Annotated in this window: 122 protein-coding genes, 1 tRNA gene and 4 pseudogenes (1 of these 127 cut by a window edge); 55 read left to right on the top strand and 72 right to left on the bottom strand. The window is 58.9% G+C overall.

Annotated features, from left to right (window positions below; all coding sequences use genetic code 11):
* Positions 1-187: 187 nt before the first annotated feature.
* Positions 188-1483 carry a citrate synthase gene (gene gltA / locus HCZ23_RS13280; RefSeq protein WP_167602197.1) on the top strand — a complete coding sequence of 432 codons (1296 nt, stop codon included), beginning with the start codon at positions 188-190 and terminating at the stop codon, positions 1481-1483.
* 86 nt (positions 1484-1569) lie between these two features.
* Here the strand turns inward: gltA and HCZ23_RS13275 are convergent, their stop codons facing one another.
* Complete coding sequence (locus tag HCZ23_RS13275; protein WP_167602196.1) at positions 1570-2013, bottom strand: hypothetical protein; 444 nt, start codon at positions 2011-2013, stop codon at positions 1570-1572.
* Between the two features lie 70 nt (positions 2014-2083).
* On the opposite strand from HCZ23_RS13275, the gene HCZ23_RS13270 reads away from it, so the two are divergent.
* A complete protein-coding gene (locus tag HCZ23_RS13270; protein ID WP_167602195.1) occupies positions 2084-2524 on the top strand; it encodes a MarR family winged helix-turn-helix transcriptional regulator in 441 nt (146 codons plus the stop codon).
* Here the strand turns inward: HCZ23_RS13270 and HCZ23_RS13265 are convergent.
* The 9 genes and pseudogenes from HCZ23_RS13265 to HCZ23_RS13225 all read right to left on the bottom strand — a co-directional run bounded on the left by HCZ23_RS13265 (position 2521) and on the right by HCZ23_RS13225 (position 8717).
* Positions 2521-3297 (bottom strand): enoyl-CoA hydratase-related protein, encoded by a 777-nt coding sequence (locus HCZ23_RS13265; protein ID WP_167602194.1) that lies wholly within the window; start codon positions 3295-3297, stop codon positions 2521-2523. The genes HCZ23_RS13270 and HCZ23_RS13265 overlap by 4 nt on opposite strands.
* Before the next feature lie 107 nt (positions 3298-3404).
* On the bottom strand, positions 3405-3974 hold the full coding sequence (locus HCZ23_RS13260; protein ID WP_167602193.1) for a DUF2087 domain-containing protein: 570 nt from the start codon (positions 3972-3974) through the stop codon (positions 3405-3407).
* A 223-nt stretch (positions 3975-4197) separates the two neighbouring features.
* Positions 4198-4647, bottom strand: a complete 450-nt coding sequence (locus tag HCZ23_RS13255; protein WP_167602192.1) for a cytochrome c-type biogenesis protein — start codon at positions 4645-4647, stop codon at positions 4198-4200.
* On the bottom strand, positions 4644-6614 hold the full coding sequence (locus HCZ23_RS13250; RefSeq protein WP_167602191.1) for a heme lyase CcmF/NrfE family subunit: 1971 nt from the start codon (positions 6612-6614) through the stop codon (positions 4644-4646). The genes HCZ23_RS13255 and HCZ23_RS13250 overlap by 4 nt, the downstream gene beginning before the upstream one ends.
* Positions 6615-6778: 164 nt before the next feature.
* Complete coding sequence (locus HCZ23_RS13245; RefSeq protein WP_167602190.1) at positions 6779-7201, bottom strand: hypothetical protein; 423 nt, start codon at positions 7199-7201, stop codon at positions 6779-6781.
* Positions 7198-7344, bottom strand: a complete 147-nt coding sequence (locus HCZ23_RS13240; protein WP_167602189.1) for a hypothetical protein — start codon at positions 7342-7344, stop codon at positions 7198-7200. Before HCZ23_RS13240 ends, HCZ23_RS13245 begins: the two co-directional genes overlap by 4 nt.
* Positions 7341-7526, bottom strand: a complete 186-nt coding sequence (locus HCZ23_RS13235) for a hypothetical protein (RefSeq protein WP_217703200.1) — start codon at positions 7524-7526, stop codon at positions 7341-7343. Before HCZ23_RS13235 ends, HCZ23_RS13240 begins: the two co-directional genes overlap by 4 nt.
* Positions 7519-8115, bottom strand: a pseudogene (locus HCZ23_RS13230) (holin family protein). Before HCZ23_RS13230 ends, HCZ23_RS13235 begins: the two are co-directional and overlap by 8 nt.
* On the bottom strand, positions 8106-8717 hold the full coding sequence (locus HCZ23_RS13225) for a holin-associated N-acetylmuramidase (RefSeq protein ID WP_167602187.1): 612 nt from the start codon (positions 8715-8717) through the stop codon (positions 8106-8108). Before HCZ23_RS13225 ends, HCZ23_RS13230 begins: the two are co-directional and overlap by 10 nt.
* 214 nt (positions 8718-8931) lie before the next feature.
* Here HCZ23_RS13225 and HCZ23_RS13220 point away from each other — a divergent pair, with 214 nt between their 5' ends.
* Positions 8932-9600: a hypothetical protein gene (locus HCZ23_RS13220; RefSeq protein ID WP_167602186.1), complete on the top strand. Its 669-nt coding sequence runs from the start codon at positions 8932-8934 to the stop codon at positions 9598-9600.
* Positions 9601-9610: 10 nt separating this feature from the next.
* On the opposite strand, the gene ccmE is transcribed toward HCZ23_RS13220, so the two are convergent.
* The 4 genes from ccmE to HCZ23_RS13200 all read right to left on the bottom strand — a co-directional run bounded on the left by ccmE (position 9611) and on the right by HCZ23_RS13200 (position 13001).
* The gene (gene ccmE, locus HCZ23_RS13215; protein WP_175580908.1) at positions 9611-10054 is read right to left on the bottom strand and encodes a cytochrome c maturation protein CcmE; all 444 of its coding nucleotides are present in this window, start codon (positions 10052-10054) and stop codon (positions 9611-9613) included.
* 52 nt (positions 10055-10106) lie between these two features.
* Entirely contained in the window at positions 10107-11135 is a 1029-nt protein-coding gene (argC, locus tag HCZ23_RS13210) for an N-acetyl-gamma-glutamyl-phosphate reductase (RefSeq protein ID WP_167602184.1), read from the bottom strand.
* Positions 11136-11248: 113 nt separating this feature from the next.
* The gene (locus tag HCZ23_RS13205; RefSeq protein ID WP_167602183.1) at positions 11249-12061 is read right to left on the bottom strand and encodes a glutamate racemase; all 813 of its coding nucleotides are present in this window, start codon (positions 12059-12061) and stop codon (positions 11249-11251) included.
* 1 nt (position 12062) lies between these two features.
* Positions 12063-13001 (bottom strand): lysophospholipid acyltransferase family protein, encoded by a 939-nt coding sequence (locus tag HCZ23_RS13200; RefSeq protein ID WP_167602258.1) that lies wholly within the window; start codon positions 12999-13001, stop codon positions 12063-12065.
* 271 nt (positions 13002-13272) lie between these two features.
* On the opposite strand from HCZ23_RS13200, the gene HCZ23_RS13195 reads away from it, so the two are divergent.
* From HCZ23_RS13195 to HCZ23_RS13165, 7 genes are all read left to right on the top strand, one after another.
* Complete coding sequence (locus HCZ23_RS13195) at positions 13273-14181, top strand: LysR family transcriptional regulator (protein ID WP_167602182.1); 909 nt, start codon at positions 13273-13275, stop codon at positions 14179-14181.
* A gap of 431 nt (positions 14182-14612) precedes the next feature.
* Positions 14613-16772, top strand: a complete 2160-nt coding sequence (gene purL, locus HCZ23_RS13190) for a phosphoribosylformylglycinamidine synthase subunit PurL (protein WP_167602181.1) — start codon at positions 14613-14615, stop codon at positions 16770-16772.
* Positions 16773-16844: 72 nt separating this feature from the next.
* Positions 16845-17330: a hypothetical protein gene (locus tag HCZ23_RS13185; RefSeq protein ID WP_167602180.1), complete on the top strand. Its 486-nt coding sequence runs from the start codon at positions 16845-16847 to the stop codon at positions 17328-17330.
* Between the two features lie 65 nt (positions 17331-17395).
* Complete coding sequence (locus tag HCZ23_RS13180; protein ID WP_167602179.1) at positions 17396-17626, top strand: BolA family protein; 231 nt, start codon at positions 17396-17398, stop codon at positions 17624-17626.
* Between the two features lie 82 nt (positions 17627-17708).
* Positions 17709-18068 (top strand): Grx4 family monothiol glutaredoxin, encoded by a 360-nt coding sequence (grxD, locus tag HCZ23_RS13175; RefSeq protein ID WP_167602178.1) that lies wholly within the window; start codon positions 17709-17711, stop codon positions 18066-18068.
* 50 nt (positions 18069-18118) lie between these two features.
* Entirely contained in the window at positions 18119-18277 is a 159-nt protein-coding gene (locus HCZ23_RS13170; RefSeq protein WP_167602177.1) for a hypothetical protein, read from the top strand.
* Between the two features lie 38 nt (positions 18278-18315).
* Positions 18316-19608, top strand: coding sequence for a hypothetical protein (locus HCZ23_RS13165; protein ID WP_167602176.1), 1293 nt, complete (start codon positions 18316-18318; stop codon positions 19606-19608).
* Positions 19609-19677: 69 nt separating this feature from the next.
* Here HCZ23_RS13165 and HCZ23_RS13160 read toward each other — a convergent pair whose 3' ends face one another.
* Both HCZ23_RS13160 and HCZ23_RS13155 read right to left on the bottom strand, forming a co-directional pair.
* Entirely contained in the window at positions 19678-20091 is a 414-nt protein-coding gene (locus HCZ23_RS13160; protein WP_167602175.1) for a cell division protein ZapA, read from the bottom strand.
* Positions 20092-20094: 3 nt separating this feature from the next.
* Positions 20095-20670 carry a hypothetical protein gene (locus HCZ23_RS13155; protein WP_167602174.1) on the bottom strand — a complete coding sequence of 192 codons (576 nt, stop codon included), beginning with the start codon at positions 20668-20670 and terminating at the stop codon, positions 20095-20097.
* Between the two features lie 385 nt (positions 20671-21055).
* Here HCZ23_RS13155 and tkt point away from each other — a divergent pair, with 385 nt between their 5' ends.
* The 7 genes from tkt to HCZ23_RS13120 all read left to right on the top strand — a co-directional run bounded on the left by tkt (position 21056) and on the right by HCZ23_RS13120 (position 27396).
* Positions 21056-23077 carry a transketolase gene (gene tkt / locus HCZ23_RS13150; protein ID WP_167602173.1) on the top strand — a complete coding sequence of 674 codons (2022 nt, stop codon included), beginning with the start codon at positions 21056-21058 and terminating at the stop codon, positions 23075-23077.
* Between the two features lie 137 nt (positions 23078-23214).
* Positions 23215-23520: an NADPH-dependent FMN reductase gene (locus tag HCZ23_RS13145; RefSeq protein ID WP_167602172.1), complete on the top strand. Its 306-nt coding sequence runs from the start codon at positions 23215-23217 to the stop codon at positions 23518-23520.
* Positions 23521-23843: 323 nt separating this feature from the next.
* The gene (gene gap / locus HCZ23_RS13140; protein WP_167602171.1) at positions 23844-24842 is read left to right on the top strand and encodes a type I glyceraldehyde-3-phosphate dehydrogenase; all 999 of its coding nucleotides are present in this window, start codon (positions 23844-23846) and stop codon (positions 24840-24842) included.
* Between the two features lie 176 nt (positions 24843-25018).
* The gene (locus HCZ23_RS13135; protein WP_167602170.1) at positions 25019-25162 is read left to right on the top strand and encodes a hypothetical protein; all 144 of its coding nucleotides are present in this window, start codon (positions 25019-25021) and stop codon (positions 25160-25162) included.
* Between the two features lie 153 nt (positions 25163-25315).
* Entirely contained in the window at positions 25316-26317 is a 1002-nt protein-coding gene (gene gap / locus HCZ23_RS13130) for a type I glyceraldehyde-3-phosphate dehydrogenase (RefSeq protein ID WP_167602169.1), read from the top strand.
* 121 nt (positions 26318-26438) lie between these two features.
* On the top strand, positions 26439-27089 hold the full coding sequence (locus tag HCZ23_RS13125) for a MarC family protein (RefSeq protein ID WP_167602168.1): 651 nt from the start codon (positions 26439-26441) through the stop codon (positions 27087-27089).
* A gap of 148 nt (positions 27090-27237) precedes the next feature.
* Positions 27238-27396, top strand: coding sequence for a DUF1127 domain-containing protein (locus tag HCZ23_RS13120; protein WP_167602167.1), 159 nt, complete (start codon positions 27238-27240; stop codon positions 27394-27396).
* A gap of 77 nt (positions 27397-27473) precedes the next feature.
* Here HCZ23_RS13120 and coaD read toward each other — a convergent pair whose 3' ends face one another.
* From coaD to HCZ23_RS13105, 3 genes are all read right to left on the bottom strand, one after another.
* Positions 27474-27968 (bottom strand): pantetheine-phosphate adenylyltransferase, encoded by a 495-nt coding sequence (gene coaD, locus HCZ23_RS13115; protein ID WP_167602166.1) that lies wholly within the window; start codon positions 27966-27968, stop codon positions 27474-27476.
* 145 nt (positions 27969-28113) lie between these two features.
* Positions 28114-28548 (bottom strand): CBS domain-containing protein, encoded by a 435-nt coding sequence (locus HCZ23_RS13110; RefSeq protein WP_167602165.1) that lies wholly within the window; start codon positions 28546-28548, stop codon positions 28114-28116.
* A gap of 85 nt (positions 28549-28633) precedes the next feature.
* The gene (locus tag HCZ23_RS13105) at positions 28634-29527 is read right to left on the bottom strand and encodes a LysR family transcriptional regulator (protein WP_167602164.1); all 894 of its coding nucleotides are present in this window, start codon (positions 29525-29527) and stop codon (positions 28634-28636) included.
* 159 nt (positions 29528-29686) lie between these two features.
* Here HCZ23_RS13105 and HCZ23_RS13100 point away from each other — a divergent pair, with 159 nt between their 5' ends.
* Both HCZ23_RS13100 and HCZ23_RS13095 read left to right on the top strand, forming a co-directional pair.
* Positions 29687-31186, top strand: a complete 1500-nt coding sequence (locus tag HCZ23_RS13100) for a CoA-acylating methylmalonate-semialdehyde dehydrogenase (RefSeq protein ID WP_167602163.1) — start codon at positions 29687-29689, stop codon at positions 31184-31186.
* 191 nt (positions 31187-31377) lie between these two features.
* Positions 31378-31578 carry a DUF2892 domain-containing protein gene (locus HCZ23_RS13095; RefSeq protein ID WP_167602162.1) on the top strand — a complete coding sequence of 67 codons (201 nt, stop codon included), beginning with the start codon at positions 31378-31380 and terminating at the stop codon, positions 31576-31578.
* Here the strand turns inward: HCZ23_RS13095 and HCZ23_RS13090 are convergent, their stop codons facing one another.
* From HCZ23_RS13090 to HCZ23_RS13040, 11 genes are all read right to left on the bottom strand, one after another.
* Entirely contained in the window at positions 31579-32235 is a 657-nt protein-coding gene (locus HCZ23_RS13090; protein WP_167602161.1) for a Crp/Fnr family transcriptional regulator, read from the bottom strand. It lies immediately after the preceding gene.
* A gap of 30 nt (positions 32236-32265) precedes the next feature.
* On the bottom strand, positions 32266-32715 hold the full coding sequence (locus HCZ23_RS13085) for a DUF302 domain-containing protein (protein WP_167602160.1): 450 nt from the start codon (positions 32713-32715) through the stop codon (positions 32266-32268).
* Between the two features lie 80 nt (positions 32716-32795).
* The gene (locus HCZ23_RS13080; RefSeq protein WP_167602159.1) at positions 32796-33881 is read right to left on the bottom strand and encodes a c-type cytochrome; all 1086 of its coding nucleotides are present in this window, start codon (positions 33879-33881) and stop codon (positions 32796-32798) included.
* Positions 33862-35139 carry a sulfite dehydrogenase gene (soxC, locus tag HCZ23_RS13075; protein WP_167602158.1) on the bottom strand — a complete coding sequence of 426 codons (1278 nt, stop codon included), beginning with the start codon at positions 35137-35139 and terminating at the stop codon, positions 33862-33864. The genes HCZ23_RS13080 and soxC overlap by 20 nt, the downstream gene beginning before the upstream one ends.
* A gap of 55 nt (positions 35140-35194) precedes the next feature.
* A complete protein-coding gene (soxB, locus tag HCZ23_RS13070; protein WP_167602157.1) occupies positions 35195-36892 on the bottom strand; it encodes a thiosulfohydrolase SoxB in 1698 nt (565 codons plus the stop codon).
* 119 nt (positions 36893-37011) lie between these two features.
* Positions 37012-37884 carry a sulfur oxidation c-type cytochrome SoxA gene (gene soxA / locus HCZ23_RS13065; RefSeq protein WP_167602156.1) on the bottom strand — a complete coding sequence of 291 codons (873 nt, stop codon included), beginning with the start codon at positions 37882-37884 and terminating at the stop codon, positions 37012-37014.
* Positions 37885-37967: 83 nt separating this feature from the next.
* Positions 37968-38297 carry a thiosulfate oxidation carrier complex protein SoxZ gene (soxZ, locus tag HCZ23_RS13060; protein ID WP_167602155.1) on the bottom strand — a complete coding sequence of 110 codons (330 nt, stop codon included), beginning with the start codon at positions 38295-38297 and terminating at the stop codon, positions 37968-37970.
* 24 nt (positions 38298-38321) lie between these two features.
* The gene (soxY, locus tag HCZ23_RS13055) at positions 38322-38738 is read right to left on the bottom strand and encodes a thiosulfate oxidation carrier protein SoxY (protein ID WP_167602154.1); all 417 of its coding nucleotides are present in this window, start codon (positions 38736-38738) and stop codon (positions 38322-38324) included.
* Positions 38739-38779: 41 nt separating this feature from the next.
* Complete coding sequence (gene soxX / locus HCZ23_RS13050) at positions 38780-39256, bottom strand: sulfur oxidation c-type cytochrome SoxX (RefSeq protein WP_167602153.1); 477 nt, start codon at positions 39254-39256, stop codon at positions 38780-38782.
* A 150-nt stretch (positions 39257-39406) separates the two neighbouring features.
* Positions 39407-39928, bottom strand: a complete 522-nt coding sequence (locus HCZ23_RS13045) for a thioredoxin family protein (protein WP_254870319.1) — start codon at positions 39926-39928, stop codon at positions 39407-39409.
* Between the two features lie 89 nt (positions 39929-40017).
* Entirely contained in the window at positions 40018-40773 is a 756-nt protein-coding gene (locus tag HCZ23_RS13040; protein ID WP_167602151.1) for a cytochrome c biogenesis CcdA family protein, read from the bottom strand.
* Positions 40774-40954: 181 nt separating this feature from the next.
* Between HCZ23_RS13040 and HCZ23_RS13035 the strand changes: the two genes are divergently transcribed.
* The 4 genes from HCZ23_RS13035 (at position 40955) to HCZ23_RS13020 (ending at position 43408) form a co-directional block, all read left to right on the top strand.
* Positions 40955-41368 carry a hypothetical protein gene (locus HCZ23_RS13035; protein ID WP_167602150.1) on the top strand — a complete coding sequence of 138 codons (414 nt, stop codon included), beginning with the start codon at positions 40955-40957 and terminating at the stop codon, positions 41366-41368.
* A 32-nt stretch (positions 41369-41400) separates the two neighbouring features.
* Complete coding sequence (locus HCZ23_RS13030) at positions 41401-41913, top strand: heme-binding protein (protein WP_175580906.1); 513 nt, start codon at positions 41401-41403, stop codon at positions 41911-41913.
* Between the two features lie 72 nt (positions 41914-41985).
* Positions 41986-42312, top strand: coding sequence for a helix-turn-helix transcriptional regulator (locus tag HCZ23_RS13025; protein WP_167602256.1), 327 nt, complete (start codon positions 41986-41988; stop codon positions 42310-42312).
* A gap of 40 nt (positions 42313-42352) precedes the next feature.
* A complete protein-coding gene (locus HCZ23_RS13020; protein WP_167602149.1) occupies positions 42353-43408 on the top strand; it encodes a YeeE/YedE family protein in 1056 nt (351 codons plus the stop codon).
* Between the two features lie 60 nt (positions 43409-43468).
* Here HCZ23_RS13020 and HCZ23_RS13015 read toward each other — a convergent pair whose 3' ends face one another.
* Positions 43469-44704: a glycerate kinase gene (locus HCZ23_RS13015; protein WP_167602148.1), complete on the bottom strand. Its 1236-nt coding sequence runs from the start codon at positions 44702-44704 to the stop codon at positions 43469-43471.
* A gap of 114 nt (positions 44705-44818) precedes the next feature.
* Here HCZ23_RS13015 and selD point away from each other — a divergent pair, with 114 nt between their 5' ends.
* Entirely contained in the window at positions 44819-46999 is a 2181-nt protein-coding gene (selD, locus tag HCZ23_RS13010; protein ID WP_167602147.1) for a selenide, water dikinase SelD, read from the top strand.
* Positions 47000-47001: 2 nt separating this feature from the next.
* Here selD and mnmH read toward each other — a convergent pair whose 3' ends face one another.
* From mnmH to HCZ23_RS12970, 13 genes and pseudogenes are all read right to left on the bottom strand, one after another.
* The gene (mnmH, locus tag HCZ23_RS13005) at positions 47002-48051 is read right to left on the bottom strand and encodes a tRNA 2-selenouridine(34) synthase MnmH (RefSeq protein ID WP_167602146.1); all 1050 of its coding nucleotides are present in this window, start codon (positions 48049-48051) and stop codon (positions 47002-47004) included.
* Between the two features lie 551 nt (positions 48052-48602).
* Positions 48603-49292 (bottom strand): AIPR family protein, encoded by a 690-nt coding sequence (locus HCZ23_RS18000; RefSeq protein ID WP_368487354.1) that lies wholly within the window; start codon positions 49290-49292, stop codon positions 48603-48605.
* Entirely contained in the window at positions 49289-50662 is a 1374-nt protein-coding gene (locus HCZ23_RS13000; protein WP_217703199.1) for an AIPR family protein, read from the bottom strand. The genes HCZ23_RS18000 and HCZ23_RS13000 overlap by 4 nt, the downstream gene beginning before the upstream one ends.
* Positions 50662-51522 (bottom strand): annotated as a pseudogene (locus HCZ23_RS12995) (PD-(D/E)XK motif protein); the annotation flags it as partial. The pseudogene HCZ23_RS12995 and the gene HCZ23_RS13000, both read right to left, overlap by 1 nt.
* Before the next feature lie 473 nt (positions 51523-51995).
* Entirely contained in the window at positions 51996-52622 is a 627-nt protein-coding gene (locus HCZ23_RS18140) for a Z1 domain-containing protein (RefSeq protein ID WP_254870318.1), read from the bottom strand.
* 44 nt (positions 52623-52666) lie between these two features.
* The gene (locus tag HCZ23_RS18135) at positions 52667-53965 is read right to left on the bottom strand and encodes a Z1 domain-containing protein (RefSeq protein WP_254870310.1); all 1299 of its coding nucleotides are present in this window, start codon (positions 53963-53965) and stop codon (positions 52667-52669) included.
* Positions 53950-54276: a hypothetical protein gene (locus HCZ23_RS18130; RefSeq protein WP_254870309.1), complete on the bottom strand. Its 327-nt coding sequence runs from the start codon at positions 54274-54276 to the stop codon at positions 53950-53952. Before HCZ23_RS18130 ends, HCZ23_RS18135 begins: the two co-directional genes overlap by 16 nt.
* A complete protein-coding gene (locus tag HCZ23_RS12985) occupies positions 54273-55250 on the bottom strand; it encodes a hypothetical protein (protein ID WP_217703198.1) in 978 nt (325 codons plus the stop codon). Before HCZ23_RS12985 ends, HCZ23_RS18130 begins: the two co-directional genes overlap by 4 nt.
* A gap of 99 nt (positions 55251-55349) precedes the next feature.
* The gene (locus HCZ23_RS18350) at positions 55350-55571 is read right to left on the bottom strand and encodes an ATP-binding protein (RefSeq protein WP_368487353.1); all 222 of its coding nucleotides are present in this window, start codon (positions 55569-55571) and stop codon (positions 55350-55352) included.
* Between the two features lie 22 nt (positions 55572-55593).
* Positions 55594-55704, bottom strand: a pseudogene (locus HCZ23_RS18345) (ATP-binding protein); the annotation flags it as partial.
* A gap of 192 nt (positions 55705-55896) precedes the next feature.
* Positions 55897-56172, bottom strand: a complete 276-nt coding sequence (locus tag HCZ23_RS18340; RefSeq protein WP_217703196.1) for a DNA mismatch endonuclease Vsr — start codon at positions 56170-56172, stop codon at positions 55897-55899.
* Positions 56172-57470 (bottom strand): DNA cytosine methyltransferase, encoded by a 1299-nt coding sequence (locus tag HCZ23_RS12975; protein ID WP_217703195.1) that lies wholly within the window; start codon positions 57468-57470, stop codon positions 56172-56174. The genes HCZ23_RS18340 and HCZ23_RS12975 overlap by 1 nt, the downstream gene beginning before the upstream one ends.
* A gap of 220 nt (positions 57471-57690) precedes the next feature.
* The gene (locus HCZ23_RS12970) at positions 57691-57894 is read right to left on the bottom strand and encodes a type II toxin-antitoxin system Phd/YefM family antitoxin (RefSeq protein ID WP_254870308.1); all 204 of its coding nucleotides are present in this window, start codon (positions 57892-57894) and stop codon (positions 57691-57693) included.
* A gap of 362 nt (positions 57895-58256) precedes the next feature.
* Here HCZ23_RS12970 and HCZ23_RS12965 point away from each other — a divergent pair, with 362 nt between their 5' ends.
* The 4 genes and pseudogenes from HCZ23_RS12965 to HCZ23_RS12950 form a co-directional block, all read left to right on the top strand.
* Positions 58257-58613: a hypothetical protein gene (locus HCZ23_RS12965; RefSeq protein WP_167602145.1), complete on the top strand. Its 357-nt coding sequence runs from the start codon at positions 58257-58259 to the stop codon at positions 58611-58613.
* Between the two features lie 276 nt (positions 58614-58889).
* Positions 58890-60335, top strand: a complete 1446-nt coding sequence (locus HCZ23_RS12960; protein ID WP_167602144.1) for a DUF6538 domain-containing protein — start codon at positions 58890-58892, stop codon at positions 60333-60335.
* 127 nt (positions 60336-60462) lie between these two features.
* Positions 60463-61644: an AAA family ATPase gene (locus HCZ23_RS12955; protein ID WP_167602143.1), complete on the top strand. Its 1182-nt coding sequence runs from the start codon at positions 60463-60465 to the stop codon at positions 61642-61644.
* Between the two features lie 594 nt (positions 61645-62238).
* Positions 62239-63174 (top strand): annotated as a pseudogene (locus tag HCZ23_RS12950) (MobA/MobL family protein); the annotation flags it as partial.
* Here the strand turns inward: HCZ23_RS12950 and HCZ23_RS12945 are convergent.
* The 5 genes from HCZ23_RS12945 to HCZ23_RS12925 form a co-directional block, all read right to left on the bottom strand.
* Positions 63171-64067 carry a hypothetical protein gene (locus HCZ23_RS12945; RefSeq protein WP_167602141.1) on the bottom strand — a complete coding sequence of 299 codons (897 nt, stop codon included), beginning with the start codon at positions 64065-64067 and terminating at the stop codon, positions 63171-63173. The pseudogene HCZ23_RS12950 and the gene HCZ23_RS12945 overlap by 4 nt on opposite strands.
* Positions 64068-64070: 3 nt before the next feature.
* Positions 64071-65099, bottom strand: a complete 1029-nt coding sequence (locus tag HCZ23_RS12940; RefSeq protein WP_167602140.1) for a hypothetical protein — start codon at positions 65097-65099, stop codon at positions 64071-64073.
* A gap of 194 nt (positions 65100-65293) precedes the next feature.
* A complete protein-coding gene (locus HCZ23_RS12935; protein ID WP_217703194.1) occupies positions 65294-65479 on the bottom strand; it encodes a hypothetical protein in 186 nt (61 codons plus the stop codon).
* A 243-nt stretch (positions 65480-65722) separates the two neighbouring features.
* Positions 65723-65798 (bottom strand) — tRNA-Thr (locus HCZ23_RS12930).
* A gap of 101 nt (positions 65799-65899) precedes the next feature.
* Positions 65900-67474: an iron ABC transporter permease gene (locus HCZ23_RS12925; RefSeq protein WP_254870317.1), complete on the bottom strand. Its 1575-nt coding sequence runs from the start codon at positions 67472-67474 to the stop codon at positions 65900-65902.
* A gap of 329 nt (positions 67475-67803) precedes the next feature.
* Between HCZ23_RS12925 and HCZ23_RS12920 the strand changes: the two genes are divergently transcribed.
* Positions 67804-68682 (top strand): hypothetical protein, encoded by an 879-nt coding sequence (locus HCZ23_RS12920; protein WP_167602137.1) that lies wholly within the window; start codon positions 67804-67806, stop codon positions 68680-68682.
* 12 nt (positions 68683-68694) lie between these two features.
* Here HCZ23_RS12920 and HCZ23_RS12915 read toward each other — a convergent pair whose 3' ends face one another.
* The 5 genes from HCZ23_RS12915 to HCZ23_RS12895 form a co-directional block, all read right to left on the bottom strand.
* On the bottom strand, positions 68695-69372 hold the full coding sequence (locus HCZ23_RS12915; protein WP_167602136.1) for a DUF4157 domain-containing protein: 678 nt from the start codon (positions 69370-69372) through the stop codon (positions 68695-68697).
* A gap of 24 nt (positions 69373-69396) precedes the next feature.
* Complete coding sequence (locus HCZ23_RS12910; protein WP_167602254.1) at positions 69397-69678, bottom strand: DUF2312 domain-containing protein; 282 nt, start codon at positions 69676-69678, stop codon at positions 69397-69399.
* Positions 69679-69811: 133 nt separating this feature from the next.
* Positions 69812-70567, bottom strand: coding sequence for a LamB/YcsF family protein (locus HCZ23_RS12905; protein WP_167602135.1), 756 nt, complete (start codon positions 70565-70567; stop codon positions 69812-69814).
* A 3-nt stretch (positions 70568-70570) separates the two neighbouring features.
* On the bottom strand, positions 70571-71584 hold the full coding sequence (locus tag HCZ23_RS12900; RefSeq protein ID WP_167602134.1) for a biotin-dependent carboxyltransferase family protein: 1014 nt from the start codon (positions 71582-71584) through the stop codon (positions 70571-70573).
* A complete protein-coding gene (locus HCZ23_RS12895) occupies positions 71581-72351 on the bottom strand; it encodes an allophanate hydrolase subunit 1 (protein ID WP_167602133.1) in 771 nt (256 codons plus the stop codon). Before HCZ23_RS12895 ends, HCZ23_RS12900 begins: the two co-directional genes overlap by 4 nt.
* Positions 72352-72509: 158 nt before the next feature.
* Here HCZ23_RS12895 and HCZ23_RS12890 point away from each other — a divergent pair, with 158 nt between their 5' ends.
* Together HCZ23_RS12890 and HCZ23_RS12885 are read left to right on the top strand one after the other, a co-directional pair.
* Entirely contained in the window at positions 72510-72725 is a 216-nt protein-coding gene (locus tag HCZ23_RS12890; protein WP_167602132.1) for a hypothetical protein, read from the top strand.
* A 315-nt stretch (positions 72726-73040) separates the two neighbouring features.
* Positions 73041-74060, top strand: a complete 1020-nt coding sequence (locus HCZ23_RS12885; RefSeq protein ID WP_167602131.1) for a phosphoadenosine phosphosulfate reductase — start codon at positions 73041-73043, stop codon at positions 74058-74060.
* 28 nt (positions 74061-74088) lie between these two features.
* Here the strand turns inward: HCZ23_RS12885 and ureG are convergent, their stop codons facing one another.
* The 3 genes from ureG to HCZ23_RS12870 all read right to left on the bottom strand — a co-directional run bounded on the left by ureG (position 74089) and on the right by HCZ23_RS12870 (position 76065).
* Complete coding sequence (gene ureG, locus HCZ23_RS12880) at positions 74089-74703, bottom strand: urease accessory protein UreG (protein WP_167602130.1); 615 nt, start codon at positions 74701-74703, stop codon at positions 74089-74091.
* 131 nt (positions 74704-74834) lie between these two features.
* On the bottom strand, positions 74835-75473 hold the full coding sequence (locus HCZ23_RS12875; protein ID WP_167602253.1) for an urease accessory protein UreF: 639 nt from the start codon (positions 75471-75473) through the stop codon (positions 74835-74837).
* On the bottom strand, positions 75466-76065 hold the full coding sequence (locus HCZ23_RS12870) for an urease accessory protein UreE (protein WP_167602129.1): 600 nt from the start codon (positions 76063-76065) through the stop codon (positions 75466-75468). Before HCZ23_RS12870 ends, HCZ23_RS12875 begins: the two co-directional genes overlap by 8 nt.
* Positions 76066-76139: 74 nt before the next feature.
* Between HCZ23_RS12870 and HCZ23_RS12865 the strand changes: the two genes are divergently transcribed.
* On the top strand, positions 76140-77405 hold the full coding sequence (locus tag HCZ23_RS12865; RefSeq protein ID WP_167602128.1) for a hypothetical protein: 1266 nt from the start codon (positions 76140-76142) through the stop codon (positions 77403-77405).
* Positions 77406-77482: 77 nt separating this feature from the next.
* Entirely contained in the window at positions 77483-77809 is a 327-nt protein-coding gene (locus tag HCZ23_RS12860; protein WP_167602127.1) for a hypothetical protein, read from the top strand.
* Between the two features lie 59 nt (positions 77810-77868).
* Here HCZ23_RS12860 and HCZ23_RS12855 read toward each other — a convergent pair whose 3' ends face one another.
* The 6 genes from HCZ23_RS12855 to HCZ23_RS12830 all read right to left on the bottom strand — a co-directional run bounded on the left by HCZ23_RS12855 (position 77869) and on the right by HCZ23_RS12830 (position 81894).
* Positions 77869-78093 carry a hypothetical protein gene (locus HCZ23_RS12855; protein WP_167602126.1) on the bottom strand — a complete coding sequence of 75 codons (225 nt, stop codon included), beginning with the start codon at positions 78091-78093 and terminating at the stop codon, positions 77869-77871.
* A 153-nt stretch (positions 78094-78246) separates the two neighbouring features.
* The gene (gene ureC / locus HCZ23_RS12850) at positions 78247-79989 is read right to left on the bottom strand and encodes an urease subunit alpha (RefSeq protein WP_167602125.1); all 1743 of its coding nucleotides are present in this window, start codon (positions 79987-79989) and stop codon (positions 78247-78249) included.
* A 12-nt stretch (positions 79990-80001) separates the two neighbouring features.
* Positions 80002-80376, bottom strand: a complete 375-nt coding sequence (locus HCZ23_RS12845) for a lysozyme inhibitor LprI family protein (RefSeq protein ID WP_254870307.1) — start codon at positions 80374-80376, stop codon at positions 80002-80004.
* Positions 80373-80678, bottom strand: coding sequence for an urease subunit beta (locus HCZ23_RS12840; protein ID WP_167602124.1), 306 nt, complete (start codon positions 80676-80678; stop codon positions 80373-80375). The genes HCZ23_RS12845 and HCZ23_RS12840 overlap by 4 nt, the downstream gene beginning before the upstream one ends.
* Before the next feature lie 45 nt (positions 80679-80723).
* Positions 80724-81026, bottom strand: coding sequence for an urease subunit gamma (locus HCZ23_RS12835; RefSeq protein WP_167602123.1), 303 nt, complete (start codon positions 81024-81026; stop codon positions 80724-80726).
* A 13-nt stretch (positions 81027-81039) separates the two neighbouring features.
* Positions 81040-81894, bottom strand: a complete 855-nt coding sequence (locus HCZ23_RS12830; RefSeq protein WP_254870306.1) for an urease accessory protein UreD — start codon at positions 81892-81894, stop codon at positions 81040-81042.
* A 174-nt stretch (positions 81895-82068) separates the two neighbouring features.
* Between HCZ23_RS12830 and pyrC the strand changes: the two genes are divergently transcribed.
* From pyrC to HCZ23_RS12770, 12 genes are all read left to right on the top strand, one after another.
* Entirely contained in the window at positions 82069-83109 is a 1041-nt protein-coding gene (gene pyrC / locus HCZ23_RS12825) for a dihydroorotase (RefSeq protein ID WP_167602122.1), read from the top strand.
* A 23-nt stretch (positions 83110-83132) separates the two neighbouring features.
* Entirely contained in the window at positions 83133-83813 is a 681-nt protein-coding gene (locus HCZ23_RS12820) for an orotate phosphoribosyltransferase (protein ID WP_167602121.1), read from the top strand.
* 202 nt (positions 83814-84015) lie between these two features.
* Positions 84016-85572, top strand: a complete 1557-nt coding sequence (locus tag HCZ23_RS12815; RefSeq protein ID WP_167602120.1) for a replicative DNA helicase — start codon at positions 84016-84018, stop codon at positions 85570-85572.
* Positions 85573-85640: 68 nt separating this feature from the next.
* Positions 85641-86681: an alanine racemase gene (alr, locus tag HCZ23_RS12810; protein WP_167602119.1), complete on the top strand. Its 1041-nt coding sequence runs from the start codon at positions 85641-85643 to the stop codon at positions 86679-86681.
* Positions 86678-87466: an ABC transporter permease gene (locus HCZ23_RS12805; protein WP_167602118.1), complete on the top strand. Its 789-nt coding sequence runs from the start codon at positions 86678-86680 to the stop codon at positions 87464-87466. The genes alr and HCZ23_RS12805 overlap by 4 nt, the downstream gene beginning before the upstream one ends.
* Positions 87463-88212 carry an ABC transporter ATP-binding protein gene (locus tag HCZ23_RS12800; protein WP_167602117.1) on the top strand — a complete coding sequence of 250 codons (750 nt, stop codon included), beginning with the start codon at positions 87463-87465 and terminating at the stop codon, positions 88210-88212. The genes HCZ23_RS12805 and HCZ23_RS12800 overlap by 4 nt, the downstream gene beginning before the upstream one ends.
* Positions 88209-88655, top strand: coding sequence for a paraquat-inducible protein A (locus HCZ23_RS12795; protein WP_167602116.1), 447 nt, complete (start codon positions 88209-88211; stop codon positions 88653-88655). Before HCZ23_RS12800 ends, HCZ23_RS12795 begins: the two co-directional genes overlap by 4 nt.
* Before the next feature lie 62 nt (positions 88656-88717).
* Positions 88718-90088 (top strand): DNA repair protein RadA, encoded by a 1371-nt coding sequence (gene radA, locus HCZ23_RS12790; RefSeq protein WP_167602115.1) that lies wholly within the window; start codon positions 88718-88720, stop codon positions 90086-90088.
* A gap of 183 nt (positions 90089-90271) precedes the next feature.
* Positions 90272-90826: a CvpA family protein gene (locus HCZ23_RS12785; protein WP_167602250.1), complete on the top strand. Its 555-nt coding sequence runs from the start codon at positions 90272-90274 to the stop codon at positions 90824-90826.
* Positions 90827-91179: 353 nt separating this feature from the next.
* The gene (gene purF / locus HCZ23_RS12780) at positions 91180-92685 is read left to right on the top strand and encodes an amidophosphoribosyltransferase (RefSeq protein ID WP_167602114.1); all 1506 of its coding nucleotides are present in this window, start codon (positions 91180-91182) and stop codon (positions 92683-92685) included.
* 3 nt (positions 92686-92688) lie between these two features.
* Positions 92689-93207 (top strand): DUF2199 domain-containing protein, encoded by a 519-nt coding sequence (locus HCZ23_RS12775; protein WP_167602113.1) that lies wholly within the window; start codon positions 92689-92691, stop codon positions 93205-93207.
* A 31-nt stretch (positions 93208-93238) separates the two neighbouring features.
* Positions 93239-93907: an SDR family oxidoreductase gene (locus HCZ23_RS12770; RefSeq protein WP_175580905.1), complete on the top strand. Its 669-nt coding sequence runs from the start codon at positions 93239-93241 to the stop codon at positions 93905-93907.
* Between the two features lie 169 nt (positions 93908-94076).
* Here the strand turns inward: HCZ23_RS12770 and HCZ23_RS12765 are convergent, their stop codons facing one another.
* Positions 94077-94466 (bottom strand): VOC family protein, encoded by a 390-nt coding sequence (locus HCZ23_RS12765; protein ID WP_167602112.1) that lies wholly within the window; start codon positions 94464-94466, stop codon positions 94077-94079.
* 87 nt (positions 94467-94553) lie between these two features.
* On the opposite strand from HCZ23_RS12765, the gene surE reads away from it, so the two are divergent.
* The 3 genes from surE to HCZ23_RS12750 all read left to right on the top strand — a co-directional run bounded on the left by surE (position 94554) and on the right by HCZ23_RS12750 (position 97228).
* Positions 94554-95336 (top strand): 5'/3'-nucleotidase SurE, encoded by a 783-nt coding sequence (surE, locus tag HCZ23_RS12760; RefSeq protein ID WP_167602111.1) that lies wholly within the window; start codon positions 94554-94556, stop codon positions 95334-95336.
* Positions 95336-95977 carry a protein-L-isoaspartate(D-aspartate) O-methyltransferase gene (locus tag HCZ23_RS12755; protein ID WP_167602110.1) on the top strand — a complete coding sequence of 214 codons (642 nt, stop codon included), beginning with the start codon at positions 95336-95338 and terminating at the stop codon, positions 95975-95977. The genes surE and HCZ23_RS12755 overlap by 1 nt, the downstream gene beginning before the upstream one ends.
* 69 nt (positions 95978-96046) lie before the next feature.
* Positions 96047-97228: a LysM peptidoglycan-binding domain-containing protein gene (locus HCZ23_RS12750; RefSeq protein WP_167602109.1), complete on the top strand. Its 1182-nt coding sequence runs from the start codon at positions 96047-96049 to the stop codon at positions 97226-97228.
* A 77-nt stretch (positions 97229-97305) separates the two neighbouring features.
* Here the strand turns inward: HCZ23_RS12750 and HCZ23_RS12745 are convergent, their stop codons facing one another.
* The 4 genes from HCZ23_RS12745 to HCZ23_RS12730 form a co-directional block, all read right to left on the bottom strand.
* Positions 97306-98148 carry an ATP-binding protein gene (locus HCZ23_RS12745; RefSeq protein ID WP_167602108.1) on the bottom strand — a complete coding sequence of 281 codons (843 nt, stop codon included), beginning with the start codon at positions 98146-98148 and terminating at the stop codon, positions 97306-97308.
* Positions 98138-99028 (bottom strand): twin-arginine translocase subunit TatC, encoded by an 891-nt coding sequence (gene tatC, locus HCZ23_RS12740; protein ID WP_167602107.1) that lies wholly within the window; start codon positions 99026-99028, stop codon positions 98138-98140. The genes HCZ23_RS12745 and tatC overlap by 11 nt, the downstream gene beginning before the upstream one ends.
* The gene (gene tatB / locus HCZ23_RS12735) at positions 99025-99492 is read right to left on the bottom strand and encodes a Sec-independent protein translocase protein TatB (RefSeq protein WP_167602106.1); all 468 of its coding nucleotides are present in this window, start codon (positions 99490-99492) and stop codon (positions 99025-99027) included. The genes tatC and tatB overlap by 4 nt, the downstream gene beginning before the upstream one ends.
* Positions 99493-99562: 70 nt before the next feature.
* Complete coding sequence (locus HCZ23_RS12730) at positions 99563-99778, bottom strand: twin-arginine translocase TatA/TatE family subunit (protein ID WP_167602105.1); 216 nt, start codon at positions 99776-99778, stop codon at positions 99563-99565.
* A 219-nt stretch (positions 99779-99997) separates the two neighbouring features.
* On the opposite strand from HCZ23_RS12730, the gene HCZ23_RS12725 reads away from it, so the two are divergent.
* Both HCZ23_RS12725 and HCZ23_RS12720 read left to right on the top strand, forming a co-directional pair.
* Positions 99998-100324, top strand: a complete 327-nt coding sequence (locus HCZ23_RS12725; RefSeq protein WP_167602104.1) for a hypothetical protein — start codon at positions 99998-100000, stop codon at positions 100322-100324.
* A gap of 3 nt (positions 100325-100327) precedes the next feature.
* On the top strand, positions 100328-101053 hold the full coding sequence (locus HCZ23_RS12720) for a YafY family protein (protein ID WP_217703193.1): 726 nt from the start codon (positions 100328-100330) through the stop codon (positions 101051-101053).
* A gap of 18 nt (positions 101054-101071) precedes the next feature.
* Here the strand turns inward: HCZ23_RS12720 and HCZ23_RS12715 are convergent, their stop codons facing one another.
* The 3 genes from HCZ23_RS12715 to HCZ23_RS12705 are packed head-to-tail and all read right to left on the bottom strand — an operon-like array spanning position 101072 to position 104067.
* The gene (locus HCZ23_RS12715; protein ID WP_167602103.1) at positions 101072-102154 is read right to left on the bottom strand and encodes an ABC transporter ATP-binding protein; all 1083 of its coding nucleotides are present in this window, start codon (positions 102152-102154) and stop codon (positions 101072-101074) included.
* Between the two features lie 56 nt (positions 102155-102210).
* Positions 102211-103266 carry a methyltransferase domain-containing protein gene (locus tag HCZ23_RS12710; protein WP_167602102.1) on the bottom strand — a complete coding sequence of 352 codons (1056 nt, stop codon included), beginning with the start codon at positions 103264-103266 and terminating at the stop codon, positions 102211-102213.
* Between the two features lie 21 nt (positions 103267-103287).
* Entirely contained in the window at positions 103288-104067 is a 780-nt protein-coding gene (locus HCZ23_RS12705) for an SDR family oxidoreductase (RefSeq protein WP_167602101.1), read from the bottom strand.
* A 353-nt stretch (positions 104068-104420) separates the two neighbouring features.
* On the opposite strand from HCZ23_RS12705, the gene HCZ23_RS12700 reads away from it, so the two are divergent.
* From HCZ23_RS12700 to HCZ23_RS12685, 4 genes are all read left to right on the top strand, one after another.
* The gene (locus tag HCZ23_RS12700) at positions 104421-105464 is read left to right on the top strand and encodes a Hint domain-containing protein (protein WP_254870305.1); all 1044 of its coding nucleotides are present in this window, start codon (positions 104421-104423) and stop codon (positions 105462-105464) included.
* A 105-nt stretch (positions 105465-105569) separates the two neighbouring features.
* Complete coding sequence (locus HCZ23_RS12695; RefSeq protein WP_167602100.1) at positions 105570-107177, top strand: peptide chain release factor 3; 1608 nt, start codon at positions 105570-105572, stop codon at positions 107175-107177.
* Between the two features lie 73 nt (positions 107178-107250).
* Positions 107251-107847 carry an exopolysaccharide biosynthesis protein gene (locus tag HCZ23_RS12690; protein ID WP_167602099.1) on the top strand — a complete coding sequence of 199 codons (597 nt, stop codon included), beginning with the start codon at positions 107251-107253 and terminating at the stop codon, positions 107845-107847.
* 133 nt (positions 107848-107980) lie between these two features.
* The gene (locus HCZ23_RS12685; RefSeq protein ID WP_167602098.1) at positions 107981-108427 is read left to right on the top strand and encodes a hypothetical protein; all 447 of its coding nucleotides are present in this window, start codon (positions 107981-107983) and stop codon (positions 108425-108427) included.
* A 69-nt stretch (positions 108428-108496) separates the two neighbouring features.
* On the opposite strand, the gene HCZ23_RS12680 is transcribed toward HCZ23_RS12685, so the two are convergent.
* Positions 108497-108916, bottom strand: coding sequence for an OsmC family peroxiredoxin (locus HCZ23_RS12680; RefSeq protein WP_167602097.1), 420 nt, complete (start codon positions 108914-108916; stop codon positions 108497-108499).
* Positions 108917-109250: 334 nt separating this feature from the next.
* On the opposite strand from HCZ23_RS12680, the gene HCZ23_RS12675 reads away from it, so the two are divergent.
* On the top strand, positions 109251-110375 hold the 5' portion of the coding sequence (locus HCZ23_RS12675) for a DEAD/DEAH box helicase (protein ID WP_167602096.1). It continues 339 nt past the right edge of the window; 1125 of the gene's 1464 nt are visible here — the first part of the coding sequence; it begins with the start codon at positions 109251-109253; its stop codon lies off the right edge, out of view.

Below are 110375 nucleotides of genomic sequence, written 5' to 3'. Positions count from 1 at the left end.
CGATACGGGGTCAGGGGAATCGCGATTTGCGACCTATCCCCCGCGTGCCCCGCGGCCAGATCAGGACCCAGATGCGGGTCCAAAGCCCAAAGGATGTCCGGGATACGCCCGGGCGCCCGCCAGACCACAAGCGCCCCCTCACGAGATCTTCGTGATCTGGAGGCCGCTGACAACCGAAGGAACGACGATGGCAGACACTCAGAAAACCGCGACCCTTACGCTTGACGGGCAGACCTACGATCTTCCCGTTTATTCCCCGACTGCGGGCCCGGATGTTCTTGATATCCGTAAGCTTTATGGCCAGGCGAACGTGTTCACCTACGATCCGGGCTTCACCTCCACCGCGGCTTGTGAAAGCGCGATCACCTTTATCGACGGTGGCGAAGGCGTGCTTTTGCACCGCGGCTACACCATCGGTGATCTGGCCGAGAAATCGCATTTCCTCGAGGTTTGCTACCTGCTGCTCTACGGCGAACTGCCGACCGCCGCGCAAATGGAGAAGTTCGAGAACACCGTGACCCATCACACGATGGTGCACGAGCAGATGCTCAAATTCTTCACCGGTTTCCGTCGTGACGCCCACCCGATGGCGATCATGGTCGGTGTGGTTGGCGCCATGTCCGCCTTCTACCACGACTCCATCGACATTTCGGACGCGCATCAGCGCGAAGTGGCGACCATTCGCCTGATCGCGAAAATGCCGACGATTGCCGCGATGGCCTATAAATACACCATCGGCCAGCCGTTCGTGTACCCGCGCAACGATCTCGATTACGCGTCGAACTTTTTGAACATGTGTTTCTCCGTCCCGGCGGAAACCTATGAGGTGAACCCGATCCTGTCGCGCGCCATGGACCGTATCTTCACGCTCCACGCCGACCACGAGCAGAACGCCTCGACCTCGACCGTGCGTCTGGCGTCTTCTTCGGGCGCCAACCCGTTTGCTTGTATCGCCGCTGGGATCGCCTGTCTCTGGGGGCCGGCGCATGGTGGTGCGAACCAGGCCTGTCTCGAAATGCTGCGAGAAATCGGGTCCGTGGATCGCATCCCGGAATTCATCGCGCGCGCGAAAGACAAGAACGATCCGTTCCGCCTGATGGGCTTTGGCCACCGCGTGTACAAGAACTTCGACCCGCGTGCGACCGTGATGAAACAGTCCGCCGACGAGGTGCTTGAGCTTCTGGGCGTGGAAAACAACCCGACGCTGCAGGTCGCCAAAGAGCTTGAGAAACAAGCGCTGGCCGATCCGTATTTCGCGGAGAAGAAACTCTTCCCGAACGTCGACTTCTATTCCGGCATCATTCTGGAGGCCATGGGCTTCCCGACCGCGATGTTCACCCCGATCTTCGCGCTGTCGCGCACCGTCGGCTGGATTTCCCAGTGGAAAGAGCAGATCGAAGATCCAGGCATGAAAATCGGCCGTCCGCGTCAGCTCTACACCGGCGCGACCGAACGCCCCTATGTGAATGTCGAAGACCGCTAAGCCGTTCTCGATCTTTTAGAAAATGCGAAACCCGCCTCTTTGGAGGCGGGTTTTTTTTGAGTATTTTTGGCAACAAAGGAAACGCTTTAGGCCGGAGCAGCGCGACGGCGCGAGAGGCGCAGCCCGTCCCGCATATTGAGGCCCAGCAGCGTGATATTGGTGGCGCCGGCCAAAAGTTCGAGCGTCTGGATGGTCCAATAGAGGAGCCCGCCCTGCCCTTGCATCGCCAAAGGCAAGAGGATGAGCGCGGAGGGCACGAGGAAGACGATGCCGTTGAAGGCGATGATCTTCATGCGCTTTTGTTTGGCACCGATCAGAGGCCCGCGCATGTTTTGGCCGAGCCGGTTGCCGGATACCCCGGTCAGGATCAGCATCGGAATAAGCGCCAAGAGGCCCCAGGCGATGCCGAGTTTTGCCATGGCGATCAGGTATTTATCGCCGATGACGATGGTGGTGACCGTGGCGGTCCAGAAGGTGGCGATGATCAGAAGGGCGGCCGCTCCGAAGGCGGCGTGAAGTTTGGGCAGCATGGTGAGTCTCCATTTTAATAGCTTGCTATATATAATTGCATAGCAAGCTATATTGTGAAAAACAAGTCGCATGACAGAGACTAATTTCTCCCGCAAACACTCCGAAGGTTATCAGGTGAACCACATGGCACGCCTCTTTATCCGCGCCATTCAGGATCGGATCAAACCGCTGGGCCTCTCCACGGGGACCTTCCCGGTGATGCTGGCGCTTTGGGAAAAAGAGGGGCAGACGCAGCGCGAGCTGGTTCAGGAGCTGGGCGTCGAACAGGCGACCATGGCCAATACGCTGTCGCGAATGGAGCGCGACGGTTTGGTGGTCCGGCGCGCCCATGAGGCAGACGCGCGGGTGCAGACCGTCTGGCTGACGGAGCGTGCGCGGGGTCTCAGAGAGCCCGCGATCCGGGCGGCCTCGGAGGTCAACGATCTGGCGACCCGAGGCATGAGCGATCAGCAGCGCGCGGAGTTCACGACGCTGACAACACAGGTGATCGCGAATCTCTCAGAGGCTTAGCGGCCCTCGTAGTGAGGCTTGCGCTTTTCGAGAAAGGCCATGACGCCTTCTTTGAAATCGCGGGTCTGGCCGCAACGGTTTTGCAGCTTCGCCTCCAACGCCAGTTGATCTTTGAGCGTGTTGTCATAGGAGGCGTGCATGGCCTCTTTGAGATGGCGATAAGAGACCGTCGGACCTTTGGCCAGATAGCCTGCCCGCGCCCGCCAATGGGCCTCAAAGTCGGCATCCTCGACGGCCTCATAGATCATGCCCCACTGGGCGGCCTGCGTGGCACTGATCTCATCGGCGAAGAGCGAGGCGCCCATGGCGCGGGCCAGCCCGACGACACGCGGCAACATATAGGTGCCGCCCGCGTCGGGAATGAGACCGATGCGGGAAAAGGCCTGAAGAAAGACGGCGGAGTGCGTGGCGATCACCACGTCGCAAGACAGCGCCAGAGAGGCCCCCGCCCCCGCCGCTGTGCCATTGACGGCAGCGATGGTGGGCACCGGGCTGTCGTGGATCGCGTGGACCATGGGTTCGTATTCATCGCGCAGCGTGCGTTCTAGATCGGCGGTCGCGGCATCGACGCCGTCGCCCAGATCCTGACCCGAACAAAAGGCGCGGCCCTCGCCAGTCAGAACGATCACGCGGGCGGATTGCGAGGCATCGCGCACCGCATGGGTGATCTCGGCCCGCATCTGGGTGTTGAGCGCATTCATCACCTCCGGGCGATTGAGCGTCACCACGGCGACGTCATTCTCTTGCTCAAAGCGGATGGTCTCGTAATGCATGCGTCTCTCTCCCATGTCCCGCAGAAGTCGCGGCTGAGCACAAGATAAAGAGCCCCGCGCAGAAAGGAAGAGAGACGCCCCGTCACGGCGGGAATTTGTCTGTCGACTTAGAGCCCCAAAACGGCAGAGGCGCGGTCCGGCACCTCCGGGTTCGCGTCGCGACGACGTTTGACCGCGCGGATCACGGCCTTGGCGGTCTCGTCCGGCTCGGCCTCAAGACGGCGGTAGATGGAGCCGTCGAGATTGCGCCCCAACAACCCGTCCTCGATCAGAGAGCGCCGGATTTGTGCCGGGTCTCGGAATGCCGTCATAGTGTCGAAGAGCGCCGAGATTTCACGCTCGGTGAACTCCCGGCGTGACGGCACCTGCGCCCAAAGCGCCCAGAGGCAATGCTGGCGCACCTTGCGCTTGGTCGACCATGAGGTCATGAGACCCGCCTCATCGAAACGCGCCAAGGCCCGCGTGACGGCGCGGCCTTCGGCGGGTGTCACGGGACCCGCGCCGGTCTGGGTGGCTTTGAGGTGCTGAAAATTGCGATAGCCGCCTGCGCGCGCGATGGCGTTCAAGAGGCTTTGGTGCCCGGGGGCCTCAGGGCTATCCTCGCCAAATTCGGATTTCAATGCGCGCGCAAAGGCGGACACATCGGGAAGGGTGAGGGAAATACACTCACGAGTCATCGGTTTTCTCCGTTGATCGCGTCTTAGAACTTGCGGGGAGCTGCCCTTGCCACGCGGGTGACGCGCGGGATTACCGGATGGTGAGAGATCGAAGCAGGTTCAGCATAGCCCGAAGGCTGGCAGCGACTCGGTGAACTGTGGACCGTTGCGCCAGATATAGAAAACCCGCCGAGGTCTGTCCAGCGGCGGGGTTTCGTGAGTATTTTTGGCAGCAAAGGAAACGCTAGTCGTTTATCAGACGCGCGAGGCGGGCCTCTTCGTCTTCGGTCAGATCGGCGACCTCGGGTTCCTTGCCACGGCGTCGGATGAAGGTGAGGCCGATGATCAGTGCGAGGATCAACATGACCGGCCCGGCAATCCACAAGAGCTTGTTGGCGCCGGTAAGGGTCGGCTTCAGCAGGACGAATTCGCCGTAGCGGTCGACCACATAGTCCACCACCTCGTCGTTCGTGTCCCCCGCCACAAGGCGTTCGCGCACCAGAAGACGCAGGTCTTTGGCCAATTCGGCGTTGGATTCGTCGATGTTCTCGTTGCGGCAGACGAGGCAGCGCAGGCCTTGGGAAATGTCACGTGCGCGGGATTCCATCACCGGGTCCGGAAGGACTTCGTCGGGTTGCACCGCCAAGACGGGCGTTGCGGTCAGAAGGGCGAGGACAAGGAGCAGGTATTTCATTCTGCGGGCACTCCCTTGGGCGCGGTTTCGGCTTTACGCGCACCGGCGGCCACACGGTAGCGACGGTCGGTGAGTGACAGGAAGCCGCCGATGGCCATGATGATCGTGCCGCCCCAGATCCAGTTTGCCAGAGGCTTGATATAGGTGCGCACCGCCCAGCCGCCGTTCGATTGCACATCGCCGATCACGAGGTAGACGTCGCGCAGGAAACCATTGTCGATCCCGGCCTCGGTGGTCGGCATTTGTGCCACCGGGTAGGAGCGTTTTTCGGGGTGGAGCGTGGCGACCTTCTTGTCGCCCTCGAACACGCCCATGGTCGCCATTGTGGTGATATAGTTCGGGCCTTGGGCGCGTTCGACATTCTCGAGCGCGATGGTATAGCCCGCCACCTCGAAGGTCTCGCCGACCTGCACGACACGGATGTCTTCGACGGTCCAGGCGGTGAGGCCCGCGATGCCCGCCATGGTGATCCCGAGGCCGCCATGGGCCAGAAGACGCCCCCAATCGGCGCGCGGCAGACGGGTGAGACGGCCGAAGTTCATGGTCTTGCCGGTGCGTAGCAGGATGTCCTGTACGGCGCCCGCCACAAGCCATGTGCCAAGAGCGAGGCCGATGGGACCCAAGAGCGATTTGCCGGTTTGCATCGCCCAAACGAGACCCATGACCGCAACGGCGAGGAGGATCGAGGGGATGAGTTTCTTGACGGTCGCGCCCAGTTTCGCGCGCTTCCACGGCAGGATCGCGCCGATTGGCAAGAGCACGGCCAGCACCACGAAGAACGGCGTGAAGGCGGCGTTGAAGAACGGCGGGCCGACGGAGAGTTTCCGCTCCCAAAAGGCTTCGGCCACGAGCGGCCAGATGGTGCCAATGAAGACCACGAGAGACGACACCGCCAAAAGGATGTTGTTGATCACCAAGGCGCTTTCGCGGGAGACGAGGGAAAAGACGCCCTTGGCCTGCATCACGCTGGCGCGGAAGGAGAAGAGCGTCAAAGCGCCGCCCATGAAGATGGCGAGGATCAAGAGGATGAAGACGCCGCGTTCCGGGTCGTTGGCGAAGGCATGGACGGAGGTGATCACGCCTGAGCGCACGAGGAAGGTGCCAATGAGCGAGAAGCCGAAGGCCATGATCGCCAAGAGGATGGTCCAGCTTTTGAGCGTCTCGCGTTTCTCGACCACGATGGCGGAGTGCAAAAGGGCGGCGGCGAAGAGCCAGGGCATGAAGGAGGCGTTTTCCACCGGGTCCCAGAACCAGAAGCCGCCCCAACCCAGCTCATAATAAGCCCACCAGGAGCCAAGGCCGATGCCGATGGTCAGGAACACCCAGGCCGCCAGGGTCCAGGGCCGCACCCAGCGTCCCCAGGCGGCATCGACACGGCCCTCAAGCAGGGCGGCGACCGCGAAGGAGAAGGTCATCGAGAGGCCGACGTAGCCGAGATAGAGAAACGGCGGGTGGAAGGCGAGGCCGGGGTCTTGCAGCAGCGGGTTGAGGTCCTGACCATTCATCGGCGGCCATTCAAGACGCAAAAACGGGTTCGACGTGAAGAGGATAAAGGCCAGAAAGGCCACCCCGATGGAGCCCTGAATGCCGATCACCCGGGCGCGGAGCGTGGACGGGATGTTGTGGCCGAAAAGCGCCGCAGCGCCACCGAAAAGTGCCAGGATCAACACCCAGAGGAGCATCGAGCCCTCATGGTTGCCCCAGACCCCGGAGACCTTGTAGAGCATCGGTTTGAGGGTGTGAGAGTTCTCGACCACAACCTTCAGAGAAAAATCCGAGGTCACGAAGGCATAGGTCAGCGCGCCAAAGGAAAAGGCGATCAGCACGAGCTGGATCATCGCCGCCGGTTCCCCCACGGCCATCAGCGCGCGGTTTCGGGTCTGCGCGCCCCAAAGCGGCAAAACGGTTTGGGCAATGGCCACGATAAAGGCCATGACCAGAGCGAAATGTCCGAGTTCTACAAGCATAGGCGCCTCCCCTGTTGATCTCCGTTCTACCCGGTTGGAGAGGCTGCGCCAATGGGCTGCGCGCGGATGTCGCAAGGAAATGAACGAAGGTCGTAGGACATATACATAAAGGAAAGGGGCCAGTGCGGCCCCCTTCCCCGTCTCTTCCCACCAACCCGCGTGCCTTACAGCAGCAACAGGACCCCAAAAGAGACAAGCAACGCGCCCAGAACCGGCCAAAGGAAACTCAGGCCCGAGAGACCGAAACTGCCCTGTATCACCGAAAAGTGAAGCACCGCCCCGGCGATCAACAGCGACAGGAACAGGAAAAGCATCGCGGCCTCCATGCCCCACACCGGACTCTGTGCGATCTGCATGGCCCACCACCAGCCAATCGTCAGACCCGAACCCGCCCAGGACAAAGACATGCCAAGCGCCAAAGGCGTCGCCCGGACCTGCCACAGCCAGAGGAATGTGGCCGAGATCATCAAGGCCATCAGCGCAATCGCCCCATAGGCCAGCAACAACGCCTGTTCCAACCCGAGGGCCGCCACCGCCATCCCGGCCGCCGCCAAAACGACGCCATAAAGTGTCATCACCTGTTTCATTGTTCCAACATCTCCTTGACGACAGCGTCCAAAGCGGCCGCCGCCTCCCGGTTCCGTTTCAAAGCCTTGCTCAGCGCCTCGCCGAGCCAAAGCTCCCGCAATTTCTGCCAAATCCACCGCATGAGACGCGCCATATCCGTCATCCCCATGTCCCTCGCGGCAGCCGCTCTCGGATCATCGTGGTCATCTCCACAAGGATCTGCGTGTTCTTGTCGAGTACCGCGCGGGTCGCCAGATCCTTTTGCACATCGCGGTAGAGCAGGAAGAACACCATCAAGACCCAAGGCCCATGCTCGGAGAGGGCGCGCACCAAAACATCACTCATCACGGCCCTCCCTCCATGCCAAAAGCGCAGGATTAGGCGCCTCTGCGCCCGGCACCTCGACCGGCTCCACCGGCGCGGCATCCCAGGTTGTTGCCCCCGGCACGCCCGCGCCATTGGCTCCGGCCTCCAGCGCCTTGAGTGCGGCGATATTGGCCGTCACCTTCGGCGCCTGCGCCACGGTTGCCGCGACAGAGCGTTGAAATTCCTGAGATTTCACCTGATACCGCGCGCCGAATTAGAATGACACGATCGTGCCCAACAGCCACCACAGAGGCTCCGGGACAAGCGCGATGCCCTGCATCCGCGACGCGAACCAGATCGGATCGACCATGGCCGAGACGCACAATCCGATGGTGCCAAAAGCCATCAGCGGGCGCGGCACGCGATTGAGCGCATCCATGAAACGGTCGAAATAGCCCTTGCGCTCCATCGCGAATTCGGAGGCGAATTGTTGCAAGGCCGCCGCGCGTGTCTTGGCCTCCCGGTCGGCGGAATTCTCGGAGTTCTCGAAAAACACCTCCGCCGTGTCGCGGATGACATTGCGCCCGTCGCCAAAGAGCAGCTCGAACACCTTGCCGATCAACCCCATCTCGCCACCCGGGCGGCATGCTCGGCCTCCGTCAGGTGATAGCGCGGGGAAATGAACTCTTCGGCGCGGGTGATCCAGCCGCCCTTGCCGCCATCCCGCCGCCGGGCATATTTGCGCGAACTCGGACGACGATCCGCCAGCGCGTAGTAGTAGTTACGCCGCGCAATGCCGTACGCGTCCGCCAGATAGGCCGGGGCTAGTGATTGCGCAATGAACGATGCCTCGATCGTCTGCGGCCCAATGCTGCCGTCAATGGCGATGCGTTGCCCCATCTCGTTCAAAAGCCGCTGCAAAATCCGCACCGCATTGGCGCCCGCGTTGACATACATATCGAACACGGTAGCCTGCAGCACCGGCGGCAATTCGTCGATCCGGGGTCTGTGAAAGTAATGTTCGACAAAGATGTCGCGCGCCTTGGCCCGGGTCAGCCGTTTGACATCGGCCTTATTCACCCGGCCATTGCCGTCCAGATCAATCCCCAGACGCTGCATCGTCCCAAGCGTGACCCCGTAGTTCGTGGCCCCGCCCGGATCGTCCGGGTCGTTGACGTAGCCACCCTCGCGGGCGACGATCTCCATCGCGATTTGCTGTACTGTTTTCATCTGCCTCAATCCCACCAAATTGATGAGTTGAGGCTGCCGCAAAAAGGTTAACGCGCGTGGAAATCACCGCGCGCGTCCCGATTTACGATTTATTTATAATGGCTTGCTGTGCCCAGAGCTTTATACAGTCACATCTTCACAAAACACCGTTCTGTCCGTAGCTTCGGAGAAGACTTCAAAAGATTTTCTACATTCAGAGTGACAGATACAACCGATGGAATTCAAGATAGACCCTGCCTTTCTCCAATGGCCTTTCATTGAGAAACTCGCGAACAATGATCTCTCGCGTATAATCGGCATCATTCCACTGGTCGGATACATCATCCTTTTTAGCGATGAAATTTCTGGCTTGATTTCGTTCAATGCGATCGCAGGCGTTGAAGCCAACCACGCCTCACCATTCTGGTTGAGCGGGCTTGTGAAAATGCGGCTGGTCTTTTTCGGAAGCTTTGCGTTGCTTATATCGAATATGCTTTTTCGCCTGATGAGCCCGAAAGTTCTCGAGATTTCAAAAAATGACATAGCCTTTTCAAGTCAAGTGCTTGAAACTTACACCGTCGCCGAGCTCAAAGAAATCGAAAACGCCGTTTATTCTGATCGCTGGCAAGAAAGGTTGGAAATCTTCTGGGTGATCATAGGTATGACTAGGCAAAAGAAGCCTCAGGTATCTGGCTACAGGCCGGATGTACGCCGAGACATGATAAACAAGCACAGCGACTACATTCGCCTCCTCGCGCGCGAATGGTGGGTCGGTGAAATGCACTCGCACAAAGTCGCGCGTATTGCGTCTCTTTTCTTCGCGATTACGGGCTACCTAATGCTCACGATACCGACACTCGATATTTGCCAAGCAGTTCTTAGGGATATTGTCGCCAATATCTAACCGCGGGCCCTTAGCTCTCCGGCTCTTTATAGACCCCGGTTTCTTTCAACGAGTCCATCACCTCTTTCGGCATATAGGTCTCATCGTGTTTCGCCAGAATCTCGGTCGCCACAAAGGTGCCGCCGACCATGGAGCCGGTGCCGATCATGCCTTGGTTTTCGCCGAACAGATCCGGTAGAACGCCTTCGAAAGTCACCGGGATGGTCTCTGCCCCGTCGGTCACGGAGAAGGTCACATGGGTGCCTTCGCCGCGCACCAGAGTGCCGTCTTCGACCAGCCCGCCAAGACGAAAAATCTCGCCCGTGCGAGGTGGGTCGGCCACGACTTTCGACGGGTCACGGTAGAGGTTGATACCATCGCGGAACGCGTATCCGATGAGGGACACGGAGACCAACAGCGCCACGGCGGCGATGGCGAACACCTGTACGCGGCGTTTCTTTTTAAGGTTTTTCAAACCGGCCATGGGGTCTCCTCCTCAGGTCCCTGAATTGCGGATAAAGGATACGTTATGGATACATGGGCACGTTCATGAGACCCGTGGTCTCATCAAGGCCCAGCATCAGGTTGGCATTTTGGATGGCCTGACCGGACGAGCCTTTGGTCAGGTTATCAAGCGCGGCGATCACGATGGTGCGGCCCGGAATGCGGTCCTCCACCACCCCGATGTGACAGAAATTCGAGCCGCGCACCTGTTTCATCGCGGGCACTTGGCCATAAGGCAGAACCTGAATGAAGGGCTCGGTCATATAGGCGTCGGCCAGCGCGTAATGCACGGCTGTGGCTTCGCCCTGCACGTAAGCCGTGGCGAGGATGCCGCGGGTGGCGGGCACGAGGTGCGGCGTGAACTGGATGCGGACATCCCGCCCGGCCACTTTGGAGAATTCCTGATCGAATTCCCCCAGATGCCGGTGCTTGCCGCCGACGGAATAGCCGAAAGCGTTGTCTTCCAGCTCGCCGTACAAAAGATGTTCTTTCAAAGACCGCCCGGCGCCGGAAACAGCCACCTTGAGATCCAGAATGATCTGGTCGAGATCAATCACCCCGGCAGCAATCAAAGGCCGCAAGACGAATTGCCCCGTCGCGGCGTTACAGCCCGTGCCGGCCACCAGACGCGCGGCTTTGATGTCTTCGCGGTAAAACTCGGTCAGGCCATAGACGGCCTCTTTCTGAATCTCGACCGCCGAATGCGGCTTGCCGTACCATTTTTCGTATTCCGCCGGATCGCGCAGCCGGAAATCGGCGGAGAGGTCCACCACTTTGGTCGTCGGCGGCAGCTCCTTGATCACCGCTTGCGAGGTCGCATGCGGCAGCGCGCAGAAGGCCAGATCGACCTCCGCGAAATCAATATCCTCAATCTTGCAGAGCGCGGGCAAGTCCATGTGGCGCAGGTGCGGATAGACCTCGCTCATCTCCATGCCTGCCTTGCGGTCACCAGAAAGTGCCGCGATCTCCATCATCGGATGGGTCGCGATCAGGCGGACAAGTTCGGCGCCCGTATAGCCGGAGGCACCCAGAATGGCGATTTTATAGGTCATGTCGGTCGTCTTTCATATCGGCCCCGCTGCGTGCGCCGCATCGAAGGCCCTCAATTTAGAAGAATTCTGATTTTATCGCAATTGCGACGGGTCACCGCAGGGCAAAAGGCCCATCACGCTTTGATGAACTCGACTTTTCGTCGCAGGAATTGCGTCGCTCCTCGGGACACTTTCGCCGGATCGCCCGTGGTCAGGAACATCGACTCATTGCCCGACCCGATCATCTGCGGGTGGCGTTTCAGGTAGTCATCCAGCGACGAGGCCACCAGATTGGCCTGACTGAACACTTTCACATCCGACCCAAGCGCGTCCTGAAAAGCCTCCTCCATCATCGGATAATGGGTACAGCCCAGAATGGCCGCATCCGGCGTCGGCATCTTGCGCTTGAGCGCATCGACATGGGAACGCACCAGCGCATCGGCGAGGATCATGTCGCCGTCTTCGATCGCGTCAACCACGCCGCCACAGGCCTGCGCCTCGACATCCACGCCGATGGCGCGAAACGCCAACTCGCGCTGGAACGCCCGCGAGGCCACGGTGGCGGGCGTTGCGAACAATGCCACATGTTTGACCTCGACCTCACGCGGCGGGGAATTGTCGCCCCATTGCCGTTCTGTGAGCGCCTCGATCAACGGCACGAAGACGCCCAGAACGCGTTTCTCGCGCGGAATCCAGCTTTCCTGCATTCGCCGCAAAGCCGCCGCAGAGGCCGTGTTGCACGCCAGGATCACAAGATCGCAGCCCGCCTCCCAAAGCCGCTCCACAGCCGCCGTCGTCAGATTGTAAATATCATCCGCTGTGCGCACCCCATAAGGCGCATGCGCACTGTCGCCGAAATATACGAGCGGCACATCAGGCAGACGTTTCGACACCGCGTCATAGACTGTCAACCCGCCCAAACCACTGTCAAAAATACCGACTGCCATCTCAATACCGATCCTTCAGGCCCTGTCGGACCTTTGCGCCATGTTTCGCTTCGAATTCAAAGCCCAGCCCGGCCTGAACCAAAGGCTTTGACGATAGTGAATAGGTCTCGGCGCGTAGAAAATCCATCAACTTTTTCGCATCCCCGCGGAATTCGGCCAGACGCTCCGGCCCGATGGGCGCGCCAATCGCCACCCGCACCGGCGCGCCTAAGCTGCGGCGGAACTCCCGGATCAACAACCCCATCCGCAAGGTGGCATGCAGGTGGCTCGCCAATTGAAACAGACGCGAATTGGCCCCGTCGAAATAGATCGGCACCACCGTGGCCCCGGATTTCGCCACCATTTTCGCGGTAAACGCCCGCCAGCCGGGATCCAGGGGCTGCCCCAAAGGCTTGGCGGAGGTCGACACCGTGCCACCTGGAAAAATTCCGATGCAACCGCCGTCGGCGAGATAGCGCAGCGCCTCCTTGCGGGTCTCCAGATTGAGCGCCACCGCCTCCTTCGTCTCCTCGAAAGAAATCGGCAGGATCACGCGGTCGATGTCCTCGGCCTTCTTGAACACCCGATGCGCCAGAATGCGAAAATCGCCGCGCGCCAGCGACAGGATATGCCCCAGCATCAAGCCATCGAGAATGCCGTAGGGATGATTGGCCACCACGATCAGCGGGCCTTGCGCCGGGATATTGGCCAAACTGCCCCGGATCACCTCAAGGCTCAGCCCATAGCGCTCCGCCATCACCGCCCAGAAATCACGCCCCGCCGCGACCTCCGCATCATAGCCCTTGGCACGGCGGATCACGCCCAACCGCCCGGTGGCGTTCTCCATCAAGCGGATCAAAACGCGGCCTGACCGTGTCGCCGCCGAACTGGCATAGGAGATGTCCCGCGCCGCCTGTCCGGCGTCGAAACCGGCGCGCTTGCCCCCCGTGCGCTCTGGCATCAGGCCGACCTCCTGATCTTTGACATCCATGCCCTTGATCCTCCCTGATCGTCACGAAAACGATATGAAAAATCCGCATCAAGGCCAAGCCGGAGCCGCAGAGATCACATCGCCTGAAAAATTTGCAAATGCTCAACTTTCCTACGGTAATTTGTGTTAGCGCAAAGCATTTCGCTTGCGGTCTGGGCAAAAAAAACGAAAGAAGCGGCCAAGACGCGCCGTCAGCCCCTATATTGTGTAAAATGACGGTAGATCGAAGCAGGTGATGGGTATGGACTGGGACAAACTGAGAATTTTCCACGCGGTTGCGGACGCAGGATCGCTCACGCATGCCGGGGATACGCTGCATTTGAGCCAGTCCGCCGTGTCGCGCCAGATCCGCGCGCTCGAAGAATCGCTCTCCACCACGCTGTTCCACCGCCATGCCCGCGGGTTGATTCTCACCGAACAGGGCGAGTTGCTCTTTGAGGCCACCCGCGCCATGGCGAAACGCCTTGACGCGGCCGCCGCGCGCATTCGTGACAGCGAAGAAGAGGTTTACGGCGAGCTGCGTGTCACCTCGGCGACCGGCTTTGGCACGCTCTGGCTCGCGCCCCGCCTGTCGAAACTTTATGACAAATACCCCGATCTCAAGATTGATCTCATGCTCGAGGAGCGCGTGCTCGACCTGCCGATGCGTGAGGCCGACGTCGCCATTCGGATGAAAGAGCCATCGCAGGCCGATCTCATCCGCAAGCGCCTCATGAACATTCGCATGCGGCTCTTTGCGACCGATAACTATCTCGAAAAATACGGCACGCCCGCCACCGTCGACGATCTCTCGACGCATCGTCTGATCTGTCAGAACCCGAATGCGCATCAGGTCGCCGCCGGCGCGCGTCTGGTCGAAGAGTTGAACGAACATGACATTCGCTCGAAACTCTTCGTGAACAACTATTTCGGCGTGTTGCAAGCCGTGCTGAACCACCTCGGCATCGGCGTGCTGCCGGATTATCTCGTCGAAAGTGCGCCGCATCTGGTGCGGGTGCTGCCCGATCTGGAGAGCGGCGAAGTGCCGGTGTTCCTCGCCTATCCCGAGGAATTGCGGCACTCCAAGCGGATCGAAGTGTTCCGGGATTTCATCACCGAAGAGATCAACGCCCACCGTCGCAACATGCGCGACGAGGACGAAACCGCCTGACCCTCTGAGCCGCCCCCTCCTCTTCCGTCCCCTTTGAGCTCAAGGCGCTTCTGCGTCTTGAGTGCTATGCGATTTCTGCATGACAGCATTGCACTGCAATCGCAGAAATTTCCTTGAACGATTCACAAACTGCCCCTAAATGCAGCAATGAGGCCGCCAAATGAGGAAACTCGCGGCGGTTTTACCTCCCTGTTGGACTTAGGCCGAGCTTTGCTCGGCCTTTTTTTTCGCCTCCTCTATAAGAATGCCCCCCAGTTTTGCGCAGCATCTTCCGAAACGCGCGCCGCCGCGTTTTCAGACGCCCGCATCTGACGATCGAATTCACGCTCAGACCTTGTTTTCACGGCCTATCTTGCGCCATTCCCTCTTTCCCCAAGGCCACAAACAGCCTAATAGGTCCGCAAAGCGAAGCTGCCGTTTAGGGGACCCACATGACCGAGCCCGCCATCACCGAAGAGATCATCGCCGCCCATGGCCTCAAACCCGACGAATACGCCGAGATCCTGCGCATTCTGAACCGGGAGCCGACGTTCACGGAGCTTGGCATCTTTTCTGCGATGTGGAACGAGCACTGCTCTTACAAGTCTTCGAAAAAACACCTGCGCGGCCTGCCGACCTCCGGTCCGCAAGTCATCTGTGGCCCGGGTGAAAACGCGGGCATCGTCGACATCGGCGACGGGCAATGTGTGGTCTTCAAAATGGAAAGCCACAACCACCCCTCCTACATCGAGCCCTATCAGGGGGCCGCGACCGGCGTGGGCGGCATCCTGCGTGACGTCTTCACCATGGGCGCGCGGCCTATTGCGGCGATGAATTCGCTCTCCTTCGGCGTCAAAGATCACAAGAAAACCAAACAGCTCGTCCACGGCGTCGTCGAAGGCGTCGGCGGCTACGGCAACTGTTTCGGCGTTCCGACCGTGGGCGGCGAAGTCCGCTTCCATGAGGCTTACAATGGCAACTGCCTTGTGAACGCTTTCGCGGCGGGTCTGGCAGACACCGACAAGATCTTCTACTCGGCGGCCTCCGGCGTCGGCATGCCTGTCGTCTACTTGGGCGCAAAAACCGGCCGCGATGGCGTCGGCGGCGCGACCATGGCCTCGGCGGAATTCGACGATACCATCGAGGACAAACGCCCCACCGTTCAGGTCGGCGATCCGTTCACCGAGAAATGCCTGATGGAAGCCACGCTGGAACTCATGGCCACCGGCGCCGTGATCTCGATCCAGGACATGGGCGCTGCGGGCCTGACCTGTTCTGCGGTCGAAATGGGCGACAAGGGCGGGCTTGGCATCCGGCTTGACCTCGAAAACGTGCCCCAGCGCGAAGAAAACATGACCGCTTACGAGATGATGCTCTCCGAGTCTCAGGAACGCATGCTCATGGTCTTGAAACCCGAAAAAGAGGCCGAAGCCCGCGCCGTTTTCGAGAAATGGGATCTGGATTTCGCCATCGTCGGCGAAACCATCTCCGAGGACCGCTTTCTCATCATGCACAACGGCACCTGCATGGGTGACCTGCCGCTCTCGACGCTGGCCTCCTCCGCGCCGGAATACGACCGTCCCTGGGTCCCGACGCCGGCCGCCGAACAGGTCGCCGACGTGCCCCAGATCGACGGCATCGACGGTCTCAAAGGCCTGCTCGCCTCGCCGAACTACGCGTCCAAAGCCTGGGTCTTTGAGCAATATGACACCCAGGTCATGGCCGACACCGTGCGCAAACCGGGCCTCGGCGCGGGCGTGATCCGCGTGCATGACACCGGTAAAATGCTCGCCTTCACCTCCGACGTGACCCCGCGCTACGTCAAGGCGAACCCCGTCGAGGGCGGCAAACAAGCCGTCGCCGAAGCCTACCGCAACCTTTCCGCTGTCGGCGCGAAACCTCTCGCGACCACCGACAACCTGAACTTCGGCAACCCCGAAAAGCCAGAAATCATGGGCCAATTCGTCGGCGCATTGGACGGAGTCGGTCAGGCCGTCGCCTTCCTCGACATGCCGATCGTGTCGGGCAACGTGTCGCTTTACAACGAGACCGACGGGATCGGCATCCTGCCGACGCCCACCATCGGCGCCGTGGGGCTCATCGCCTCTGAGGATGATCTGATCTCCGGTCTGGCGCAGGACGGCGACGTCGCTGTTCTCATCGGTGAAACGCAGGGCCTTCTGGGCCAATCCGCCCTGCTCTATGAGGTCTTCAACCGCCAGGACGGTGACGCCCCACATGTGGATCTGGCCGCCGAGAAACGCAACGGCGAGTTCATCCGCGCCAACGGGGCGCTCTTCAACGCCGTGACCGACCTCTCCGACGGCGGCCTCGCGCTTGCCGCCTTTGAAATGGCCGAAGAGGCTGGCGTCGGCGTGCATCTCGATGCGGGCGACACCGCGACGCTCTTTGGCGAAGATCAGGCCCGCTACCTCGTCGCCTGTTCCTTCGACCAAGCCGAAGCCCTCATGGCCGCCGCTGCCCAAGCCGGTGTGCCGCTGGCCACCGTCGGGAAATTCACCGGCGACACGGTCAGCTTCGGCACCTCCAGCGCGTCGCTCTCCGAACTGTCCGCCCTCTATCGCGGCACTTTCGGAGAGATTTTCGGTTAAGTTTCCTCTGCTGCAGAAATACTCACTCAAAGGCCCGCTGATCTGGCGGGCCTTTTACGTTAAGAAGTTTCCATGACCGCCCTCCCAGATCTCACCTCCGACTGCTCCCAATGTGCCGCGCTCTGCTGTGTCGGGCTGACGCTTGACAAGGGCGATCTGTTTTCCTTCGACAAACCGGCCGGTACGCCCTGCCGCAATCTCGACGGGCATCTCTGTTCGTGCCACGACCAGCTCGACGAGATCGGCAATCGCGGCTGTGTGCTTTATGACTGCGCAGGTGCCGGGCAACGCGTCACGCAGCTGCGCTTCAACGGCGAAAGCTGGCGCCTCGACCCGACACTTTTGCCCGCAATGATCCGGGATTTCGAGCGGCTCAAACCGCTGCACGAACGCATGAAACAGTTGATTGAGGCCGAAAGCCTCGACCTGACCGACGCCCTGGAGATCGAGCGCCAGCGTCTCTTGCGCAAATGCGCCCGCCTTTGGGCCGACACCCCCACGCTCGCGTCAGACTACGAGCAGTTCCTGAGCGACCTTGCACAACAGAGCCGCGCCTGAACGCTTGCAGGCCCGCGCGGCACGCCTTACATTTCATTCCGACGACCAACCAAGGAGCGCCCTACATGGCCATCACCGCCACCGATATCGAACACCTGATCCGCGCAGGCTTTCCCGACGCCCAGATCATCGTTCAGGGAGATGACGGTCAGCATTTCGCCGCCGAAGTGATCGACGCTTCGTTCAAAGGCATGAACCGGGTGCAGCAACAACGCGCCGTGAATGCGACGCTGAAAGAAAAGCTCGCCAGCGGCGAGTTGCACGCGCTGGCCCTGACCACCCGCGCCCCCGAGTAAACCCCGCTTACTGGCCAATCCGCGCCGAAGCCCTAATCTCATGTCGGCCCAGACCGCGCCGACACCCGAAAGGAAAACGCCCATGTCCGCTCAGGAAACCATCCAGAAAACCGTCGACGACAATGATGTCGTGCTTTTCATGAAAGGCACCTCGCAGATGCCGCAATGCGGATTCTCGTCGAAAGTGGCGGGCATCCTGAATTTCATGGGGGGTGAGTATCTCGACGTGAACGTGCTGGCCGATCAGGACATTCGTCAGGGCATCAAAGACTTCTCCGACTGGCCGACCATCCCGCAGCTTTATGTCAAAGGCGAATTCGTCGGCGGCTGTGACATCGTGATCGAGATGACCCTCTCGGGCGAGCTGGACCAGATGCTGGCAGACAAGGGCGTGGCCTTCGACACCGAAAAAGCCGATCAGATTCGCGCCGCGAACGTCTGATCCCATTTGGATCAAGCGCCTCAAAGCGGGCTGACAGGGCCCGGTTTGACATGTATATTGATGACCACCTGCCGAGACATATCTTGGCGGGTGTTTTATTTTTGAAATCTGATTTGGTGGCTGAAGCGTTTCTGCTTAAACCTGAAGCAAGGTTTGAACAGAAACGCTGTGCAACGCTCAAATGCAGCGCGCGTTTCGACTTTCTGTGATCAATCACAGTTAAACTCGAAACGCTTTATTCAATGGATTGGCTTATTTTCGCGGTGATCTTTTCGCTGTCCGGGCAGTCCGATTTTGGAGACCAGGCACATCCATGCAACACTTTCACCTACTTGCCATTCTCGCCGCCCTCGCGCCCATACCCGGCTTTGCCAACACAGCCGTAAAAGCCCTCTGCGTGGCCCCGGTCGCCTTCCAGACCGCCCCGCCAGCCCCTCCATTCAGGCTCAATACGGTTGTACAATCTGACCTCGCTGAAAATGACATTTTTGCTCTTGGTGACCCGGAGAAAAAGAACATCGTGACCGGGTTCATCCGTCACAACCAGTTCATCCCGCTCAAGGCCCCCCGCCCCTCCCCAGGGCAGCTGACCTGGGTCTATCCGACCGGCTCGGGAGAGCTCATCGGCATATTCGGGGTCAGAGACCAAAAGGAATTCTGGCGACAAGACCCGGAAACCGGGGAGTTTACCCGGCAGATGCAGATCAAAAATTTGATTGATGAAGGGCGCAACATTCGCAAAGCAGGCTGGTCATCCCCAATGAATGCGCTTTTGCTCGCGCGCGACATCAGAAACGAGATCTTTGCGATTGAGGATCATGAGATGCGTGCGGTGGATGTGATGCGTCAGTCCCCAAAACATCATGACAGGATCTCCACCATCCTCGACATTCCCGAGATCAACATTACCTTTTTGGCCACAGAAGAGGAAAACCGGGTTTATCTGATCGACGCCACGCAACATGTCCATGATCTCGGGGCATTTGCGCCCGAACCATGGGTCTTTGTGAAAGACGTGGTGCTGCTGACATACCCCTATCGTTTGTTGATCGACATGCAGGAGGCCTTGGGCCCCTTCAAAGGGCGGTTCATCATTCGCCTCGAAGAGCGTGGCGGCGTCTGGGGTCCGGCCCGCGAGCAGGATTTTCGAAACGTCTATACCGATTTCGATCAGATGTCTGATCCTGACCTTGACGGCGTGGACCCTGACCGGCTCATGGGGCTCTCTGGTTTCAAAACGCAATTCACCACAGAGGTTCCGGGGCCCGGGCAAACAAAGCTTCGACATAATCGCTCCGTTGCGATCTATCTGCCCAATTCTGACGCCTATGTTTCAATTGGCGACGAACAAATCCAAGCGTTTGACATCTCGTCCGGCGATGAACTTCGCATCATCGGCGCCCAGATCAAGGTTTCAAAATATTTTCCATGGTCAGATGCGGCCTATTTGCCGGACCGCGACGCAATTTTGGTGGCCGCAGAAAACGGATATTTCATCCTGAAAGATGCTGTCGTGGACGATGTCTCCGCATGCCGATGACGTAGCCGTCCCCGGGAATTGACCCGCCGAGCCCCTCATGACCTCACATCATGAGGGGATCTGAGGGCATCAGGCCTCGAAGCTGTCCGTCACGCCCAGACGCTCCTCAAACGCCGCCGCCATGGCCTCGGTCCGTGCCGCCATTTCGGCCAGCGTGTCCATCACCTCATTGGGCACCACAGGCACCTCGACCTTTTGCGGCTCGGGCTCGGGCCGCGCGCGCATTTCCTCGATCAACGCTTCCTGCGCGCCGAGTTTGGTCTCAAGGCTGCGCATCTGCTCTTCCATGCCCGCCGTCTTATCCGCAAGCATCAAGCCCGCCATCAACAGCATCCGCTCCGCAGGCAGACGCCCGATCTGGCTGGACAGCACAGAGGCCTCATTGTCCAAAAGCTCGGCGGCGGATTTCAGGAAATGTTCTTCGCCGACCTGACAAGCCACATCGAAATCACGTCCGCCAATGGAGATTTTCACTTCAGGCATCTCTTAATACTCCCCACGCGGGGATCGCTCTGGCCCCGCATCAGTCACCTCGTCGGCCCCATGGCGCGACACCACCGCGCGCAGCTCGGTCAGGATCGCATCCAGTTCCGTGACATCGGATTCGCGCGCCACACGCAGCGCTTCCACCTCTGCATGAAGCCCCGCATCGATCAGACCGGCGTCCCCGACACCTTCGGCATTGGCCGCCCTGAGCGCCGCGTTGTTGTTGCGCAGCTGGGTGTTCACGTGACGCAGCTTTTGCATCTCGCGGTCATGATCCATCAACTGACGACGCAGGGTTTCAACCTCTTCCTCAAGTGCCGCGACATGGCTTTCCTGACGGTCGTGAATCGCCTTCACGCGCTCTTCGAGCTGACTGTTGGCCGATTTCTCTTCCTCAAGTGCATCGTGCAGGCGGGCAATCTCGGCCTCCGCCTCTTCGCTGGCGATTCCTCCAACGGGGGCGTCACTGGCCGCTTCTGTGGCCGCCTCGGCACGCTCTTCGGCCACAGCCACCGCGCGCCCGATCCGCTCCAGCGCCGCCGTGATCCGGGCTTCGAAATCGGAAATCTCGCTCATGGACGTCTACTCACACTCTGCTCAGTCTTTGTCACGATGCCCCGCCTTTCCCTTCATGCGGCCCCATCTTCGGAACAGGAAACTCGAAACTTCCTTTGTCCTCAAGGGCGAAGCGCAAAAAGCTCATCCGCGGGCACATCTGTTTTCTCTTGATTCGAGAGCCTAGCCTAAAGGGCAGGATTTACCAATATGCGAAGGCGAAACCGGCCAAAACCGCCCGCACCACCTGTTTCGTACTGCTTCCATAGGGTCGCGGGGGGCCAATCATGCCGCCTCGCGGCTTGCACTTTGGGCCAGTATCGTTATCAGGAGGCCCGAAAGGCCAGACATCGTGGCGTTCCGCACCGATTTCGGCCTCATATCGGAGCTATGAGGAGATCCGCCCGTGGACATCGCAACCCTGCGCGAGGCGCACCCCGATCACTGGATGCGTGCCGCCGCCATCCGCACCCTGACGCTCGATGCCGTCGCCGGTGCCAATTCCGGTCACTCCGGCATGCCGATGGGCATGGCCGATGTGGCCACCGTGCTGTTTGAAAAGCACCTGAAATTCGATGCCGCCGCACCGCTCTGGCCGGATCGTGACCGCTTTATCCTGTCGGCGGGCCACGGCTCCATGCTGATCTACTCCCTGCTCTATTTGACCGGCTACAAAGAGATGCCGCTCGAGCAGATCAAGAATTTCCGCCAGATGGGCGCGAAAACCGCCGGTCACCCGGAGAACTTCCTGCTGGATGGCGTCGAAACCACCACCGGTCCGCTGGGTCAGGGCATCTCCAACGCCGTTGGTTTCGCCATGGCCGAGGAATCCTTGCGCGCCCGTTTCGGGTCCAAGCTCCAGAACCACCACACCTATGTGATGGCCGGCGACGGCTGTCTCATGGAAGGTGTGTCGCAAGAAGCCATTGCCCTCGCCGGTCGTCAGAAACTCGGCAAGCTGATCGTCTTCTGGGACAACAACAACATCACCATCGACGGCACCGTGGACATCGCCGACCGCACCGATCAGGTCGCGCGCTTCAAAGCCTCCGGCTGGCATGTTCAATCCATTGACGGTCATGACCCGGACCAGATCGACGCCGCCATCGAGGCCGCGAAGAAGTCCAAGAAACCGTCGATGATCGCCTGCAAAACCCACATCGCTCTGGGTCACGCCGCACAGGACACGTCCAAAGGCCACGGCGCATTGACCGACGCCGACCAACTGGCCGCCGCCAAAGCCGCCTATGGTGTCAACTGGGGCGCCTATCAGGTTGCCGAAGACGTTAAATCGCAGTGGGAAGAGATCGGCGCACGCGGTCGCGAAGACCGCGTCGCCTGGGAAGCCCGTTTCGAAGAGCAATCCGAGCGCCGTCAGGCCGAGTTCAACCGCGTCTTCGCAGGCGAGGCCCCGAAGAAACTCTCCGCCACGATCAAAGCGTTCAAGAAACAGATCTCCGAAGAGCAGCCGAAGCTGGCCACGCGGTCGTCCTCGCAAAAAGTGCTCGAAGTGATCAACCCGATCATGCCCGAGACCATTGGCGGCTCCGCCGACCTCACCGGCTCGAACAACACGTTGACCGGCGACATGGGTGTCTTTGACGAGACCAACCGCAAGGGCCGCTACGTCTATTACGGCATCCGCGAACACGGCATGGCCGCCGCGATGAACGGCATGGCGCTTCACGGCGGGATTCGTCCCTACTCCGGCACCTTCTTCTGCTTCACCGATTACGCCCGCCCGGCGATGCGTCTCTCGGCTCTGATGCAGATCCCGGTGACCTATGTGATGACCCACGATTCCATCGGTCTGGGCGAAGACGGCCCGACTCACCAGCCGGTCGAGCATCTCGCCATCTGCCGTGCGACGCCGAACACGCTGACGATCCGTCCCTGTGACACGGTCGAGACCGCCGAGGCTTGGGAAATCGCGCTCACTTCGCAGAAAACGCCCTCCGTCCTCGTGTTGACCCGTCAGGGCGTGCCGACGCTGCGCACCGAGCATAAAAACACCAACCTCGTGTCCAAAGGCGCTTACGTGCTGGCCGAAGCCGAGGGCAAGCGTGAGGCGATCCTGATCGCCACCGGCTCCGAAGTGGCCATCGCCATGGAAGCCCGCAAACTCCTTCAGGACAATGGCATCGGCACCCGCGTGGTCTCCATGCCCTGTATGGAACTGTTCGCCGAGCAAGACGAAGCCTACCGTCGCAAGGTCCTGCCCGCAGGTCCGGTGCGCGTTGGCGTCGAGGCCGCTGTGCGGGACGGCGGCTGGGACCGCTGGCTCTTGGGCGAGCGGGGCCGCGAAGCGAAACAGGCCTTTGTCGGCATGACCCGCTTTGGCGCCTCCGCGCCCGCAGACGAGCTCTACGAGAAATTCGGCATCACCGCCGAGAACGTGGTGGCTCAGGTCAAAGCACTCTTGGGCTAACGCTAAAGACCCTCCTCCGGCCACATCCGAAGGACAAAGACATTAAAAGCCCGCCTCAGCGCGGGCTTTTTCCTTTTCTTATGGCGGCTTTCCCAGATGATCTTGACCCAGACAGGCCGCTGTCGTGATCTGTGCGCATGAACATCCTCGCCCTCTCCGGCAGCGCCCGCCGCGCCTCCACCAACACCGCCCTGCTTTGTAGCCTCGCCGATGTCGCCCCTCATGGGATCTTCATCACGGTCTTTGACCGCATCGCCGCGCTTCCGGTGTTTTCGCCCGACCTTGAACATCCCCGCTCGGCGTCTGTCGCCGCCTTTGCCGATCTCATCGCGCGCGCCGACGGTCTCATCCTCTGCGTCCTGGAATATGCCCGCGCACTGCCCGGCCGGTTCAAGAATGCACTCGACTGGCCAGTCCCCGGAAGAGGTCGCGGCGTTCTCTGACATGCCTGACACCCGCACTGAAGCGCGGACCTTTCTCACAGCCTTCGCACAGCCTTCGCACAGGCGCTCCGCACCGACGCGCAAATAGAGTCGCGCGCCCGGCGCCAACGGCTGCACCTTCTTTTGTCCTGAAATATCCCGGGGAGCGCGAGGGGCTGGCCCCTCGCCCAAGGTTCAAACAGCCGCACAGGTTTATGCTCAATGTTTGCGATAACGAATATGTTTGCGCCAACATGTTGGCGTTAAATGCTTTTCCAGCACAGCACACCTTTGTATACCGGCCCCAAAGACCCACGCCAAACAGATCAGCTTGGAGATTCATCATGACCATCAAACTCGGGATCAATGGCTTTGGCCGCATCGGACGCTGTACTCTCGCGCATATTTCCGAAGCCGGGCTCAACGAAGTGGAAGTGGTCAAGATCAACGCCACCGGCCCCATCGAGACCAACGCGCACCTTTTGAAATACGACTCGGTCCATGGCCGCTTCAACGGCTCCGTCAAAGTCGCCGGCAACACCATGGATCTGGGTCAGGGCCCGATCGAGGTGATGTCCACCTACAATCCCGAAGAGCTGGATTGGGAAGGCGTCGATGTCGTGCTCGAATGCTCCGGCAAGTTCAACGATGGTGAAAAATCCGCCGTGCACCTGCGCAATGGTGCCAAAAAAGTGCTGATTTCCGCACCTGCGACCAATGTGGCGCGCACCGTGGTCTTTGGCGTGAACCACCGCGATATTCTGGCCGAAGACAAAATCATCTCCAACGGGTCCTGCACCACCAACTGCCTCGCGCCGCTGGCGAAAGTGCTGAACGATGGCATCGGCATCGAGAGCGGCATCATGACCACGATCCACTCCTACACCGGCGACCAGTCCACCCATGACCGCCGCCACAAGGACCTCTATCGCGCCCGCGCCGCCTCCATGGCGATGATCCCGACCTCGACGGGCGCCGCCAAAGCGCTGGGGCTCGTGCTGCCGGAACTCAAAGGCAAATTGGACGGCACCTCGATTCGCGTGCCGACGCCGAACGTCTCCTGTGTCGATCTGACCTTCCAGGCCTCCAAAGACGTCACCGTCGAGGACGTGAACGAGGTCGTGCGCGAAGCCGCCGCCGGTCACATGGGCGCCGTTCTGGGCTATGACCCGGAGCCGAAGGTCTCCATCGACTTCAACCACACCACCGAGTCGTCGATCTTTGCGCCCGATCAGACCAAGGTCGTCGGCCGCACTGTGCGCGTGCTCGCCTGGTACGACAACGAATGGGGCTTCTCGGCACGTATGGCCGATGTTGCCGCCGCAATGGGCCGCCTGTCTTAAGCGCTGGCCCAATACGGGGCGGAGGAAGAGGAGCCTCCGTCCTGTCTCTTTTTTGAACACCACTTTGAGGTCCAAAGGGCAACCTTTGGGCCCTTTTCCGCTTTTTTTGATCTGCCCCCTTTTTTTCTTCACACCTCTGACGCATTGTGCCTGCAAGACAGACAAAAGCGTAGAACATGACCAACTCAATCGCCGTCGGGCTTGCCATCTTGATCTTGATCGCGCTCGGCCTTGATTTAGGGCTCAATGGAGGTGCGGCATCGCTCTTCTTGGCCCGCGAAATCCTGCGGTTGATCCATTGGCTGGCGTTCTGGCGCTAAAGTTCTAGGTTTCCCATGGCGCTTCCGCACGGATAGCGCTAACAGTGTGGAGCAGATGTCCATCTGAGGGCCCATAATCGGCCCTTGGAGATTATGAGAGAGAGAACACCCTCCCCGTTCTCTCAATAGCCATCGCGTCAAGGAGGTGCTGACATGGCCGTGAAAGTTGCAATCAATGGATTTGGGCGTATCGGGCGTAACGTGTTGCGCGCCATCATCGAATCGGGTCGGACCGATGTCGAGGTGGTGGCGATCAACGATCTGGGTCCGGTGGAAACCAACGCCCACCTGTTGCAGTTCGATTCTGTCCATGGCCGTTTCCCGGTCGAGGTCAAATTTACCGAAGACACCATCGACGTGGGCCGTGGCCCGATTGCCGTGACCGCGATCCGCAACCCGGCCGAACTGCCGTGGTCGCATATCGACGTGGTGATGGAATGCACCGGCATCTTCACCGCCCGCGACAAAGCCGCGATCCACCTCGAGAACGGCGCCTCCCGCGTGCTGGTTTCTGCGCCTTCCGCAGGCGCTGACAAGACCGTGGTTTACGGTGTGAACGACGACGTGCTGACCGCCGAAGACCTCGTGGTCTCCAACGCGTCCTGCACCACGAACTGCCTCTCGCCGGTCGTCAAAGTGCTGAACGACGAGATCGGCATCGTCAAAGGCTTCATGACCACGATCCACAGCTACACCGGCGACCAGCCGACGCTCGACACGATGCACAAAGACCTGTATCGCGCCCGCGCCGCCGCCCTGTCGATGATCCCGACCTCTACGGGTGCTGCGAAAGCCGTGGGACTGGTGCTGCCGGAATTGGCTGGCAAGCTCGACGGCGTGGCGATCCGCGTGCCGACCCCGAATGTGTCGGTCGTCGACCTGACCTTCGAGGCCGCCCGCGAGACCTCTGTCGAAGAGATCAACGACAAAATCCGTGCTGCCGCAAACGGTCCGCTCAAAGGCATCCTCGGCTTCACCGACCGCAAACTGGTGTCCTCGGATTTCAACCACGATCCGCACAGCTCGATCTTCCACACAGATCAGACCAAGGTCATGGAAGGCACCATGTGCCGCATTCTGACCTGGTATGACAACGAATGGGGCTTCTCGAACCGTATGGCCGACACCGCGGTCGCCATGAGCAAGTTCCTCTAAAAACGCATAAGTTATCCCGCGCGAACGGGAGAAGGAGACGCCCCGGAGTGATCCGGGGCGTTTTCTTGTTGTTCGGGGTCTGGGCAATGCTATGTGAGGGACAAACATCCGCGAGTCTTATATGCCCAGCTTTTCCACCATTCTCAGCGAATTCATCACGCTTTGGGTTGTCATCGACCCGATTGGCACCCTGCCCGTCTTCATCGCCGCCACCGCCGGTCTCGCGCCGCGTCTGGCGCGTATGGCCGCCGCGCGCGCGGTGGTGATCGCCTTCGTGATTCTCCTGGCCTTCATCTTGTTGGGTCAGGTGGTTCTGGACGCTCTGGGCCTCGGCCTGCCGTCTTTCCAGATCGCAGGCGGATTGGTTCTGTTCCTCTTCGCGCTCACGATGATCTTCGGCGACGGCAAACCGTCTCATGAAACCGCTCAAGTCGAAAAGCCCCGCAGCGACCAACAGGTCCAGGCCCGTCGCGTCTCCGTCTTTCCGCTCGCCATGCCCTCCATCGCCTCCCCCGGTGCGATGCTCGCCGTGGTCATGCTCACAGATAACGACCGCTTTTCCGTCGCCCATCAGGCAATGACGGCCACGATCATGGTCGTCGTGCTTTTGATCACCCTCGTGATCCTCATGGCGGCCCAACCGATCCTGCGCGTTATCGGCGATACGGGTGCGGCCATCGTATCGCGTGTGATGGGCATGGTGCTGGCCGCCGTTGCCGTGGATGCGGTGCTCAACGGCTTTGTTGCAATCGGGGTGATCCCGGCGTTTTGACCAAATTTCTGCTTCAGAAGACATGCATCTTACCTAAAACCCATGCGCATAACGCATAGCGATTTTGGCGAACCGGCATTGGTGTTAGCGCTATTTCGGGCGCATATAAGGGTCAGAAAACGAAAACTGGACCCAAAGGATCGGCATTATGAAAACGCTCACCTCCCTCGCCTCCGCCGCCCGCAAACGGGCCGCCTATCGCCGCACCCTCGCCGAACTCGACGGCCTTTCCGATAAGGTCAAAGCCGACCTGAACATCGACGCAAACCGTGCCCGCCAGATGGCGCATGACGCGATCTACGGATAAGACATAGACATCACGCACGAAAAACGCCCCGCAGTCCTCCTCCTGCGGGGCGTTTCCATGTCTTGCGTTTGATAACTTCAGGCTTTGAACTTGGCCAAAAGCCGCGCTTCGACCTCGGGGGCGACGAATTTCGAGATGTCGCCATCGAGACGCGCGATCTCCTTCACCAGTTTCGAGGCAATCGCCTGATGCCGGGCATCGGCCATGAGGAACACCGTCTCGATCTTGCTATCAAGCGCCCGGTTCATGCCAACCATCTGATATTCATACTCGAAATCAGCCACGGCGCGCAGGCCGCGAATGATGACCTTTGCATTCACATCGCGCGCGCATTGGATCAAAAGGTTCTCGAAGGGGTGCACAACGATCTCACAGCCGGTGTCCGCAGAAAGCTCCGCCGTGTACTCGGTCAACATCTCGACGCGTTCTTCGAGGCTGAACAAAGGCCCCTTGTCGCGGTTGATCGCCACGCCGATCACCAAACGATCCACGAGGGCACAGGCCCGGCGAATGATGTCGCCATGGCCGTGGGTCACCGGGTCGAATGTGCCGGGGTACAAACCGATACGCATGGGGTGGTCTCCTCCTCTTCCTTCTGCGCACGCAACAATATTGCAGGTGCGAAATCAAGAGGCTTGGGGCGTATTGGGGCGCGAACGCCCCGTTACATGTCAAAATTTCTTTGCAACCCAGGCAATTCTCATGACACTCAGGGCCTTAATGCCCCATGATCATGCCTTCGAGCGATTTGTTCTCCATCGCCAACTGTTCAAGCCGCGCCTTGACCACATCGCCGATGGACACGAGGCCGATCATTTCGCCATCGCTCATCACCGGCATGTGGCGGAACCGGCCGGTGCTCATCCGCTCCAACACGGCCAGCGCCGTATCGTCGGGGCGGCAGGACACAAGTTTCCGCGTCATGAAATCCGACACCTTATGGGCCAAAACCTCGCTGCCGGTCTTGCCCAGCTCGCGCACGATGTCGCGTTCGGACAAGATGCCCTCCGGATGCTTCGGATCCGTCGCGACGATCACCGCGCCGATCTTGCGGCTCGACAAAAGCTTCGCCGCCTCGCCCACCGTCATGTCCGGCCGAATGGTGATGGTCTCGTCAATATCTTTCGCTTTCAGAATCTGACCTACGATCATGTGTCCTCCCTAAAATATCTGATGCGCTCGCGCGCGTTTTTCCTGTGTCTCCCTGATGTTAGCGTTCACTGCCTGCGACACTCTGTCAAGCTTCGCGTTCAAGTTGTTCGACCACCTCACGCATGCTTTGGCACAAAACCTCGGAAAACCGCGACAGGCGTTCGACTTTGCGGTCATCTGCGTGGCGCACCAGATAGAAGGCGCGTTTGAGCCGCACTTCGTCGGGCAGCACCCGCACCATGCGGTTCACATAGGGCAGGCAAAAGTCGTGCACGACCCCTACGCCCAGCCCCGCGCGGATCATGTTGAGCTGCACAGAGACGGAATTCGACGTATAATCGGCCTCGCTGGCGCCGATTTCCTCAAGATAGTCGAGTTCCTTGTCGAAAATCAGATCGGGCACATAGCCGACCAATTTGTGCCGTTTCAGATCCTCTCGCGTCACGATGTCCTCGTGCTGGCGCAGATACCAGCGCATGCCCGCAAGCGAGAGGTGATAGTCCGTGATCTTCTGCACCAGCAAACGCCCCGAGGTTGGTGGAGACACGCTGACATAAAGATCGACCTCGCGTTTCGACAGGCTGAAAAGCCGCGGCTGCGCGATGATCTGCACCTCAAGCTCCGGGTGCTCCTCGGCGATTCGCGCCACGACGCGCGGCAGCACATAGTTTGCACAGCCATCCGGCGCACCGATTCGGATCGCGCCCTTGAGCTGTTCGTCGCCATCACCGGTCAGGTCATCGAGCCCCAGGGACACCGCCTGTTCCGCCGCCTCCGCATGGGCCAAAAGCCGCCCGCCATCCCGCGTCAGCTCATAGCCCTGCGGGGATTTCGCAAACAGGGGCGCGCCCAGCCCCTCTTCGAGCCGCGCGATGCGCCGCCCCACCGTGGCCGGGTCGATCTTTAATTGTCGCCCAGCCCCCGACAGGCTTTCCGTGCGCGCCACCGCCAGAAACACCCGCAAATCATCCCAATTCATCGCCTTCGCCTCGTCCGTTTTTGATGTGATCCGCACCCTGCGCAATTGCAGTTCAACAAAGCTCCATCATTGCGAAAATGCAAAATGTTTTTGAAATCTTCTCTCTTTTAGAGACAAAAACGCAAAGTTAAACTTGCCCTCAACGATCAGGAGGTTTCCATGCAAGAGCTCAAACATTTCATCAACGGCGCCTATGTCGCTGGCACATCCGGCCGTTTCTCCGAAGTGCGCAACCCGGCCACCGGCGAAGTCATCGCCAAAGTGCCGCTCGCCACACCCGCCGAGCTGGCCGATGCGGTCGAGAAAGCCGCTGTCGCCCAAAAAGAATGGGCCAAGGTGAACCCGCAGCGCCGCGCCCGTGTGTTCATGAAATTCGGTCAGTTGATCAACGAGAACATGGACGCCTTGGCCGAGTGCCTGTCGCGCGAGCACGGCAAGACGATCCCCGATGCCAAAGGCGATGTGCAACGTGGCCTCGAAGTGGTCGAGGTCTGCATGGGCGCGCCGGCTTTGCTCAAAGGCGAATTCGTCGGTGATGCGGGTCCGGGCATTGACCTTTATTCCATCCGCCAGCCGCTTGGCGTTGTCGCAGGCATCACGCCCTTCAACTTCCCGGCGATGATCCCGCTTTGGAAAATGGCGCCTGCGATTGCCTCCGGCAACGCGATGATCCTGAAGCCGTCCGAGCGCACGCCGATGACATCCCTGATGCTCGCCGAGCTGTTCCAACAGGCCGGTCTGCCGGATGGCGTTTTGCAGGTCGTCCATGGCGACAAAGAGGCGGTCGACGCGATCCTCGACAATGAGACCATTCAAGCCGTGGGCTTTGTCGGCTCCACGCCCATCGCGCAATATATCTATGGTCGTGCGGCCACGAACGGCAAGCGCGCGCAATGTTTCGGTGGGGCGAAGAACCACATGATCATCATGCCCGACGCCGATCTCGATAAGGCCGCCGACGCGCTGGTCGGGGCCGGGTTTGGCGCCGCTGGCGAACGCTGCATGGCTGTGTCCGTCGCCGTGCCCGTGGGCAAAGAGACCGCAGATCGTCTGATCGAAAAGCTGGTGCCGAAGATCGAAAAGCTCAAAGTGGCCCCCTACACCGCCGGTGACGACACGGACTACGGTCCGGTGATCACCGCACAGGCCAAAGAGCGCATTGAGGGGCTCATCACCTCCGGTGTGGACCAGGGCGCGACGCTGTTGACCGATGGACGTGGCATGAAAATCCAGGGCTATGAGAACGGCTATTTCGTCGGCCCGACGCTCTTTGACAACGTCACCCCGGAGATGGACATCTACAAAGAAGAGGTCTTTGGCCCGGTGCTTTCCACCGTGCGGATGGACAGCTATGAAGATGCGCTTAACCTCATTCTCGACAACCAATATGGCAACGGCACCGCGATCTACACCGCCGATGGCGACACCGCGCGGGACTTTGCCGCCCGTGTCGATGTCGGCATGGTGGGCATCAACTTCCCGATCCCTGTGCCGCTGTCCTACTTCTCCTTCGGCGGCTGGAAAAAATCCGCTTTTGGCGATCTCGACCAATACGGCCCGGATGCGTTCAAATTCTACACCAAGACGAAAAAAGTCACCGCCCGCTGGTTCTCCGGCATCAAGGACGGGGTCGCTCTGAACTTCAAAGCGATGGACTAAATCCTCCCTTTTCGAACCATTTGGCGGGGTCTCATGCGAGGCCCCGCTTTGTTTTTGTATAAATCGAACATTTGGCTCGTTTTCGTCGGCCAGAGAAAAAGCGTTCAACCTATATGCTGGATGTGAGTTTGTTACAGACAGGCGGGCGCGCGGGGCAGTAGCTTACCAGTGGTTAACCAATGGAGAGTTTCATGCTCAAAAAAAATGTCGGCGGCATCGACCGCATCCTGCGCATCGTTGTCGGCCTTGCGCTTATCCTCGGCTTCTTCCTGAACGCCGATGCGTCCATGCGCTGGCTGTACCTCTTGGGGATCATCCCGCTGGCCACCGGGCTGATGCAAAGCTGCGTGCTGTACTCGATCCTCGGGATCAACACCTGCAAGACGAAATAATCAGGCGGAATGCGCGAGCGCGTCCAGCGCCTCGCGATCCGTCAGCTTGACCTCGCCGCGGGCGGTTTGAACCCATCCGCGGCGTTGGAATTCCTGCAACTGACGCGAGATCACCTCACGCGCAGAGCCCAGTTCTGCGGCCAGTTGCGCATGAGTTGCCCTGAGAACCGGTCCGCCGTTCGTCAGCTCCAACAGCTTCTGCGCCAGCCGAATATCGATCTTTTGAAACGCAATCTCTTCGATCACATGGAACAGATCGGTGATCCGGCGCGAATAGGCGGAAAACACGAAATTGCGGAAACTCTGCGAGGTGGCGACCAGATCGTCGAACACCCGACGCGGGATGGCGACGGCGTCAACCTCCGTCTCAGCAATGCCCTCGGCGCTATAGTCTTCATAGGCCAGCAGACAAGCCGTGGTCATCACACAGCTTTCCCCCGCATGCACGCGGTAAAGCACGATCTCGCGCCCCGCTTCGGTGGTCTGTTGCACCCGCACCGTGCCTTCGATGAGCATCAACAGATTCTCTGGGCGTTTGCCGGGGCCGAACAACAGGGTCCCGGCGGGCAGATGAACGATCTGCGATTGCGTCACAAGGCGCGCCCGCACCTTGGGTTCCAGTGTCGAGAGCCCCGCAAACCGGTCGATCCAATCCATCCTCTACCCCTTTCGGCTTAAGGGGTTTATTTAGAAGCTCGTGGCCTCTTCGACAATCTCTGTCAGCAAATCTTCGACCGCCTGCATCGGACCGTCTGGATAATCGCGAAAGCCGATGGTGACCTTGCCCTCACGATCCGCGACGTAGATCGAATAGGGGCAATGCACGATATTGCCGGGATCGGCCTCCATCACTTGCCGCGAGACGACCGCCGAGCAGAACAGGAACACATCCGCCGCGTCGAAAATCGTCACCTCGGAGCCGACATCCGCTTTTGTGCGCTCCAACATCTCGCCGGTGTGCGAGCGATAGTCGATCACCAGACCTTTGGAAACGATGGCATCCTCGACCGCGAAGGTCGCGTCGTCGAATGTGCCGTCATACTCATAAGTGATCGCTTGGTCGCTTGCGAGATCATTCGCCCAAGCGGGGGTCGCGAGGACCAAGGCCAGCGTGGCTATTTTGAACACTGTTTTCATTGTGAACATCCTCCCTGTCTTTGAGCGTATCATGAAAAAAGGGCGGCCCGATAGCCGCCCTCTCACGATCTGGTTCGCCCTTATTGTGTCGTGGCCTTCAGGTATTCGATCACCGCCGCGATGTCGTCGTCGCTTTTCAGCCCGGCAAAAGACATTTTGGTCTTCGGGAACATCGCCTTGGGCCGGTGCAGATAAGCGGTCAGGTTCTCTTCGGTCCAGGTGAAACCTTCCTCACGCGCGTCCATGAAGTCATTGGAATATTTGAAATCTTCCACATGGCCGATGGTGGCGCCGAGCACGCCGTTGAGGACCGGACCGGTGCGGTTCTTGGCGCCCTCGCCCACCTGGTGACAGGCTTTGCACTTGCGAAAGACCTTTTCACCCTCGGCGGCCAAGGCCTCGTCAATCTCGGCCGCAGCCAGTTCAACGGGGGCCTCTTCGACCGGCGCCGCTTCCGCAGGTGTTTCTTCCGCCATCGCGACCTGAACCGTCTCCTCAGCGACAGGCTCTGCTGCGGCTTCCCTCGTCTCCTCCTCCGGCGTCACATCCAGAACGGTCGCGCGTTTGGTGATCTCGACCGTCTCCTTGCAGTTCTCGTAACAGGCGTTTTCCTCGGTGAAGATCGTGTATTCCGTCTCCGCGCGATCATCGGTGATGAAGCCTTCGGCATTCGGCATCTCGACCTCGAGGAAGTTCTCGTTCGAGAGCACGAAATCATCCTCCACGATGTAGTTCGAATAGAGGATATAGGCCGTGATCGCATAAACATCGTCGTCCGACATGGTCTGCGCCGCGCCGAAGGGCATCGAGCGACGGACATAGTCATAGACAGTGGACAGATAAGGCCAGTAAGAGCCAACGGTTTTCAGCGGGTCCTTGTCGGCCAGCGTCCCGTCACCGCCCGCCAATTTGGGCCAGTTATCAACACCTTCCGCGAATTCACCGTGACAGACGGCGCAGTTCTCGGAGAAGATCATCTCGCCATCTTCGACCGAACCTGAGCCAATCGGAAGCCCGTCGCCATTGGGCGAAATGTCATGGTTCCACGCGGCGATTTCTTCGGGCAGAGCCGCGCGACCGAGGCCGAGTTTCTCGGCGAAAGCCGGCATCGCCAACGTTGCAGAAAGTGCGGTGGTGAGGATCAGTTTAGGAAGAAACTTCGACATTTTCCGCCTCCCCGTTCGATTTGACATGCCAGGTTTGGATACAGTTGTTGTGATAGACGGAGTTCTCGCCGCGCACCTCTCTGAGCTGCGCTTTGGTCGGCTGAACATAGCCCGTGTCGTCATGGGCACGGCTTTGCAGGAGCATTTCCTCACCGTCCCAAGTGGTATCAAGATAGAACCGCGTCAGCGCCATCGGTTCGCCCGGATTGGCCAGACGCGCCTTCTCCCAAGTCTTGCCGCCGTCTTTCGACACATCGACGCCCGTAATAGCACCGCGCCCCGACCACGCGAGACCTGTGATCACCAAAGGCCCCTTGCCATGTTTGATCGGCATCTGCGGGCTGGGCGAGGTCACCACGGATTTCGCATCCATGACCCAGGTCCATTTGCGCGAGGTCCCATCCGCCAGAGTGTCGGTGTATTTCGAGGTTTCTTCACGGGATTCAATGGCTTGCTCGGTGACTTCAATGCGGCGCAGCCATTTGACCCACATGTTGCCTTCCCAACCGGGCACGACCAGACGCACCGGATAGCCATGCTCCATGCGCAGCGCCTCGCCATTGGCCTTAAACGCGATCATGCAATCGTCGAGCGCCTTTTCCATCGGAATCGACCGCCCGTTCGAGGAGGCATCCGCGCCCTCGACATAGACCCATTTGTCCGCAAGATCGCCCGCCGCGTCGAGCCCCGCCTCTTCCAACAGAGTGCGCAACGTGACGCCGGTGTATTCCATGTTATGGATCATGCCATGGGTGAATTGCGAGCCGTTCAATTGCGCGCCCGCCCATTCCATGCCGGTGTTGGCCGCACATTCGAGGAAGAAGGTCTTATTGACCCGCGGGAAGCGTTCGAGATCCTCATAGGTAAAGACCAGCGGCGTATCGACCAAGCCGTTGATCATCAGGCGGTAGTCTTCTTTTTTCAGCTCAATCGCGCCGGAGTGGTGCCGTTCAAAGGCACAGCCCTGCGGCGTGATCGTGCCGTCGAGCGCATGGATCGGCGTGAAGTTGATCGAAGAGATCGGATCGGCGGTCAGCCACGGCACATTGCGGCGAATGACGTCGCTCTCATATTTGATCGGCAGCCCATAGGGCGTTTCATCAACCCCTTCGCCGAGGCTCATCGCCCAATCCTGCTTTTCCGTGATCAGCGGATCGGGACCTTCGGCTGCGGCTTGGCTCGCAGCCAGACCTACGCCTGTGGCCGCGGCACCGCGTAGAAACGCGCGGCGACTTTGACCGTTCTGGGTCTCACTCATGTTGTGTCTCCCTCGTGATGTGCGTTTATGATTTTGCTCTGGTTCTGGCCCGTTTTCAGGCGCCGATGACCTCGACCGAGGTATTCGGCGCGACCGTCACGGTGCCCTGTTTGCGGATGTGATCCTCGACCACATCCCAGATCTGCGGCCCTTCGGTGCCCTCATTCACAGAGGCCCAGCCCGCCACGACGTAGTTCTTCGCCGGATCGAGTTTCTCGCCGGTTTTCAACAGCGTCAGCTCCGAAATCCGTTCGCCCTGCGGCTTGGTGATGTCGATCCGGTAGCCAAGACCGCCCATCCGCACCATGTCGCCACCCTGCTGGTAATAGGGATCGGGATTGAAGATGTTGTCGGCCACGTCTTCCATGATCGTATGGATGAACTCGCCGGTCATCTCGCTGCGATAGGCCTTGCCATAGGTCATCGAGGTGGCGTTCCAGATGTCCTCGCGGGTGATATTATCCCCCGGCAAAAGGCTCGGCCCCCAACGCACGCCCGGCGACATCGCAATGTCCGCCTCACGCTCGCTCAAAAGCGCGTCACAGATCAGATCGTCCCAGGTGCCGTTGAAATTGCCGCGACGATACAAGAGGCTGTCGGTCTGGCCGATCACCTCGCCCATCGCCTCCTCGTAGGGCGCGCGTTGTTCGTTGATCAGCGCCGAGACCTCCTTGTCCGGCTCGATCACGTCGGAGAAGATCGGGATGAGTTTATGCCGAAAGCCCATCATCCGCCCGTCGCGCACGTCCAGATCGACGCGGGAGACGAATTTGCCGTTGGACCCCGACGCGATGATGATCGTCTCGCCGACGAGAACCGGCTCCGGCAGCGCATCATGGGTGTGACCTGACAGAACGACGTCGATGCCACTCACGAGGCTCGCCATCTTCTTGTCCACGTCAAAGCCGTTGTGGGACAGCAAAACGACCAGCTCCGCGCCCATGCCACGCACCTCGTCGACCACTTCCTGCATCCGCTCGGTGCGAATGCCGAAGGAGTATTCCGGGAACATCCAGCCGGGGTTGGCGATGGGCATATAGGGGAAGGCCTGGCCGATGACAGCGATCTTCACGCCGCCACGCTCAAAGAACTTATAAGGCGCAAAATCTTCCGCAGGTTCGTCCCATTCAGCGTCGAAAATATTGGCGCCCAGAGCCGCAAAGGGCAGATCGGCCACCACTTCGCGCACACGATCGGAGCCCAGCGTGAACTCCCAGTGGAAGGTCATTGCATCGGGCTTGAGCGCGTTCATCACATTGACCATATCCTGGCCCTGCGTGTGGTAGCAGGTGTAGGAACCGTGCCAGGTGTCGCCGCCATCGAGCAACAACGCGTCCGGTCGTGCCGCGCGGATCGAATTGATCACCGTGGCCACACGATCAAGCCCCCCGACCTTGCCATAGGCTTTGCCCAAAGCGGAAAAATCATTGTACGTCAGCGCGTAAGCCGAAGGAGAATTGTCCTCGATGCCATAGAGTTTGCGGAAATCCGCCCCCGTGACATGCGGCACCGCGCCCTTGTTCCCGCCCACGCCAATGTTGATCTCCGGCTCGCGGAAATAGATCGGTTTCAATTGCGCATGAATGTCGGTGACATGGATCAGGGAGACGTTGCCGAAAGTGTCGAACTCCAAAAGCTGGTCCTGCGTCAACGCCTGTTGCGCGGCGAGACGCGCCCAGTTGCCAAAGCCGGAGGCGCCCACCATGGCCGAGGCGGCCATGGACACCTGAAGGAAATCACGACGTGAGATCATGCTCAAACTCCGTTGTCGGACGCAGAAAACCTGAGCATTTCCCAAGGTTTCATGCGCAAATTTGAATATATCGAGAGAAACAAAGCCCCGCTCATCACAAAGCGGGGCCCTGTCAAAGATCAGTTGCGGACAGAGGGGCCTTCGACCGAGAGGCCGTTGCCACGGGACGCCACGTAAAGCTCAAGGGCCACGAATTCCGGCGACCCTGCGTTGAAGGTCTCCGCGCGAGTGTCCCGGATACACCCTTTGAACCGGCTGTGTGCGCCGTTGAGCTTGGCGTTTTTCAGACGATAGGTCGGGAAACCATTGGTCTGACCTTGGCTCAGATGGTCGGCACGGATCATGTTGCCGTAGTTCTGCTCATGGCAGTTGGCACAGGACAGATCGAGCTGACCGTAGCGAGTGTAATACATCTCCTTGCCCTGTTCCCAGGTCGACTGGGCCGGGCCGTCGATGGCGACATTCATCGGCATGCCACGCGAAACCGACGCCAAAGCCGCCTCGAAGTTCAACATCATCCCGCTGTCGTATTTCTGCGCATCGGCGCCCATCTGTTCGGTCAGACAGTCATTGATCTGCATCTGGATGGTGTAGACCTGTTCCTTGTCGTCGTTCCATTTCGGATAGGTCGGACGCACATTGGCGAGGCTTTCGACGCCGTCGTGGCAATCCATGCAGGATTTGCCCTCGGACCCCATCACGGTTTCGAACTGATCGAACCCGGCTTCGGCGCCCAGCATCCCCGGGTTGTCGAAATCATCCATCTCCATCGCCTGCGTGTCATCCGAACGGAAGCGCCAGCCGGACATGATCTCGCTCAGATGACCGTCGAGATGCGCGGGGGCGGCCGTCTTGGTCACGATCTCGATCTCGCCATTGATGACAAGCTCTGCGTCTTCATCGGCGAAGGCAGGCAGTGCGAACACCGAGGCAAACACCGTGACAGTCGACGCCAGAGCCGCGGCCGTGCTGAGCATTTTATTGATTTTCATGCGTTTCTCCTCCCTGGGATAATGTGCGCGCCCCTCCCCGGGCGCGCACAACCTTGGTGCGGCAAAGCCGGTCTGATCGCCGGTCAGGCAATCGCGATCTCTTTGGCTTCCTCGTAGACGGAGCCATCGTCGTCATACCAGGTGAATTTGAATTCCCCGGCCTCAGGCACGGTCGCATCGAATTCGAGGTAAGGGTTGGTCGAAATCGACGGTTCCAAGGTCACGTCGACCACGCTTTCACCGTTAAACTCACAGGTGAAACGGTTGATGATCGAGCGCGGAATGACGTTGCCGTCGCTGTCCTTGCGCTGGCCGGATTCCATCGGGTGGGAAATCAGGGTTTTGATCGTGATCACCTCACCGGCAGAGGCCGATTTAGGGACTTTCACGCGGGGTTTGACACCAGATGCCATTGTTTTATCTCCTGAAAATACGCTTTAGCCGCCGCAGCCGCCGATGGTCACCTTGACCGTCGCGGAGGTCTGCACGAAAGAGCCATCGGCCATTTTCGCAACCGCCACAACGTCTTGCGTGCCAGCGAGACGGATGCGGGTGGAGGCCGCCTGGCTGCCTGCCAGCGGGCCGAAGTTGAACACCACCACTTCCGGGGTCGGGTTGCCGGTGGCGAACACCGCGATGGCGGTGGCGCCCGGCGCATCGACCGCGATCGGCACGGTGTTGCCGTTTTCGGCGATTTCCGGTGCGGTCAGGGTCAGATCGCCCGCGCCCGCTTCGGCACCCCCGGTGAATGCGGCGATGGCGTCTTCGGCAGCGGCGGTCGCACTCAGCGGCAAAAGCGCCGCCGCGGTCGCACCGAGGCCCAGAGCCAGAGCGTCACGTCGTGTGAGATTCATGGTTTGCTCCTAAGTTCTAAGTGTCAGGATCCGACGGAAGATCACTCGTCCGTCAGCGTCATCAGATAGGCGACCACGTCCTCGACCTGCTGGGCCGAGAGGATCGGCGGCAGATCGGCCGGCGCGGCCTTGCCCGTGTAGGCATCACCCGGACGGGTGAAACCGTCGACCTTGTAAAAGGCCGGCATCACAGTGCCCTCGAAGGTCATCTTGGCGTTGACCACGAGGCCACGCAGTTCGGCAGCGCTCCAGCGCGAGCCCGCGCCATCGAGCCAGGGGCCGACTTCGCCGTGGAACGGCACATCGGCATAGGCGTCGGCGGCATGACACGAGACACAGTTGCCCATGGATTTCGTGGTCAGGATCTTGCGCCCTTCTTCCGCGTTGCCCGGCGTGCCGGTCAGAGAGGCCTCAATCGCGCCGTAGTCGTCGAACTGAACGTCGCCGGGGGCCGTTTCGGCCAATGCTGCACCGGTGCTCAGACCGAGCGCAACAAGACAGGTTGCGATACGTTTCATGTCTCCTCCCTAAAAGACTGTGCTTATATTTCCGCATATCTGCGTTGTTTGTTTTGCATACCGTAGCGTGCCATTCTGTCGCAGGGCAAGAGACAAATTCAAATAATTGAATTATTCTGCACTGCAGCACCCTTTGCACGCTAACATAAATCATTCGCTGACGTTTAGCACGCCCTCTTCTTGTTGCCTAACCACTTGACGCGCATGGTATTTCTGAAAAGGCTCATCGCCTTCATAGCCATGATCCAAAACCCATTGCATCATATTGTAGGTGGTCAACTTTCCAAAGGCGCCGGGCACCGTGGCCACCGCCGCGTCCTTTGCGGAGACACCTTCGGCCACCTCTTCGGGGAAATAGAGATTCGTCGGCGTGAACAACGCGCCCCATTTCTGCACCATGTCCTTTTCCGGCAGGGTCTCGCCATCGAAATCCGTCACCTCGACATCGCCGAACATGTTGATCTGGATGACAAAGAAATTGTCCTCGATCATCTTCGTGATCTCCGGGTCGGGATAGACCTCTTCGTGCATTTTCTTGCAATAGATACAGCCGCGCTGCTCCACCATCACCAAGAGACGCTTCCCTTCCGCATTGGCTTCGGCCAAATCCTCGCGCAGGTCCTTGAAGGTGTCGCGCTGCCACGCGGTCTTGTGCAGCCCGTCATCGCCCATTTCCACCGCCAGCGCGGGAAAGGCAAAGGCCGCAAGGCCCAAAGAAAGACCCAGAGAAATCAGAGTGCGTCGTGCGATTTTAAACATTTTTACAGGCTCCCGTTTGATCCGATGTTCGCGAAAGAGGGGAAGGTTTCCAACATCCACGCCGCGATCACATTCACCGAATTGGTGACGATCAAGATCGCGAAGAGGATGAGGAAAAGCCCCATCACCTTTTCGACCTTCGGCAAATGGCGGCGGAATTTGGCCGCAAATTTGAGGAAGGGTTTGATAAAGACGGCAGCCACCACGAAAGGCGCGGTCATGCCGATGCCGAAGACCACCATCATGATCAGCCCCCGCATCGCCGTCGCCTCGTTGGACGCCATCATCACCACGCCGACCAAAACGCCGCCGACGCAAGGCGTCCATCCGGCAGCAAAGGCCAGCCCGACGATATAGGACGACCAGACCGTCATATTGCGCGTGTCACCCGCCTGCATCTGGAACTGACGATTGAGAAAGCCGATGCGGATGACGCCCAGAAAATGCAGCCCCATGACAAAGACGATGGCGGCCGAGGCGATGCGAAAGATGTCCTGATGGCTGCGAAACGCCTGAGACAGCGAAAACGCCGCCGCGCCCAGAAGGACAAAGACCGTGATGATCCCCAAAGAGAACATCACCGACGACAGGATCGCGCGTTTGCGCGCCCCCGGCGCCAATTCGCCCTCGGCATTGATGTCCGCCATCGAGGTGCCCGCCATATAGGACAGGTAAAACGGCACGATGGGCAGGATGCAGGGGGAGAAAAACACCACCAGCCCGCCCAAAAGGGCAGAAATAAAATTCACGTCCAGCATATGGTCCTCCCAAACCGATCTCTCGGGCCGACCCCCGGTTTGTGCGCCCATGCGCCCCCGGGCGGGGCTCCTCTTCCCCGCAAGCTTTGCGCCTGTCACCACCTGGTGATTGCCTCAAAGCTTGTGTCATTCATATATTCAAATTATGTAGATTATGTCGCACCCGTCAATCGGTAGAGATATGTTGACACGAATCCTGGTCACTCTGGCCACCCTTTTCGCCCTGATTCTCCCCGCCTTCGCCAATGAACCAGAAATGGAACTGGTGATGGTGGAGCAGGACGGCTGTGCCTATTGCGCCCGCTGGAACGCGGAGATCGCGGAGATTTACCCGAAAACGCCGGAAGGCGCCTATGCGCCGCTGCGCCGGGTGGACCTGCGCGCGCCCCAGCCAGAGGACCTCACATTCAAAGGCCCGGTGATCTTTACGCCCACCTTCATCCTCGTGGAGGACGGGAAGGAACAGGGCCGGATCGAGGGCTACGCGGGTGATGAATTGTTCTGGACCATGCTCACCATGGTGCTGCGCGATCATTCGGATTTCGAGGAGATCACGACGGGCGATCCGGCGCAGGAGGTCCAGCCGGGCGAGTGAAAAGACATAAGGGACATTCAAGGGAGGAAAGAATGAAACTGTTTAAAATCATGGCGCTAAGCGCCACTATGGGGGCCGCGGCCTTGGCCACGCCAGCGCTTGCGCAAGACGACGACGCCTTCGTCACCTTTCAGGTGCTGAAACCCGAAGTGGCCCAGACCGCCGCCATCGCCGCGATGGAAAGCTGCCGCGAGGCGGGCTATCAGGTCGGCGTCATGGTGGTCGACCGCTTTGGCATCCCGCAGGTCTACGTACGCGACCGCTTCGCCGGGCTACACGTCTTCGAGACCGCACGGCGCAAGGCCTGGACCGCCGTCTCGTTTCGCACCGACACGCTGTCCTTGGGCGAATTGACCGCGCCGGGTGAGATGATGGCAGGCATCCGTGAGCTGAGCGAACCTCTGGCCCTTGGCGGCGGTCTTGTGATCGAGGCGTCAGGCTCTATAGTAGCAGGCATCGGAGTCTCAGGCGCTCCCGGACCGGACCTCGATGCCGACTGCGCGCAGGCGGGCATCGACGCCATCATGGATCAGATCGCCTTTTAGAGACTTAATCATATCTTTGAGGAAGATGGGGTGGACAAAGTGAATTCGCCTTTACCGATCATCACCGAAAACATGTCCGAAGAGGACATGGATGTGATGATGTCAAGCGCCTGCGATGCGTCGCAGCTTTTGAAAGCCCTCTCGCATGAGGGGCGGCTGATGATCCTGTGTCATCTGGTGACCGGCGAGAAATCCGTCACGGAACTCGAAGACCTTCTGTCCGCGCGTCAGGCCGCGGTGAGCCAACAGCTCGCCCGGCTGCGCCTTGAGGGCCTCGTGACCCCGCGCCGCGAAGGCAAGGCGATCTACTACTCTTTGACGGATGACCGCCCGAAGCGCATCCTCGAAGTGATCTACGATATGTTCTGTTCGGTGGACGGCGGCCCGAAAAAGGCCTGACCCCCGAAACAGAGACGCGCCGGGCATCAGGGGAGGAGTTATGCTCGACACAGTTGCACCGGGGCTGCTTGCGGCCCTGATGGGTCTTTTGGGTGGGCTGGTCCTGGGACTGGCCGCCCGTCTGGGACGGTTTTGCTCCATGGGCGCCATCGAAGACGCGCTCTATCAGGGCTCTGATTTGCGCGCCCGGCAATGGGGGATCGCCTTGGGCGTGGCCCTCATTGGCAGTTTCAGCCTCATGGGCCTGGGCCTTTTCGATCCGGCCCAAACCCCTTATCTCGCGCTCGCCTGGTCGCCCTTGGCCTCGATCTTCGGCGGGCTGGTGTTCGGCTACGGCATGGCGCTGGCGGGCAATTGTGGCTTTGGCGCGCTGGCGCGTCTGGGCGGCGGCGATCTGCGCAATTTCGTCATCGTACTGGTGCTGGGCCTCACCTCCTACATCACACTGAACGGCCCACTGGCGGCGCTGCGTGTCACACTCTTCCCGCCGCGTCCCGCCGAAGGCCCCCTGCCCGGTCTGGCGCATGGTTTGGGCCAAAGCCTCGGCCTGCCCATCGTCGCCACGGGCCTCGGCTTCGGTGTGCTCTTTCTGGCCCTGGCGCTGTCGTCCCGCGCCTTTCGCGGGGAACGCAAACTCATCCTTTGGGGCGTGGCCGTCGGTCTCGCCGTCACCTCAGGATGGGCGGGCACGGCATGGCTTTCGAACGCCACATTCGAGGCCACGCAAGTCGTCTCGCACACTTTCGCGGCGCCCATCGGCGACACGCTTTTCTACCTCATGACCTCCTCGGCCACCTCACCGGGATTTGGCACAGGCTCAGTCATCGGCGTGCTTGCGGGCGCTGCCATCGGCTCGCTGATCAAAGGGCATTTCCGTTGGGAAGCCTGCGAAGACCCCCGCGAATTGAAACGCCAGATCATGGGCGCGGCCCTCATGGGCGTGGGCGCCGTGGTGGCCTTTGGCTGCACGGTCGGACAGGGGCTGTCGGCCTTTTCCGTGCTGGCCTATTCGGCGCCGGTGACCATCGCCGCGATCATCGCGGGCGCCGCCCTAGGCCTGCGTCAGCTGATCTACGGCTTTTCATTCGCGCGTTGAATTCATGCGGTGAAATTGAGTATTTTTCGCAGCAAAGGAAACAGGCCCCAGAGACAGAGCTCACCTGCGGATCAAGACCTGAAGGTCCGCCACATTCGTGCCCGTCGCGCCGATCTGGAGCAAATCCCCGGCGGCCTGAAGCCCGTGATAGCTGTCGTTGCGCTTGAGCACCTCATTGGGATCGAGCCCCACCGCGCGCATCCGGTCCAGCGTGCCGGGATCGACCAGACCGCCCGCCGCATCCGTCGGCCCGTCGCGCCCGTCGGTGCCGCCCGAGAGGAACACGAACTCCGTGAGCCCCGCCTCTTCGGCCAGCATCGCAACACGCAGCGCGAGCTCCTGATTGCGCCCGCCCATGCCGTCGCCCACGAGTTTCACTGTGGTTTCGCCGCCGAACAGATAGGTGCCCGCGCCGCCTGTCAGGGCGCGCTCCACGATGAGCTGCGCGGCCTCGGCCACATCGCCCTCTAGCGGCGTTTTGTCGACCTGCGCCCCCGGCCCCGCCGCATGGGCCATGGCCGCGACAGAGATTTTGTTCGAGCCGATGAGTTCGACCTCGCTCTCGGGCAACGCGCCCAGATCGGCCTGCGGGCGCGCCAGATAGGCGGACACGGAATGCGGCAGTTTTTCCCAAAGCCCGAGGTCTTGCAGAACTTTCGCGGCCTCTTCGCGGGTGCCGATGGGCGACACGGTCGGCCCGGAGGCAATCGCGCGCAGATCGTCAGAGACCACGTCGGAGAGCAGCAGAGCCGTGACTTTCGCGGGTGCGGCCGCTCGCAACAACCCGCCGCCTTTGAGCCGCGAAAGCTGTTGACGCACGAGGTTCATCGTCACGATGTCGGCGCCCGAGGCGAGCAAAAGCCGGTTGACCTCTGCCTTGTCCTCCAAGGACACGCCCACCACAGGCGCGGGCAAAAGCGCCGAGCCACCGCCGGAGATCAACGCGATCACATCGCCCTTGGCATGGGACAGCACCTCTTCGACACGGAGGGCTGCGCGCGCCCCTTCGGCATCGGGCACAGGGTGACCCGCGGCGCGGACTTCGGCGCCCTCCAAAGGTTTGGCATTCTCGTAATTGGTGACGACGATCACGGTCTCAGCGGGCACATGTTTCATCGCCGCCTCTGCCATGGTGCGCGCGGCCTTGCCGACGGCGATGATCAGAGGATCGGTGAACTCACGCCCTTTCAAGGCCGCCTCGACCGCATGGGCCGGATCGGCAGCCTCGACGCCTTCGAGGAAAATCTGACGCGCTTGGGCACGCATCGCTTCAAACGGGGAGGATGTGCGTAACATGGTCGCAATCTTGGCATGTGCAGCATGCGGCGTCCAGCACCCTTGCCAACTGGCGGACTTCGCGTCAGGTTTTGCCTAACCCTCTTGCCTGCCCTCGCGAAGACTGGATGCGACATGCACGACTTTCCCCTGACCCGAGAGCTCGTCCTGATCGGCGGAGGGCACAGCCATGCGCTGATCCTGAAACGCTGGGGTATGCGCCCCCTGCCCGGCGTGCGGGTGACGGTGATCAACCCGGGTGCCGTGGCCGCATATTCCGGGATGCTGCCGGGGTTTGTGGCGGGGCATTATGCACGTGAAGACTTAGAGCTTGATCTCCTGCGGTTGGCGCGCTTTGCGGGCGCGCGGGCCGTCTTGGGCCGGGCCACGGGGATCGACCGCGACGCGCGGCTGATCCATGTCGAAGGCCGCCCCCCGATCCGATATGACATCGCCTCCATCGACATCGGTATCACCTCCGCCATGCCAGATTTGCCGGGCTTCACGGAGCACGGCATTCCCGCCAAACCGCTCGAAGCCTTTGCCAGCCGCTGGGACCAGTTTCGCAAAGAGGCCTTGGCCGGAGAGGTCGCGCCCGAAGTCGCCGTGATCGGCGGCGGGGTCGCCGGCGCCGAACTGGCCATGGCCATGGCGCAGAGCCTCAACACGATCCCGAACACGCAGGTCTGGCTCATAGATCATGGCGACATCCTCGCCGAGATGCGCGCCGCCACGCGTGATGCGGTACTAAGCGCGCTGGCAGAGGCAGGTGTCAAACTGCGCCCACAGTCGCAGGTTGTCGAAGTCCGCGCCAATGAGGTGCTTTTTGCCGACGGCACCACTCTGTCGTCGCGCTTCACTTTGGGCGCGGCGGGCGCACGGCCCTATGACTGGCTGAAAGACACTGGGCTCGATCTGACCGACGGGTTCATCACCGTCGGCGAGACCCTGCAAAGCTCCGACCCGCGTATTTTTGCCGCCGGGGATTGCGCGCATCTGTCCCATGACCCACGCCCCAAGGCCGGGGTCTACGCCGTGCGCGAAGCGCCTGTGTTGTTCGACAACCTGCGCCGGACATTGAGCCAGGGCACCTCGGCAAAGCTGCGCGCCTATCATCCGCAACAGGATTACCTCAAACTGATCTCTCTGGGCGGCAAAGCGGCGCTCGCGGACAAATCGGGCCTGCGCCTCAAAGGCCCTTTGATGTGGCGTTGGAAAGACCGGATCGACCGGGCCTTCATGCGCAAACTCAAAGACTTGCCTGCCATGACACCACCACCCCTGCCCGACACCGTGGCCGAGGGGCTGCGTGAGGAGGTCGAGGGCAAGAAACCGATGTGCGGGGCCTGTGGCGCCAAGGTCGGGGGCGATATTCTTCACCGGGTTCTGAGCGCGCATCCGGGGCCGGAGCGGCGCGATGTGCTGCATCTCGCGGGCGATGACGCGGCGCTTTTGACCCATGGCGACACATGGCAGGTGGCCTCCGTCGATCACCTGCGCGCCTTTGTCGAAGACCCGGTGTTGATGACAAGGATCACCGCCACGCACGCGTTAGGCGACATCTGGGCGATGGGCGCGGCACCTCAGGCCGCGCTCGCCACCGTGACCTTGCCGAAAATGAGCGAGAGTTTGCAGGAAAGCTGGCTCACAGAGATCATGGAGACCGCCCGCGACGTGTTCGAGGCGGAGGGCGCGGAGATCATCGGCGGGCATACTGCGATGGGGGCGGAGCTGGCCATAGGGTTTACGGTCACCGGGCTGTTGGATCAGCCGATCACACTCAAGGGTGCCCGCGCCGGGGATCGGATTTTGCTCACGAAACCCATCGGCACCGGCGTGATGCTGGCGGGCGAGATGGAGATGACGGCGAACGGGCGCGATCTGGAACGCGCTTACGGGTCTATGGTGCAAAGCTCCGGTGAGGCGGCGCGGATTTTGAGCACTGCCCATGCGATGACCGATGTCACGGGCTTCGGATTGGCCGGGCATCTCTTGGGAATTTGCCGCGCCTCCGAGGTGGGAGCCGTGATACGACTGCGCGATGTGCCCGTCTTGCCCGGCGCTTTGTCTTTGGCCGAGACCGGCCTGCGCTCGACGATTTTTCCGGCCAATCGCGCCTATGCCGCCGAATACGAGGGGCCGGAAACGCCAGAAACGGACCTGTTGTTCGACCCGCAAACGGCGGGCGGGCTTTTGGCCTCCGTCTCACCAATGCGCGCGGAAAAATGTCTGACGGCGCTCTGTGAGGCAGGCTATGAGGCAGCCATCATCGGGGAGATCACCGAAGGCCCGCCGCGCTTGGTCGTCGAGCCTTAAGTTCAGCGCGCGTTCAAAAGGCTCACGATCCGCGCTGCCGCTGCGTCTCGGGCGCCGACACTCAGATCGCCAAGGTCGAACTCTGCAATCACATCAGACGCATGGCGGGCGCGGGATTTCTCGTAACGCGGGTCGTAATGCTGCCCCATCAGCGCCTCGGCCAACGCCGCAAACGCCCCTTCTTCGGCCATCTCGCACCAAGTCTTGACGCGCTCATGGCCCTGAAGTGGGACCAGCTGATCCAGACGTGCCTGCATCTTTGGCACATCCTCGGTCAGATCGGCATAGGCCTCCGCCAGATAGCGCGCCCGCGCAGGCAGAGAGGCCGTCACGTCAATCCGGGGCGCCGCGCACATCGCGCGCCAGAGCCGCGCCGGGAGTGTCACCTCGCCGATGCGCGAACTTTCCGCCTCGACCAACACGGGCCGCGCGGGATCGAGGCGACTGAGCGCCTCCGCCAACCGGCTTTCGAATCCCCTCTGCGCCGGTTGACCGCCCATCGGCCCGAAAATCGAACCACGATGATTGGCCAGACCTTCGAGATCGAGCACCTGCCCGCCCAGCGCCCGCACCCTGTGCAAGAGATCGGTCTTGGCCGTGCCGGTGTTGCCGTCGATCAACACGAGACGATGCGGCAAAGGCGTGTCATGCAACATGCCGATCACCAGCCGTCGCCACGCCTTATATCCGCCGTCCAGAACCTCCACCCGCCAGCCGATCTGACGCAGGATGATCGCGAAGGAATTCGACCTCTGCCCGCCCCGCCAACAATAGACCAAGGGCCGCCAGCCGCCTTCTTTCTCGGCCAATGGCCCCTCGATATGCGCGGCGGCATTGCGCGCCACCAGAGCGGCGCCGAGTTTGCGCGCCAGAAAGGGCGATTGCTGCGTGTAAATCGTGCCGACACGCGCGCGTTCGGCGTCATCCAGCACCGGCAGATTGATCGCGCCGGGAATATGATCCTCGGCAAATTCCGAGGGCGCACGCACGTCGATGACCGTGTCGAAACCTGACGACAAGACATCGGTCACAGAAGAAAAAGACATGCTCATAGGCCCTTTTACCTCAGCCGGGACGGGAGGGAAACGGTCCATCCTGTCGCCCCCCGTTTCGTTTTCCGTCCGGGTGGCTTGGTCCTCCCCCACAGAAGTGGTCCACCGTAATGTTGAGGAAAACGGAGGGCCAAGATGGCTACGAAGCGGCACAAGCCAGAAGAGAGTGTAACGAAGCTGCGGCAGGTTGAGGGGCTGGTCGGTCATACAACATCGCGTTCGCCAAGATCCTTGCGGCATCGCCGCAGATAATATCATGTGTGTGTTCCATAGGGGGTTTTCCTTTCCTTGATAAGGGGATGCGCATGCAACCCTTGCTCCGTGGCGAACTGGGGGTGTGCAAGGGATAGGAAAAACCGGCGAAAGATTATGTCGCTATTGGGGGAAACCTTCAGGGGGAACCGACAACGACAGAATCTCTTCGATCTGTTTTGCTTGAACCGCGCCGAGGGCACCGCCCTAAGCTCTAACGTGTTCTATAAAAATGTTTTTTTGTTCAGCTCCCTGATTTAAAGTCGGCACGAGCGAGGTCAGAAAGTCTTAAATGACGCTTACAAAATACCTTCGGCATGAGCTTTACCAAGTACGCCCACCAATATTTCGCTTTGTTTCTCGGTTGGAATTTTTTGGGGGATTTGCTCCGCAACCTTAATTATGCCGACCTCTTTCTCAGTTAGAAATCCCCTTTCAGTTCCAATATGACGGATTTGACTCCACTTTTGCGCAGGAACTTCAAGAACCTGTCTTTGTGCGTCTATTCCATCATCAATCTTCTGCGCTTTCTTTGCCTGCTTTTGTTCCGCCTTCTGCTCATCGATTTCAACCAAGGTTTTGAAGAAGTTCAGGCTGATGTCAGTTTCTAGCCGGTCGATCTTCCCGGCGAGTCGTTCCCAGCAGGAGTCCTTCTTACACCATTCGGATATGTTTGAAATTCCCTGAGGCGGTTGCGAGATATCGTCGTTCACGAACTTTGCTGCCTGACGCAGAGCTTCTGCAAGTTCTTCATACACCTCTTGATTGGTCCAACATCTCTGAAAGTCGATAACCTTGTCTGCTCGTTTGGAGAGTTCGTTGATCGCTGCAATGGCGTAGGCCACTATATTGGCTCGGTAGCCGCCGTTGTACCAAGTCTCTCCAGAGACCATCTTCTCAGCCCATCGGAAAATGATTGCACGAGCGATAGAGCGCCGGAAGTATAGCTCATTGAAACCGTCTTGGTTCTTAGTCCATGCCTTACCTATCCGTGCAGCATAGCGCGCAAAGTTTTTTGCGCCCCGAGATTAACCCACTTGGGATGATCGTCCCAGACATTCTCAAATTTTGCGATGTCAGTTTTCGTGAACATCTGCGGCTTTGGGTACTCAGCCTTGAAGCGCTTCTGCTCACCCGGAGTCAGTTTTGACTGTGCGTCGGCGTATTGCCCTCTGGCACGTTCATAGAACCACTTTGTTTCTCGTTGAGCACCACTGTGAGCCGGTGCCCATATGCGTCGTGAGAATTCCTCCATCCGAACATGGAAAGGATGATTTGAGAAGAAATCGGCGGCGTTCACGCGGTTCTGAGTATTGGCGTATTCCGAAATCCTCGGAACAACGATTTCACTGTCTTCGGGGTTGATGACCGAAAGCTTCATCTGAACGAACACGCCATCTAACGCTGCCTTATCGCGTCTTTTGGTGTGAAAAAGCGAGACTGTAGTCTGCCCGCCGTTCACGATTTGAAGGTCCTTGATGCGAACGATTTTCAGTCCATCTTCGCCCTGTTCCACCTCCACTTCCCGAGATGTGGCCGTGATACCATTGTTGTACGCGAAGAACATTCCTGGCTCGTTCAAAATGGTGGTGCGGATGCCCTTGTTCACTTTCCCGCGCGCTTGGAGGAAGGAGCGAACGTTTTGTTCAAGGAGCCGCGCTCCGTGCTTTCCGTACATGGCAGCCAGCACCTCTCCAGGCATGACTACGAGGTATGACTGATAGGCATCGGAACCCAGATGCGCCGGGAGGCTGTTCAATCCACTCCCGAACTCTTCCTCAAAGTCGATATCCAACGCTTCCTTATGACCACGGGAGCTGCGCTGCCGTTGCAGACGCGAGATGTCCCAAACATGATAAGTCGCTTCGATATCGCAGACATGCCGCCCATCAATGCTTTGCATGCGGTCGCTCAGCGCGCGCTCGGATACTAGGAAGAAGTTGACCTTGCGAATGAGAGCCTTACGATCTGCTATTTGTCGGGATAGTCCGTATTCTGGGGTGGTTTCATCAAGATCACTAAAGAGCTTTTTTGAAAGACTTGATTCAAAGAACCTTTCCACACGTTTGAACGCGGCGTTCACATCTGTCTGTGTCAGCGACTGAAGCTCGTCCCGACTGTCAAAGTCTGCGATGAATAGATCAAGCGCGCCCTCATCATTGAACCAGTAACCATCGATGCGCATGCCTCTCTGGGCCCTGTAATGGCAGAGTTCAAAGCCCTCGATAAAGCCTGTTTCGATAAGCTCGATTGAGAAAGCTTCCATGAATTCTGAAAGCTGAAATGCGCCGTTCGCCTCAGCTCCCGCCATGAGCTCTTGGCGAAAGTCGTGAAAAAATGCGGGGATTGTTTGTTCCATTAACTCCCCCAGATGTCGCTCTGACTGCACTCGAATGGCGCAATCTTTTCAAGTTGAAGCTTGTATTTCACGTCCACAACGCCGTCTGGCAGTGCTGATCTGACGATTCGGGGAAAACCATCAGATACGCGGTAGGCAACTGAACCACTCACGAGAAACGTTGGATTATCGTACTCCCTCATCTCCACGTATCCATAGGTTGCCAGTTTCCTCCAATAGTCTTCAATTGCATCGGCGTCACTCAACTCGTGCCCTATTGCTGAAACAAGTTCGTTAAGTGATTGGGCGGGCGTTCCGTCAGGAGCCTCTGTCAAGCGGTAAACGTTGAGAAAGAGGTGTTCGGAAACGGTCTCTAGCTGATCTTCTGAGGAGACGCGTACTATGCTTCGGTCCCGGCCACTGATGGATTTTACTTCGACAGCGGTATCGCCAAAAATGAAGTCTTGATGTATGCGATCAGGCCCACACCATGCTTCAACTGCTTGAACATCGCTTAGATGTTTTTTCTTAAGAAGACGAAGAAAGTTCAACTCAGCAAAAAGACCCCGCACTTCTTCCGTCGATAGGACGCGCGTTCGTTTACCCACAAGGAACGCCTTCCAGCGCTTGATGTGAATCAGCGCGACACCTAACGCGGCGGCAGGATCAATGATCCCATTGAGGTTTCCGATGAGCGTCTGGCACAGACCATGGAAAAGATCGCGGTCCACATGCTTTTCGAGCGTTAGAATCAAACCCTGTTTACCGGGTTCCGGCAACTGCCGCAGATCGACTTCAATACCGTTAACTGTGGTTGCATTCTTCCGGAACTGCACAGTGTGATCACCCTCCAATCGAACTATAAAAAGGCACTGTCCCTGAACGTCTTTACCCCAACATAGCGTAACATCACCCGGGTTGCTTACATATCTGACAGTATAATCGCTGTCCGGGGGTCTTCATTTCGTCCCATGGTGCTTTACTACTCATCGTAGTCATCCTCTTCGTCAGGAGTATCGAACGACCCACCCTGCATCCGTTCGATCCAGATCTGGATCGCAACGACTTTAACTTCCGTGTTATAGTGGCCTGGCGGGAAACTGAGGCCGAACGCTGGAACGCGAGCATCGATATCCTTACCAACCGGCCCAAGAACATGGACCATCAACAACGGCTTCTTGCGCACTGAGCGGAAATGGAAGTCAGATGGCTTTTTGTCCTCGCCGTCCTCCCTTGCTAGCGCCGTTGCTTCATCCTTCTGTGGCTCGGACAGTCCTAGTTTTTCGTCGCCACGGCTGGCAACGCGATCCTTGCTCGTTCGCCATGCATCACCATCACGATGGGCACTGGTTCGTTACTGCGTTCCGATTAGGTGGTTGTCCGCATCCTCTCCCTTGGCCGAAACCGAGATAAGCAGAACATCCCCGGCATCGTATCTGTCTGAAAGAGCACGGAGGTAACTCAGCGCCGCCCCCTTGCGATCAGCAAAGTCAGGGTGACTGCGAAACTTCGTGAGAAACTCCTCTATCTCCGAAAGCTTTGCATCTCTGGCAAGCCAGCCCTTTCCAGTCTCTTCCAATGCGGCGCAACCAAAATTTTCTTTCCAGTACTCAGCAATCAAGGCCTCATTATCTTCATTGACCTTTTTGTCGAATGGCAGAAGGTAGCTCTCAACAATTCGCCCGCTGCAATTCTGATCTACAACAATTCTCTCACCGGCCCTCATCTTGTTGGCGGCGGTGATAAGGAGCCGGTCCGGGTGAGCTTTCACATACAGGCCAAACTGCCTTGGGCTCATCCTGTCGCGTCGCATTCTCTTGATCTGTTGTCGCAGTTCTTCTGATGCTTCCGCGATGTGTCCGTACCAGTTGATAGAATCCGGAGACAAACGGACTCGGCAAACATCTTCAAAATTAGGTCTGTAGCCAAACCAACGTCCCATCTGCATGAGCGTGTCGTACATGCGCGTGTTGCGGTACATGTAGCTCACAGTAAGACCTTCGATGGTCAGGCCACGAGAGAGACTCAACCGCCAATCGTGATGGCGGTAAGGCTGTTCCCGTCACGCTCGTACTTCTTGTAGTCGAGTGCTTCGTCGGACTTACTGTGCACCACGAAGATGCGAAGATTGTCGAAGACGCCGTTCAGGGCAATTTTTATCTCGGGCCATGTAAACCCGCAGTCAGAGAACTCTCTCTCAAGACACGACTTCAAAGAAGACATGATCTCATTCTTTTGCGATATCGAATACGGCATCGCATAATTTGCTTTCACGGCCTCTCGAAGCTTCTCTTTGTAAAGGCTGACGAAGCTGCGTACGGTGTTCTGCGTCACCACAAACCGGGAGATGTTGATCATCATCGAGCAGTGCTTGTTAACCTGCCCCCTCAGATTCCGAATGGCCCTTGCCACAATGAACTGATCAATTGCCTTATAAAGACTGGGCGGAAGCTCTGGAACTGGATCATCCTTCTTTTGAGAAAAAGGAAGGTAGTCTTCACTGTCCCAAATCGGCCTTACAATCCTTGCGCTACTGGAATCATCAAGAAAAACTTTATCCGGTCCAAAGTAAGTGTTGGGAGAATCAAGACTGACAATGAAGTCGCGTGGGAACAACTCCTCATAGGCTTCCTCATCGTATGAATCAGGATTGATGAAGATGTTTACAAACGGAGTGGCAGTGTAGCCTACGTAGCAGGACTTAGCGAAGAGACCGAGGATCTTTCGCAGCATTGCGTTTGTTTTTGTGGGATCGAGTTCAGGCTTGTTGGTATTGATAGACGTATTGTCGGCCTCATCGTCGATCATTAGCATCGGAACATCGGCAATTACACCATTAGCCTGAGCGTTCTTTTCCTTAAGCCACACGTGTAGGGCTTTCAGGGTGCTGACGTTCTTCTTGATGACCAGCACAGTTGGCTTATTCAGATCGTTGATCTTCCATCCACTCTGGTTGGCGGTCTTCTTACTGAAGTCATCATTAATGTTTGTTAGCGTGGCAGGATGCGGATAGTCGTGGGTCAGACCGACGCCAACCCTCTTACGATCTTCCGGGTCGCTGGAGCGCCCAACAAATCCTTCGTCGATACGTTCTTGGGTCTGTTTTCTTAGATTGTTATGAATACCCGCAATGACGATTATGAACTTATACCCGGCGTCAGCCGCCTTGGCGATTACACCCATGTAGTTTGCGGTCTTGCCCGATTGTACGTGTCCGATAACGAGGCCACGACGGTCCCACTTGCCTTGGCTTTCTGGGGCCTGCAAGTGGCCGAGTATTTTGGTTCCGACATCACTTAGTGAGCGCACTACCGTGGGGTGCATCTGTTCTTTTTTAGATATTGCTCGTAGGCATCAGAATACGTCCAAGTGATATTCTCACGCTTATATACCCATTCATCGTCATGATCGGCTTCAACATCGACAAGGGAAACGCCAGCACCCATGCGCGAATCCACCGCAATGAGAGCATCTTCAATGACAGTTTCAAGCGGACCATCATATCCGAATGCAGCCGCGAGCTGCTTTGCTCGCTCACCAACCTCTTCACGCGTTGGCGTTTCCGGCAGTAGGGATAGCGCCGAAATAAGCGCACTCGTGAAGTTCTTCTGACTCTCTAACTTGTTAAAATTCATTTCTTCAGCTCTTTCATAATGTATTCTTCGGCAGCATCTTCAAAGCCCACGAAGAACCGTGTTGAGTGCATAACTTCTCTGAAGCTCTCAACGTTAACTGCGCCATCCCCAAAAAGGCATTTCTTCAGAGCGCTGAGACGCTCATTGATCTCTTCTTGCGAGGCACCCTTTTGACGGATGTCACGCGGATGGGTCGAAAAATCCGAATAAATCATCTCTACTGGGAGCGACGACGAAATTGCTTCGATGAGTGTCGTGAGGCGGCGACAATTCTCATCACTCAGTTCGGAGCTAAGCGCTTCGATAAGTAGGTGTTCCTGGTTCAATGCATATCGGATGCTTCCTAGGTCAGCATATCGTTCCCAGACTGGCGCCTTAATCTCATCGAAAAGCTTCTTCCCTCTGCCGCGATGCACGGTTGTGCTGCGAGTCGTGATCTTATCAATTATCTGGCGCAGCCGGGCTCTAACGGGAGCTGGAGGGCTTGCTCGCGACTTCTTAATGTCGATGGTCCACATCTCATCGAGACTATTGGGGAAGTCAATCTGTACGCGGGCCAGCTTTGTGGCTTCACCCTTGGGAATAAGTCGGAACCAGTCGCCCCAGGCCATAAGCCGTCCCCCGCGGTACACATAAGCTCCCTGGTTGGAGATGAAGTCGCTACGGTTCTGATAGAAGTCGTACTCCTTTGCGCTTAGTTTACTGTGGTGGGGCAGAATGTAGGGCTGCATGTGAACTGCTACACCGTCAATTCGGACAACTTCTTCCGGCAGCATCTGTGTAGCTGAATTCTTCCGGCAAAACGGATCGAACGGCTCTATCGGATGACCATTGAGGGAAAGTGAAAGTTCCTTCCGACCACGCACTTCGCCACTAAGAAACCGGTGAAACATTAGCGACAGGTGTTTGTCGACAACATCGAGCTTCTCATTGACGATCTCATCGCGCTTGGCTCCTATTTCATCTTCAAACAATCGATCAAGGTTGCGCCAAACCACCGCTGTTCCATTGCCCGTGATCAGCTCCTGGAAAGGAATTTCTGCGATCTCTTCGAGTTCAAGGATGGCGATCAGTTAATCATCCTTCTTGTGAACAGTTTCGAGGTTCCATTCCGCTGCGTGGGGCCCACCACCATCGTTACTAATGACAGTTAGCCTCTCACATTGGGAGAAGGAGGCAGTCTTGAGTCCAAGGCCAAAACGTCCAAGGACCTTCGGTGAACGAGGTTCCGACGGATTTTTTTGAGCCGTGGCGCAGGGCGTCAACAATGCCTGCTTCGTCCATCCCGTGACCATTATCAATAATACCAAGGGTTGGGTGTTGTTGGGTTAGGTCGCAAAATATATCGACCTTGGTTGCATCCGCCGAAATGCTGTTATCAACGAGATCTGCAATCGCGGTTTCAAGCGAATAGCCAAGATCGCGCATTGATGCGGACAGGGAAAAAGCACTGAGGGCAGATGGTGTTCTCTAACCATTACTACCCCCTTTCAGCTGCGCACGCAGGCTATCGACAATTCCCGCAGGGTCGCCCTCAATCTCACATTCCCAGATAGTGATGACGCGCCAGCCCTTCGCAATAATTTGTGAAGTTTTTCGCGCATCGCGCGCAACGGTATCTTAGAATTTCTTCTTCCAGAAAGCCGCATTTGTTTTGGGTGTCGTCGCCTTTCGGCACCCTTCGTGGCGATGCCAGTAACAGCCATTTACAAAGATAGCCGTTTGGTGCTTTGGCAGAAGAAGGTCCGGTTTTCCAGGAAATCTCTTGTCATGCAGCCGGAAGCGGAAACCAGCGCGATGCAAGAGTGACCTCAAGACCATTTCAGGTTTAGTGTCTTTTCCCCGAATACGCGGCATATTCCAACTTCGATGCTCTGGAGAAATTCTGTCAACCATCACGTGATCTCTCCAGCCCGGTCAAGCACCTCCGCTACGATGCTTGCGATTTGACGTGCTAGGTAGGGCGGAACAGCGTTTCCGACCTGATGATACTGAGAGGTTCTTGACCCCTCGAAGCGGTAATTTTCGGGTAACGTCTGAAGACGGGCTGCTTCTCTGACTGTCAGTCTTCGGCATTGCTTTGGATCGTAGTGAATGAAGTAATGGCCATCTTTGGAGATGTGCGAAGTGACGGTCGTTGAAGGCTGCCCCGGAAGCTGCACACGGAAACGATCCGAGAACATCTTTCCGGCCCTTCGGTCTTCGACATTGGCATGATCTGGAAGCAGGCTGCGTGGAAAATCCGCGAGCTTCGGACTCTTTCCGGTAACAGATGCAAAAGAGGCCGCAAAAGCATAGCGCCGTAGATCAGAAGGCATATGAGAGCGCGTTTCATGGCTATCCAGAACCGCGAGCTCAGAGTCGTAAATGCTGTCAAGCGCATCATGGGGAAAATTCGGACGAGGAGGATATCTGATTGAGGACTTCTCCAGCGCTTTCAAGGGCCGTGTTAGATCGATCCCCATCAAGTCCATCAGATTATTTGCGTAAGCATGGCCATTCAGTTCCCTGCGAATGGCTACATGATCGATCCCAGATATTTCCGCCCACCATCTTTCGTAACTGTCTCTTCCTCTTGATATGCCGCTTCGGGTCTTGGGCAGATTGCCAATCGTCTGTTTTAATGTGGGCGCGTGATGAGGCTTCAATCGTCCGGGGCGCACATTGATGTCATTTCTGATGCCGACAATGAACATCCGATGCCTTGCCTGCGGAACACCGTACTCTTCTGCTCGTACTAGGAACATACGGGGATCAGGTTCATCGCCGGGCAGGTCTTCTTCTGAGAGCGAATAAAGCCTGTACCCAAGCCCGTTGGAAGACATGCCAAGCGCGTCTTTTGGCGATGCGAGATCGGCTGTAATCCGGTTGATAACCAGTTCGCCATTCACGCGAGCCGAGAGCAGCCCATTAACGTTTTCCATGACGAAAACAGGCGGAGCGTGGTCAATGATGATGCGGAGATACTCTTTGTACAGAAAATGCCGCTCATCTTTCTCGAACTTTGGATCACCCATCATTCTCGATCTGCCGACGAGAGAATAGGCCTGACAAGGAGGCCCACCGACAAGCGCCCACTTCTTCTGATCCCGAAGTCTCCTGGCAATCAGTTTTCGGACGCGGTCATGGTTTGCGGCACCAAGCGAAATCCGGATCGCCGACCGGTCGGCATGCGCCTTCTCATCCGGGTGCATCTGGTACAACTCATCAAGGGTGATTTCGCCTTTGAGATACCGGTAATAGTCTTCAGGAAGTGCCGCAGTAGAAGTGTCCGGTGAGCGAACTCGTCCTGTTCAATCGAAACTGCGCTTCGAAAGCAGGCATCATGCTTCCCGCGTACAAGAGACGAAAAACCTTCTCCAAGGCCGCCCGGCCCCGCAAAGACGTCAATCAGTGGATAGGCAGCCTTTCTGGTCATTCCGGCTCCCCGGTAACAGTCCCAGATGCACTGCTTGCCAAGCGTTCATAGTCTTCGACGCTGAGCACCACAACGACAGGCCTGCCGTGCTTTTCTACGGAAACAGGCTCCTGCCTTGCGGTATCTATCAGATAACCGAAGCGGTTTTTGGCGTCACGGGCGGACAGCGTCTTCATGCAGATTTGATCCAAAATGGACATTATAGCCATTGTGCATGAAGCTGGCACGGGGCGCAATCGGAATGCTCGGTGATTTCCATGGTTCGGTGTTGGTGGAGAGGTAGTCTCCACGTCTAACGAGCTGGGTTTCGAGGGGGCGGCGATAAGCCCCCGGATCGTGATTCACCTTCGACAAGGTGACGGCATCCAAACTGCGGAAGGTTGGTCAGGATTTCAAACGGGCAGGAACGCTCTTTGATCGATGGGTGCAGGGAGAGCGAAGTCTCCCGCGAGTGATTGAACGGCGATAGGTTCTGTTGGCTCTGGTGGGTTCGATACCCAAGCTGAGACATGGCCGGAGGGATGCAACGGGGACGCGCAGCGGGTCCCCTTGCCAAGATGCGGTGTACTACAAGGCAGACCAATTCAAAGCCTCAATCGCACAGCTAAATTCTCTGCTGCAAGCTACGATTGTTGAACAACAGCTCAATTCCAGCCTGCTCCAAGGTAAAGTCATTGCATTGTTTCATGGGGTCTGTTTGGAACGGGAGATCGAACTTTGCGAAACCGAGAGCGAAAAAGAGAGCTTAAGAACCATTGTCAAACATCTTTACGGTGTTCGCTCCGCGATTGTTCATGGCCCTACCAATACACAAAATGAAAAACGCCTTAGAGAAGTGCAAGTCGCTTGGAAACAGAGCGCCGATGTTGGTCGCCGCGTCGTGCTCAAAAAACTCACCGCCGCGACAAAAAGCGAATAAGGCCCCGCGTTGCCCCCCAGCCACACACAGATTCTCCCCTCCGCGTGCTTCCGTATTGCTTCCATTTTTCAAAACGGAACAAACGCGAACGCAGTAAAATCGCGCAATGCCTTGATTTAATTTATAAAAATGGTGCCCCCACACGCTCTCATGGGCATCAAACTACGATTTTTGAAAATCTCAAAGAACCCAACATTCCCTGAGGAAATCGTCGTTTTTCGCTGAAAAGCGGCATGTCAGGAAATCCACTTTTGTGTGGCAGAGTGTGGGGCAGAAATGATCGCAGTCGAAGACAAATGTATTGAGGGCATCGAACGGAGAGGCAAGGTCTATTACATGCGCTGGCGCGTTCCAGCACGTTATGCAGCCGTAGAGAAACGCAAAGAGATCAACCGGTCCCTAAAAACGCGTGACATCATCGAAGCGAAGGCAAATCTTGCTGTAGCGCAGAGATCGTTGCTCGCCGATTGGGACTTCCGCCTCAAAGAAGCTCGCGGCGAAACCACCCCGGAAACGTTCGATGCTGCGTTGGAAATGCTGCGCGAGATTGGCGTACCTTATCGCCCTCAAAAAGAACTCTTGGCCGATCCAATTGAAAAGCTTCTCGCCCGAATTGAAGCACTTGAAAAGACGGACACTCAATCTGCAATGGTTCCGGCTGTTCTCGGAGCCCTCGACTATCCGCCCGTGAATTTCTCCGAGATGGTCTCCATCATCGAAGAAACCAACAAAGCCAACCTTGCCGGCAAAAACGGACGGCAACTGGACGAATGGAGGAACAAATACAAGCACGCCGCCAAATCCTTCTGCGAAATCGTCGGCGATAAACCTGTGCTCGAAATTACGGAACAAGACGCGATGAAATATAAGCGCCATTGGCTTACTCGACGCGATAGTGGTGAAATCTCAACAAACCACGCCGACAAACGACTAAGGTTCGCACGTCAACTTGTAGACGCTTTCTACAATCGCTTTGATATGCCTAACAGCGAGAGAAAAAATCCGTTTAAAGAGCTCAAAATTGAGAAAACGGCATCCGAGGATAACACGCCCAAGAAATTGTCATTGCCAGTGACTTGGATAAAACATCACTTGATCGACCAAAACGGGCTTGAAGGACTGAACGAGCAGGCACGCGACATCGCCACGATCTCGGCTGAATGCGGGTGCCGCCAATCCGAGATTTTCGATTTACCACCGGATGCTATCCATCTCGACCACGAGTTTCCTCATATCCAGTTGGCTCCCGAAAGCTCAGGAAAATACAAACGACAGATCAAGAATGCCGCCTCAAAACGGCCAGTTATGCTCCACGGCGCTGCGCTTGAAGCGATGAAAAGACACCCCAAGGGCTTTGACCGATATCGCGGGAAGAAGACCTACCCCGGAACCGTCAACAACTACCTGAAGGACAGAAAGTTGTTTCCTGAAGTCGCAGACGGCATGGCAGGAAAATACACCTTGAGCTGCACACGCCATACTTTCGAAGACCGAATGACCAAAGCAAAAATGACGAATGAGGAACGTGCGTATTTGATGGGACACTCTGTGGGGGCCGTCAGAGGCCGTCCCGTTTATGGTTCGATGCCAGACTTGGAATTGCGGGCGCTGTATCAAGAGATGGTGGCGTTCCCAACCGCAAGTTGGTCACCCCGTTCGATTCAAACACTTCGAGCGGAGATTGATCGTCTCGCTGAAGAACAAGGCTTCCGGGTTTCGTAAACTTGAAACGTCCCCATTCCAGACAGACGCACAGACCAGCCAAAGCCTCCTACAAGGAGGCGCTGGTCTGTGCGTCTGTCTGGAATTTTCTTCAAACTTTTTATTTTGCGTTTTCCGAAACGACAACATGTCCCGTTCACGAGACAGCACGGTGCTGAATCGAAAAAGAAGAAAGCAGGATATGTTTCAAGAACAACCCAATTCACAAGAAGGCTTTGCAGGCGGCGATGAAATTCCGGCGGCTGGACCCATTGAGCAACTCGAGCAAGATTACCTGATCAAACACTGGTTCAATCCGGGGCAGGTCGGCTTTTTGATTGCTCCGCCGGCTCAGGGCAAAACCGCAATCGTCGCGGCACTATGTGCACATTTGGCTCTCGGCCACGAGTTTGCAGGTCTCAAGGTCCGACGCTCATATGTTTACTATTTGGCACCTGAGGACCCCAATGGAGTTCAGAAACGTGCTTATCCATACCTGAAAGACTACAACGCGACTTCCGTTCCCTTTGATATCGTCAAGCGTGTCCCTGACATGGGCAACGCCGATCATATTGATGGCATTATTCAGGACATCAAAGCACGAAAAGTCAAAGCTCAAACCGAACGATCAATCGTCATCGTCGACACAACGAACTTGGCGATTGGCGAAGCAGATGAGAATTCCTCTAACCAAATGGGGAAAATCATTTCCAACGCACACCGCATTGCCGAACTCTCAGAGAGTTACGTCCTCTTTCTTCATCATACCCCGCTTGGTGACCAGTCTCGTGGTCGAGGCTCCGGTGCCATCAAAGGCAACACAGACGACGAATTTTTGCTCAAAAAGGCGAAAGGTGACGCGGCACAAAAAATCGTCCAACTGACACCGACGAAACAAAAAAACAATGAACTCCAAGCCCCGATCACCTTCGAGATCGAGAGCTTTCAAATAGGCTTCGACTCCGAAGAAGACAAAGTGACGGTCCCAAAAGCAGTTCCCTTCAAGAAACAGCAAACAACTGTTTCACAAGTCGCGAACAGCAATCGACGTCCGCAGCCAGTTCAATCTGTTGCAGACCTTAGAAAGGACGATATCCTTCGGGTTCTCAGTCAACATGACAAGCACGAAGCAGGTTCTTGGCTTGACCCAAAGAGCGTTCAGGCTTTGACCGGCGATGCCTTTAACGCGGTGCGCGAAAACAGTGAATCGATGCGCAAGCAAACCAAAAAAGCACTGGATTCAATGGTGAAATCTGGAGAGGTTGAAACGCGAAACAAGATGTATCGCCTCTCCAAGACTGCCGCGACAGACACTCAAAAGACAGAGTGATCGTCAAAGCGTGAGCGCTGCGGAAATGTGTCCGTGGCGCCCTCTCCCGAAGAGCTGCCGCTTTCCACTAAGGGGGGCAGCATACGCTCTAAAACATGTTCGAAATAATCAAGCGTGGCCGTAATCGCGGCCCGCCTCTGAGCGGCTGAAAGTTGTTCGAACTCAATATCTGCCAATCGCCATTTTCTACAATGGCTGGATATGAGAATTGCTAAAGTATCAAGTGACTTCTCAACTTTTGGGTTCGCCAAATCGATTTCCTATCTCTGTTTAAACTTTAATGCGCACAACGGACAAAATAGTAATTTTGTCCCAGCGCTCAAAAACAGCGATGGCACTCTTTTCATTTCGGCACAGCACCAAGACATTCTCCCCAAAAGTAACGCGCGACACTCGGCGCGCAAAACACGGGCAAACTGCGGCTCATCTTCGATACATCACACGCTCAAGCGCGGCGCGCATCGTGATTCAAGATCGTCTTCCCAACTCTCCCCTTCCGAAGATCGCAAAGCAGGTGGAGAATGACGCTGAGAAGCGCAAAGGACGCGTCTGTGAGCGCTTCATCATCGCTTTGCCCACGGGGAGGCCTCACAACAGCAGAGAGAAGCCCTCACAAGAGCTTTCTGCGAGCATATGACTAAGAAGCAGGCCGGATTTATTGCGGCCATTCATGACCAAACCGACAACGACGCCAAGAACCCGCACGCTCACGTCGTTTTGTTCGACAAGTACATCAAAACTGGCGGCCGAGGACGACCTAAAAGCATTATCGGCATGGCTCGTAAATCAGCCGTTGAGAATGCCGCTCGGGACTGGGCGACTGTTCACAATCGACTAATGACTGCTTGGGGGTACCCGCCTTCATCAATGATTGACCATCGTTCCTTTCTCGAACGCGGCATAGATAAGATTCCGACAATACATGAAGGCCCCGGAAGCAGGGCCACTCTTTCAGCAAAGCATACTATTCAGCCCAAGGCAGCATGGCACAACATTGATCAAGGCCATTCCCGTACTGAAGCAAACGAAATCATCAAAGAAATCAACGCCAGCAAGGAGGCACTCAATGCACAAGAACGAACCGATAGATTGGCAAGCTGCGATGGAGGCAACGGAAATGGCCGCCACAGCGGCTTCGAGAAACACAGAGCGAACGATCAGCGGCGTGGCACAGCTTCTAAGCACACAGAACCGCCATTCCTCCGAGATCAAGGCAGTCAAGCATGCATTGCACCAAATCGGAGCGGCTCTACAGAGGCAGGAAAGCAACCGAGAAGAACACCCCACACAATCTCCAATGTCCCTTGCGCCCAGCTGGCCAATAATTGCAGCAGCCTTCGCAGTAGGAAGCCTATTCGGCGCATTTTTCTTGAGCTGATAATGTTGCGCGACATATTGAAAATGCGCCTAAATTATTCAACGTTTGGAGTTCGGTCGGTAAAGCAAAATCTTCACGCCAATAGTGCCAGATCGCCGCATCTCGGCAAAGGCCACAAAACAAACGACATAGATTTAGATCCCCGGTTTTAGACGTAGCGAGCCGCCTCGGCTTTTAAAATCTCAGACAGCAATAGGCTGAACCAATATAACCCAGGGTCAACCAAGATCGAACACAGAGAACCTGGCCCCCGAATACTATCAATCTTAAAATTTTCGCCAGAGAGCGCATTATGAAACAAGCGATTTCGACAAGATACCATAAAGCTGGGGACAGACTTAAACTCCAAGGACACACCATCGTTCGGATTAGCGAAGCCAGAATGGGAAATCTTATTATCCGAAAGAACTAAGTTATCCAGCTGAGTTCTTAAATGACTTCGCGCCTGTTCGCCCAACTCAGAAAATTCGTAATCAATAGTTAGATTTGAAAGCTCACCGCTTTTAGCTATTTCCTCAGAAAAATACCGTAAAATCGCCAAATCCTGATCTCTGTCGTTTTTATTAAGTGACTTGATAAACGAAACAGCCTGACGAAAATCAGAAAATTTAGATGTGTAAATTAGGGGCAAAGCTACCGAGACGAGCTCTAAAATTCGATACAGATGCAAGAATGCTTCGACAGAACTTTTCTTCTTTCTGGCATAGAGACAAAAGGAAATTTCAGCACGCAATTCTTCCCAAAAAGCTCTGTTCGCAGTAGCTGCTTTATTCAAGTATGTCTTTACGTCGCTTGTTTCCAAATCGCCGTCAAACACGAGATCAACGATACTATCGATAGTCCTCTTCGAGGGCCGTCTCGTTTCTTGTGAGAGATGGCAGTATCGAAACTTCGCTTTTGCGCCTGAATCTTGATGTGTAACATCCATTGATCCGCACAGTAAGCGAAGGCACTCAAATGCAGGCACACCATCATTTCGCACGCTAAAAGGTCGCTGGACTCGACCCGGCAGCAGCGGATCATTTAATCTAAAAGTTGGTGCCATCTATTATTCAGACATAGTCTTTTCAAAAAAAGCGGTTTCGATATCCTCAACCGACGCGTCTACAAACTCGCCAAGTTGCCCAATGTAAAATGCTGAAAGTTCACGTCTGACCTTTCCGACATTAACTTTCGACGGGTTTATGGCATCGAATGCCTGATCAAATCTCTTGACGACTTCAGCAAAGGCCACGGGGGTAATGTTTCGAAGAACCTCAATGGATTTTTTGGCTCCAACGGTAAAACCTATAAGATTATTCCCAAGTCTCAGCCAAGTCTTCGTGCCGGGCTCGACGACTAATCTGCCAACTTCAGCGAGAATTTCCGAGAAACTAACATCTTGATCACTCAGGTTCGTCTCCATAACTCTGCCAACCAAAATTTCATTCAGTTTAGTTTCGATAATTTTTTTGTTCTGGTTGTTAACATTGTCGGTCAAGTAGGCTGTGTAAGCCTCAACAATATCAGACTTTTTGAAGGCCCCAATGACTTTTGCTTCTTCCGTTTCTTTCTCAGTGACAATTGGCAAATCCACGTTAGAGAGATCGATCGCTCCGCGGGTCAACATCTCAATTTGGTGACGTGCTGTCATCGGTTTCTGACCATTATTGAGAGTGATCATTCTATAAAGAAGCAGATCATATTTTTTCGCGATGATAATGTTGATATGGATCGGGCGCAGAGGATCAAATCCATCTTCCTTGGATGCATCCTGAAGAGTGTTTAGGCGCTGCATACCATCAAGAATGTAACCATCATCAATGTGGTTGTTTATGAAAGTTTGGGCATCATCTGCCGTTAAATTGTGAGAAGAGTCTTCACTCACGAAAGCAAGAGTAATAGGCGGCATGATACAGCCTGACACAATGTCAGCTTTTAGTCTTGAGTAGAAGCTCTTCGATTGAAGCTTACGCTGCTCACCAAAACGATTAAGAAGTGGATGCAAGCGCTCGAGAGCAAACTCGTAATTCGCCTTGCCTATTGCGACAACACTGCTGATGACATTGTCTTGGTCGGTGCTGAATACTTGGATCACTTGATTACCTCAAATTCGCATTGCTCATCAAAGCTTTGATGTCACAGTTTCAATAGACAACATAGCCGATATGAAAAAAGATCGCCAACCGTCGGCCAACGGCTCAGCATACAGAAACCAAATCAAGAGAAGGAATGAAAGAAAATTCATTCTCCTTATGTCGGGGTATTCCTTGAGTAAAACTTCTCAATCACTCAACCTTTAAGCTCTGCGGCCATGCCCATAATCCGCTCGAACTCCGCGTCATCATTCTTACTTGATGTAATAGCCCGTTCAAGACGCTGCACTATGGGCATATATTTTCGACGATCTGGTCGATCACGAATAATCCGAAGCATGGTTGCCATGGCTTTCTCCAAGCGTTGCGTTTGCCCGTTCAATGAAACCTCCTTCAACTGATGGGAAGGAGGTTGGTTCAAATAAAAATCGCCAAAATTGCCTGGTTTGATAGGCGCCAGCTATGCGTGTGCGGCCTACAAATCCATGCTTAATCGAGTTACGAAAAATCGCGCTCTATGAGGCGGGCAACCCGCTTACGTGTGGCAAATTGTGTGGCAGTTTCGAGCCGTAAAAACGCTATTTCCTGAGAAATTCAACTATACTTGCGATTTTAGGCTTGCAATTGGTGCCCCCACACGGACTCGAACCGCGGACCTACTGATTACAAATCAGTTGCTCTACCAGCTGAGCTATAGGGGCACTCGGAGCGTCATTTACGCGGTGAGGGTCGTCTGCGCAAGAGGTTTGTGATGATGGAAAAGCAAATCCGGCGCAGGTTCGATGGCCGTATTCGTGCCCGTTCAGCTCAGATCCGCCGCATTCTCGGAGCGGGCCATGAGGACCACGGCCACGAGGCCGACGCCGATCACCAGAAGCGCCGCAGGAGAGGCCTGTTCGAGTTGTTCGAGCGAGGCCTTGTCGTAGACCCGCGTCGCCAGGGTGTTGTAGTTGAAGGGCCGCAGCAGCAGGGTTGCGGGGAGTTCCTTGACGCAATCGACGAAGACCAGCAAAAGTGCTGTGCCGACGGAGCCGCGGATCAAGGGAACATAGACCCGGCGCAGCGTGCCGCCCAGGCTTTGCCCCAAGGAGCGCGCCGCCATGGGCAGCGACGGTGAGACGCGGCCTAAGGCGGCGTCCGTCGCGCCCTGGGCGATGGCGAAGAAGCGGACCACGTAAGCAAGGATGATGGCGAAGGCTGAGCCGGTGAGCAAAAGGCCCGGGTCGGTGCCTGTCAGCGCCGCGATGGCATCGGCCAGAACATGATCGAGACCGGCCAGAGGAAACAGGATGCCGAGGCCCAAAACGGCGCCCGGCGCAGCATAGCCCAGGGTGGTGAAGGGCAGGATCAGACGCGGCAGCTTGCGGCCCGTCAGGCGCACGCCGTAGACCATAAAGAGCGCCGCCAGAACCGTGACAATCGCCGCGATCCCGGCCACGGTGAGTGTGTTTTTCAACGCCGTGATCAGACCGGGAACGGCCCATTGCTCCGGTTCTCCCAAGGCGTGGTACGAGATGACGGAGACCGGCAGGACAAAGCCCACGAAGAAGGGCACCGCGCACAAAGCCAGCGCCAAAAGCCCTTGCCAGCCGCTGAGGCGAATGGGCGCGATCGGTCGGGTCTGACGCGCGCTCTGGTGAAACCGCGCGCGGCCGCGCGAGGCTTTCTCGAAGGCCACCAGCAAGAACACCACGACCAGAACAACGGAGGCGATCTGGGCCGCGCCGCCGGCATTGCCGCCTTCGAGCCAGGTGGAGAAAATGCCGGTGGTGAGGGTCTGGACCGCGAAATAGGAGACGGTGCCGTAATCCGACACGCTCTCCATCATCACGATCGCGGTGCCCGCGGCAATCGCAGGACGCGCGAGCGGCAGGCCGACGCGCCAAAACCGCTCGAAAGGTCCGGCGCCCAGCGCGCGGGCGGTCTCATAGACGGAGCCGGATTGTTCGCGAAAGGCGGCGCGGGTCAAAAGAAAGACATAGGGCGTCAGAGCGGCGGCCAGAACGACGATGGCCGACCCCAGAGAGCGGATTTCCGGGAACCAATAGTCGCGCGCGCTCTGCCAGCCGAAAATCTGTCGCAAGCCGCCCTGCACCGGCCCCGCGTATTCCAAAAAATCGACCAAAGCATAGGCGCCGACATAGGCCGGGATCGCCAAGGGCAAAAGCAACAGCCACTCCAGTGCTTTCGACAAGGGAAAGCGATACATGGTCACGAGCCAGGCCGATCCGGTGCCAACACAGGCCGCCAGCCCCGCAACACCAAAGGCCAGAAAAGCGGTGGTCTTCATATAGCGCGGCAAGGTGGTGGCCATGAGATGCGGCCAGATATTTTCGCTTGGGTGAAAGGCGATCCAGACCACGGCGATCAACGGCATCAACACGAGACCCGCGATCACAAACGCCCCTGCGGACCAAGGCGACAGCCGCGACACACGGGCCAATCGCCCGTGGCGGCGCGCGCGGCCTGTGGCCTCACAGGCCGGTGTCTGAGCGATTTGGTCGGTCATTCTTTCGACATAGAGGCTTTTGCAGGCGAGGTGAAGAGAAACCCGCACGCCCCGGATCCCACAGCGCGCTTGCCCTGTGGCCAAAAGCACATATGGTAAAACCCCCTTAACCTTCTTGTCTCACAGAGGCATAAGAAGAGCATAAGAGACCAACAGACCGCTGCCAGTTCGTCGCCAGGCCAGAGAAAGACCCGACCATGATCATCTCAATGCATATCGGCGCCCATTGCACCAATGGCGCGCAGCTCATGCGCGGGCTTTTGAAAAACAAGGCCGTGCTGGCCGAACAGGGCGTCGCGGTGCCGCCCCTGGCCTATTATCGCGATTTGCTTCCGCAGATCATGAAAAAGGTGAAAAGCGAACGCGCCACGCCCGAGACGCAGGAAATGCTGCTCGATCATATGCTCGACATCGACGACTGCGCCCGCATGGTCTTGAGCTACGAAGACGTGATCTGCATGCATTCCTTCATCTTCGAGAAGGGCGGGTTTTACGAGAAGGCGAATTTCAAACTGCCGTGGCTGCGCAATGTCTTTGCCGATCACGAGGTCGAATTCTTCATCGGCATTCGCAACCCGGCGACTTTCGTGCCGGAGGCCTTTTCCTTTTGCGGATCAAACGTGAGTTTCGAGGGGTTTCTCAATGGCGTCGAGCTTGAGGCTTTGCGCTGGTCCGACCTTTTGGCCCGCATCCGCGCGGTCTGCCCCGACGCGCGCCTCACCTGTTTCGCCTATGAGGACACGCCGCTGACATGGTCGCAGGTGATGCGCGATATGACCGGGGTCGGCCCGATGGTGCCGATGTCCGGCGGGCTCGACATTTTGGCGACGATCATGAAGCGCGAGGGCATGAAACGGCTGCGCACCTATCTGCACACCCACCGCCCCCAGACCGAAGAACAACGCCGCCGCATTCTACAGGCGTTTCTCGACAAATATGTCGACGAAGACGCGCTGGAGGAAGAGATCGACCTGCCCGGCTGGGACGATGCCCTGATCGAGCGGCTGACCGAGGTCTATGAAACGGACTTGGAAAAGATCGAAGAGATGGAGGGCGTGCGGTTTATCGCGCCGTGAGGACGACATCCCTCACTCCAAAGCCCCCGCAATCAGCCCCTCGATCCCGCTCACCGGATGCGCCTTGGCCCATTGCGCCACGCGGCAGCCGGCCTCGGCATAGGCGCTGGCGTTGCGGGCGGCCTCGGAATGGCGCCAGTCGTGGGCATTCAGGGGGAGCGCCCCTGCCCCCGGATCGCAGGTGTCGGGATTGAGATCGAACCGCGGATCGCGGGACACATAGGTGGCAATGCCCTCATCGAGCCAGGCCGGGAACTGCCGCTGGGCGCTGAGCCCGATCTGACGGTGTAACGCCACATGGGTCAGCTCATGGGCGATGATCTCCGTGTCATGCCCCTGCGGCGTCAGATAGAACAGATGATTGCCATAGGTCATCGCCCGCGCCGTCATGCCGCCCATGACGTTGTTGCAGGTCGCTGTGAAGCAAATCAGAATGCGCGGGCGTGTCTGCGGACCGAACACGGCCTCGACGCGTTCCTCTGCCAAAGCCAGTCGGCGCAGCATCTCTTTCGAGGTGGTCGGGCCCCGCAGTTCGGAATAGACCTGCGGCGCCACTTTCTTGAACCCGAAACAGCCGGGGCAGACCCCCGCCAGAACCGGCGACAGCCCCAAAAACATCAACCCAAGACCAAAGCCCAAAGCGAGCGCCAGGGCAGACAAAGCAAGGCGATGACGGGTGCGACGGCTCATCCGGAAAACTCAAAAACAGGCGCCTCAGCGCATGCCCAGAGCTTCCTTGTACATGTCCAAAATCGCCTCTTCCTCGGCGATCTCATCGGCACTTTTCTTGCGCAGCGCGATGAGTTTGCGCATCGCTTTGGTGTCGTAGCCACGGCCTTTCGCCTCGGCCATCACCTCTTTTTGCTGATCCGCGATGTCTTTTTTCTCAAGTTCCAGCCGCTCGAAGCGCTCCACGAACTGGCGCAGCTCGTCGGCGGTCACGCGGTAGGAGGCGTCGGGGCCAGACGCGTGGTCGGGGGAGATATCGTCGTCCATCATGGGGAAACCTTCCTCAGGGGTAGTGGGATATTCTTGTTCTTCTCAAGCCCTGATCCCTACCCGGCAGGCGATGCCATGGCAAGCCTCGGACCCATCGAATGCGATGGTTTTCGCTGATGCGGCATGCGGGTCAAAGCCTGGCGATCTCGACGCCCGCCGCCTGCAACCCGGCCTTGAGCGCCGTTGTCATCGCCAGCGCGCCCTCGGTGTCGCCGTGCACGCAAATCGTGTCGATCTTGCAGGGAATATGTTTGCCGCTTTCCGTGATGATCGCGCCAGCCTTGAGCATCGCCAAAATGCGCGCGGAGATCACGTGCGGATCATGCAGCACTGCCCCCGGTTGGCGACGATCCACCAAAGTGGCGTCATCATTATAGGCGCGATCCGCGAAAATCTCCCCCGCCCAGGCGCAGTTCAGATCGCGCGCGGCCTGTTCCATCGCGGTGGCCGCGAGCACCATGATCACGATGTCGGGCTGGACCTTCAACGCCGCCGCGAAACAGACCCGCGCGAGGTCTGGATCCTCAGAGGCCATATTCGCCAGCGCCCCGTGCAGTTTCAGATGCCGCACCTGACCGCCCGCCGCCCGCGCCATCGCCTGCGCCGCGCCCAGTTGGTAGCTCACGAGATTGGCGATCTCCTCATGGCTCAAAGGCAGACGTCTCCGCCCGAAGCCTTTGAGATCGGCAAAGCCCGGATGCGCGCCGATGCCGACGCCGTTCTCGACCGCCAGTTTCATGGTGCGCGCCATGACATCCGGGTCACCCGCGTGAAAGCCACAGGCGACATTGGCCGAGGTGATCACCTGCATCAGCGCGGCATCGTCGCCCTTGGTCCAATCGCCAAAGCCCTCGCCAATGTCGGAATTCAGATCGGCTTTCAGCATGGGTTATCCTTCCAATTCGTCACCGGCTGTCACGCCGCTGATCAGTTGATAGCTCAAAAGATCGTGGATCAAGGCCGGATCGCGAATGAGCGGCTGAACTAACGCTCGCAACGCCTTGAGCCGCGCGTCATATGCGGTGGCGATCCGATCGGCCTCGTCCAAGGTGATCTGCCGAAACCGCAGCTCCGCCCCCTGCCCCGCTTGCGCCACCACGGGCAGGTCCGCCGCAATCACCGTCCCGATCCGGGGATAGCCGCCGATGGTCTGGCATTCGCACAAGAGCACATAGGGCAAGCCGTCGCCGGTCATCTGAAGATCGCCCTCAAGGATGAAATCGGAGGCCAGCCCGGAAGGCGCCTGCGACGGAAACCGCGCTTGGGCCTCGAGCCGCACACCTTGGCGGTTGGCGGTGGCGGAGCGTATGAACCGCGTGGCCTCGAATGCGGCCAGCACTTCTGGCGCGAAGAGCGCCGTTTGTGGCCCGGCTATGTAGCGAATGTCACCGCCAGAAAAGCGTGTGTCGAGCGGAAGACCGACGGCGGCGGCGGCGGGGTCAGCGTCCACCCCCAAAGGCAAGTGCGTGCCGTCTTTGAGCGCCGCGCCAAGACCCGCCGTCACATGGATCGACCGGCTCGACAGGATGTCCGGCGTCTCGATGCCGCCCGCAAAACTCAGATAGCCATAGCTGCCGCGCTCCGCCGCCCCGATGGTCAGACGCTCTCCGGGAGACAAGAGATGCGTGGCGTTCCAACGCAGCGCCTGCGTGCCAACTTTGGCCCGCATCGGCGCACCCGTGAGTGCAATGCGCGTGGGTTTTGTGACCTCAAACGTACCGCCCATCCCGGCCATCTCTACAGCGGCTTGCGGGATGCTTTGCGACAACAACGCCGCCGCCTCATAAAGGGCCACCGGATCGGCCGCGCCACCACGCGACAGGCCGAGATGGGTCATGCCGGGGCGCCCGAGATCTTGCACGCTCAGACCCGGCCCCGCTTTGTGGACGATCACCGCACTCATGACCGCAGCTCCAGCTTGGCACCGCCGGTCGGGTCGCCAGAGGCCAAAAGCCCGTCCATCTCCGCCCCAGACACCGGGACCAGCCGAATTTCATCGCCGGCGCAAAGCGGCAGGGGCGTGTCGCTGTCGGGTCGAAACACCCGAAACGCCGTGCGCGCGACCTGACGCCAGCCGGTCGGCGAGGCATTGGCAAAGAGCACGAGCTGGCGCACGGCCAAAGCAATCGCGCCCTGCGGCACCTGCGGGTTAAGCGATGTCATACGCGGCAGATCGAAGGCTTCGGGCAAGAGGCCGAGATAGGGCTGACCGGGGGCAAAGCCGATGGCCAGAACCCTGAGCGGCGTCTGGACGATCTCACCGATCACCTGCGCGGGGCTCTGCCCCGTCATCACCACCACCTCCGCCAGATCGGGGCCGTGATCCCCGCCAAAACTCACCGGCACCTGCCAGACCCGCGTGGCGGGTTCAGGCGTGGCGTGATGCCAGTCTTCGCCTTCCAGAAGCCGCGCGATCTGTGCCCGCAGGACCGCACGGTCGGTGCCATCGGGATCATAGGAAAACAGCACAGAGGTCAGGCTCGGCGCCACGCGCGTCACGCCCGAAAGCGCAGAAGCCGCGCCCAAAGCATACAGTTTTTGCACCGCCGCCATCGCCCAAGGCGCGGGCGTCAAGGCAAAGCGCACCAGCCAGCCGTCCCGTCCCAAAGGCAAAATCTCTGGTCCGCCGTCCTGCGAAGTCGAAAGCTGGTTCATCTGATCGACGGTCATTTTGGGCCTGTTGGGGTCATGCGTCCGTTACTCATTCCAAACCCCGGCCCCTTTTTCAATGACTTGGCCTCGAGGAAAGCCATTCAAGCGCGCAAATGCTTGCTTGCGCGGGCCAGTTCTGTATCAAGCAGGGCGAAATGAAAAGCGAGGGACTGAGGATGGATGCATTGATCTGGGGCGGTGTGGCGCTGACTTTGGCGGGGGTGGCTCTCTTGGGCTATTGCATCATGGCCGCGCTGAAGGCCAAGAAAGCCGGCGGCACGGATGAAGACATCCGCGCACGTCTGCAAAAGGTCGTGGCGCTCAATCTCGTTGCCCTTCTCATCTCCGCCATGGGCTTGGGCGCCGTCACCATCGGGATCATTCTCGGCTGACTGCACGGCCCGTGGACATCCCGACTCGGGGCAGGCGTCTTGCCCGTCAAACGGGCCCTTTCGGCCCGTTTCATTTTGCGAATTCCTAGGGCAATTCACATCAAACCGGCGAAGATACGCGCATCGTTTCCCCTCCGAGGACAGTGACAAAAGAAAAGCTGGAAATCCTTTTGCCCGCCGCGCAAAAGCCCTATTTGGATAACAAGTGATTAACCATTTTACGCCTTTTTGGTCTCAGCACGGGCGACAACAAGCGTGCAAGACCAAAGGACCGGTGTCGGCGCGTGACGCACAATGAGTGAGGGGAGATGTCAGATGAGTGAGCAGGAGACCGAGCTGCAAAAATCCATGAAAGGGATCGAGGATATTTCCGATTTCCCGCGCGATGAATGGCGCGAAGCGATCGAAGGCTTAAGCGAAGAGCTTGGCTATTACGAACCGCTGGGCGAGCATCACAGCGTGGCCTTTCTCGACGAAAAACCCCGGCTGCTCGTCACTTTCGAAAGCTATGAGCGCACCACGGAGCGCACCGAAAAAGGCTATCCCATCGGCATGTCTTTGGCGGGCGAGCACGGCTGGTCGTCTTTGACGCTGATCTCCCACGGCCCCGACGAGACCGGCGACTGGTTCCGCTCCAAACACATCTACCGCTATTTCGACCGCCTCGTGGACGAAGGCTTTTTCGAAGATTTCGACCAGGTGGTGTTCTACGGCGCGGGCGCCTGTGGCTATGCCGCCGCCGCCTATTCCGTCGTGGCCCCCGGCGCCACCGTGATCGCCGTTGCGCCGCAGGCCACGTTGAACGGGCGTCTGGCGTCCTGGGACGCGCGTTTCCCGAAAACCCGGCGCATGGATTTCACCACCCGCTACGGGTTCGCCCCCGACATGCTGGAAGGCGCGGAAAAGGCCTATGTGCTCTACGACCCCAAAGTCGAAGCCGACGCCATGCATGCCGCCCTGTTCAACGCGCCGCATATCACCCGCGTGCCCTGCCGCCTGTTCGGCATCGACCCGGAATATGAGATCATGGAGATCGACGCGCTGGCGCCGATCCTCGAGGCGGCGATACAGAGCCGTCTGACCCAGCGCGTGATCACTCAGGCCCTGCGCAAACGGCGGTCTCACATGGGGTATCAGCGTCGTCTGTTGGCAGAACTGGCCCCCAGTTCACGGCCCTATCAAACCGCGCTCTTCTGTCGTTACGTGCTGCGCCAGCGCCGCAACGCCCCGCGCTTCCGCCGGGCTTACGATCTGGCTATGGAAGTGCTCGAAGGTGAGGGCAAGGCCCTGCCCCCGGCGCAACCGGCGGCGAAGGCCAAAAACGAGACGGCTTGAAAGACCGTTTGAAATAAGAGGGTGGGGCTCAGGCGAGCCCGCCCTCTTCCTCGACAAAGCGCACGACCTCTTCGACCCCCTTGCCGTGGCGCAGCGCCGCCATGACATAGGCATTGCTGCCACGCGCGCGTTTGGTGTCCGCTTCCAAAAGCTCCGGATCAACCCCCACATGGGGCGCCAGATCGACTTTATTGACCACCAACATATCCGAGCGCGTCACACCGGGGCCCCGTTTGCGCGGAATGTCCTGACCGGCCGCCGTATCGATCACATAGATCGTCAGATCGGCCAATTCCGGCGAAAAGGTCGCGGCCAGATTGTCGCCACCGGACTCGATCAGGATCACATCGAGATCGGGAAATTTTTCGGACAGATCGGCCACAGCCGCAAGGTTGATCGAGGCATCTTCGCGGATCGCGGTATGCGGACAGCCGCCGGTTTCAACGCCGCGAATGCGCTCCATCGGCAGGATTTGCTGGCGCATGAGGGCCTCGGCATCCTCGCGCGTGTAGATGTCATTGGTGATGACCGCGATGGAGTATTGCTCAGAGAGCGCCTTGGCCAGCACCCCCGTCAGCGTGGTTTTCCCGGCGCCCACCGGGCCACCGATCCCCACCCGCAAAGGTCCGTTTGGTGATGCCATGTCTCGTCTCCTGTCTAAAGCGTTTTTCGTTTAATCTGAATCAGATTGAGCGAAAAACGTTGCCACACTGAATTGATATTGCAGCATTTCTCAAAAATTGAGTGCCTCAAGTTTTTTGAGAAACGCTTTGCTCAGGTCTTGAATATTCTGACGTCCATATCCTCATGGCGCGCCGCGTTCAAATCGGCGGCAAAGGCGCCGGTGGTGAGGCTGTCGGGCGTGGCGGCCAGGGCTGCCTCGGCCACCTGCTCGATCTCTGTATGTAGCTGTGACAGCACGGTCTGCCCCGCCGCTTGGCCGAGCGGGATGAACCGCACGCCAGCCGACACAAGGTTCGAGGTAAAGCTATGAAGATAAAGCGCAATCACGGTTTTGGAGGGCAGGTCCAGATCCCGCGCCGCCTCGCCCACCGCGACCGGCAAAGCCCGCGCGGGTCGTGCGGGACCGCCCATCTGGGTCACGGTCGTGACAAAGGCCTGCCCCTGTTCAAAGGTCTCCGCCCAGCGCTCTTTCGAGCCCGCCAGAGCCTCCGCCAGATCGCCCATCTCTTGCGCATCGGCGCCTCGAAGGACCAGCGCCAGAAGGCAGGCATCCACATGCCCACCGCCGCGCGTGAGGATCACACGAAGCCAGTCTTTCAGCCCCGCCGCATCGCGGACATGGCCGTCGGAGATCGCCAGTTCCAGCCCATGCGAATAGGCAAAGGCGCCCAAGGGAAAGGAGGGCGAGAGCCATTGGGTCAGGGTCAGAAGCGCGTGCGGGTCAGTCATGGTGATGGTGGTGGTGAGAATGCCCGTGGTCATGGGAGTGGTCGTGGTCATGGGAATGATCATGCGTGTGGCTGTGACCATGGTCGTGGTCATGGCTGTGCCCAGGCTCATGCGTATGTCCATGATCGTGGCCCCCGTGATCATGTCCCCCATGATCATGCCCCATCGTGCGACCATGCCCATAGGCCCCGCCTTCGGGACTGAAGGGCGCCATGATCTCGGTGACCTCTGCGCCCAATTGTTCCAGCATCGCCTTGAGCACCGGATCGCGTTGAATGACCAACCGATCCGACGCGATTTCACAGGGCGTGTGCCGGTTGCCGATGTGCCAGGCATAGCGCGTCACCGTCTCGCCCGTGATGGCATAAAGCTCTTCCTCTGCGGCCCGCACCCCGATCACCGTGCGGTCTTCGCAGGTAAACCCGTCACCCTCGGCAATGGACACGGTCTGCGGCAAATCGACAAAGACCGCCGCGCCCGCAATAGTGGTCAATTTCTTGCGACGCAGCAGCCGCTGATCGTAAGTCAGCGCCACGAAATCCTCGGCCTCCGCCCCGCAGCCCTTGCAAATCTCATAGGCTTTTTTGCTCATTTTCGTCCTCCTGTCAGGAATTGGGACTTTCTTAACCGACTCGCCCCCAAATGTAAGGCAAGGAGACCTTGCCCATGACGTCCATGCATGATCACACACCCCTCGATGCTGTCGATGCGCTCTTTGAGTTGCGCGCGCAAATGGCGCGTCTGCGCGATCTTGAGGCCGAACTTTGCGATGAAATCCGCAGCTTTGCGACCGAAAACGGTGGGGAAAAGGTTTTTGGTGCCACCCGTGTCGCCGTGATCGAAACCCGGACACCGACGCGGGTCGATCCCGCCAAGCTGCCGCATGCGATTCTGAGCGATCCGCATTTTTTTGCCTCCGAAGAAGAAACCGTGGTGCTGCTCTGGCCACGACCCGCTGTGGCGCAGGCGGCAATGTCCGAAACTGTTGTCCTGCATGAGCCCGATTGCGAGGCTTTGGAAGAGGTCAATTTGACAGTTGAAGACGCGCCGCAGCCTGTGTCGATGCTGGAAGAGTCTGAATTCCAACCTCCCCAAGAGGTTGAGGCGACAACCGAAGACACCGAAGTTTCTGCGGGCGTCGATGTATCAGAAGAGGCGGTTGAGGCCGTCGATATGGAAGAAGCCCCTCTGCCGTCCATGGACGTTTCCGTCGGAGACGTCGTGGCGGATGAGACGGATGAGACGCAGGCTTTCGGCGGTCCGAACCACGAAGAAGCCTTTGCGGGTGACGACATCTCGTTGGAGATCACAGAGCAAGCGCCGGTCGAGCTGCCTCCTGCTGGCGCCACTGAAAGCGCCCCTGTGGAGATGCGCACCATCGGCGTACCGCTCGAAGAACAGGATGATCCTCTCGCAGAGATGTACGACCTCGAAGAGCCGGTTTTGGCCGCGCCCGACGACACCACAACAGTCGATTTCACCACGCCTGAAACAGACGTGGCCCCCGAGGTCTTCGTCAGTGCAGATGATCCTTTCGGCCTCAAAGCGTCCACCTCACAGGACACGGTCATGGCGTCCGAAATTCCGCTGATCGACGCCCATGGCGCCGAAGAAGGCGAAACCCCTAAGGATTTGCGCCCGACCGAACATGCCCATTTGCAACCTCTCGTCGGTTTGAACGATGAAGATTTGGCGCAAATGACCCCTGAACCCGAAGACACACTCGCGCCCGTAACCCTGCCGGACGCCGTGGACGCCGCACAAGCGCTTGAAGCCCAGGCGGACCAGCTTGCCGATCTGCCCGCAGATGTCGCACAGGCCCCAGTCGCACAGGCCCCACTGGCCTCGGCCTCCGCTGGTTTCGAGGACAGCGATATCATGCCGGCCACCGCCTTTGCCTCCCGTCGCATCGCCGTCGGAGGCGAAACCTGACCCCTGGGCACATATGCCCTCAAAGCCCTCGTTAAAGCCCATGATTGAGGCTCACTCGATCCAGAAGGAGAGATACTATGTATATGACCCGCTCGCCCGTTGACGAGCTTGCCAGGCTCCGCGCGAAAATCGCCGAATTGCGCGCCCGCGAGGCGGCCCTCGAAGCCCGCTTCATCGAGGGCAACGACACTGGGCGCTTTCCCGGATACAGCTGGGACGTTGTGGTGTCTCGCACCTCCTATCAGGTCTTCGACATCTCCAAATTGCCGCAGCATATTCTGAATGATGACCGCTACTACGCGACCAAACATGTCACTTCGATCCGCATCGAGGACCGCGATGAAAGCGACGCCGTGATCATGCTCGACGCACCTGAAGAGTTTCAGGTCCTCGAGCAGCTTTGACCGCGGAACATCCCGGAACGTCCGACGCGCCGATCCTGATCGCCGCGCAACAGCGCCCGCTAGACGGAAAACAGGTCGCGAAAGACGTAATGCGGAATGCGGTCGCGGGTGATCCCGAGTTTGAGCAACTCGGCATCGCTCATCGCGTCGAGGCGCGCTAGCTCTCCCAAGCGTTTGCGCCGGACGGCATAGGCGTTCACGCCTTGCCCCAATGTGGCGAAGAACAGATCGAGCCGCGCTCTGAGGCTTGGCGTGAGAATCGCGATATTGGCGACGTTCTGCATATCTGGAAACCTCTCTGATAGACGGTTTCCTCCCTATGATGTCAGGATAGACCAAAGGGATGAACAAACAATGCAACACCCGACGCACTCACACCAAAGACCGCAAGACGCCGCCAAAAGCCGCACCCTGCAGGACATCTGCTCGCAGAACCATCAGAACAAGAAGTAGCGTTGCGCCATCGGAAGCTCTGTGGCAGGCTCACAGGTCAGCAATTCGCCATTCGCCCGCACCTCATAGGTCTCGGGATTCACCTCGATCTCCGGCGTAGCATCGTTCATCACCATCGAGGATTTGCCGATCGTGCGGGTGTTCTCCACCGCGACCGTCGTTTTGGCGAGGCCAAGCGCCTTGCCCACGCCCTCGGCCTGCGCGGCCTGGCTGACAAAGAGCACGGCGGAGTGCTCAACCGCACGGCCCATGGAGGCAAACATCGGACGGCTATAGACCGGCTGCGGCGTCGGGATCGAGGCATTCGGATCGCCCATCTGCGCCACGGCAATCGAGCCGCCCAGCAAAACCATCTCAGGTTTCACTCCGAAAAACGCCGGCGACCAGATCACCAGATCGGCGCGTTTGCCCACTTCGATGGAGCCGATATGCTGGCTCATGCCATGCGCAATCGCCGGGTTGATCGTGTATTTCGCGACATAGCGCTTAACCCGCATATTGTCATTGTCGCCGGTCTCATCCGACAGACGCCCACGCTGTTTCTTCATCTTATCGGCGGTCTGCCAGGTGCGGATGATCACCTCGCCCACACGGCCCATGGCCTGACTGTCCGACGAGATGACCGAAAACGCCCCCATGTCATGCAGGATGTCCTCGGCGGCGATGGTTTCCTTGCGAATGCGGCTTTCGGCAAAGGCCACGTCCTCGGGGATAGATTTGTCGAGGTGGTGACAGACCATCAACATGTCGAGGTGCTCTTCGAGCGTGTTCTGAGTAAAGGGCCGCGTCGGGTTGGTCGAGGACGGCAGAATGTTCTCATGTCCGACCACCTTGATGATGTCCGGCGCGTGACCGCCGCCCGCACCTTCGGTGTGATAGGCGTGGATCGTGCGGCCTTTGATGGCGGCCAGCGTGTTCTCCACAAAGCCGCTCTCGTTCAGCGTATCCGTGTGGATCATCACCTGAACGTCCATGTCATCGGCGACAGAGAGACAACAATCGATCGCCCCCGGCGTCGTGCCCCAATCCTCGTGCAGCTTCATCGCGGCGGCGCCCGCTTTGATCATCTCGACCAGAGCCTGCGGTTGGCTGGCGTTGCCTTTGCCTGCGAGCGCGATGTTCATCGGCACACCGTCCAGCGCCTGCAACATCCGCCCGATGTGCCAGGGCCCCGGCGTACAGGTGGTCGCAAGCGTGCCATGCGCCGGCCCCGTGCCACCGCCCAGCATCGTGGTCAGGCCAGAATGTAGAGCATCTTCAATCTGTTGCGGGCAGATAAAGTGGATGTGGCTGTCAAAACCGCCCGCCGTGATGATCCGGCCCTCGCCCGCAATCGCTTCGGTCCCCGGCCCGACAATGATGTCCACGCCCGGCTGCGTGTCGGGATTACCCGCCTTGCCGATGCCTGCGATCCGCCCGTCCTTGAGCCCGATGTCGGCCTTGTAGATGCCGGTCACGTCCAAGATCAGAGCGTTGGTGATCACCGTGTCGACCGCACCCTCGGCGCGGCTTTTCTGCGACTGGCCCATGCCATCTCGGATCACCTTGCCGCCGCCGAATTTGACCTCTTCGCCATAAAGCGGCGCGTTGCGGCCCGCCCCGGCCAGCTCGGAGGTCAGGTCGCGCTCGACCTCGATGATCAGATCGGTGTCCGCCAGACGCACCCTGTCGCCGGTGGTCGGCCCGAACATATCGGCATAGGTCGCGCGGGAAATCTTTGCAGGCATGGTTTATCCCTCTCAATTCATCTCGTAGACGGCGCGCATCTCTTCCGTGCGCTGGCGCGTCAAATGTTCCAAACAGGTGTAGACGATCAGCGGCTGGATCGAACCGCCCTCGAACAGGATGCCTTCGGCCTCGCAGGCCGCGTCACGATACGGAATCCACGCGCGTTGCGCGGTGCGCAGCGCCTCTGCTGTCGCGTCGCTCATGCTGTTCGCCCGATCCATGGCCCAAGCATAGGTGTCGTTCAGGTCCTCATCGGCCTTCACCCAAGCCTCATGCGCACAGGCATTCATGGCGGATTGCGTCATCGCATCGTCGCAATCGAGCGCCTGCGCCGACACCCCAAAAGGCAGCACAAAGACGAGGGATATGAAAGCCTTGCGGATCAAAGCTGACCCATCACTTTCTGATTGAAGCCGTAAACCTCACGCGCGCCCGACAAAGGCACAAGGTCAACTTCGCGCGTCTGCCCCGGCTCAAACCGCACCGCTGTCCCGGCGGCGATGTCGAGCCGTTTGCCCTTTGCCGCTTCACGGTCGAAGTCGAGCCCCACGTTGGTCTCGTAGAAATGATAATGCGAGCCGACCTGCACCGGACGGTCGCCGGTGTTGGACACGGTCAGCGTCGTCACCTCGGCGCCTGCGTTCAATTCGATCTCGCCCTCTTGAATAAAGTACTCTCCGGGAATCATCTCAGGCTCCTGACTTTTTCTTGGTCAAAATACTCATCTCCGATCTTACCGGATCGGATGGTGAACGGTGACAAGCTTGGTGCCATCGGGGAAAGTCGCCTCGACCTGCACCTCGTGGATCATCTCGGCGATGCCGTCCATGCACATGTCTTTCGTCACCACATGCGCCGCCGTTTGCATCAGCTCGGACACCATCTTGCCGTCCCGCGCGCCCTCGACCACGAAATCGGTGATCAGCGCAATCGCCTCCGGGTGGTTCAGTTTCACCCCCCGCTCCAACCGGCCCCGCGCCACCATGGCGGCGAGCGAAACCAAAAGCTTGTCCTTTTCCCTGGGCGTCAGGTTCATCGTCGTCCCTCATTCACATTTGCCAGACCCGCGGCAGATCCGCCTGTCTGATCGTCTTCACAACCTGCGCCACGTAGCGGCGCAATGGATAGCCATCCCCGGCCATCGCCCGGATCACAAGCTTGCCGTTCCAGCCGGAGACCCCCGCCGTCACGCCGTCTTGGGTGATCTGCTTTATAAGTTCGGCCTGCGCCTCTGCACCTTGATCGAAGAGCCCGATGGTGGCAATGGCCCGCGCGCCGCCAAGGGTGGCGGCGTGATCGCGGATCGCCAAAAGCCCCGCGTCGATTTCCAATGGCTCAAGGAATTCCAGCCGCCCGGCGCGGCGAATGTCGCGGCGATCCGTCAGATGCAGCGTCTCGATCACCTCGCCCATGGCGGCGCGGCCCAAGACAAGGCTCTCGACAAAGAGAAACCGCGCATTGCCGGCGATCTCGGCAGATGTTCGGCGCGACAGGCGCGATTTTTCGAACAGAATGGTTTCCTGCGGCAACCACTCCAAAGACGCCCCGGCCCCCGCGACCAAGGACACGGTCACCTCGGCATCGGCGCCGCCTTTGAGGGAAGCATAGGCCCGCTCGGCGGTTTGCGTGGTGCCGATGAGACGCCCATCGCTTTCGACCTCAAGCCGGTAGTCCAACCGGTCCCCTGCGGTCAAGCCACCGGATGTATTGAGAAAAACCACTTCGGGCACAGCGGAATGCACCTTTGGCATCATCGCTTTGGCGGAGCCGGATTGATGCAAATCCCGCAGGCCTTTCGGCCCCATCACCACATGCGCACGGCCCCGCACCCGCTGCATCGCAGGCTGCGCGACCGGCATCGCAGCCGCCTGCAAACTCTCATCTGTGCGCCGCGTGTCCAGCATTCGGATCCTCCAAGTCGTCCTGAGACTAGCGGCACCCGGCGACTGGCTTCAATCCTACATCCGGCGCTTCTCACGGGGAAGCTCCCAAAAACCAACCATTCGCTCAAAAAATAAGCGCACACCAGCCCCTTGCTCTCTCTGGCGCTTTGGCCCGGAAAGAGGTAATCCAAGCGCATGACCGAGACTCTCACCATCCGCCGCCCCGACGACTGGCACCTGCATCTGCGCGATGGCGCGATGTTGGAGGCCGTCCTGCCCGAAACCACGCGCCATTTCGCCCGCGCCATCGTGATGCCGAACCTCGTGCCGCCGGTGGTCACCATGGATGACGCAAGCGCCTACCGCGAACGCATCCTCAAGGCGAACCCGCGCAAGGGCCAGTTCGACCCGCTGATGACGCTCTATCTCACCGAGCAAACCGACCCGGACGATGTGGCTCTGGCCCATGCCTCGGGTTTGGTGAAAGCCGTGAAACTCTATCCGGCGGGGGCCACGACCAACTCCGCCTCGGGGGTCACGCATTTCGATAAAGTGCGGCCAGTGTTGGAAAAAATGGCCGAAATTGGCCTGCCGCTTTGCGTTCATGGCGAAGTGGTGCATGGCGATGTCGATATTTTCGACCGCGAGAAAGTCTTCATCGACACGGTGCTGGACCCGATCCGCACCTCGACCCCCGGCCTCAAGGTCGTGATGGAACATATCACAACGAAAGAGGGCGCGGAGTATGCCCGCGAAGGCGGCAAAAACCTTGGCGCGACGATCACGACGCACCATCTGGTGATCAACCGCAACCACATCCTCGTGGGCGGGATCAAGCCGCATTACTACTGCCTGCCGGTGGCGAAACGCGAGACCCACCGTCTGGCTTTGGTAGAGGCCGCGACCTCGGGCGATCCGAGCTATTTTCTGGGCACCGACAGCGCGCCGCACCTCGATGGCGACAAGGAAAGCGCCTGCGGCTGTGCCGGCTGTTTCACCGCGACGAACACCATGTCGATCCTCGCCGAGGTCTTCGAGGCCGAGGGCGCGCTGGACAAGCTTGAGGCCTTCACCTCGATGAACGGGCCGAATTTCTACGGGCTGCCGCTCAACGAGGCGACGATCACGCTGCGCAAAGGCACGCCGGTGCAATATCCCGCGAAAATCGACACGGCCAACGGGCCGGTGACGGTGTTCGACCCGCAAATGCCGCTCCACTGGAGCGTGGAAGCGTAGTTCTGGCTTAAGAGAGGCTGACCATGATCCCTTCGTCCTTCCCCGATGAGACCGAAATCGCCCGTCTGACGGCGCGCATGCTGTTGGAAATCGGTGCGGTGAATTTCCGCCCCGAGGACCCGTATATCCTCGCCTCCGGCCTGCCCTCGCCGACCTATATCGATTGTCGCAAGCTGATTTCCTATCCGCGCATTCGTTCGACGCTGATGGATTTCATGGCGGTGCAGATCATGCGTCAGGCTGGCTTCGAGGCCTTTGACAACATCGCCGGTGGCGAAACCGCAGGCATTCCGTTCGCCGCCATGGTGGCCGAACGTCTTGGCCTGCCGATGAGCTATGTTCGGAAGAAACCGAAGGGCTACGGCCGGAACGCCCGGATCGAAGGCGCTATGTCTGAGGGCGAACGCGTGTTGTTGGTCGAGGATCTGACCACCGACGGCGGCTCGAAACTGTCCTTCGTCGATGCGATCCGTGAGACGGGCGCGAGCTGTGGCTGGACGGCGGTGATTTTCTACTACGGCATCTTCCCGGAGACGGAAAAGACGCTGGGCGATCACGGGGTAAAGCTCATCAGCCTGTGCACCTGGTGGGACGTTCTGGCCGAGGCGAAGAAACAGAAAATCTTCGACGCCAGCACGTTGGCCGAAGTCGAACATTTCCTCGGCGCACCGCGCGCCTGGCAGGAAAAGCATAAGAAAGACTGAGCGCCTCCCGTGCCTCAGCCCCTGCTCAAAATTTCAACGTCGCCCCAGCGGGCGGCGTTTTTCTTTGCATCGCGCAGGCTTAGCCCGACCCGCAGAGTTATCCACAAAATATACATTTTGCGGTGCCCTGCCCGGGTGGTTTAAGACACTCAAATCCGAGAGCAACACGCGACTCGCGGATCATAAAAAGAGGGCAGAAAACATGAGTGAAATCGCCAAACTCGACAGCCACCGCGGGGAGAAATCCACCGGTGCCGATGCCGCATCGGGCACGGAGACTGGCGGCAATGGCACCTCTGTGATCACCTCTTACGCGGGCGCCGTGCCGCATAATATCGAGGCGGAACAACAGCTTCTTGGTGCGCTTCTGACCAACAACGATGTCTTCGACAAGATCGTGTCGATCATCGCGCCGGATCATTTCTATGACCCGGTCCACAAGGATATTTTCGAAAAAGCCGCCGAGCGGATTTCGAAAAACATGCTGGCCTCGCCGGTGACGCTCAAGGCCTATATGGAGGACCATGTCGGCCTCCAGGAGCTGGGCGGCACGGCCTATCTCGCACGTCTCGCCGCCTCGGCGATCTCGACCTACGCGGTGCGCGACTACGCGCAGCTGATTTATGACCTGTTCCTGCGCCGCCAGCTCATCGAGCTGGGCAATGAAATCGCGGGCGCGGCCTCATCGGGGTCGGACACCCGGGACCCGAGCGAACAGATCGTCGCCGCCGAACAGCGCCTCTACGGCCTCGCCGAACAGGGCAAGGGAGAAACGGGGTTCACGTCGTTTCTCTCCGCCGTCACCCAGGCCGTGCTGAACGCCAACGCCGCCTATGAGCGCGGCGGCGGCATGGCGGGGATTGAAACGAAACTCATTGATCTCGATAAGAAAATGGGGGGCCTGCACCCCTCCGACTTGATCATTCTTGCGGGGCGTCCCTCGATGGGGAAAACCTCGCTTGCGACCAACATCGCCTTCAACATTGCGAAATCCTACAAAAAGGGCCAGCTCCCCGACGGGCGCCAAGGCGCCGTCGAGGGCGGTGTCGTGGGATTTTACTCGCTCGAAATGAGCGCCGAACAATTGGCGGCGCGTATTCTGGCCGAGGCCTCCGAGATTTCCTCGCACAAGATCCGCCAAGGTGACATGACCGAGGACGAATTCCGTCGCTTCGTCGATGCCGCCAAGACGCTGGAAAGCTGTCCGCTTTATATCGACGACACGCCCTCGATCCCGATCTCGCAGCTTGCGGCCCGTGCTCGGCGCTTGCAGCGGACCCATGGGCTCGATCTTTTGATCGTCGACTACCTGCAGCTTGTGCGCGGCACGTCCCGGACCGAAGGCAACCGGGTGCAGGAAATCGGCGAAATTTCCATGGGGCTCAAAGCCATCGCGAAAGAGTTGAACATCCCGGTGATCGCGCTGTCGCAGCTCTCGCGGACGGTGGAGTCCCGCGACGACAAACGCCCGCAGCTCTCGGATTTGCGCGAATCCGGCTCCATCGAGCAGGACGCCGACGTGGTGATGTTCGTGTACCGTGGCGAATATTACAAAGAGCGTGAAAAGCCGGATGACGACAACCTCGAGGCGATGGAAAAGTGGATGGCCGACATGGAGCGCCTGCACGCCAAGGCCGAGGTCATCCTCGGCAAACAGCGTCACGGTCCGATCGGCACGGTCGAGTTGAGTTTTGAGGCGGAGTTCACCCGCTTTGGCAACCTCGCCGCCGACCGCTACAACAATTACGATTACGAATAACGTCTAAAGGGTCAGGCGCGCGTCCTTTCGTCTTGCGACTCCCGGCGCGCACCGTCAAATACATCGACATGGGTACTTCAGTTCTACAAATCGATCTCGGGGCACTGGCCGACAATTGGCGCGCCCTCGACAAGCTCTCCTCTGACGCGGTGGAAACCGCCGCTGTCTTGAAGGCCGACGCCTATGGGTTGGGTGTCGCCAAAGCCGCGCGCGCCTTGATGAAAGCCGGCGTCAAAAAGTTTTTCGTCGCCGCCGCCGAAGAAGGCGTGACCCTGCGCCAAGCCGTGGGGCCGACGCCCTGGATCGGCGTTTTCTCTGGCCACATGGCGGGCGACACGGATATGATCTGCGACATGAATCTGGTGCCGATGCTCAATTCTCTCGACCAGATCACCCGCCATTTCGAGGCCCTGCCCGGCGCGCCTTTTGGCATTCAGCTTGACACCGGCATGAACCGTCTGGGCCTTGAGCCTGCCGAATGGGATGCGGTCAAAGCATTGGTCATAAAGGCGAATCCCGCCCTGATCATGAGCCACCTCGCCTGTTCCGACGAACCGGATCACCCGATGAATGCACAACAACTGGCGGCCTTTCGCGCGATGACCGATGGGGTCAAAGTGCCCCGTGCGCTCTCCGCGACCGGCGGATTGTTACTGGGCCCCGACTACCATTTCGATCTGGTCCGCCCCGGCATCGGGCTTTATGGCGGCTTTCCCTATGAGGACGGCAAACCGGTCGTGAAACTCGAATGCCCGGTGATCCAGACCCGCGATGTCATGCCCGGCGAAACCGTCGGCTATTCGAACAGCTGGACCGCCGACGTGCCGTCACGCATCGCCACCGTTTCGGCGGGCTATGCCGACGGCATCACGCGGCTGTTTTCCAACAAGGCAGTGTTGTTCGACGGCGCGACCCCCTGCCCGCTCGTGGGCCGTGTCTCGATGGACCTGATCACCGTGGACATCACCCATCTCGATCATGTGCCGCGCGCGCTTGATCTCTTGTGTGCCCATCAAACGCCGGACGATTTGGCCACCATTGGCCAGACCATCGGCTATGAAATCCTGACCTCTCTGGGGGCGCGGTATCAGCGCCGCTACATCGGATGACGGCGATTTTGACCCGCCCTCTGGCCGCTCTTGGCGCGGCGGTTTTGGCCGCTTTGGCCAGCGTCGGGCGGGTGGCCTTGTTTGCGCTTTCGGCCTTTCGCCACATCATCACGCCGCCTTTTTACGGCCGCGAATTCCTGCATTCTTTGATGACGGTGGGCTATCTGTCGCTCCCCGTTGTGGGGCTGACCGCGATTTTCACCGGCGGCGCTTTGGCGTTGCAAATCTATGCCGGTGGCTCGCGCTTCTCCGCCGAACAGGTCGTGCCGCAGATCGTCGCCTTGGGGGTCGTGCGCGAGCTGGGCCCCGTCATGGTCGGCCTGATGATGGCCGCGCGCGTGACCTCGTCGATTGCCGCCGAGATTGCCACGATGAAGGTCACGGAGCAGATCGACGCATTGGTCACACTCTCGACCGATCCGATGAAATATCTCACCGCGCCACGCGTCTTTGCCGGTCTCGTCACCGTGCCTTTGCTCGTGGCCGTGGGCGACACGATTGGCGTCTTCGGCGGTTGGTTCGTCTCGACGCAATCTCTGGGGTTCAACCCCGCGACCTACCTCAAGAACACCGTCGACTTTCTCGAGGCCTCTGACATCATTTCCTCGCTCGTCAAGGGCGCGGCCTTTGGCGTGATCGCGACGCTGATGGGGTGTTATTTCGGCATGAACTCGGGCCGGGGCGCACAGGGCGTGGGGCGTGCGACGAAATCCTCCGTGGTGGCCGCAGCCGTCTTGATCCTCGCGGCCAACTTCCTTTTGACACAGGCGTTTTTCAGCACATGATCAGCCTAGAGAATGTCCATAAAGCCTTTGGGTCCAAAGAGATTTTGCGTGGCGTCGATCTGAATGTCGCGCGCGGCGAAAGCTGTGTGATCATCGGCGGCTCGGGCACCGGGAAATCGGTGACGCTGAAATGCATTCTCGGGCTTATCACGCCGGATCAAGGCACGATCAAAGTGGGTGGCGAAGACATCACTGCGACCGGCGACCGCGATGCGTTCCTCGCCCGGTTCGGCATGTTGTTCCAAGGGGCTGCGCTGTTTGACAGTCTTCCGGTCTGGCAAAACGTGGCCTTTCGCCTCTTGCGTGGGTCGCTCAAGCGTCCGAAAGCGGAAGCGCGCGAGATCGCTATCGAAAAGCTGCGCCGCGTGGGGCTTGGGCCCGATGTGGCCGATCTCTTCCCCGCCGAACTCTCGGGCGGGATGCAGAAACGCGTGGGGCTGGCGCGTGCCATCGCCGCCGATCCTGAGATCATTTTCTTTGACGAACCCACCACCGGCCTCGACCCGATCATGGCGGGAGTGATCAACGAATTGATCCGCGAAATCGTCGTCGAGATGGGCGCGACCGCCGTGACGATCACCCATGACATGACCTCCGTGCGTGCGATTGCCGACAAGGTGGCGATGCTGCACCGGGGCAAAATCCGCTGGTTTGGCCCCGTGGCCGAGATGGACAGCGCGGATGATCCCTATCTCAAACAGTTCATCACCGGCTCCGCCGAGGGGCCGATTGAAACACTGCGATGAGCAAGCTGCGCCTTCTCAACCTGTCGCTTTTGATCCTCTTTCCCATCGCCTGGGCCGCGCCTTTGTTGAAGGCGGGGCTGTTGCCGCTGTTTGCCCTGTCGGAAATCTCGGTTCTCTCTGGGATCGGCGCATTGTGGGAAAAGGACAAGTTTTTGGCGCTTGTCGTGGTGTTTTTCGCGATTTTGGCCCCGATTGGGAAAGTTTTAGCGATGGAGGGCCTGCTGTCCGGCCGCCTGTCTGACAACCTGTCAGAGCGTGTGAAGCCCTGGCTCTATCACCTTGGGCGGTTGGCCATGGCGGATGTGTTCCTGATCGCGATCTATATCACGGTCGCGAAAGGCATCGGGGTGGGACGGCTTGAAGTGGGCTGGGGGCTTTATCTGTTTACGCTCTGCGTGCTTGTGAGCCTCGGCTTGAGTATTTTTACCAAGAAAAAGACCTGAGTGCTTGCGGAAGACGCGCACGGCGGATTAGAACGAAGCAAGAACAATTTAAAGGCAGCAGAATGGCCAAGGCGCAGAAGAATTTCGTGTGCTCCAATTGCGGGGCGGTGACGACCAAATGGTCGGGGCGCTGTGATGGCTGTGGCGAGTGGAACACGATTGTCGAGGAAAAGCCGCTCTCCGCGGCGGGGCCCACGAAAAAGACGCTGGGCGGGATGCGGGGCAAGGAAATTCCGCTCTCAAAACTCTCGACCAAGGAAAGCCCCCCGCCGCGCACCTCTTCGGGGATGGAAGAGTTTGACCGGGTGTTGGGCGGGGGTCTTGTGCCCGCCTCGGCCATCTTGGTCGGCGGCGATCCAGGGATCGGCAAATCGACGCTTTTGTTGCAGGCGGCAGCGCGATTTGCGGGCGCGGGGCTCAAGGTCATCTATATTTCCGGCGAGGAAGCCAGCGCGCAGGTGCGCATGCGCGCGCAACGTCTGGGGCTGGCTGAGGCCAATGTGCAACTGGGTGCCGAAACCAATCTGCGCGATATTTTGACGACACTGGAGAAGGAAGAGCCGGATCTGGTGATCATCGACTCGATCCAGACCATGTGGGCCGACAATGTCGAAAGCGCGCCCGGCTCTGTGTCTCAGGTGCGCGCGGCGGCGCATGAATTGACCACATTCGCCAAGACGCGCGGCGTTTCCGTGGTGCTTGTGGGCCATGTGACCAAGGAGGGTCAGTTGGCCGGGCCGCGTGTGGTCGAGCATATGGTCGACACGGTGCTCTATTTCGAGGGCGAGCGCGGGCATCAGTTCCGGCTCTTGCGCGCGGTGAAGAACCGTTTCGGTCCGGCGCATGAGATCGGTGTCTTCGAGATGACCGGCGATGGATTGTCCGAGGTGACGAATCCTTCGGCGCTGTTTCTGTCCGAACGCGATCAGCCGGCGCCGGGATCGGTGGTCTTTGCGGGCATCGAAGGCACCCGTCCGGTTTTGGTGGAATTTCAGGCCCTTGTCGCCCCCTCGCCCCACGCGCAAGCGCGGCGGACGGTGGTGGGCTGGGACGGCTCTCGTCTGGCAATGATCCTTGCCGTGTTGGAAGCGCGCTGTGGCATTCCCTTCGCGGGGTTGGATGTCTATCTCAACGTCGCGGGCGGGATGAAAGTGTCCGAACCCGCCGCCGATCTGGCCGTGGCGGCAGCGCTTTTGTCGGCGCGCGAGGATGCGGCTTTGCCGAAAGACTGCGTCGTTTTCGGCGAGTTGTCGCTGTCCGGCAGTTTGCGGCCGGTCGGGCAGACAGAGAACCGGCTGAAAGAGGCCAAGAAGCTTGGCTTTGCCTCCGCCATCGCGCCTGCGCAATCGAAAGCAGGTGAGAAAAGCGGTATGGAAATGCGCTTGATGAGCGATCTCGTGGGCTTTGTCGGCGAGGTCTTTGGTGCGGGGTGAGGCGCCGGGCAAAACCACACTCTGGAGCAGAGCAAACGCGGTTCACCTCGCCACATGCCAGCTTTTTTACCGCAACTCGGCGAAAAAGGCGGGAAAAAGGTTGAACAAATTCTCAAAACTTGGTTCTTCACCGGCGAGCCTTTCCTGACGGAACGGCAAGTGAGTTTTGACGAAGGACGTGCCATGGACGGCTTTACTATTATCGACGGCATCGTGGCGCTGGTCATCATTGTCTCTGCCATTCTTGCCTATAGCCGCGGATTTGTGCGCGAGGGCATGGCGATCGCCGGTTGGATCGTGGCGGCGATTCTGGGCTATATGTTTGCGCCGAAAGCCGTGCCGCTGGTGAAAGAAGTGCCGTACTTAGGCGATTACATCGCGGGCTCTTGCGAATTGTCGGTGATCACCGGGTTCTTCGCGGTCTTCGCACTGGCGCTCATCGTTGTCTCGGTCTTCACGCCGCTGTTTTCTTCCGCTGTGCAACGCTCTGCACTGGGCGGCATCGATCAGGGGCTTGGGTTCCTGTTCGGCGTGCTCAGAGGCATCGTTCTGGTCGCCATCGCTCTGGTCGTGGTGGACCGCGTCTCCACCGGCGATCCCATCGAGGTGCTGGAAAACTCCCGCACGGCCAAGGTCTTTGCCCGTTCCCAAGACAAGATCGACGAGAGCCTGCCGGACGATGCGCCGGATTGGATCACGCAGCGCTATGAGGCGCTGGTCTCCACCTGCACGCAGTAAGCGCGGCATCATAGACTTGCAAAGGCGGCCTTTCGGGTCGCCTTTTTCGTTGCGCCACCACGATCAACGCGCCCCTGCAATTTTTAAGAAACGCTTTATGTGATCCTTTCGTGACACTGGCTTTGATAGGCCTTAAAGGAAGGGCAAGACACCCGTGACAGGATTCGGAGCCCGGCTGGATGCGCCTTTCGCCCCAGACCTATACCTTTGAGCTTGGCGTATTGGATTGCGTCGGAACAGGTGCACCCTCTCGACTGAGAGCTTCTCAACTCACCATGACCGGGGCCCAGCCCCATTGGCCTCTCTGACCATGACGGCAGAGATCGCAGCGACGACGAATTGGAGCGACTGATATGTGCGGGATTTTTGGGATCGCGAGCCGGACGAACGATGTCTTTGCGGAGCTCTACGACGGGCTTTTGATGCTTCAGCATCGGGGTCAGGACGCCTCGGGCATTGTGACCTATGACGGCGAGTTTTTCCGCGAACGCAAAGGCTCCGGCCTTGTGAAAGACGTGTTCGGTCCGCAGGATGCGCCGAACCTTCTGGGCCGTCTCGGGCTTGGCCATGTGCGCTACCCCACCGCGGGCTCGCTTTCGGCCGCAGAGGCCCAACCGTTCTTCGTCAATGCGCCCTACGGCATCTACCTCGTGCACAACGGCAATATCACCAACACCGAAGAGCAGCGCGCCAAGGTGGTCGGCAAGTATTCCCGCCATCTGCGCACCACCTCCGACAGTGAAATCCTGTTGAACGTGCTGGCAGACAAGGTCTCTGACGCCATCAAGGTGAACGGCACCGACGATCCGGTGCGCAACATTCTGGCTGGTGTAAAAATGACCATGGAGCGGGTGCAGGGCGCCTATTCCGTGATCTGTCTGATCGCGGGCGTCGGCCTTTTGGCCTTCCGCGATCCGCATGGCATCCGCCCGCTCTCTGTCGCAAAACGCGAAACCGACGCAGGCGATGAATATTCCTTTGCGTCTGAGGACGTGGCCTTTGGCATCAACGGCTTCGAGAAAATCCGCGACATGGCCCCGGGCGAGGCGATCCTGATCGACCTCGACGGCAATATGCACAAACGCCAATGTGTTGAGGGCAAGCTGACGCCCTGTATTTTCGAATATGTCTATCTCGCCCGTCCCGACAGCATGCTCGACGGCATCTCCGTCTACAAAACCCAGCTCCGCATGGGTCAGACGCTGGCACAGCAAATCCTCGACAGCGGGTTCGAGATCGACGCGATCATCCCGGTGCCGGACAGCGCACGTCCTGCGGCGCTTGAGGTCTCCAACATCACCGGCATTCGCTACCGCGAGGGTCTGGTGAAAAACCGCTATGTGGGCCGGACCTTCATCATGCCGGGCCAGAGCGAGCGTCAAAAGTCCGTGCGTCGCAAGTTGAACGCGATGGAATTGGAGATGAAGGGGCGCAATATCCTTTTGGTCGACGACAGCATCGTGCGCGGCAATACGATCAAGAAGATCGTCCAGATGTGTCGCGAAGCCGGCGCCAAGAAGGTCTACATCGCCTCGGCCTCCCCGCCGGTGAAATACGCCAATGTCTACGGCATCGACATGCCCACGAAAGAAGAGCTGGTCGCCAACAACCGCAGCGTTGAGGAAATCTGTGACTATCTCAACGCCGACGGTCTGATCTATCAAAAGCTCGAAGACCTCATCTGGGCCGCCAAAGAGGGCAACCCGGAGATCGAGGCCTTTGATTGCTCCTGTTTCAACGGCGAATATGTCACGGGCGTCTCACCGGAATACCTCGCCTCTTTGGAGACCTCCTCGCGTGTCAGCGAGAAGATGAAAGACAAAGGCGTCGAAAAAGCCACCTCCTCGCTCGCGTGCTGAACCTTGGCCTCCCTGCTTGATCTCGACCCGCGCTGGCGCGCGCTCATGGACCCGGACGGCCCGTTCGGCGGGCTGATCGACATCGGCTTCGATCACCCCTCCGACTGGCCGCATGAAGCGCGTGGCGAGGCCCCCTTTGTCAAAGCGGGCGACGACCAACTGGCCTCTGAGCTGTGCCGTCTCAAAGATCGGCGGTTCCTGCGCGCCACGCTTTCCCTGCCGCTGCGCGGCTCGGACGAGGCGCTGATGGTGGCGCTTTGGGTCGAGGTGCCGCACGCGGTGTTCTATGCCTATCTCGACCTTTTGGACGGCGGCGCTGTCCCCGACTCGACGCCTGCAACACTGGCCAACGATCTCTCGCCTCTGGCAGTTCAGGGCAGTCAGGTGACGCTCGGGTTCGGCGACGGCACCGCGCGTCCCGAAGCGATCAGCGCCGAGGCGAAAGACATCTCCCTCGATCAGTTGATTGATCTTTACGAAGCCACCGGGACGCTTGAGCGCAGCGCGCTCAAATCCTCTTGACGCCGCGCCGGGCAACCGCCACACAAATCCCATGACAGAGATCCCAAAAATCGCCCTCATCACCGGCGCCTCGCGCGGCCTTGGCTTTTTCCTCGCCGAGGCTCTGGCGCCCGACTATCACATCGTCGCCGTCGCCAAGACCACAGGCGCGCTCGAAGAGCTCGACGACCGGATCAAGGCCAAGGGCGGTCAGGCCACCCTGGCGCCGATGGATGTCACCAACCCGGACGCCATGGCGCATCTCTGTCGCGGCATTTACGACCGTTGGGGCCACTTGGACCTCTGGGCGCATACCGCTGTTTACGCTCAACTTTTGTCCCCCGCCGATCACATGGACCCGAAAGATTTCGACCGCACGATGACCACCAATGTCATCGCGACCGGCAAGCTGATCCCGATGATCTCGCCGCTCTTGACCATGGGCGACGCGCCGGGTGAGGCGCTGTTTTTCGAGGACAACCACGCGGGCGAGAAATTCTTTGGCGCCTATGGTGCCTCAAAAGCCGCGCAGATCGCCATGGCGAAAAGCTGGCAGGCGGAGACCTCCGCGATGAGCAAAGCCCCCCGCGTCCACATCCTATCGCCCAACCCCATGCCCACCGCCACCCGCGCACGGTTCTTTCCGGGTGAGGACAAAGCGACGCTGACGCATCCGCGCGACGAGGCCCCGCGGCTGTTGAAAGAGGCGGGGCTGCTCTAAAGCCCTCTGCTAGCGGCGACGCATTGTCCGCTTTGCGGACAAAGCTGTCGTTTGAACGAAGCGCCACCGCCCGAAAACAAGCCGAAGGCGCCAGGCGTGCGCCAGACTGTCCCGGCGGTCAGGCGCACACCCTCGTGGCCAATGTCCTCTCTGGACTCAAAGCCCGTCCTCACAGAGGCGCAAACAGGTCTACCCGGTAGCCATCCGGGTCCGCCACGGTCGCATATCGTTGCCCCCAAAACGCATCCCAAGGCTGGGTGAGCACCGCAAATCCTGCCTCTTCGACCATCTTGGCTATGGCATCCACCTCCGCCGGATTGTCGCACAAGAGCGCAAAGCAGGAATGGTTCGGCGCGCGCGGCGCTTCGCCCGTCAGTTTTTCCATCAGGCTGGCATGATCGATCATCAAACGCGGCTCTCCGGGCGCCCGCACCGGTTCGACGTGATCCTCGGTCATAAAGCCGCCCTCAAAGTCGAAGCCCAAGAGCGTATAGAACGCCATCGCCCGCTCCATATCGGTTGCCGTGACCGCAACGGCGTCCAAAACAGGTTTTCCCATAGGTTTTTCCTCTCAGATCAGGCGGGCGACTTGCCGCGATTCCCAGCCTGCTTTAAGGACATAGGCAACACAAGAGAAAGCGAGCCCATGCGCATCCTGATCACCAATGACGACGGCATCAACGCGCCGGGTCTGAAAACCTTAGAGGCCATCGCGGCTGAAATTGCCGGTCCCGAGGGCGAGGTCTGGGTCGTCGCACCGGCGTTTGAGCAATCCGGCGTCGGCCATTGCATTTCCTACGCCAGCCCCACGATGATTTCCGAGCTTGGCCCGCGTCGCTGGGCCGCCGAGGGCTCGCCTGCGGATTGCGTCTTGGCAGGCCTGCACGACATCCTGCCCGCGCGTCCCGATCTGGTGCTCTCCGGCGTCAATCGTGGCAACAATGCGGGCGAAAACGTGATGTACTCGGGCACCATCGGCGGTGCCATGGAGGCCGCGTTGCAGGGTGTGAAAGCCATCGCCCTGTCGCAATTCCTCGGCCCGCACAACTATGAGGCCGAAGACCCGTTCGAGGCCGCGGCCCAACACGGCGCCCGCGTGATCCGGCATCTTCTGGACAAGGCTCCTTGGGGCGAAGACGACGTTTACCGCCTGTTTTATAATGTAAATTTCCCACCGATCCCGGCCTCTGACGTGAAAGACATCACGGTCGCGCGCCAAGGCCGTCGCAAAACCCCGGGCTTTGTGATGGAGGGCCAGGTTTCCCCCACCGGGCGGCGATTCCTGTGGGTGCGCGGCTCCGAGCAATCCGTCGACACCGGTCCTGACACCGACGTGACCGCCAATCTCGAAGGCCATATTTCAGTGACGCCGATGCGCGCCGACCTGACTGCGCATGACATGATCAAAGATCTGGAGCGTGCGCTCTGATGGCCATGACCCCTGAAGCCAAAATGCAATATCTCTTCACGCTCCGTTCCAAGGGCGTGACGGATCAGCGCACGCTTCAGGCCATGGAAAAGATCGACCGGGGCGATTTCGTCAAAGGCCTGTTCGCCGAGCGCGCCTATGAGGACATGCCGCTGCCCATCGCCTGCGGCCAGACCATTTCGCAACCCTCCGTGGTGGGGCTGATGACCCAGGCGCTCGATGTGCAACCGCGCGACAAGGTGCTCGAGGTCGGCACAGGCTCGGGCTATCAGGCCGCCGTGCTGAGCCAGCTTGCCCGCCGGGTCTACACGGTGGATCGCTATGCCCGTCTGGTGCGCGAGGCGCAGGCCGTCTTTGACCGTCTGGGCATCGTCAACATCACCTCGATGTCTGCCGATGGCTCATTCGGCCTGCCCGATCAGGCGCCTTTTGATCGCATTCTTGTGACCGCCGCGGCAGAGGACCCTCCCGGGCCCCTCTTGGCGCAGTTGAAAACTGGCGGTATCATGGTCTTGCCGGTCGGTCAGTCCGACGCCGTGCAAAGCCTGATCAAGGTGACGCGGCTCGAGGACGGTTTCGATTACGAAGAACTGCGCGCCGTGCGTTTCGTGCCCCTCGTCGAGGGGATGGGTCAGGAGTGACCGAGTTTTAGACACCTCCGTCAGAGAGGGACCGAAGGGGATATCCCCCGCCATTGAGGACAGAGTGAGATGACGATTTTTTCGACGTTTGAGACCCGCCGTGCCGGACTTGCGATGATGGGCTGTGCCGTTTTGGCGCTGAACGCCTGTGACAAGCCGATCGATTTCGATCTGCGTGGCATGACCGATGCGTTTTCCACGGCACCTGCGGCCTCGGAAGCCAAAACCATTTCGAAACCGACGCCGAACGCGCAGGGCATCATCTCTTATCCGAATTATCAGGTCGCCGTCGCCAAACGGGGTGACACCATCGCCGATGTCGCGAACCGCACCGGCCTGTCTGTGAACGAGTTGGCGCGCTACAATGGCATCACCGATGACGTCACCCTGCGCGAAGGCGAGGTGATCGCGCTCCCGCGCCGCATAGACGGCACCTCCGCCGCCACCCGCGCAGGCACCATCGCCTCGGGCGAGCGGATCGACATCACGGCGCTCGCCGAAGAGGGGCTGAGCAACGCTGGAAGCGGCCAGACGACCACCACCACGATGACGCAGGCCAAAGCCTCCGACCCGATCGAGGGCATGGAGCCGGTGCGCCACCAGGTCAAACGCGGCGAAACCGCCTATTCCATCGCCCGCACCTACGGCATCTCCGTGCGCGCTCTGGCGGATTGGAACGGCCTCGATTCCGATCTCTCCGTCGAGGAAGGCCGTTATCTGCTGATCCCGGTGAAAGCCTCCGAAGTGACCGTGCAAGCGTCCGAGACACAGCCGGGCCAAGGCACGCCGACGCCCACACCGCCCTCGGCCTCCGAGCCCCTGCCCGACCCGGATGCCGCCAAACCCGCACCCGCGACGACCAAACCGGCGGCGGATCTCGGCGCGACGCAAACTTCGACCACCTCGGAAATGGCCAAACCCGTCTCGGGCGCAATCATCCGCGATTACGACAAGACGAAATCGAAATTCATCCTCTTCGCCGCCACCTCCGGCACGCCGGTGAAAGCCGCGAAAGACGGTACGGTGAAGCTGATCTCCACCAATGCCGATGGCGTGAAAATCATGGTCGTGGATCACGGCGGCGGCTTGCAGACGGCCTATAGCTTTATCGACGACATTGCGGTGAAGAAAGGCGACAGCGTGAAACGTGGCCAGACCATCGCCAAGGTGACCGCCAACGAATTCAACGCCTTGCAGTTCATGGTGTTCAAAGGCACCCAGACGGTCGACCCGACGCCTTATCTGAACTGACGGGATTTGAGTATTTGTAACAGCAAAGGAAACGGGGAGGTTTGGCCTTCCCGTTTTCGCTATTTAGAACCGTAGGCTCAGCCCAGCTTGACGCCCTGACGCCCCGCCAGATCGGTAAAGAACTGCCAGGCCACACGGCCTGAACGAGACCCACGCGTCGCTTGCCATTCGATGGCCTCGGCGCGGAGCGTCTCTTCCTCGACTTCGACGCCATATTCCCGACAATAGCCTCGGATCATCTCGAGATATTCGTCCTGAGAACAGGGGTGAAAACCAAGCCAAAGCCCGAAGCGGTCCGACAGAGAAACCTTTTCCTCGGTCGCCTCCGACGGGTTGATCGCGGAGCTGCGCTCGTTCTCGATCATATCGCGCGGCATCAGGTGACGGCGATTGGAGGTGGCGTAGAACAGCACATTGTCCGGGCGGCCTTCGATACCGCCGTCGAGCACCGCTTTGAGCGATTTGTAATGCTGGTCGTCATGGCTGAACGACAGGTCGTCGCAGAACAGCAGAAAGCGATGCTCGGAGCTGCGCAAGAGGTTCAAAAGACGCGCCACAGTGGGCAGGTCTTCGCGCTGCATCTCGACGATCTTGAGCGGCAGGCCTTCGGCATTCACCGCCGCATGGACGGATTTGACCAGAGAGGATTTCCCCATCCCGCGCGCGCCCCACAGGAGCGCGTTGTTGGCCGGCAAGCCACGGGCGAATTGCAGAGTGTTTTCCAGAAGCGTGTCCCGAGAGCGATCCACCCCGACGAGGAGCGAAATATCGACCCGCGAGACCGTTTTGACCGGCTGCAACGCATCGGGTTCCGTGTGCCAGACATAGGCGTCTGCGTGATCGAAATCGGGCGCGGCCAGAGGCGCCGGGGCCATGCGTTCGAGGGCCTCGGCAATGCGTTTCAGGGTCTTACTTGTCATCTTCGTCGAACTCGGCAAACAGGTCTTCGTCCTCGTCCAACACGCCAGCGGCGCGCAGCTCTTCGGTGCGTTTCTTTTCGACACGCGCGACGAGGAAGATCGAGACTTCGTAGAGGCCGTAAACCACAACGAAGAGGATCAGCTGGGTCGTCACATCCGGCGGCGTCACCAAGGCGGCGACGGTCAGGATGCCCACGACGGCGTATTTCCGGGTCGCCCGCAGGCCGCGCGCCGTCGCAAGACCAGCCTTGCCCATCAGGGTCAAAAGCACAGGAAGTTGGAAACACAGCCCGAAGGCCACGATCATTTTCAACGTGATATCAAGGCTTTCGTTGACCTTGCCGTTGAAGACGATGTCGATGCCCGTGTCGGTCGAGGCCGCCGCCACGTCACCGCCGTTGGTGACCAGCGCGCCCACGAATGACGGCAGATCGGCGAAACCAAGGAAAAAGGTCATCGCCAGCGGCACAACCACATATTGCGCGAAGGCCGCGCCCATCAGGAAGAGCACCGGAGAGGCGATCAGGAAGGGCAAAAACGCATTCTTTTCATTGCGGTAAAGCCCCGGCGCGACGAAACGCCAGAGCTGATAGGCGATCACCGGGAAGGAAATCGCCAGACCGCCGACCATGGAGATGCGAATGAGCGTGAAGAAATATTCCTGCGGCGCGGTGTATTGCATCACCGGGTTCGGGTTGCCCAAGGCGCGCATGCTCTTTTCGATCGGCACCAGGAGGAAATCGAGGATCGGACCGGCAACCGCAAAGCAGATCACCATGCCAACGACAAAGGCCAGCACCGCGCGAATGATCCGTGTGCGCAGCTCCGCCAAATGCTCGATCAAGGGCGCGCTGCTGTCTTCGATATCGCTGTCGCTCATGCGTCGCCGCCCTTCTTCTCAGTCGCCTTGTCCGACGCCTCGGCATCCAATTCGGCCTGGAGCCGCTCGGTCGCCTTTTTCGCTGCCGCATCCGAAATTTTCTTGGCCGCCTCGGCACGTTCCGGGCTCAACTCGTCTTTTTGCAACTTGTCCGTTTTCGGGGCCGCCTTGCCGTCAGCGGCCTTCATCGGGTCCCACTTCTCGAAGGTGTCCGCCGCTTCGTTGAGCTTATCGAGACCGAATTTCTTCGGGTTCGCAGCCCCCTTCAAAGCCTCGGACGCCTCTTTCATACCGCTCTCGTCCGCCGCCGCTTCCATCGCGCGGGAGAACTCGCGCGCCATGGATTTCGCCCGCGCCGTGAACCGCCCGAGCGTGCGGAACATCCCCGGCAAATCTTTGGGGCCGACGACGATCAACGCCACGACCCCGATGATCAACAGTTCTGACATGCCGATGTCAAACATCTCGCACCGCCTTGTCTAAATGCCACGTCTGAGGGGCCAAAGCCCCCAACCCAATCGAGAAAAACAGGTCTCAGACCTTGTCTTTCTCCTCCTCGGGGGTGACGTCCTTGGCGACTTCGGCAGCTTCGTCTTCGATCTCTTTGGTGCCCTCGGCCACGCCTTTTTTAAACGACGTGATGCCTTTGCCGACCTCGCCCATGAGACCGGAAATCTTGCCGCGGCCAAAGAGAACCAGAACCACGACGGCGATGAGCAGGAGGCCCGGAAGGCCGATGTTGTTGAGCATGTGTCTCTCCATTTTTCACGGGGCACGCATCGGGCCCATCACAACTCTCGGAGATTAGGATTAGGGCGCTCGTTCGGGGAGGAAAAGCGCAAAATCGCGCCTGCGGCCCCGTTGCACAACATTGGCGCGGGTTGGCGGGCTGGAAATCTTCAACTGACAGGTTTATGTCAGTTGAAGAGCCTCATTCTCAGATCATCGAAACCGAATCGGAGAGAAACGATGACTGACATTCAAATCCTTGAAACTGTTACATTTCGCCTGAACGACGGCGTCAGCGACGCAGAGTTCATGACCGTGGCCCGTGGCCTCGATGGGTACCTCGACCGGTGCGAGGGGCTTTGCGCCCGCACGCTGTCTTGTGATGAGACCGGCCTTTGGCGCGAGGATTACGTCTGGGCCAATGAGGCGGCGGCCAAATCCGCCGATGCGGGCTTTATGGCCGCGCCCGAGGCGCAGGCCTTCATGGCTCTGGTCTCCCGCGAGAGCGTGAAAATGGCCCACGCACAGGTCGCACTCCATCGCAACGTGACGGATATGGTGGCATAAGTCATGGCAGGCGGTCGCAAACAAACCGGCATCCGGCGCAGCGACCGCCTGTTCGATCTCATCCAGATTCTGCGTGACGGCAAGCTGCACAAAGCCCGCGATTTGGCCGAGCGTGTCGAGGTCTCCGAGCGCACGATCTGGCGCGATATGGCGACACTCAAGGCTTCCGGCGTGCCGGTCGAGGGCGAGCGGGGCGTCGGCTATATGATCACCGCGCCGATCACCTTGCCGCCGATGAACCTGACCATGGGCGAATTGGAAGCGCTGCATCTCGCGGTGGCCATTTTGGGCGAGGCGACGGACCCGGAACTCTCTGAAAACGCGCAAAGTTTGGCCGCGAAGATTGACGCGGTTCTGCCGGAAAACACCGGCCCGCCCGCCGCCGGTTGGGGCCATGCGGTGCATCCTTTCGCTTTCGCCGACGCCCGCGCAGGATTTCGGCATATGCCGCTTTTGCGCCAGGCCGTGCGCGACCGCAAAGTGCTCCGCATCACCTATCTTTCGCTCACGGGAGAGAGCTCCACACGGCTCGTACGGCCTTTGCAACTGGACTATTGGGGGCGGGTTTGGACCATGAGCGCCTGGTGCGAGAAACGCGCAGGATTTCGGACATTTCGAGTCGACCGCATCGAGACTGTGATCGACACAGGCGCGCAGTTCAAAGACGAACCGGGCAAGACGCTGACCGAGTTCATCGCCTATCAAAAGGCCAATAAACCTTTCCAATAAACCTTTCGCAGGAAAGACTTAGGCGGCTTTTGTGGGGAACACGAAACAGCGATCCCGACGCATCATCAGCCACATGGCGGTCCCTGGCTTCGGCAGGAACACCGAGGGCACCGTGGCTTTCAAAACCGATCCGTCGAACTCCATTTTGAACTCCACAAGGCTTTCGCGCCCCATGAACCGCGCCCGCTGCACCACCGCGCGTGCGGGCGTGCCGTATTGCGGCGTCGGATTGGGGCCGCGACCTTCGCGATCAAAATCGATGCGCAGGTGTTGCGGGCGGATGACAATCTCGACCTCGGCATCATCGGGCTGACCGGGACAGAGGAATTCGCCGAAAGCCGTGGTCACGGCAAGCTTCTGCACCGTGCCCCGGATCACATTGATATCGCTGAAAAACGCCGCCGCCTTACGGTCCACGGGAGCGTTGTAAATGTTGTAGGGCGCGCCTTGTTGCACGATTTTGCCGTCGCGCATCAGCGCGATCTCATCGGCCATGCGCATGGCCTCGTGTGGCTCATGGGTGACGAGCAAAACGGCAGTGTTTTCGGATTTCAACACATCCAAAGTGCTGTCGCGAATGTCGTCCTTGAGACGTTCATCCAGACCGGAAAAGGGCTCATCCATCAACATGATCGACGGTCGCGGTGCCAAGGCGCGGGCGAGCGCGATCCGCTGTTGTTCGCCACCTGACAATTCATGCGGGAATTTGTCGATGGCGGACAGAAGCTCGACCTTGTCCAGCAGTTCCTCGACACGCGCGCGTTTGTCGGATTTGTGGCCTTTTAAGCCAAAGCTCACGTTCTCCGAGACGCTCAAATGTGGGAAAAGCGCAAAATCCTGGAACATCAAACCGATGGACCGTTGTTCTGGCGGGACCCGAAATACGGTGTCGCAGACCAGTTGCCCATCGACATAAATCTCGCCTGCGTCCTGCATATCGACGCCCGCGATGATGCGCAAAGTCGTGGATTTGCCACAGCCCGACGGCCCCAAAAGACAGGTCACCTGCCCCGGCATCACCTTGAGCGAGACATCGGACACCACATCGCGGCCCTGAAAGCGGCGGCGAATGTTGCGGATTTCCAGGCGCGGGTCGGTCACGGGCGGGAGCTTTGTCTGACGAAAATTCTCAACTTCCCTAACAGGCAAGCGCCGCCTTAGCAACAGCCACCGGAGGATGCGGGCGCGCCGCTGTCCGACAGGCTATCAAAGGGGCTGGTCCCGCCGCAGCCTGCGAAAATGCCGTAATGGGTGGAAAAATCGCCAATAAACTCAAAATGCGGTGCAAAGCGTGTGTCGGCCAGCATTTTGAACGTGTTGCCACAGACCGGGAAAACCCGGCCGGTCTCGATCACATGACCACCGTCCAACACGAATTCATGCGGCGCGCCGGGGACGGTGCCTTTGTAGATCACCGCCTGACCGTAGTCTTCGCATTCCGGTTCGAGATCGAGTTTGAACAGGCGATAGGTGGCGGAAATAAACTTGATCGGTGCGACTTTGGCCTCCAGCTCCGGGTTCTCGACCGTCAACGCGCGGTGGGTCACCAGACGCGGATCGGCGAACCCCGCCGCACGGGCCATATATTCGAAATCATTCCAATAAAGCGCACCGGAGAGGCATTCGCCATAGAGCACCGGATCGGCCCTGAGCGCCTCCGGCACCCGCCGGTCGGCGTAGACATCGGAGAAATACATCTCTCCGCCTGGTTTCAAGAGACGATAGGCCTCACGCAGCACGACGGGCTTGTCCATCGCCAGATTGAGCACACAGTTGGACACGATCACATCGAAGCTGGCGTCTTCCAGCGGCAGCTCATCGAGCTTTTCGATGTACCCCTGATGAAACGCGACATTGGACTGCGCATAGCCGAAGCGGTCGGCGTGCCAATCCTGATGACGGCGGGCAACGACGAGTTGTTCCTCGGTCATATCGACGCCGACGACAAAGCCATTTTCGCCCACGAATTGCGCCAGAGCATAGACATCGCGGCCAGACCCTGAGCCAAGGTCCAAAACCCGCGCACCCTCCAACACATCCGGCGCGATCAACCCACAGCCGTAATAGCGGCTCAGCACCTCGTCGTGGATGTTGGACAGCGCGGATTTCAACTCCGCCGAAAGATCATCGGGCGAGCAACAGGCGTTGGTTTTCAGGTCTTCAGAGCCCCGCAACACCTTGCCGTAATAGTCCTGAACATCCGCGTGGCTCATGGCCCTCTCCCCTATTTCGTCTCAGAAAGTCGAATTGAATTGGCCGCCATCCAAAAGCACGTTCTGGCCGACCATAAAGCCCGCATATTGCGAACACATGAAGGCACAGGTGGCGCCGAATTCCTCGATGGTGCCATAGCGCCCGGCGGGCACCGATTTGGCGCGCTCGGCGGTGATTTCTTCGGGCGCGGTGCCGCGGCTGTCGGCGAGCGTCTTGTCCATGCCGGTCATGCGATCCGTGGCGTGGAAACCGGGCAAAAGGTTGTTCATCACAACGCCGGAGGCCGCGATTTGACGCGAGGTGCCCGCGACATAGCCCGTCAGCCCCGCACGCGCCGAATTCGAGAGACCCAATTGACCCAGCGGCGATTTCACCGCAACGGAGGTGATGTTGACCACCCGGCCCCAGCCGCGATCTATCATGCCCGGCACCAGCGCCTTGATCAGCGCAATGGGGGCCAGCATGTTCGAATCGAGCGCACTGATAAAGTCGTCGCGCTCCCAATCGGTCCACATGCCGGCGGGCGGGCCGCCTGCGTTGTTCACCAGAATATCGGCGCCCTCTGCCTCTTTGAGGATGGCGGCGCGGCCCTCTTCGGTGGTCACATCGGCAGCCACCGTGACGACTTTGACGCCGAAGGCATCGCGAATCCTCTGGGCCTCGGCCTCGAGCAATTCGGCCCCCCGCGCGTTCATCACCAGATCGACACCTGCCTCTGCCAGCGCGCGGGCGCAGCCGAGGCCCAGCCCTTTGGAGGACGCGCACACCAGCGCCTTTTTGCCTTCGATGCCAAGATCCATTCCCGTCTCCTTCGTGCTGTCGCGATCTGTCTTTGGGGACGTTTGTAGCCGCCCTGTTTTTCAAGGACCAGCCTCGTCTTCTTCCTCCTTGCGTGAGAGGTCTGCCCCGCTCGGCCCCTCTCACCGCTTTGCCAAAAATTACACCAGTCCCGCCCAAATCATGCCATTGTTTCGGGAGAGATTAGAAATGTTAAAGATCAAGACCCGGTGATGCGTGCTTCTGGGCTGTCTCTCTGTACATTGGACGTGAGGTCCTGCATATTTATGCCCTTGAGATCGCTGAGAACGAGTCCAACGCCAAAGCGTCGGCACAGGGGTGGTAAATCAAGCGTAACGGGGGGTCGGAGCGCAGAATGACGACGAAGGGGAACGGCATTTCCATGTCCCGGCAAGCGGATGGTCAAACCGGCCTGCCGCTGCAAAGCCTTGCGGTCTATTGCGGTCGAGATTTTCGCGTCACCAATGGCGTGAACCTCGGAGACGGTCTGTCGCACGCGTCCGAAATGGAACTGGCCGACAACTATCAACTGCGCCAAGAGGCGGTTCGCAGCCGCCTGTCTATCATGGTCGAAAACGAGATGCTGAGCGTCGCAGAAGGCTCAGAACTTGGCCGCGTTTCTCATGCGCTGCACCTCGATTGCGTCGCGACCTTCATGGCCGCGTCGGGCGGTACGGTCGAAGTGCTTGTGATCGTGGAAACCGACGCGAACGGCTTGATCGAAGAGACGTTTTTCCTGCCCTTCGCGCCGCTCAAGCCGGATCTCGAATATGCGCTGGTCAAGGTTGACGAAGACACGGCGCGCACCCGATTGTCGGATGTGGCCTGTGTCGCTTTCACCCGCGGCACGCGGATCACGCTGGCCAACGGCATGCAAAAACCTATCGAAGAGCTGGCCGTCGGCGATCGGGTTCTGACCCGCGATCACGGCCCGCAACAAGTGCGCTGGATCGGCGCGCAAACCGTGCGCGCGACCGGGGCCTTTGCCCCGATCGTGATCAAAAAGGGCGCTTTGAACAACGCCCACGATCTCGTCGTCTCGCCGCATCACCGGATTTTCATCTACCAACGCCGCGATGCCGTGCGCGCCGGACGCGCCGAGGTTCTGGTCAAGGCCAAGCTGTTGGTGAACGGCCAGAATGTCATTCAGAGCGAAGGCGGTTTCGTGGATTATTTTCAGGTGCTTTTCGACAGCCACGAGATCATCTACGCCGAGGGCATCGCCGCCGAAAGCATGTTCGTGGACGGGCGGGTAAAGCCGTTCCTCCCGGCGGATATTCAGGCAAAACTCTCGCCCGGTCACACATTCCCCGAGACGCCCCGGGCGTTTGAGCTGCGCGACGGGATGTTGGAGCCCTCCGTGGCGGCGGAGGTGTTGCGGTCCGCCTCGGGGAATTGAGTATTTCTGGCAGCAAAGGAAACATGGCGCCGCACATCGCGCAGGTTCTGAGTCATGTGTGTTTGCCCATTGCCGGGAATGACGCCCACGCGTATATGAACGCGCATGTTGGATCGTAGCCATAACGCCCCCGAATTGCCGCCGGAGATTGCCCGTCGCCGGACCTTCGCCATCATCTCGCACCCGGACGCCGGTAAGACGACGTTGACGGAGAAGTTCCTGCTTTATGGGGGCGCGATTCAGATGGCCGGTCAGGTGCGCGCGAAAGGCGAAGCGCGGCGGACGCGGTCGGACTTCATGCAAATGGAAAAGGACCGCGGGATTTCCGTGTCGGCCTCTGCGATGTCCTTCGATTTTTCGGGCTATCGGTTCAACCTTGTCGACACGCCCGGCCACTCGGATTTTTCCGAGGACACCTACCGCACGCTCACAGCGGTGGATGCGGCGATCATGGTGATCGACGGCGCGAAGGGCGTGGAAAGCCAGACGCAGAAACTCTTTGAAGTCTGCCGGATGCGCGATCTGCCGATCCTGACGTTTTGTAACAAGATGGACCGCGAGAGCCGCGATACGCTTGAGATCATTGATGAAATTCAAGAGAATCTCGCAATTGACGTGACGCCGGCCTCTTGGCCGATTGGCGTCGGGCGGGATTTTTTGGGCTGTTATGACGTGCTCAATGACCGCCTCGAACTGATGGACCGTGCCGACCGCAACAAGGTGGCGGAGAGCATCAAGATTGCGGGTCTGGACGATCCGAAGCTGGCCGAGCATGTGCCAGAGCACCTGCTGGAACAGCTCAAGGAAGAGCTGGAGATGGCGCGTGAGTTGTTGCCGCCGTTTGATCGTCAGGCGTTTCTTGACGGGACGCTGACGCCGATTTGGTTCGGCTCCGCGATCAACTCTTTTGGTGTGCAAGAGCTGATGGACGGCATCGCCAAATACGGCCCCGTGCCGCAGCCGCAAAAGGCTTCGCCGCGCGACATCAGCCCCGAAGAGACCAAGGTCATGGGCTATGTGTTCAAGGTGCAGGCCAATATGGACCCAAAACACCGCGACCGCGTGGCTTTTGTCCGTCTGGCCGCGGGGCATTTCAAACGTGGCATGAAACTCACCCATGTGCGCTCGAAAAAACCGATGGCGATCTCGAACCCGGTGCTGTTTCTGGCCTCTGACCGGGAGTTGGCCGAAGAGGCCTGGGCCGGCGACATCATCGGCATTCCGAACCATGGCCAGCTGCGCATCGGCGACACGTTGACCGAGGGCGAGGACATCCGCGTGACCGGCATCCCGTCTTTCGCGCCTGAGCTTTTGCAAGGCGTGCGCGCGGGCGATCCGATGAAAGCGAAACACCTCGAAAAGGCGCTGATGCAATTCGCCGAAGAAGGTGCGGCCAAGGTGTTCAAACCAGCCATCGGCTCCGGGTTTATCGTCGGCGTGGTCGGCGCGCTTCAGTTCGAAGTGCTGGCCAGCCGGATCGAGTTGGAATACGGGCTGCCTGTTCGATTTGATGCATCTCAATTCACTTCTGCGCGCTGGGTGACCGGTCCGAAGTTGGAATTGGACAAGTTTATCAACGCGAACAAACAGCATATTTCCTACGATCACGATGGCGATCCGGTGTTTCTGACGCGTCTGCAATGGGACATCGACCGCATCGAGCGCGATTATCCTGAGCTCACGCTGTCGGCCACGAAAGAGATGATGGTCTGATCTCAAAAGGCTCCGCTTTGGAACCTTTTAGGCTGTCATGCGTCCTCTTCATGAGGGAACGCAGGGTTCGGGCATGAGTGACGACGGAAATTCGGAGAACGAGGATCACCTGACAGAGATGTTTGGCGATCTCGACAGCCTCACCGAGACGCAGCAAAAGCTGTCCATCGGCAAGCTGGTGAAAACCATGGAATCGCGTGGCGTGGGGCCGTTTTACGTGCTCACCGGCATGCTTGTGACCTTTGTCGGCTCGATCCCCGGCCTGCCCGCCATTGCGGGGGGCCTTTTGATCCTCTTGTCAGCGCAAACGCTTCGGGGCAAACGCGGGCTTTGGGTGCCGCGCTGGCTGCGGGATCGCACGGTCTCCGCCGACACACTGCGCAGCGGCAGTCACAAAGCCCAAGCCTTTGCCGCCAAACTCGCGCCTTTCGTGCATGAACGCCTGACAGGGCTTGTCACCGGTCGCGGCCCCGCGCGGATTTTCGCGGTTCTGACGGCGCTTTGCGGCCTCGGCATGATCCTTGTCGGCTTCATTCCCGGACTGCCCATCGCCCTCGCGCTTCCGCTCATCGCGCTTGGCATTGGGTTGACCGGTCGAGATGGTGTGTGGATTATCGCGGCACTTTTGTTGTTGCTGCCCGGCATCTTGCTTTTGATTTTTGGTCTGTGAAATAGGGCCTGTCAGACGCGCAAAGCAAAATTTTGCCAATGTGGAAATTTAAGGATGCCAACCCGGCACAAGTCGTTATGATGCCGGAAAGATTAAACATATTGCACCAAATTCTGCAACGAATGGAGATCCCATGTCCGTCAGCCGCCTCGCCTTGACTGCCAGCATGACCGCAGGCCTGTCCGCCACTGCTTTCCCCGTTTTCGCGGAGGCGCCCGGCTGGGATCTTTTGAAAGGCATCACGATTGACGAGGTGGTCACGGAAACCACCTATGAGGTCAAAAAGGGCTTTCCCGAGCGGTTGAAAAACGGCGTGAAGGGCATGGAATTGACGGGCTATGCCGTACCTCTGACACCGGGCGAGGACATCCTCGAACTGATCCTTGTCTCCGACATGGGGCTTTGCCCGTTCTGCGGCAGCGGCGAACATGGCGCCTCCGTGCAGGTGAGCCTGAATAGCCCGATCCAGGGTCTCGAAGAAGGAGCGCGCGTGACCATCAAGGGCGATATGATGCCGGTTCTGGACCCGGAAACCTGGCAGGCGGCCGTGCTTGAAAATGCCGTCATTACCGGCTCTTGAAGCCCTTCAATCCATTAACAATATTACCAAAACGCCGCCCCAATAGAGGCGGCGTTTTATCGTCGAACATCAGAGAATGTCCAAATCCATGGTGATTTCGCAATCCAGCAGTTGCGAGATCGGGCACCCCTTTTCGGCCTTCTCGGCCGCAGCCTTGAGCGCGGCCTCATCCGCCTGAGCCGAGAGCTTTACATCAAGATGGGCGCGGACAACTTTCGGGCCGTCCTCCATCGAGAGAAAAATGGTCGAACGCGTCTCGATTTTATCTGGCACGATGCTGTCCTCGCCCAAGATATTGGAGAGCGCCATCGAGAAACATCCGGCATGCGCGGCGCCGATCAACTCCTCCGGATTGGTGCCCGGCTTATCCTCGAACCGCGTGTTGAAACCATAGGGTTGATCGGAGAGCGCCCCGCTCTGGGTCGAAATCATCCCCTTGCCTTCTTTCAAACCTCCATGCCATTCGGCGGTCCCGTATTTCTTGATCATATCGCGGCTCCTTTTCCTGAGACGGTGATGTGGGTGTCTTTGGTAACGAAATGGCCTGCCGAAAGGTTCCTTGACGGGCTTTAATGCGTTTCGCATTGAATCTGAGCACAGATTTAGTGTGCGGCGCTCACAAGGTTTAAATGTTGCACTGCGTTTTTGTTTTTCCTGCCTCCGATAGAAAGAAAAACGCTTTACCCCCGTAAATGCAGCATTCCTTGACCTTTTCGTGATTGAAGCGTATGAGGGCGGCCAAAGACGCCTCGGCAATATGGCCGGGCGGGCCGCGCGGGGTTTTGCGGCCACTTCACAGCCGCAACATCGCGAAAGGCACAATTTGACCAAGTTCACCGATCTCAATCTCGCCCCCAAAGTTCTCAAAGCCGTTGAAGATGCGGGTTACGAGAGCCCGACCCCCATTCAGGCCGGCGCCATTCCGCCCGCGCTCGAAGGCAAAGACGTTTTGGGCATCGCCCAGACCGGGACAGGCAAAACCGCCTCTTTCGTTCTGCCGATGATCACCAACCTGGCCCGTGGTCGTGCACGTGCACGGATGCCGCGCTCTCTCGTGCTCTGCCCGACGCGTGAGCTGGCGGCTCAGGTGGCCGAGAATTTCGATCAATACACCAAATACATGAAGCTGACGAAGGCGCTGTTGATCGGTGGCGTGAGCTTCAAGGAGCAAGACGCTCTGATCGACAAGGGTGTCGATGTGCTGATCGCGACGCCCGGGCGTTTGCTCGACCATTTCGAGCGTGGCAAGCTGATCCTGTCGGACGTGAAAGTCATGGTGGTGGACGAGGCCGACCGGATGCTCGATATGGGGTTCATTCCCGACATCGAACGCATCTTCGGCCTGACGCCGTTCACCCGCCAGACGCTGTTCTTCTCCGCCACCATGGCACCGGAGATCGAGCGGATCACCAACACTTTCCTCTCGGCGCCTGCCCGCATCGAAGTGGCGCGTCAGGCGACGTCGGGCGAGAACATCGCGCAAAGCGTGGTGATGTTCAAAGGCTCGCGCCGCGATCGTGCGGCCAGTGAAAAACGCAAACTTCTGCGCGCGCTGATCGACGCCGAGGGCGACAAGCTGCAAAACGGCATCATCTTCTGCAACCGCAAGACGGATGTGGACATCGTTTCCAAGTCCTTGAACAAATACGGGTATCAGGCCTCGCCGATCCATGGCGATCTGGACCAGAGCCAACGGAACGCCACACTGGAGAAATTCCGCAATGGCGAGATCAAGATCCTCGTGGCCTCTGACGTGGCGGCGCGCGGGCTTGATGTGTCCTCTGTCACCCATGTGTTCAACTTCGACGTGCCGGGCCATGCCGAGGACTATGTGCACCGCATCGGCCGCACGGGCCGCGCCGGACGTGACGGTAAGGCAATCATGATCTGCGAGCCGCGCGATGAAAAGAATTTCGCCGATGTCGAAGCCCTGATCGCCAAGGAAATT

Origin of the sequence: Celeribacter sp. HF31 (genome assembly GCF_011806455.1) — a bacterium.
Lineage (GTDB): Bacteria > Pseudomonadota > Alphaproteobacteria > Rhodobacterales > Rhodobacteraceae > Celeribacter.
This window is presented reverse-complemented; position numbering and strand designations above follow the sequence as displayed.

What these genes read in the sequence shown, in the direction of transcription:
- alr (WP_167602119.1), top strand. Translation starts at nt 85,641, where the DNA reads ATGGGTACTTCAGTTCTACAAATCGATCTCGGGGCACTGGCCGACAAT.
- HCZ23_RS13160 (WP_167602175.1), bottom strand. Translation starts at nt 20,091, where the DNA reads ATGCCTGAAGTGAAAATCTCCATTGGCGGACGTGATTTCGATGTGGCT.
- HCZ23_RS12915 (WP_167602136.1), bottom strand. Translation starts at nt 69,372, where the DNA reads ATGAGCCGTCGCACCCGTCATCGCCTTGCTTTGTCTGCCCTGGCGCTC.
- HCZ23_RS12700 (WP_254870305.1), top strand. Translation starts at nt 104,421, where the DNA reads ATGACGACGAAGGGGAACGGCATTTCCATGTCCCGGCAAGCGGATGGT.
- HCZ23_RS13205 (WP_167602183.1), bottom strand. Translation starts at nt 12,061, where the DNA reads ATGGCAGTCGGTATTTTTGACAGTGGTTTGGGCGGGTTGACAGTCTAT.
- HCZ23_RS12710 (WP_167602102.1), bottom strand. Translation starts at nt 103,266, where the DNA reads ATGAGCCACGCGGATGTTCAGGACTATTACGGCAAGGTGTTGCGGGGC.
- soxZ (WP_167602155.1), bottom strand. Translation starts at nt 38,297, where the DNA reads ATGGCATCTGGTGTCAAACCCCGCGTGAAAGTCCCTAAATCGGCCTCT.
- HCZ23_RS13270 (WP_167602195.1), top strand. Translation starts at nt 2,084, where the DNA reads ATGACAGAGACTAATTTCTCCCGCAAACACTCCGAAGGTTATCAGGTG.
- HCZ23_RS12750 (WP_167602109.1), top strand. Translation starts at nt 96,047, where the DNA reads ATGACGATTTTTTCGACGTTTGAGACCCGCCGTGCCGGACTTGCGATG.
- HCZ23_RS13275 (WP_167602196.1), bottom strand. Translation starts at nt 2,013, where the DNA reads ATGCTGCCCAAACTTCACGCCGCCTTCGGAGCGGCCGCCCTTCTGATC.
- soxB (WP_167602157.1), bottom strand. Translation starts at nt 36,892, where the DNA reads ATGATCTCACGTCGTGATTTCCTTCAGGTGTCCATGGCCGCCTCGGCC.
- HCZ23_RS13155 (WP_167602174.1), bottom strand. Translation starts at nt 20,670, where the DNA reads ATGAGCGAGATTTCCGATTTCGAAGCCCGGATCACGGCGGCGCTGGAG.
- HCZ23_RS12920 (WP_167602137.1), top strand. Translation starts at nt 67,804, where the DNA reads ATGATCATCTCAATGCATATCGGCGCCCATTGCACCAATGGCGCGCAG.
- soxC (WP_167602158.1), bottom strand. Translation starts at nt 35,139, where the DNA reads ATGAGTGAGACCCAGAACGGTCAAAGTCGCCGCGCGTTTCTACGCGGT.
- radA (WP_167602115.1), top strand. Translation starts at nt 88,718, where the DNA reads ATGGCCAAGGCGCAGAAGAATTTCGTGTGCTCCAATTGCGGGGCGGTG.
- HCZ23_RS12690 (WP_167602099.1), top strand. Translation starts at nt 107,251, where the DNA reads ATGAGTGACGACGGAAATTCGGAGAACGAGGATCACCTGACAGAGATG.
- HCZ23_RS13095 (WP_167602162.1), top strand. Translation starts at nt 31,378, where the DNA reads ATGCTCAAAAAAAATGTCGGCGGCATCGACCGCATCCTGCGCATCGTT.
- HCZ23_RS12800 (WP_167602117.1), top strand. Translation starts at nt 87,463, where the DNA reads ATGATCAGCCTAGAGAATGTCCATAAAGCCTTTGGGTCCAAAGAGATT.
- HCZ23_RS13200 (WP_167602258.1), bottom strand. Translation starts at nt 13,001, where the DNA reads ATGCCAGAGCGCACGGGGGGCAAGCGCGCCGGTTTCGACGCCGGACAG.
- HCZ23_RS13000 (WP_217703199.1), bottom strand. Translation starts at nt 50,662, where the DNA reads ATGGAACAAACAATCCCCGCATTTTTTCACGACTTTCGCCAAGAGCTC.
- HCZ23_RS13265 (WP_167602194.1), bottom strand. Translation starts at nt 3,297, where the DNA reads ATGCATTACGAGACCATCCGCTTTGAGCAAGAGAATGACGTCGCCGTG.
- soxA (WP_167602156.1), bottom strand. Translation starts at nt 37,884, where the DNA reads ATGAAAATCAATAAAATGCTCAGCACGGCCGCGGCTCTGGCGTCGACT.
- HCZ23_RS13105 (WP_167602164.1), bottom strand. Translation starts at nt 29,527, where the DNA reads ATGAATTGGGATGATTTGCGGGTGTTTCTGGCGGTGGCGCGCACGGAA.
- HCZ23_RS12765 (WP_167602112.1), bottom strand. Translation starts at nt 94,466, where the DNA reads ATGGGAAAACCTGTTTTGGACGCCGTTGCGGTCACGGCAACCGATATG.
- HCZ23_RS12795 (WP_167602116.1), top strand. Translation starts at nt 88,209, where the DNA reads ATGAGCAAGCTGCGCCTTCTCAACCTGTCGCTTTTGATCCTCTTTCCC.
- HCZ23_RS12815 (WP_167602120.1), top strand. Translation starts at nt 84,016, where the DNA reads ATGAGTGAAATCGCCAAACTCGACAGCCACCGCGGGGAGAAATCCACC.
- HCZ23_RS13255 (WP_167602192.1), bottom strand. Translation starts at nt 4,647, where the DNA reads ATGAAATACCTGCTCCTTGTCCTCGCCCTTCTGACCGCAACGCCCGTC.
- HCZ23_RS12830 (WP_254870306.1), bottom strand. Translation starts at nt 81,894, where the DNA reads ATGCTGGACACGCGGCGCACAGATGAGAGTTTGCAGGCGGCTGCGATG.
- HCZ23_RS13180 (WP_167602179.1), top strand. Translation starts at nt 17,396, where the DNA reads ATGGCCATCACCGCCACCGATATCGAACACCTGATCCGCGCAGGCTTT.
- HCZ23_RS18350 (WP_368487353.1), bottom strand. Translation starts at nt 55,571, where the DNA reads ATGGTCACGGGATGGACGAAGCAGGCATTGTTGACGCCCTGCGCCACG.
- HCZ23_RS12875 (WP_167602253.1), bottom strand. Translation starts at nt 75,473, where the DNA reads ATGACTGACCCGCACGCGCTTCTGACCCTGACCCAATGGCTCTCGCCC.
- HCZ23_RS12960 (WP_167602144.1), top strand. Translation starts at nt 58,890, where the DNA reads ATGATCGCAGTCGAAGACAAATGTATTGAGGGCATCGAACGGAGAGGC.
- ureC (WP_167602125.1), bottom strand. Translation starts at nt 79,989, where the DNA reads ATGCCTGCAAAGATTTCCCGCGCGACCTATGCCGATATGTTCGGGCCG.
- HCZ23_RS18140 (WP_254870318.1), bottom strand. Translation starts at nt 52,622, where the DNA reads ATGTACCGCAACACGCGCATGTACGACACGCTCATGCAGATGGGACGT.
- HCZ23_RS13240 (WP_167602189.1), bottom strand. Translation starts at nt 7,344, where the DNA reads ATGACGGATATGGCGCGTCTCATGCGGTGGATTTGGCAGAAATTGCGG.
- HCZ23_RS18135 (WP_254870310.1), bottom strand. Translation starts at nt 53,965, where the DNA reads ATGCACCCCACGGTAGTGCGCTCACTAAGTGATGTCGGAACCAAAATA.
- purL (WP_167602181.1), top strand. Translation starts at nt 14,613, where the DNA reads ATGACCGAGCCCGCCATCACCGAAGAGATCATCGCCGCCCATGGCCTC.
- tatB (WP_167602106.1), bottom strand. Translation starts at nt 99,492, where the DNA reads ATGTTTGACATCGGCATGTCAGAACTGTTGATCATCGGGGTCGTGGCG.
- HCZ23_RS13135 (WP_167602170.1), top strand. Translation starts at nt 25,019, where the DNA reads ATGACCAACTCAATCGCCGTCGGGCTTGCCATCTTGATCTTGATCGCG.
- HCZ23_RS13020 (WP_167602149.1), top strand. Translation starts at nt 42,353, where the DNA reads ATGCTCGACACAGTTGCACCGGGGCTGCTTGCGGCCCTGATGGGTCTT.
- HCZ23_RS12695 (WP_167602100.1), top strand. Translation starts at nt 105,570, where the DNA reads ATGTTGGATCGTAGCCATAACGCCCCCGAATTGCCGCCGGAGATTGCC.
- tatC (WP_167602107.1), bottom strand. Translation starts at nt 99,028, where the DNA reads ATGAGCGACAGCGATATCGAAGACAGCAGCGCGCCCTTGATCGAGCAT.
- purF (WP_167602114.1), top strand. Translation starts at nt 91,180, where the DNA reads ATGTGCGGGATTTTTGGGATCGCGAGCCGGACGAACGATGTCTTTGCG.
- HCZ23_RS12805 (WP_167602118.1), top strand. Translation starts at nt 86,678, where the DNA reads ATGACGGCGATTTTGACCCGCCCTCTGGCCGCTCTTGGCGCGGCGGTT.
- mnmH (WP_167602146.1), bottom strand. Translation starts at nt 48,051, where the DNA reads ATGAGCATGTCTTTTTCTTCTGTGACCGATGTCTTGTCGTCAGGTTTC.
- HCZ23_RS12885 (WP_167602131.1), top strand. Translation starts at nt 73,041, where the DNA reads ATGAGTGAGCAGGAGACCGAGCTGCAAAAATCCATGAAAGGGATCGAG.
- HCZ23_RS12865 (WP_167602128.1), top strand. Translation starts at nt 76,140, where the DNA reads ATGACGTCCATGCATGATCACACACCCCTCGATGCTGTCGATGCGCTC.
- HCZ23_RS12680 (WP_167602097.1), bottom strand. Translation starts at nt 108,916, where the DNA reads ATGATCAAGAAATACGGGACCGCCGAATGGCATGGAGGTTTGAAAGAA.
- HCZ23_RS12840 (WP_167602124.1), bottom strand. Translation starts at nt 80,678, where the DNA reads ATGATTCCCGGAGAGTACTTTATTCAAGAGGGCGAGATCGAATTGAAC.
- HCZ23_RS13015 (WP_167602148.1), bottom strand. Translation starts at nt 44,704, where the DNA reads ATGTTACGCACATCCTCCCCGTTTGAAGCGATGCGTGCCCAAGCGCGT.
- HCZ23_RS18340 (WP_217703196.1), bottom strand. Translation starts at nt 56,172, where the DNA reads ATGGTTGACAGAATTTCTCCAGAGCATCGAAGTTGGAATATGCCGCGT.
- HCZ23_RS13260 (WP_167602193.1), bottom strand. Translation starts at nt 3,974, where the DNA reads ATGACTCGTGAGTGTATTTCCCTCACCCTTCCCGATGTGTCCGCCTTT.
- coaD (WP_167602166.1), bottom strand. Translation starts at nt 27,968, where the DNA reads ATGCGTATCGGTTTGTACCCCGGCACATTCGACCCGGTGACCCACGGC.
- soxX (WP_167602153.1), bottom strand. Translation starts at nt 39,256, where the DNA reads ATGAAACGTATCGCAACCTGTCTTGTTGCGCTCGGTCTGAGCACCGGT.
- ureG (WP_167602130.1), bottom strand. Translation starts at nt 74,703, where the DNA reads ATGGCATCACCAAACGGACCTTTGCGGGTGGGGATCGGTGGCCCGGTG.
- HCZ23_RS12770 (WP_175580905.1), top strand. Translation starts at nt 93,239, where the DNA reads ATGACAGAGATCCCAAAAATCGCCCTCATCACCGGCGCCTCGCGCGGC.
- gltA (WP_167602197.1), top strand. Translation starts at nt 188, where the DNA reads ATGGCAGACACTCAGAAAACCGCGACCCTTACGCTTGACGGGCAGACC.
- HCZ23_RS13110 (WP_167602165.1), bottom strand. Translation starts at nt 28,548, where the DNA reads ATGATCGTAGGTCAGATTCTGAAAGCGAAAGATATTGACGAGACCATC.
- HCZ23_RS12720 (WP_217703193.1), top strand. Translation starts at nt 100,328, where the DNA reads ATGGCAGGCGGTCGCAAACAAACCGGCATCCGGCGCAGCGACCGCCTG.
- HCZ23_RS13125 (WP_167602168.1), top strand. Translation starts at nt 26,439, where the DNA reads ATGCCCAGCTTTTCCACCATTCTCAGCGAATTCATCACGCTTTGGGTT.
- HCZ23_RS12685 (WP_167602098.1), top strand. Translation starts at nt 107,981, where the DNA reads ATGTCCGTCAGCCGCCTCGCCTTGACTGCCAGCATGACCGCAGGCCTG.
- HCZ23_RS12910 (WP_167602254.1), bottom strand. Translation starts at nt 69,678, where the DNA reads ATGGACGACGATATCTCCCCCGACCACGCGTCTGGCCCCGACGCCTCC.
- HCZ23_RS13080 (WP_167602159.1), bottom strand. Translation starts at nt 33,881, where the DNA reads ATGTCGAAGTTTCTTCCTAAACTGATCCTCACCACCGCACTTTCTGCA.
- HCZ23_RS12745 (WP_167602108.1), bottom strand. Translation starts at nt 98,148, where the DNA reads ATGACAAGTAAGACCCTGAAACGCATTGCCGAGGCCCTCGAACGCATG.
- HCZ23_RS12860 (WP_167602127.1), top strand. Translation starts at nt 77,483, where the DNA reads ATGTATATGACCCGCTCGCCCGTTGACGAGCTTGCCAGGCTCCGCGCG.
- HCZ23_RS13250 (WP_167602191.1), bottom strand. Translation starts at nt 6,614, where the DNA reads ATGCTTGTAGAACTCGGACATTTCGCTCTGGTCATGGCCTTTATCGTG.
- HCZ23_RS12705 (WP_167602101.1), bottom strand. Translation starts at nt 104,067, where the DNA reads ATGGATCTTGGCATCGAAGGCAAAAAGGCGCTGGTGTGCGCGTCCTCC.
- HCZ23_RS13040 (WP_167602151.1), bottom strand. Translation starts at nt 40,773, where the DNA reads ATGCTGGACGTGAATTTTATTTCTGCCCTTTTGGGCGGGCTGGTGGTG.
- surE (WP_167602111.1), top strand. Translation starts at nt 94,554, where the DNA reads ATGCGCATCCTGATCACCAATGACGACGGCATCAACGCGCCGGGTCTG.
- grxD (WP_167602178.1), top strand. Translation starts at nt 17,709, where the DNA reads ATGTCCGCTCAGGAAACCATCCAGAAAACCGTCGACGACAATGATGTC.
- HCZ23_RS13030 (WP_175580906.1), top strand. Translation starts at nt 41,401, where the DNA reads ATGAAACTGTTTAAAATCATGGCGCTAAGCGCCACTATGGGGGCCGCG.
- HCZ23_RS12890 (WP_167602132.1), top strand. Translation starts at nt 72,510, where the DNA reads ATGGATGCATTGATCTGGGGCGGTGTGGCGCTGACTTTGGCGGGGGTG.
- HCZ23_RS13245 (WP_167602190.1), bottom strand. Translation starts at nt 7,201, where the DNA reads ATGAAACAGGTGATGACACTTTATGGCGTCGTTTTGGCGGCGGCCGGG.
- HCZ23_RS12730 (WP_167602105.1), bottom strand. Translation starts at nt 99,778, where the DNA reads ATGCTCAACAACATCGGCCTTCCGGGCCTCCTGCTCATCGCCGTCGTG.
- HCZ23_RS12820 (WP_167602121.1), top strand. Translation starts at nt 83,133, where the DNA reads ATGATCCCTTCGTCCTTCCCCGATGAGACCGAAATCGCCCGTCTGACG.
- HCZ23_RS12900 (WP_167602134.1), bottom strand. Translation starts at nt 71,584, where the DNA reads ATGAGTGCGGTGATCGTCCACAAAGCGGGGCCGGGTCTGAGCGTGCAA.
- HCZ23_RS13185 (WP_167602180.1), top strand. Translation starts at nt 16,845, where the DNA reads ATGACCGCCCTCCCAGATCTCACCTCCGACTGCTCCCAATGTGCCGCG.
- HCZ23_RS12975 (WP_217703195.1), bottom strand. Translation starts at nt 57,470, where the DNA reads ATGCACCCGGATGAGAAGGCGCATGCCGACCGGTCGGCGATCCGGATT.
- HCZ23_RS13085 (WP_167602160.1), bottom strand. Translation starts at nt 32,715, where the DNA reads ATGAAAACAGTGTTCAAAATAGCCACGCTGGCCTTGGTCCTCGCGACC.
- HCZ23_RS12955 (WP_167602143.1), top strand. Translation starts at nt 60,463, where the DNA reads ATGTCCCGTTCACGAGACAGCACGGTGCTGAATCGAAAAAGAAGAAAG.
- HCZ23_RS12905 (WP_167602135.1), bottom strand. Translation starts at nt 70,567, where the DNA reads ATGCTGAAAGCCGATCTGAATTCCGACATTGGCGAGGGCTTTGGCGAT.
- HCZ23_RS12925 (WP_254870317.1), bottom strand. Translation starts at nt 67,474, where the DNA reads ATGCCGTTGATCGCCGTGGTCTGGATCGCCTTTCACCCAAGCGAAAAT.
- HCZ23_RS12870 (WP_167602129.1), bottom strand. Translation starts at nt 76,065, where the DNA reads ATGAGCAAAAAAGCCTATGAGATTTGCAAGGGCTGCGGGGCGGAGGCC.
- soxY (WP_167602154.1), bottom strand. Translation starts at nt 38,738, where the DNA reads ATGAATCTCACACGACGTGACGCTCTGGCTCTGGGCCTCGGTGCGACC.
- gap (WP_167602169.1), top strand. Translation starts at nt 25,316, where the DNA reads ATGGCCGTGAAAGTTGCAATCAATGGATTTGGGCGTATCGGGCGTAAC.
- argC (WP_167602184.1), bottom strand. Translation starts at nt 11,135, where the DNA reads ATGACCTATAAAATCGCCATTCTGGGTGCCTCCGGCTATACGGGCGCC.
- HCZ23_RS13195 (WP_167602182.1), top strand. Translation starts at nt 13,273, where the DNA reads ATGGACTGGGACAAACTGAGAATTTTCCACGCGGTTGCGGACGCAGGA.
- gap (WP_167602171.1), top strand. Translation starts at nt 23,844, where the DNA reads ATGACCATCAAACTCGGGATCAATGGCTTTGGCCGCATCGGACGCTGT.
- HCZ23_RS12945 (WP_167602141.1), bottom strand. Translation starts at nt 64,067, where the DNA reads ATGGCACCAACTTTTAGATTAAATGATCCGCTGCTGCCGGGTCGAGTC.
- HCZ23_RS12970 (WP_254870308.1), bottom strand. Translation starts at nt 57,894, where the DNA reads ATGTCCATTTTGGATCAAATCTGCATGAAGACGCTGTCCGCCCGTGAC.
- HCZ23_RS13100 (WP_167602163.1), top strand. Translation starts at nt 29,687, where the DNA reads ATGCAAGAGCTCAAACATTTCATCAACGGCGCCTATGTCGCTGGCACA.
- pyrC (WP_167602122.1), top strand. Translation starts at nt 82,069, where the DNA reads ATGACCGAGACTCTCACCATCCGCCGCCCCGACGACTGGCACCTGCAT.
- HCZ23_RS12895 (WP_167602133.1), bottom strand. Translation starts at nt 72,351, where the DNA reads ATGACCGTCGATCAGATGAACCAGCTTTCGACTTCGCAGGACGGCGGA.
- HCZ23_RS13170 (WP_167602177.1), top strand. Translation starts at nt 18,119, where the DNA reads ATGTATATTGATGACCACCTGCCGAGACATATCTTGGCGGGTGTTTTA.
- HCZ23_RS18130 (WP_254870309.1), bottom strand. Translation starts at nt 54,276, where the DNA reads ATGAATTTTAACAAGTTAGAGAGTCAGAAGAACTTCACGAGTGCGCTT.
- HCZ23_RS13045 (WP_254870319.1), bottom strand. Translation starts at nt 39,928, where the DNA reads ATGGGCGATGACGGGCTGCACAAGACCGCGTGGCAGCGCGACACCTTC.
- HCZ23_RS12835 (WP_167602123.1), bottom strand. Translation starts at nt 81,026, where the DNA reads ATGAACCTGACGCCCAGGGAAAAGGACAAGCTTTTGGTTTCGCTCGCC.
- HCZ23_RS13035 (WP_167602150.1), top strand. Translation starts at nt 40,955, where the DNA reads ATGTTGACACGAATCCTGGTCACTCTGGCCACCCTTTTCGCCCTGATT.
- HCZ23_RS12725 (WP_167602104.1), top strand. Translation starts at nt 99,998, where the DNA reads ATGACTGACATTCAAATCCTTGAAACTGTTACATTTCGCCTGAACGAC.
- HCZ23_RS12785 (WP_167602250.1), top strand. Translation starts at nt 90,272, where the DNA reads ATGGACGGCTTTACTATTATCGACGGCATCGTGGCGCTGGTCATCATT.
- HCZ23_RS13235 (WP_217703200.1), bottom strand. Translation starts at nt 7,526, where the DNA reads ATGAGTGATGTTTTGGTGCGCGCCCTCTCCGAGCATGGGCCTTGGGTC.
- HCZ23_RS13145 (WP_167602172.1), top strand. Translation starts at nt 23,215, where the DNA reads ATGAACATCCTCGCCCTCTCCGGCAGCGCCCGCCGCGCCTCCACCAAC.
- HCZ23_RS12855 (WP_167602126.1), bottom strand. Translation starts at nt 78,093, where the DNA reads ATGCAGAACGTCGCCAATATCGCGATTCTCACGCCAAGCCTCAGAGCG.
- HCZ23_RS13120 (WP_167602167.1), top strand. Translation starts at nt 27,238, where the DNA reads ATGAAAACGCTCACCTCCCTCGCCTCCGCCGCCCGCAAACGGGCCGCC.
- HCZ23_RS12755 (WP_167602110.1), top strand. Translation starts at nt 95,336, where the DNA reads ATGGCCATGACCCCTGAAGCCAAAATGCAATATCTCTTCACGCTCCGT.
- HCZ23_RS13225 (WP_167602187.1), bottom strand. Translation starts at nt 8,717, where the DNA reads ATGAAAACAGTACAGCAAATCGCGATGGAGATCGTCGCCCGCGAGGGT.
- HCZ23_RS13220 (WP_167602186.1), top strand. Translation starts at nt 8,932, where the DNA reads ATGGAATTCAAGATAGACCCTGCCTTTCTCCAATGGCCTTTCATTGAG.
- selD (WP_167602147.1), top strand. Translation starts at nt 44,819, where the DNA reads ATGCACGACTTTCCCCTGACCCGAGAGCTCGTCCTGATCGGCGGAGGG.
- HCZ23_RS13090 (WP_167602161.1), bottom strand. Translation starts at nt 32,235, where the DNA reads ATGGATTGGATCGACCGGTTTGCGGGGCTCTCGACACTGGAACCCAAG.
- HCZ23_RS13025 (WP_167602256.1), top strand. Translation starts at nt 41,986, where the DNA reads ATGTCCGAAGAGGACATGGATGTGATGATGTCAAGCGCCTGCGATGCG.